Origin of the sequence: Streptomyces cavernae (assembly GCF_004023625.1) — a bacterium.
Lineage (GTDB): Bacteria > Actinomycetota > Actinomycetes > Streptomycetales > Streptomycetaceae > Streptomyces > Streptomyces cavernae.
In genome coordinates, this window is the sequence record NZ_RPDJ01000011.1 from 230,249 (window position 1) to 345,351 (window position 115,103).

At 70.2% G+C, this 115,103-nt stretch carries 113 protein-coding genes and 1 pseudogene (2 of these 114 running past the window's edge); 76 read left to right on the top strand and 38 right to left on the bottom strand.

All coding sequences use genetic code 11. The features are described from left to right. The 5 genes in view from EF387_RS22920 to EF387_RS22940 are tightly spaced (at most 25 nt apart) and all read right to left on the bottom strand, a layout consistent with a single transcriptional unit that may run on beyond the window. On the bottom strand, positions 1-226 hold the 5' end (the start) of the coding sequence (locus tag EF387_RS22920; RefSeq protein WP_128378465.1) for a 5-oxoprolinase subunit C family protein. The gene continues 644 nt to the left of window position 1, outside the view; the window shows 226 of its 870 coding nt (coding positions 1-226); the start codon lies at positions 224-226; its stop codon lies beyond the left edge, outside the window. A 25-nt stretch (positions 227-251) separates the two neighbouring features. Next, entirely contained in the window at positions 252-944 is a 693-nt protein-coding gene (locus tag EF387_RS22925) for a 5-oxoprolinase subunit B family protein (RefSeq protein ID WP_128378466.1), read from the bottom strand. Further along, on the bottom strand, positions 941-1,693 hold the full coding sequence (locus EF387_RS22930) for a LamB/YcsF family protein (RefSeq protein WP_128378467.1): 753 nt from the start codon (positions 1,691-1,693) through the stop codon (positions 941-943). Before EF387_RS22930 ends, EF387_RS22925 begins: the two co-directional genes overlap by 4 nt. 12 nt (positions 1,694-1,705) lie before the next feature. Next, entirely contained in the window at positions 1,706-2,590 is an 885-nt protein-coding gene (locus EF387_RS22935) for a putative hydro-lyase (RefSeq protein ID WP_128378589.1), read from the bottom strand. A gap of 5 nt (positions 2,591-2,595) precedes the next feature. Continuing rightward, the gene (locus tag EF387_RS22940; RefSeq protein WP_128378468.1) at positions 2,596-3,915 is read right to left on the bottom strand and encodes an MFS transporter; all 1,320 of its coding nucleotides are present in this window, start codon (positions 3,913-3,915) and stop codon (positions 2,596-2,598) included. A 331-nt stretch (positions 3,916-4,246) separates the two neighbouring features. Here EF387_RS22940 and EF387_RS22945 point away from each other — a divergent pair, with 331 nt between their 5' ends. From EF387_RS22945 to EF387_RS22960, 4 genes are all read left to right on the top strand, one after another. Beyond that, positions 4,247-4,939: a GntR family transcriptional regulator gene (locus EF387_RS22945; RefSeq protein WP_128378469.1), complete on the top strand. Its 693-nt coding sequence runs from the start codon at positions 4,247-4,249 to the stop codon at positions 4,937-4,939. A 228-nt stretch (positions 4,940-5,167) separates the two neighbouring features. After that, positions 5,168-6,694 carry a hypothetical protein gene (locus EF387_RS22950; RefSeq protein ID WP_128378470.1) on the top strand — a complete coding sequence of 509 codons (1,527 nt, stop codon included), beginning with the start codon at positions 5,168-5,170 and terminating at the stop codon, positions 6,692-6,694. A 96-nt stretch (positions 6,695-6,790) separates the two neighbouring features. Further along, positions 6,791-7,669 carry a hypothetical protein gene (locus EF387_RS22955; RefSeq protein ID WP_128378471.1) on the top strand — a complete coding sequence of 293 codons (879 nt, stop codon included), beginning with the start codon at positions 6,791-6,793 and terminating at the stop codon, positions 7,667-7,669. A gap of 40 nt (positions 7,670-7,709) precedes the next feature. Beyond that, entirely contained in the window at positions 7,710-12,452 is a 4,743-nt protein-coding gene (locus EF387_RS22960; RefSeq protein WP_128378472.1) for a hypothetical protein, read from the top strand. A 32-nt stretch (positions 12,453-12,484) separates the two neighbouring features. On the opposite strand, the gene EF387_RS22965 is transcribed toward EF387_RS22960, so the two are convergent. Beyond that, a complete protein-coding gene (locus EF387_RS22965) occupies positions 12,485-13,057 on the bottom strand; it encodes a hypothetical protein (RefSeq protein ID WP_128378590.1) in 573 nt (190 codons plus the stop codon). 429 nt (positions 13,058-13,486) lie between these two features. Between EF387_RS22965 and EF387_RS22970 the strand changes: the two genes are divergently transcribed. The 3 genes from EF387_RS22970 to EF387_RS22980 are packed head-to-tail and all read left to right on the top strand — an operon-like array spanning position 13,487 to position 17,223. Then, positions 13,487-16,384, top strand: a complete 2,898-nt coding sequence (locus EF387_RS22970) for a nitrate- and nitrite sensing domain-containing protein (RefSeq protein ID WP_128378473.1) — start codon at positions 13,487-13,489, stop codon at positions 16,382-16,384. Continuing rightward, positions 16,381-16,818, top strand: a complete 438-nt coding sequence (locus EF387_RS22975) for a roadblock/LC7 domain-containing protein (protein ID WP_128378474.1) — start codon at positions 16,381-16,383, stop codon at positions 16,816-16,818. The genes EF387_RS22970 and EF387_RS22975 overlap by 4 nt, the downstream gene beginning before the upstream one ends. Positions 16,819-16,827: 9 nt before the next feature. Further along, on the top strand, positions 16,828-17,223 hold the full coding sequence (locus tag EF387_RS22980) for a DUF742 domain-containing protein (protein WP_128378475.1): 396 nt from the start codon (positions 16,828-16,830) through the stop codon (positions 17,221-17,223). 150 nt (positions 17,224-17,373) lie between these two features. Here EF387_RS22980 and EF387_RS22985 read toward each other — a convergent pair whose 3' ends face one another. The 4 genes from EF387_RS22985 to EF387_RS23000 form a co-directional block, all read right to left on the bottom strand. Continuing rightward, on the bottom strand, positions 17,374-17,820 hold the full coding sequence (locus EF387_RS22985) for a thioesterase family protein (protein WP_338058121.1): 447 nt from the start codon (positions 17,818-17,820) through the stop codon (positions 17,374-17,376). Between the two features lie 56 nt (positions 17,821-17,876). Next, the gene (locus EF387_RS22990; RefSeq protein WP_128378477.1) at positions 17,877-18,851 is read right to left on the bottom strand and encodes a 3-hydroxyacyl-CoA dehydrogenase NAD-binding domain-containing protein; all 975 of its coding nucleotides are present in this window, start codon (positions 18,849-18,851) and stop codon (positions 17,877-17,879) included. A gap of 41 nt (positions 18,852-18,892) precedes the next feature. Then, positions 18,893-19,780 (bottom strand): beta-keto acid cleavage family enzyme, encoded by an 888-nt coding sequence (locus tag EF387_RS22995; protein ID WP_128378591.1) that lies wholly within the window; start codon positions 19,778-19,780, stop codon positions 18,893-18,895. 546 nt (positions 19,781-20,326) lie between these two features. Then, positions 20,327-21,262 (bottom strand): IclR family transcriptional regulator, encoded by a 936-nt coding sequence (locus tag EF387_RS23000; protein WP_238431639.1) that lies wholly within the window; start codon positions 21,260-21,262, stop codon positions 20,327-20,329. A gap of 247 nt (positions 21,263-21,509) precedes the next feature. Between EF387_RS23000 and EF387_RS23005 the strand changes: the two genes are divergently transcribed. The 10 genes from EF387_RS23005 (at position 21,510) to EF387_RS23050 (ending at position 36,250) form a co-directional block, all read left to right on the top strand. Continuing rightward, positions 21,510-23,054 (top strand): ABC transporter substrate-binding protein, encoded by a 1,545-nt coding sequence (locus EF387_RS23005; protein ID WP_128378478.1) that lies wholly within the window; start codon positions 21,510-21,512, stop codon positions 23,052-23,054. A 25-nt stretch (positions 23,055-23,079) separates the two neighbouring features. Continuing rightward, positions 23,080-24,066 (top strand): ABC transporter permease, encoded by a 987-nt coding sequence (locus tag EF387_RS23010; protein WP_128378479.1) that lies wholly within the window; start codon positions 23,080-23,082, stop codon positions 24,064-24,066. Next, positions 24,066-24,968, top strand: a complete 903-nt coding sequence (locus EF387_RS23015) for an ABC transporter permease (protein ID WP_128378480.1) — start codon at positions 24,066-24,068, stop codon at positions 24,966-24,968. Before EF387_RS23010 ends, EF387_RS23015 begins: the two co-directional genes overlap by 1 nt. Next, complete coding sequence (locus EF387_RS23020; protein WP_128378481.1) at positions 24,965-26,794, top strand: ABC transporter ATP-binding protein; 1,830 nt, start codon at positions 24,965-24,967, stop codon at positions 26,792-26,794. Before EF387_RS23015 ends, EF387_RS23020 begins: the two co-directional genes overlap by 4 nt. An 88-nt stretch (positions 26,795-26,882) precedes the next feature. Beyond that, positions 26,883-27,434: a thioesterase family protein gene (locus EF387_RS23025; RefSeq protein WP_128378482.1), complete on the top strand. Its 552-nt coding sequence runs from the start codon at positions 26,883-26,885 to the stop codon at positions 27,432-27,434. Between the two features lie 218 nt (positions 27,435-27,652). Then, positions 27,653-28,813 (top strand): acyl-CoA dehydrogenase family protein, encoded by a 1,161-nt coding sequence (locus EF387_RS23030; RefSeq protein ID WP_128378483.1) that lies wholly within the window; start codon positions 27,653-27,655, stop codon positions 28,811-28,813. Between the two features lie 12 nt (positions 28,814-28,825). After that, entirely contained in the window at positions 28,826-31,066 is a 2,241-nt protein-coding gene (locus EF387_RS23035; RefSeq protein WP_128378484.1) for an acetate--CoA ligase family protein, read from the top strand. After that, the gene (locus tag EF387_RS23040) at positions 31,063-31,875 is read left to right on the top strand and encodes an enoyl-CoA hydratase-related protein (RefSeq protein WP_128378485.1); all 813 of its coding nucleotides are present in this window, start codon (positions 31,063-31,065) and stop codon (positions 31,873-31,875) included. The genes EF387_RS23035 and EF387_RS23040 overlap by 4 nt, the downstream gene beginning before the upstream one ends. 105 nt (positions 31,876-31,980) lie before the next feature. Next, entirely contained in the window at positions 31,981-35,664 is a 3,684-nt protein-coding gene (locus EF387_RS23045) for a hydantoinase B/oxoprolinase family protein (RefSeq protein WP_128378486.1), read from the top strand. After that, entirely contained in the window at positions 35,645-36,250 is a 606-nt protein-coding gene (locus EF387_RS23050) for a GTP-binding protein (protein WP_128378487.1), read from the top strand. The genes EF387_RS23045 and EF387_RS23050 overlap by 20 nt, the downstream gene beginning before the upstream one ends. A 97-nt stretch (positions 36,251-36,347) precedes the next feature. On the opposite strand, the gene glpK is transcribed toward EF387_RS23050, so the two are convergent. The 4 genes from glpK to EF387_RS23070 form a co-directional block, all read right to left on the bottom strand. Next, complete coding sequence (glpK, locus tag EF387_RS23055) at positions 36,348-37,868, bottom strand: glycerol kinase GlpK (RefSeq protein WP_128378488.1); 1,521 nt, start codon at positions 37,866-37,868, stop codon at positions 36,348-36,350. Positions 37,869-37,901: 33 nt separating this feature from the next. Further along, on the bottom strand, positions 37,902-38,699 hold the full coding sequence (locus tag EF387_RS23060; RefSeq protein ID WP_128378489.1) for an MIP/aquaporin family protein: 798 nt from the start codon (positions 38,697-38,699) through the stop codon (positions 37,902-37,904). Positions 38,700-39,383: 684 nt separating this feature from the next. Beyond that, the gene (locus tag EF387_RS23065) at positions 39,384-40,574 is read right to left on the bottom strand and encodes a lipid-transfer protein (RefSeq protein WP_128378490.1); all 1,191 of its coding nucleotides are present in this window, start codon (positions 40,572-40,574) and stop codon (positions 39,384-39,386) included. Next, positions 40,571-40,996, bottom strand: a complete 426-nt coding sequence (locus EF387_RS23070) for a Zn-ribbon domain-containing OB-fold protein (protein WP_128378593.1) — start codon at positions 40,994-40,996, stop codon at positions 40,571-40,573. Before EF387_RS23070 ends, EF387_RS23065 begins: the two co-directional genes overlap by 4 nt. A gap of 237 nt (positions 40,997-41,233) precedes the next feature. Between EF387_RS23070 and EF387_RS23075 the strand changes: the two genes are divergently transcribed. Next, positions 41,234-41,770 carry an NUDIX domain-containing protein gene (locus EF387_RS23075; protein ID WP_128378491.1) on the top strand — a complete coding sequence of 179 codons (537 nt, stop codon included), beginning with the start codon at positions 41,234-41,236 and terminating at the stop codon, positions 41,768-41,770. 279 nt (positions 41,771-42,049) lie between these two features. Here the strand turns inward: EF387_RS23075 and EF387_RS23080 are convergent, their stop codons facing one another. Next, positions 42,050-44,410: a glycoside hydrolase family 31 protein gene (locus EF387_RS23080; protein ID WP_128378492.1), complete on the bottom strand. Its 2,361-nt coding sequence runs from the start codon at positions 44,408-44,410 to the stop codon at positions 42,050-42,052. Between the two features lie 231 nt (positions 44,411-44,641). Between EF387_RS23080 and EF387_RS23085 the strand changes: the two genes are divergently transcribed. From EF387_RS23085 to EF387_RS23095, 3 genes and pseudogenes are all read left to right on the top strand, one after another. Beyond that, the gene (locus EF387_RS23085; RefSeq protein ID WP_128378493.1) at positions 44,642-46,618 is read left to right on the top strand and encodes an acetoacetate--CoA ligase; all 1,977 of its coding nucleotides are present in this window, start codon (positions 44,642-44,644) and stop codon (positions 46,616-46,618) included. Positions 46,619-46,707: 89 nt separating this feature from the next. Further along, positions 46,708-47,538 (top strand): annotated as a pseudogene (locus EF387_RS23090) (hypothetical protein); the annotation flags it as partial. A gap of 1,495 nt (positions 47,539-49,033) precedes the next feature. Further along, a complete protein-coding gene (locus tag EF387_RS23095) occupies positions 49,034-49,342 on the top strand; it encodes a hypothetical protein (protein WP_128378494.1) in 309 nt (102 codons plus the stop codon). 240 nt (positions 49,343-49,582) lie between these two features. Here EF387_RS23095 and EF387_RS23100 read toward each other — a convergent pair whose 3' ends face one another. Beyond that, the gene (locus EF387_RS23100) at positions 49,583-50,536 is read right to left on the bottom strand and encodes a helix-turn-helix domain-containing protein (protein ID WP_155589780.1); all 954 of its coding nucleotides are present in this window, start codon (positions 50,534-50,536) and stop codon (positions 49,583-49,585) included. A 696-nt stretch (positions 50,537-51,232) separates the two neighbouring features. On the opposite strand from EF387_RS23100, the gene EF387_RS23105 reads away from it, so the two are divergent. From EF387_RS23105 to EF387_RS23175, 15 genes are all read left to right on the top strand, one after another. Then, complete coding sequence (locus EF387_RS23105; protein ID WP_128378496.1) at positions 51,233-51,844, top strand: hypothetical protein; 612 nt, start codon at positions 51,233-51,235, stop codon at positions 51,842-51,844. A gap of 36 nt (positions 51,845-51,880) precedes the next feature. Beyond that, on the top strand, positions 51,881-52,201 hold the full coding sequence (locus EF387_RS23110) for a hypothetical protein (protein ID WP_128378497.1): 321 nt from the start codon (positions 51,881-51,883) through the stop codon (positions 52,199-52,201). Between the two features lie 191 nt (positions 52,202-52,392). Beyond that, entirely contained in the window at positions 52,393-52,722 is a 330-nt protein-coding gene (locus tag EF387_RS23115; RefSeq protein ID WP_128378498.1) for a hypothetical protein, read from the top strand. Positions 52,723-52,874: 152 nt separating this feature from the next. After that, a complete protein-coding gene (locus EF387_RS23120) occupies positions 52,875-53,453 on the top strand; it encodes a hypothetical protein (RefSeq protein WP_128378499.1) in 579 nt (192 codons plus the stop codon). 68 nt (positions 53,454-53,521) lie between these two features. Then, on the top strand, positions 53,522-54,280 hold the full coding sequence (locus EF387_RS23125) for a hypothetical protein (protein ID WP_128378500.1): 759 nt from the start codon (positions 53,522-53,524) through the stop codon (positions 54,278-54,280). After that, entirely contained in the window at positions 54,277-54,798 is a 522-nt protein-coding gene (locus tag EF387_RS23130) for a RusA family crossover junction endodeoxyribonuclease (protein WP_128378501.1), read from the top strand. Before EF387_RS23125 ends, EF387_RS23130 begins: the two co-directional genes overlap by 4 nt. Then, positions 54,798-56,516 (top strand): DNA cytosine methyltransferase, encoded by a 1,719-nt coding sequence (locus EF387_RS23135; RefSeq protein ID WP_128378502.1) that lies wholly within the window; start codon positions 54,798-54,800, stop codon positions 56,514-56,516. Before EF387_RS23130 ends, EF387_RS23135 begins: the two co-directional genes overlap by 1 nt. Positions 56,517-56,608: 92 nt before the next feature. After that, complete coding sequence (locus EF387_RS23140; RefSeq protein ID WP_128378503.1) at positions 56,609-57,148, top strand: single-stranded DNA-binding protein; 540 nt, start codon at positions 56,609-56,611, stop codon at positions 57,146-57,148. Between the two features lie 139 nt (positions 57,149-57,287). Further along, entirely contained in the window at positions 57,288-58,001 is a 714-nt protein-coding gene (locus EF387_RS23145) for a hypothetical protein (RefSeq protein ID WP_128378504.1), read from the top strand. A 71-nt stretch (positions 58,002-58,072) separates the two neighbouring features. Then, positions 58,073-58,507, top strand: a complete 435-nt coding sequence (locus tag EF387_RS23150; protein ID WP_128378505.1) for a hypothetical protein — start codon at positions 58,073-58,075, stop codon at positions 58,505-58,507. A gap of 141 nt (positions 58,508-58,648) precedes the next feature. Further along, on the top strand, positions 58,649-58,918 hold the full coding sequence (locus tag EF387_RS23155; RefSeq protein WP_128378506.1) for a hypothetical protein: 270 nt from the start codon (positions 58,649-58,651) through the stop codon (positions 58,916-58,918). A 23-nt stretch (positions 58,919-58,941) separates the two neighbouring features. Then, entirely contained in the window at positions 58,942-59,577 is a 636-nt protein-coding gene (locus EF387_RS23160) for a hypothetical protein (protein WP_128378507.1), read from the top strand. Further along, positions 59,558-59,974: a hypothetical protein gene (locus tag EF387_RS47525; protein WP_202918348.1), complete on the top strand. Its 417-nt coding sequence runs from the start codon at positions 59,558-59,560 to the stop codon at positions 59,972-59,974. Before EF387_RS23160 ends, EF387_RS47525 begins: the two co-directional genes overlap by 20 nt. After that, on the top strand, positions 59,971-60,498 hold the full coding sequence (locus tag EF387_RS23170; RefSeq protein WP_128378508.1) for a hypothetical protein: 528 nt from the start codon (positions 59,971-59,973) through the stop codon (positions 60,496-60,498). The genes EF387_RS47525 and EF387_RS23170 overlap by 4 nt, the downstream gene beginning before the upstream one ends. 456 nt (positions 60,499-60,954) lie before the next feature. Then, positions 60,955-62,412: an ankyrin repeat domain-containing protein gene (locus EF387_RS23175; protein ID WP_128378509.1), complete on the top strand. Its 1,458-nt coding sequence runs from the start codon at positions 60,955-60,957 to the stop codon at positions 62,410-62,412. 205 nt (positions 62,413-62,617) lie between these two features. On the opposite strand, the gene EF387_RS23180 is transcribed toward EF387_RS23175, so the two are convergent. Further along, positions 62,618-63,196: a DUF6431 domain-containing protein gene (locus tag EF387_RS23180; protein ID WP_128378510.1), complete on the bottom strand. Its 579-nt coding sequence runs from the start codon at positions 63,194-63,196 to the stop codon at positions 62,618-62,620. Positions 63,197-63,540: 344 nt separating this feature from the next. Here EF387_RS23180 and EF387_RS48480 point away from each other — a divergent pair, with 344 nt between their 5' ends. The 6 genes from EF387_RS48480 (at position 63,541) to EF387_RS23205 (ending at position 66,175) form a co-directional block, all read left to right on the top strand. Further along, on the top strand, positions 63,541-64,008 hold the full coding sequence (locus EF387_RS48480) for a deazapurine DNA modification protein DpdA family protein (protein WP_238431640.1): 468 nt from the start codon (positions 63,541-63,543) through the stop codon (positions 64,006-64,008). Continuing rightward, positions 63,990-64,520: a deazapurine DNA modification protein DpdA family protein gene (locus EF387_RS48485; RefSeq protein ID WP_238431641.1), complete on the top strand. Its 531-nt coding sequence runs from the start codon at positions 63,990-63,992 to the stop codon at positions 64,518-64,520. Before EF387_RS48480 ends, EF387_RS48485 begins: the two co-directional genes overlap by 19 nt. A 21-nt stretch (positions 64,521-64,541) precedes the next feature. Beyond that, complete coding sequence (locus tag EF387_RS23190; protein WP_128378511.1) at positions 64,542-64,751, top strand: hypothetical protein; 210 nt, start codon at positions 64,542-64,544, stop codon at positions 64,749-64,751. Positions 64,752-64,855: 104 nt separating this feature from the next. Beyond that, on the top strand, positions 64,856-65,563 hold the full coding sequence (locus EF387_RS23195) for a hypothetical protein (RefSeq protein ID WP_128378512.1): 708 nt from the start codon (positions 64,856-64,858) through the stop codon (positions 65,561-65,563). Continuing rightward, a complete protein-coding gene (locus EF387_RS23200; RefSeq protein ID WP_128378513.1) occupies positions 65,560-65,775 on the top strand; it encodes a hypothetical protein in 216 nt (71 codons plus the stop codon). The genes EF387_RS23195 and EF387_RS23200 overlap by 4 nt, the downstream gene beginning before the upstream one ends. Before the next feature lie 13 nt (positions 65,776-65,788). Then, the gene (locus EF387_RS23205; protein ID WP_128378514.1) at positions 65,789-66,175 is read left to right on the top strand and encodes a hypothetical protein; all 387 of its coding nucleotides are present in this window, start codon (positions 65,789-65,791) and stop codon (positions 66,173-66,175) included. Positions 66,176-66,638: 463 nt separating this feature from the next. On the opposite strand, the gene EF387_RS23210 is transcribed toward EF387_RS23205, so the two are convergent. The 8 genes from EF387_RS23210 to EF387_RS23245 all read right to left on the bottom strand — a co-directional run bounded on the left by EF387_RS23210 (position 66,639) and on the right by EF387_RS23245 (position 69,729). After that, positions 66,639-66,830, bottom strand: coding sequence for a hypothetical protein (locus tag EF387_RS23210; protein ID WP_128378515.1), 192 nt, complete (start codon positions 66,828-66,830; stop codon positions 66,639-66,641). Positions 66,831-66,975: 145 nt separating this feature from the next. After that, the gene (locus tag EF387_RS23215) at positions 66,976-67,245 is read right to left on the bottom strand and encodes a hypothetical protein (protein ID WP_128378516.1); all 270 of its coding nucleotides are present in this window, start codon (positions 67,243-67,245) and stop codon (positions 66,976-66,978) included. A gap of 73 nt (positions 67,246-67,318) precedes the next feature. Continuing rightward, positions 67,319-67,588: a hypothetical protein gene (locus EF387_RS23220; RefSeq protein WP_128378517.1), complete on the bottom strand. Its 270-nt coding sequence runs from the start codon at positions 67,586-67,588 to the stop codon at positions 67,319-67,321. A gap of 147 nt (positions 67,589-67,735) precedes the next feature. Next, complete coding sequence (locus EF387_RS23225; protein WP_128378518.1) at positions 67,736-68,053, bottom strand: hypothetical protein; 318 nt, start codon at positions 68,051-68,053, stop codon at positions 67,736-67,738. A 63-nt stretch (positions 68,054-68,116) separates the two neighbouring features. Continuing rightward, complete coding sequence (locus tag EF387_RS23230; protein ID WP_128378519.1) at positions 68,117-68,464, bottom strand: hypothetical protein; 348 nt, start codon at positions 68,462-68,464, stop codon at positions 68,117-68,119. 78 nt (positions 68,465-68,542) lie between these two features. Continuing rightward, positions 68,543-68,839, bottom strand: a complete 297-nt coding sequence (locus EF387_RS23235; RefSeq protein ID WP_128378520.1) for a hypothetical protein — start codon at positions 68,837-68,839, stop codon at positions 68,543-68,545. Between the two features lie 104 nt (positions 68,840-68,943). Then, positions 68,944-69,234, bottom strand: a complete 291-nt coding sequence (locus EF387_RS23240) for a hypothetical protein (protein WP_128378521.1) — start codon at positions 69,232-69,234, stop codon at positions 68,944-68,946. A gap of 93 nt (positions 69,235-69,327) precedes the next feature. Continuing rightward, positions 69,328-69,729 carry a hypothetical protein gene (locus EF387_RS23245; RefSeq protein WP_128378522.1) on the bottom strand — a complete coding sequence of 134 codons (402 nt, stop codon included), beginning with the start codon at positions 69,727-69,729 and terminating at the stop codon, positions 69,328-69,330. 182 nt (positions 69,730-69,911) lie between these two features. Here EF387_RS23245 and EF387_RS23250 point away from each other — a divergent pair, with 182 nt between their 5' ends. The 19 genes from EF387_RS23250 (at position 69,912) to EF387_RS23340 (ending at position 82,335) form a co-directional block, all read left to right on the top strand. Further along, entirely contained in the window at positions 69,912-70,148 is a 237-nt protein-coding gene (locus EF387_RS23250) for a hypothetical protein (protein ID WP_128378523.1), read from the top strand. Between the two features lie 31 nt (positions 70,149-70,179). Further along, a complete protein-coding gene (locus EF387_RS23255; RefSeq protein WP_128378524.1) occupies positions 70,180-70,458 on the top strand; it encodes a hypothetical protein in 279 nt (92 codons plus the stop codon). A 613-nt stretch (positions 70,459-71,071) separates the two neighbouring features. Then, entirely contained in the window at positions 71,072-72,334 is a 1,263-nt protein-coding gene (locus tag EF387_RS23260; RefSeq protein WP_238431642.1) for a DUF3560 domain-containing protein, read from the top strand. 177 nt (positions 72,335-72,511) lie between these two features. Continuing rightward, positions 72,512-72,877: a hypothetical protein gene (locus EF387_RS23265; protein WP_128378525.1), complete on the top strand. Its 366-nt coding sequence runs from the start codon at positions 72,512-72,514 to the stop codon at positions 72,875-72,877. Positions 72,878-72,969: 92 nt separating this feature from the next. Next, complete coding sequence (locus EF387_RS23270) at positions 72,970-73,329, top strand: zinc finger domain-containing protein (protein ID WP_128378526.1); 360 nt, start codon at positions 72,970-72,972, stop codon at positions 73,327-73,329. Positions 73,330-73,491: 162 nt separating this feature from the next. After that, positions 73,492-73,692: a hypothetical protein gene (locus EF387_RS23275; RefSeq protein ID WP_128378527.1), complete on the top strand. Its 201-nt coding sequence runs from the start codon at positions 73,492-73,494 to the stop codon at positions 73,690-73,692. Between the two features lie 147 nt (positions 73,693-73,839). Next, complete coding sequence (locus EF387_RS23280) at positions 73,840-74,349, top strand: hypothetical protein (protein ID WP_128378528.1); 510 nt, start codon at positions 73,840-73,842, stop codon at positions 74,347-74,349. A 79-nt stretch (positions 74,350-74,428) separates the two neighbouring features. After that, positions 74,429-75,145 (top strand): hypothetical protein, encoded by a 717-nt coding sequence (locus tag EF387_RS23285; RefSeq protein WP_128378529.1) that lies wholly within the window; start codon positions 74,429-74,431, stop codon positions 75,143-75,145. A 128-nt stretch (positions 75,146-75,273) separates the two neighbouring features. Next, entirely contained in the window at positions 75,274-75,837 is a 564-nt protein-coding gene (locus tag EF387_RS23290; RefSeq protein WP_128378530.1) for a hypothetical protein, read from the top strand. Beyond that, positions 75,779-76,294: a hypothetical protein gene (locus EF387_RS23295; protein ID WP_128378531.1), complete on the top strand. Its 516-nt coding sequence runs from the start codon at positions 75,779-75,781 to the stop codon at positions 76,292-76,294. The genes EF387_RS23290 and EF387_RS23295 overlap by 59 nt, the downstream gene beginning before the upstream one ends. A gap of 17 nt (positions 76,295-76,311) precedes the next feature. Further along, positions 76,312-76,869, top strand: a complete 558-nt coding sequence (locus EF387_RS23300) for a hypothetical protein (protein WP_128378532.1) — start codon at positions 76,312-76,314, stop codon at positions 76,867-76,869. 176 nt (positions 76,870-77,045) lie between these two features. Next, the gene (locus EF387_RS23305; RefSeq protein ID WP_128378533.1) at positions 77,046-77,684 is read left to right on the top strand and encodes a hypothetical protein; all 639 of its coding nucleotides are present in this window, start codon (positions 77,046-77,048) and stop codon (positions 77,682-77,684) included. 124 nt (positions 77,685-77,808) lie between these two features. Next, positions 77,809-78,225: a hypothetical protein gene (locus EF387_RS23310; protein ID WP_238431643.1), complete on the top strand. Its 417-nt coding sequence runs from the start codon at positions 77,809-77,811 to the stop codon at positions 78,223-78,225. 83 nt (positions 78,226-78,308) lie between these two features. Next, entirely contained in the window at positions 78,309-79,007 is a 699-nt protein-coding gene (locus EF387_RS23315; protein WP_128378534.1) for a PP2C family protein-serine/threonine phosphatase, read from the top strand. A gap of 143 nt (positions 79,008-79,150) precedes the next feature. After that, the gene (locus EF387_RS23320) at positions 79,151-79,690 is read left to right on the top strand and encodes a hypothetical protein (protein WP_128378535.1); all 540 of its coding nucleotides are present in this window, start codon (positions 79,151-79,153) and stop codon (positions 79,688-79,690) included. Between the two features lie 79 nt (positions 79,691-79,769). Beyond that, positions 79,770-80,168 carry a hypothetical protein gene (locus EF387_RS23325; RefSeq protein WP_128378536.1) on the top strand — a complete coding sequence of 133 codons (399 nt, stop codon included), beginning with the start codon at positions 79,770-79,772 and terminating at the stop codon, positions 80,166-80,168. 179 nt (positions 80,169-80,347) lie between these two features. Continuing rightward, positions 80,348-81,094, top strand: a complete 747-nt coding sequence (locus EF387_RS23330; protein ID WP_128378537.1) for a hypothetical protein — start codon at positions 80,348-80,350, stop codon at positions 81,092-81,094. A 138-nt stretch (positions 81,095-81,232) separates the two neighbouring features. Continuing rightward, positions 81,233-81,955, top strand: a complete 723-nt coding sequence (locus EF387_RS47530; protein WP_202918349.1) for a DUF6409 family protein — start codon at positions 81,233-81,235, stop codon at positions 81,953-81,955. Positions 81,956-81,987: 32 nt separating this feature from the next. Beyond that, entirely contained in the window at positions 81,988-82,335 is a 348-nt protein-coding gene (locus EF387_RS23340; RefSeq protein ID WP_128378538.1) for a hypothetical protein, read from the top strand. 142 nt (positions 82,336-82,477) lie between these two features. On the opposite strand, the gene EF387_RS23345 is transcribed toward EF387_RS23340, so the two are convergent. The 10 genes from EF387_RS23345 to EF387_RS23390 form a co-directional block, all read right to left on the bottom strand. Further along, a complete protein-coding gene (locus EF387_RS23345) occupies positions 82,478-82,921 on the bottom strand; it encodes an NUDIX hydrolase (RefSeq protein WP_238431644.1) in 444 nt (147 codons plus the stop codon). Between the two features lie 55 nt (positions 82,922-82,976). Next, entirely contained in the window at positions 82,977-83,588 is a 612-nt protein-coding gene (locus EF387_RS23350) for an AAA family ATPase (RefSeq protein WP_128378539.1), read from the bottom strand. Beyond that, complete coding sequence (locus EF387_RS23355) at positions 83,510-84,370, bottom strand: hypothetical protein (RefSeq protein ID WP_128378540.1); 861 nt, start codon at positions 84,368-84,370, stop codon at positions 83,510-83,512. The genes EF387_RS23350 and EF387_RS23355 overlap by 79 nt, the downstream gene beginning before the upstream one ends. A gap of 57 nt (positions 84,371-84,427) precedes the next feature. After that, positions 84,428-85,216: a hypothetical protein gene (locus EF387_RS23360; protein WP_128378541.1), complete on the bottom strand. Its 789-nt coding sequence runs from the start codon at positions 85,214-85,216 to the stop codon at positions 84,428-84,430. A gap of 1 nt (position 85,217) precedes the next feature. Then, positions 85,218-86,195, bottom strand: a complete 978-nt coding sequence (locus EF387_RS23365) for a radical SAM protein (RefSeq protein ID WP_128378542.1) — start codon at positions 86,193-86,195, stop codon at positions 85,218-85,220. 152 nt (positions 86,196-86,347) lie between these two features. Beyond that, positions 86,348-86,956, bottom strand: a complete 609-nt coding sequence (locus tag EF387_RS23370; RefSeq protein ID WP_128378543.1) for a hypothetical protein — start codon at positions 86,954-86,956, stop codon at positions 86,348-86,350. After that, the gene (locus EF387_RS23375; RefSeq protein WP_128378544.1) at positions 86,953-87,438 is read right to left on the bottom strand and encodes a hypothetical protein; all 486 of its coding nucleotides are present in this window, start codon (positions 87,436-87,438) and stop codon (positions 86,953-86,955) included. Before EF387_RS23375 ends, EF387_RS23370 begins: the two co-directional genes overlap by 4 nt. A 138-nt stretch (positions 87,439-87,576) precedes the next feature. Next, entirely contained in the window at positions 87,577-88,038 is a 462-nt protein-coding gene (locus EF387_RS23380; protein WP_238431645.1) for a hypothetical protein, read from the bottom strand. 17 nt (positions 88,039-88,055) lie between these two features. Beyond that, a complete protein-coding gene (locus EF387_RS23385; protein ID WP_128378546.1) occupies positions 88,056-88,994 on the bottom strand; it encodes an ATP-binding protein in 939 nt (312 codons plus the stop codon). 113 nt (positions 88,995-89,107) lie between these two features. After that, positions 89,108-90,310, bottom strand: coding sequence for a helix-turn-helix domain-containing protein (locus EF387_RS23390; RefSeq protein ID WP_128378547.1), 1,203 nt, complete (start codon positions 90,308-90,310; stop codon positions 89,108-89,110). Positions 90,311-90,863: 553 nt separating this feature from the next. Between EF387_RS23390 and EF387_RS23395 the strand changes: the two genes are divergently transcribed. Next, entirely contained in the window at positions 90,864-91,706 is an 843-nt protein-coding gene (locus EF387_RS23395; protein ID WP_128378548.1) for a helix-turn-helix domain-containing protein, read from the top strand. A 360-nt stretch (positions 91,707-92,066) separates the two neighbouring features. Here the strand turns inward: EF387_RS23395 and EF387_RS23400 are convergent, their stop codons facing one another. After that, positions 92,067-94,934, bottom strand: a complete 2,868-nt coding sequence (locus EF387_RS23400; RefSeq protein ID WP_128378549.1) for a helix-turn-helix transcriptional regulator — start codon at positions 94,932-94,934, stop codon at positions 92,067-92,069. A 255-nt stretch (positions 94,935-95,189) separates the two neighbouring features. On the opposite strand from EF387_RS23400, the gene EF387_RS23405 reads away from it, so the two are divergent. Next, positions 95,190-98,081 (top strand): AAA family ATPase, encoded by a 2,892-nt coding sequence (locus EF387_RS23405; protein ID WP_128378550.1) that lies wholly within the window; start codon positions 95,190-95,192, stop codon positions 98,079-98,081. Between the two features lie 657 nt (positions 98,082-98,738). Further along, positions 98,739-101,654 carry an AfsR/SARP family transcriptional regulator gene (locus EF387_RS23410; protein ID WP_128378551.1) on the top strand — a complete coding sequence of 972 codons (2,916 nt, stop codon included), beginning with the start codon at positions 98,739-98,741 and terminating at the stop codon, positions 101,652-101,654. 151 nt (positions 101,655-101,805) lie between these two features. Here EF387_RS23410 and EF387_RS23415 read toward each other — a convergent pair whose 3' ends face one another. Both EF387_RS23415 and EF387_RS46750 read right to left on the bottom strand, forming a co-directional pair. Next, on the bottom strand, positions 101,806-103,071 hold the full coding sequence (locus EF387_RS23415) for a condensation domain-containing protein (RefSeq protein WP_128378552.1): 1,266 nt from the start codon (positions 103,069-103,071) through the stop codon (positions 101,806-101,808). A gap of 119 nt (positions 103,072-103,190) precedes the next feature. Then, on the bottom strand, positions 103,191-103,340 hold the full coding sequence (locus tag EF387_RS46750; protein ID WP_155589781.1) for a hypothetical protein: 150 nt from the start codon (positions 103,338-103,340) through the stop codon (positions 103,191-103,193). A gap of 241 nt (positions 103,341-103,581) precedes the next feature. Here EF387_RS46750 and EF387_RS23420 point away from each other — a divergent pair, with 241 nt between their 5' ends. From EF387_RS23420 to EF387_RS23475, 12 genes are all read left to right on the top strand, one after another. Beyond that, a complete protein-coding gene (locus EF387_RS23420) occupies positions 103,582-104,601 on the top strand; it encodes an ABC transporter ATP-binding protein (RefSeq protein WP_128378553.1) in 1,020 nt (339 codons plus the stop codon). 2 nt (positions 104,602-104,603) lie between these two features. Then, positions 104,604-105,371, top strand: a complete 768-nt coding sequence (locus EF387_RS23425; RefSeq protein ID WP_128378554.1) for an ABC transporter permease — start codon at positions 104,604-104,606, stop codon at positions 105,369-105,371. Next, a complete protein-coding gene (locus EF387_RS23430) occupies positions 105,368-106,156 on the top strand; it encodes an ABC transporter permease (protein ID WP_128378555.1) in 789 nt (262 codons plus the stop codon). The genes EF387_RS23425 and EF387_RS23430 overlap by 4 nt, the downstream gene beginning before the upstream one ends. Positions 106,157-106,191: 35 nt before the next feature. Next, a complete protein-coding gene (locus EF387_RS23435) occupies positions 106,192-106,635 on the top strand; it encodes a cobalamin B12-binding domain-containing protein (protein ID WP_128378597.1) in 444 nt (147 codons plus the stop codon). Continuing rightward, positions 106,632-107,939, top strand: a complete 1,308-nt coding sequence (locus EF387_RS23440; protein ID WP_128378556.1) for a methylaspartate mutase — start codon at positions 106,632-106,634, stop codon at positions 107,937-107,939. Before EF387_RS23435 ends, EF387_RS23440 begins: the two co-directional genes overlap by 4 nt. Positions 107,940-108,036: 97 nt before the next feature. Continuing rightward, positions 108,037-110,379 carry a lantibiotic dehydratase gene (locus EF387_RS23445; protein WP_128378557.1) on the top strand — a complete coding sequence of 781 codons (2,343 nt, stop codon included), beginning with the start codon at positions 108,037-108,039 and terminating at the stop codon, positions 110,377-110,379. Further along, on the top strand, positions 110,376-110,768 hold the full coding sequence (locus EF387_RS47125; protein WP_162467189.1) for a nuclear transport factor 2 family protein: 393 nt from the start codon (positions 110,376-110,378) through the stop codon (positions 110,766-110,768). Before EF387_RS23445 ends, EF387_RS47125 begins: the two co-directional genes overlap by 4 nt. Positions 110,769-110,772: 4 nt before the next feature. Next, on the top strand, positions 110,773-111,018 hold the full coding sequence (locus tag EF387_RS23455; protein WP_128378559.1) for an acyl carrier protein: 246 nt from the start codon (positions 110,773-110,775) through the stop codon (positions 111,016-111,018). An 8-nt stretch (positions 111,019-111,026) separates the two neighbouring features. Then, the gene (locus EF387_RS23460; RefSeq protein WP_155589782.1) at positions 111,027-112,496 is read left to right on the top strand and encodes an AMP-binding protein; all 1,470 of its coding nucleotides are present in this window, start codon (positions 111,027-111,029) and stop codon (positions 112,494-112,496) included. Continuing rightward, positions 112,493-113,746, top strand: a complete 1,254-nt coding sequence (locus EF387_RS23465) for an ATP-grasp domain-containing protein (RefSeq protein WP_128378561.1) — start codon at positions 112,493-112,495, stop codon at positions 113,744-113,746. Before EF387_RS23460 ends, EF387_RS23465 begins: the two co-directional genes overlap by 4 nt. Positions 113,747-113,947: 201 nt before the next feature. Beyond that, complete coding sequence (locus EF387_RS23470) at positions 113,948-114,961, top strand: S-adenosylmethionine:tRNA ribosyltransferase-isomerase (RefSeq protein ID WP_162467190.1); 1,014 nt, start codon at positions 113,948-113,950, stop codon at positions 114,959-114,961. A 96-nt stretch (positions 114,962-115,057) separates the two neighbouring features. Beyond that, on the top strand, positions 115,058-115,103 hold the 5' end (the start) of the coding sequence (locus tag EF387_RS23475) for an aldehyde dehydrogenase (RefSeq protein WP_128378563.1). Its footprint extends 1,430 nt past the window's final position; only the first 46 of its 1,476 coding nucleotides appear in the window; it begins with the start codon at positions 115,058-115,060; the stop codon falls past the right edge of the window.

Sequence of the window (115,103 nt, forward strand, 5' to 3'; positions counted from 1 at the left end):
CCGCCACCGTGACCTCCGAACGCGGCCGCAGGGCACAGCCGTTGAGCGTGGTCTCCAGGACGGCCGCGCCGGGTGGATTGCCGACGAGCCGGTTGACCAGGGCCGCCGCCGGCTGGTCGAGGGCTCCGGAGCGCGGCACGCCCAGGTGGGCATGGCCCGGCCGGCCGAGGTCCTGCACGGTGGTCAGCGCCCCGGCCCGCACGACGGCGAGGGCACGGTCGCTCATGCGCGCCCCAGCGGTACGAAGTCGGTCATGGGCGCTCCTGCGGTACGGACTCCTGCGGTAGGAACTCCTGCGGTACAGACTCCTGCGGTACGAACTCCTGCGGTACGAACTCCTGCGGTACGAAACGGACCCGCGCGCCCGGCGTGAGCAGCGCGGCCGGCACGCGCGCGTGGTCCCACAGCACGGAGTCCGTGGTGCCGATCAGCTGCCAGCCCCCGGGCGAGGACCGCGGATAGACGCCCGTGTACGGGCCCGCGAGCGCCACGGAGCCGGCCGGGACGGTGGTGCGCGGGGTGGCCCGGCGCGGGACGTCGTAGCGATCCGGCAGACCGGTGAGGTAACCGAAGCCGGGCGCGAACCCGCAGAACGCGACCCGGAAATCCGCGGCGGCGTGGATCCGCGGTACCTCCTCCACCGGCACGCCCCACAGCGCGGCGACGTCGGGGAGGTCGGGGCCGTCGTACCGTACGGGGATCTCGATCGCGTCCTCCGCGCGCGGGGGGACGGGCGGGATCTTCCACGTGACGAGCCGGTCCGCGAGTCCCGAGGGATCGCGCAGGCCGTCCAGGAGCACCGTGCGCGCCGCGGGCACGATCTCCCGCACGGTCAGCGTTCCGGCGGCCCTGCGGCGCAGCAACTCCGCGTGCAGGGCCTGCGCCGCCTCTCCTGAGGACACCTCGACGAGCAGTGCTTCGTCGCCGACGGGCAGGACCCTCACGCGAAGGCCTCCACAGCGACACCGGCGGACTCCAGCCGCGACCGCACCCGGCGGGCCAGGTCGACCGCGCCGGGTGTGTCACCGTGCAGGCACAGGGAGCGTGCCCGTACGGGGACGGTACGTCCGGAGTGCGCGGCGACGACGCCGTCGCGGGCGATGCCCACCGAGCGCTCCACCACCGTGTCGGGGTCGGTGACCACCGCACCGTCCTCGCCGCGCGGTACGAGCGTGCCCTCGTCGGTGTACGCGCGGTCCGCGAACGCCTCCGTGACGACCGGGAGCCCGGCCTTGCCGGCCACCTCGAGGAAGCACGATCCGGGCAGCCCGAGCACGGGCAGGGAGTCGTCGGCGAGGAGCACCCCGTCGACGACGGCCTCGGCCTGCCGCTCGTCGCGCACGACGCGGTTGTACAGCGCGCCGTGGGGCTTCACGTACGCCACGCGCGTGCCCGCCGCCCGCGCGAACACCTCCAGGGCGCCGATCTGGTAGGCGACCTCGGCGGCCAGCTCCTCGGGCGGCACGTCCATCGCGCGCCGCCCGAAGCCCGCCAGGTCGCGGTAGGAGACCTGGGCGCCGATCCGTACGCCGCGCTCGGCCGCCAGCTCGCACACCCGCCGCATGGTGGATGCGTCCCCGGCGTGGAAACCGCAGGCCACGTTGGCGCTGGTGACGACCGAGAGCAGCTGTTCGTCGTCCGTCAGCCGCCAGCGGCCGAAGCCCTCGCCGAGATCGGCGTTCAGATCGATCATGGTCCCTCCTGGTCAGGCCGCGACGATGGGGATGCGGTACTGCTCGTCGCGGGCGTCGGTGATGAACATCTGGCCCGGCGCGTGGGTGATGGCGAACGGCGGACGGGACTCCATCACCGCCGCCTGCGGGGTCACCCCGCAGGCCCAGAACACCGGGATGTCGTCCCGGTCCGGTGCCACCGGGTCGCCGAAGTCGGGCCGGCCCAGGTCGCCGATGCCGAGGATCGACGGGTCGCCGCAGTGTACGGGGCTGCCGTGCACCGCCGGGAGCAGACTGCTCTGGTGGATGGCCGCCGCCACGTGCTGCGGCGGGACCGGCCGCATGGATACCACCATCGGGCCTTGCAGCCGCCCCGCGGGGCGGCACTGCCGGGCGGTGACGTACATGGGGACGTTGCGGCCCTGCTCGATGTGGCGCAGTGGTACGCCCGCCTCGGTCAGCGCCCACTCGAAGGTGAAGCTGCAGCCGATCAGGAACGACACCAGGTCCTCGCGCCAGACGTCCAGCACGTCCGTGGGCTCTGCCACCAGCTCGCCGTGCTCCCATACCCGGTAGCGCGGCAGATCCGTACGCAGGTCCGCTCCCTCGGCGAGCGGAGTGGTCCAGGAGCCCGCGTCGGTGACGTCCAGGACCGGGCAGGGCTTGGGGTTGCGCTGGCAGAACAGCAGCATGTCGTACGCCCAGTCGGCGGGCACCGAGATCAGGTTGGCCTGGGTGTGCCCCGCGGCCACTCCGGCGGTGGCTCCCGCCAGACCCGAACGGAAGCGCTGCCGGGCCTCCTTGGGGCTCCACGCGCGCGCGTGCCCGTTGTCGAGCCGGGCCAGGGCGCGGTCCTCGGTGGCGAGGGCCTCGGGACGGTCCGGGGCGGCGAGCTTCGGCGGGCGCTTCTGCGCGATCCGGTTCACACGAGCTCCTTTCCGCGGGTTTCGGGCAGTCCGAACAGTGCCAGTGCCGCCAGGCCGTAGCCGATCGCGCCGAAGACCAGCGCGCCGCCCACGCCCCAACTGTCGGCGAGGAAACCGACGGTGGTCGGGAAGGCCGCGCCCACCGCACGGCCGGTGTTGTACGTGAACCCCTGGCCGGTGCCGCGCACCGCCGTCGGGTACAGCTCGCTGAGGAACGAGCCGAAGCCGCTGAAGATGGCCGACATACAGAAACCGAGCGGGAAACCGAGCACCAGGAGAAGGGTGTTGGCGCCGCTCGGGATGTTCGCGTAGGCCAGGATGCAGATCGCCGAGAGGACCGCGAAGAGCCAGATGTTGCGCCTGCGGCCCAGTTTGTCGGTGAGGTAGCCGCCGGTGAGGTAGCCGGCGAAGGCGCCGGAGATCAGGAAGGTCAGATAGCCGCCGGTACCGACGACCGACAGACCGCGCTCCGTCTTCAGATAGGTGGGCACCCAGGTGGCCAGGGTGTAGTAGCCGCCCTGGACGCCGGTGGAGAGCAGGACCGCGAAGACCGTGGTGCGCAACAGCCCGGGCGACGCGGCCGTGCCGGGCCTGAAGATCGTGGAGAACGAGCCCTTCTCGGCGCTCGCCTCGCGCTTGGCCGCGGCCTCCGGGGCGTCCTGGACACTGCGCCGTACCCAGACCACCAGCAGCGCGGGCAGTGCGCCGGTCCAGAACATCACGCGCCAGGCGGTGTCGTCGTCCACGAACGAGAAGACCAGGGTGTAGACGATCGCGGCCAGTCCCCAGCCGACGGCCCAGGAACTCTGGATCGCGCCGAGCGTGCGGCCGCGGTTCTTGGCGCTCGCGTACTCGGCCACCAAGATCGCGCCGACCGCCCACTCACCGCCGAAACCGAGGCCCTGAAGGGCGCGGAAGACCAGCAGCGTCTCGTAGTTGGGCGCGAAGCCGCAGGCCACCGTGAAGACCGCGTACGTGATGACGGTGATCAGCAGGGCCTTGACCCTGCCTATCCGATCGGCGAGTACGCCCGCCGCTGCGCCGCCGATCGCGGAGACCACCAGGGTGACCGTGGTGAACAGGCCGGTCTGGCCGCTGCTCAGGCCGAAGTAGGCGGAGAGCGCCACCATGCTCAGCGGCAGCGTGAAGTAGTCGTACGAGTCCAGCGCATAGCCGCCGAACGCGCCGGCGAACGCGCGCCGGCCCCGCGGCCCGAGGGCGCGCAGCCAGCCGAACGCGCCGTCGTCGGCGGTGGGTTCACCTGCGCCGTGCTGTGTTCCGGTCGCCAGGGTCCGGGGCGGTGGGGTCGTGCTCATGGGCACCTCACTGATGAGTTGGAGGGTGCTGGGGAGTGAGCCGTGCGGGAACGGGGAGCCGTGCGGGAGTTGTGGGGAGAGCTGTGCGGGGACTTGCAGGTGGAGCAGTGCGGGAAGTTGCGGGGAGAGCTGTGCGGGGAGCCGTGCCAGGAGCCTGCGGAAGGCCGTATCGGGAGCTGTGCGGAGAGTCGTGCAGGGGTCGGGCACCAGGGAACCGCGCGGGGACGGGGAGCTGACGGGGCGAGCCGCGTTTCGTCACCGTAGAGGATTGTTCAACGATCCCTCAATACCCATGTTGTTTCGTTCTTGTGTCTGGGGTTGAATTCCGGGCATGGGAGAGCTGACGGGATTGGCCGACGACCGCGCCCTGCTGGGGCGCACCAGTACCGCCGAACGGGTGTCGGACATCCTCCGGAGCCGGATCGCCGACGGGTACTTCCCGCCGGGGCAGCGGCTGTCGGAGGACAGCATCGGCGGGGCGCTCGGTGTGTCCCGCAACACACTGCGCGAGGCGTTCCGGCTGCTCACCCACGAACGGCTCCTCGTGCACGAGCTCAACCGCGGGGTCTTCGTACGGGTGCTGACCGTCCAGGACGTCGAGGACATCTACCGCACCCGCCGGGTGGTGGAGTGCGCGGTCGTACGGGGGCTCGGGGAGCCGCCGTTCGCGGTGGAGGCCGTGGCGGCGGCGGTCGAGAGCGGGTTGCGCGCGGCGCGTGAGGGTGAGTGGAAGCAGGTGTCCACGGCCAACATCCACTTCCACCGCGCGCTGGTGGCGCTCGCCGGGAGCGCCCGGATCGACGAGCTGATGCGCAGCGTCTTCGCCGAACTCCGCCTGGCGTTCCACGTGGTGGCCGACCCACGCCTTCTGCACGAGCCGTACCTGGCCCGTAACCGCGAGATCCTGGGCGCCCTCCAGGCGGGCGACCGGTCGGGGGCGGAACGGCTGTTGGCGGAGTACCTCGACGACTCGCTCAAGGGACTGGTCGAGGTGTACACGCGGCGAGTGGCTCAGCAGGCGTAGGGGTGCGGGCAGTAAGATCATCCGCTTCCCGTGTGGGCGGAACGGTAAGATCATCCGTTTTCCGTGTGGCCGGACCAGCCGACCCCGGTGCCGGCGGACCACAAGATCATCCGGCTTCCCGCCGGGTCGCGACCAGCCGCACGCAAAGCCGCGGACACAGACCACCCCCGCAGCCACTGACCTGCGTCGATTCCGTGGCTGTCAGACCGAGGACCTAGTCTGTGCACCGTGACTTCGCCTGTATCGACGGACAGCGTTCCGCCCCAGTTCGGCGCGGGGCCGCGCCCCGCTCCGGGGCCGGCCGCCGACGAAGGGCTGGCGCGGCGGCTGCGCGCGCTGGCGTGCACCGCGCCGCTGCACGACCTCGACACCCGCAAGGCCAACCTCGCGGGTGAGTACTCGGTGTACGGGATGGCGGAGGTCGCCCTCGCCGCGATCGACCTCGTCACCCTGAACATGGACTTCGACACGGGCGCCGACCACGACCAGATAGTGGCCCGGCTGATCCCCCGCATCGCCGCCCAGGCCCCGCAGCGGCCGGTCGCCGAGCACGAACGGGTGGCCCGCTGGGTGCTGGAGAACCTGATCAACGTCGGCAGCGTCGACCGGGGCTTCCGGGCCGTGTACGGCACCTTCGCGCCCGACGGCAGCTATGTGCGCCGCGACTACGACTTCAAGCTGATCGAGGAGGTCGCCGGTTACGGCGGCGGGGTCTACCTCCGCACGACGGACGAGGCCGTCAACGTCCTCGTCGGCGCCCTCGACACCGATGTCACCAGCGCGCAGATCGCGGCCGAGGTCAAGCTGGAGGTGCTGATCAGTCGCGGGCGGCTCGCCGACGCCCAACTGGCCGCGGAGCAGGCCCGTTACCGGACCGTGCAGTACTCGGAATCGCTGCGCAGGGCCCTCGACGCGACCCGGCGCAACGTGCGCGCGGTGGACTGGCTGAAGGCCGTGCCCGACATGATCGCCGAGGCCCTCGACCACGTCGCCGACCGCTACCGCCACGAGAACGCGATCCTCACCAACATCCGCAAGGCCCGCGACGAGTCCGAGGATCCCGAGCAGAAACGGCGCGCCGCCGAACTGGTCGACATCGTCAAGGACTGCATCCGCCGGCACACGCAGCTGCAGTCCCGGTTGCTGGAGGCCGGACCGCTGTTCCGCGCCGAGCAGGACCGGCAGGCGTTCGCCACCCCCATGACCACGTCCGGGATCGACCTCTACGGCCATCTCGTCGCGCCCGTGCTGCCGCTCCCGCTCGAACAGGCGCTGCGCGTGACGGACGCATTCTTCGCGCGCGGTACGGGACTGCGGACGCCCACGGCCGTCCGGGTCGGGGACCTCGTCGACCTGCTGCTGACTCCGCCCGTGGAGCGCGAGCACCTCGGGGCCGAGATGCCCGAACCCGACCTGATCGCCACTCCGGACGACAGCCGGTTCAGTGAGGAGCAGCTGGCCGCCGCCATGGAACTGCTCGACCTGCCCGCCGACGCACCCCGGCGGCTGTCCGGACTGCTCGCCGAGGCCCGCCGCCAGGACCCCGAACTGCCGTATCTGGTCGCCCTGCTGGCCGTTCACGCGGCGAGTCCGCCGGTCGGCACCGCCTACCGGCAGGGCGAGGAGAAGCTGCTGTTCGCGGTCGACGACGGGACGGAGCTGGACGACCCCGAGTTCGGCGGCGCGGACCTGATCGTGGGCACGGCCCTGCTGGATGCGGTGGGCATGGCCGCCGACCGGACGGAGGCGGCATGACGGTGACGGGCGTCGTCATGACGACGCGGCGCAGACGTACGGCGTCATGACCTCGCCGGACACCCAGGAGAACCACCTCAGCAAGGAGCCGCAACCGTGACCGAGCACGTCGAGTGGAGTGAGCCGGAGGCCGCCGTCGCACCGGCGAGCGGCGGTGTCACACCCGCCGACGCCGCCGACGCGGCGCGGCTCGTCGCCTTCGGGCTCCAGCCCAAGCTGGGCCCCTCCCGGGACCAGGAGTACGCCGAACTCCTGCGCCGCTACCGCGAGGACCCGCCCTTCGCACGGCTCGCCGACGCCGTCGCGACCGGGCTCGGGCTGATCGTGCTGGAGGTCTCCCCGCGCGCGGGCATGGCCGTGACAGCCGCCGAGGACTCCGTCTTCGCCGTACGGATGGGGGACTACGCGCGGCGGACCGCGGCGGACTCGGGGGACCGTTTCCTGCACGGCCTCGCCCACCTCGCCGTCGCCGCGCTGGCCTTCCCTCGCCCCGAGGACCTCGCCGACGACGGATACGTCGGACGCGTGACCGTCAACGGAGTCGACTCCTTCGTGCGGCAGGCCTGCCGCCGCATCGAGGAACGGGCCGAGGAACAGGGCGAGAACACCGACCCGGCGACGGACGCGCCCGGCCTGGAGGCGGCGTGGCGCATCTGGGCGCGACGCAGCGCGACCGGAGCCACCAAGGACGCGCGCCGGCTGGCCGGTTCGACGACCGGCATAGTCGCCAAGGCCGTCTCCTTCCTCACCGACTCCGGGTTCCTGCAGCGCACGGGCGACGACAACGGCGGGACCTACCGCACGACGGCCCGCTACCAACTCCAGGTCCGGGATATGGCGGGCAGCGCCGCCATGGCCGAACTCGTGGAGCTCGGGATAGTGCCCGTGACCGACGGCACGGCGACCCTGCTGCCCGCCGAGGACACCGACGACCTGGAGCTGGTGGCCGAGGCCGGGCTGCCGTTCCACTCCTGACCCTCCGAACCACCCTCACGACTGCGAGAGTTCCCCCGCCATGTACGAGCTGTCCCGGGTCCGCCTGTACTCCATCGGCCCGGCCGGTGCGCGCTACGCCGACACCGTGCTGGACCTGCGGGGTGTCGGCGAGCCCGTGCCCGATCCCGCGCCCACCCAGGCGGAGTTCTTCGAGGAGGAGCCCGTCGGGCCACCGCGCCGGCCCGCGCCCGCGGGCGTGCTCTTCCTGGAGAACGGCGGCGGCAAGTCGGTGCTGCTCAAGCTGATCTTCTCCGTGATGCTGCCGGGACACCGCAACACGCTCGGCGGAGCCAGCTCCGGCGTTCTGCGCAAGTTCCTGCTCGCCGACGACTGCGGGCACGTCGCCCTGGAGTGGCAGCACACACTGACCGGTGAGTGCGTGGTCGTCGGCAAGGTGAGCGAGTGGCGCGGGCGGCAGGTCTCCAACGACCCGCGGAAGTTCGCCGAGGCCTGGTACTCCTTCCGCCCCGGGCCCGGACTGAGCCTGGACAGCCTGCCCGTCGCCGAGTCCACGGCCGTCCGGCCGCCGGTCGAGGGAGCCTCCGGTGCCCGCGGACGGCGGCGCACGATGAAGGGGTTCCGCGACGCGCTGACCGAGGCGGGCAAAGCGTATCCGCATCTGGAGGTCCACTGGGAGGAGATCCACGACCGCTGGATCGAACACCTCACAGAGCTCGGTCTGGACCCGGAACTCTTCCGCTACCAGCGGGAGATGAACGCCGACGAGGGTGAGGCGGCCGGTCTCTTCGCGGTCAAGAAGGACTCCGACTTCACCGACCTGCTGCTGCGCGCGGTCACCGACACCCGGGACACCGACGGGCTCGCCGACCTGGTCAGCGGGTTCGGCAACAAGCTGGGACGACGGGCCGAACTGATCGCCGAGCGGGACTTCACGGCGGGCTCCGTGGATCTCCTCGGACGGATCGTCGACGCCGCCGAGGCACGTTCACGGGCGCGGGACATCCACGCGGGTGCCGAACGCCGCACCCGCACGCTGGCACGGCGGCTCTCGGCCCGGGCCGGGCAGGAGCGCGCCCGCGGCACCGACCTCGCCCAGCGCGTCACCGCCGCCGCGCACGCCGTCACACAGGCCGAGGCCGCCCGTGAGCGCAGCGCGCTGGTCGCGGCCGAACTCGCCTACCGGCACGCCTCGCTGGCGCTCGCCGGGGCCGAGAAGTCAGCAGCCGCGCAGAAACGCGAACTCGCCGACGCCCGAACCCTGCATTCCGCCTGGCAGGCCGCCGAGGCGGTGCTGCGGCACCGCGCCGCCGCCGACCGTTCCGCGCGTGTGGCCGCCGCCATCCGCGAGGCCGAGCGCGACGCGGCACCGGCGCTGGCCGCCCGGACCCGAGCCGCCGTGGACCTCGTCAGGGCCCTGCAGAGTGCCGCCGCGAGCGCCGAGGCCCTCGCCGACGAGGAGGAGGAGCGGTCCGCCGGGCTCCAGGAGGCCGGCGAGCGGGCGCACGCGGACTCGACGGCCGCCGCCACCCAGGCCCAGCGCGCCCGCAGTGAAGTCGGCCATCTGCGGCAGCGCCTGACGGAGGTGGAGCAGGAGACGGCCGAAGCGGTCCGCGCGGGCTGGCTCGACGACACGGCGCCGGACGCGGACCCGGCACGGGCCGCGCTCGCGGCCAGCGACGCGGAGAAGACCGCGGTCGCGGCGTGGGACGCGGCCCGCGAGGCCTCCCACCGGGCCTCCGAGCACGCCCGGGAGGCGGCGTCCACCGAGTCCCGCGCCGAACTGACGGCAGCCCGCGCCGCGGACGCGGCGGACGCGGCGGAGCGCGCGTACGAGGCCGAGCGCCGGACCGCCGAGGCGCTCGCGGCGGAGGAACGGCTCGCGGAGCTGCTGGGCCTGCCCGGCGCCTCCGGCCCCGGGCGGACAAGGGTGCCGCAGCCGCGCAAGGCCCCCGCCGACGGCGGCACGGAAGCCGACGACCCCTGGTCCGACGGCCGGAGTCCGCTCACCGCCGAGGAACTGGACGCCGCCGCCGACGACCTCCGGGAACTCCTCGACGACTCGGTGGCCGCCGCCGAGCGGCAGCTGTTCGAACTGCGGACCGCCGCCGCCGACGACGCCCGGATCCTCGGGGCGCTCGGCGACGGCGGGCTGCTGCCCCCCGGGCCCGACGTCCTGGCCACCGTCGAGTACCTCGGCGAGCACGGCATCCCCGCGCTGCCCGGGTGGCGCTATCTCGCGCAGGCCGTCGACCCGACGGACCACGCGCGCGTGCTGGCCGCCCGCCCCGAGCTGGTCGACGGTGTGATCATCACCGACCCGGACACCCACGCACGGGCCCGCGAGGCACTCACCGAGGCCGCGCTGCTGCCCCGGTCGGCCGTCGCCGTCGGAACCGCCGCCGCGCTGCTCGCGCCGACCCCGCCGCCCGGCGCGGACGACGGCCGCGCAGATGTGTTCCTCGTGCCACCGAACCCGGCCATGCACGACGAGCACGCCGCCGACGAGGAACGGCAGGCGCTGCGCGCCCGGGCCACGGAGCGCGACGAGGAGATCCGCCGACTCGCCGCCCGGCTCGGCAAGGACCGCGAGCTGGCGGCACGTCTGGCGTCCTGGCGCACCGGCTGCCCGGCCGGCCGCCTCACCGAACTCGGCGAGTCGGCCCGCACGGCGCGGGCGTTCGCCGAGGAGTCCGAGGCCGAGCTGGCCGAGGCCCGCACCGTACGGACCGAGGCCGACGAGGCCGCTGCGGAGGCCACCCACGTACGCGAGGAGCGGCAGGAGGCGGCGCAGCGGGCGAGGCGCGCCGCCGACGCGCTCGCCGGACTCGCCTTCCGGCTGCGGGAACGCGCGGGCTGGCAGGTCAAGCTGCGGGAACTCGCCGACGAGGCCACCGAGGCCGAGGTCCGCGCCCAGGCCTGTCTGGAGCGGGCGCGTGCCGCGGACGAGGACCGGCGCGCGGCCCAGCGCGCGGCGGACGACGCGCGCCGTACGGCCCGTGCGCTGCGCGCCGAGCGTGCGGAGATCGCCGGCGCCCCGGACGACGTACCGGACGAGGACACGGACGAGGAGACGACCGGGGGCACACACCCGGGCCCGGCCGACGGCACGCAGGGCACGGACGCCAGGCCCCCCAAGCGCCGAACGCAGAGCGCCAAGCCCTCGCTCCCCGCCCTCCGCGAGGCCTACCGCGCCGCCTCCCAGGTCTACGAGAAGGTCGGCGTCGGCGCCGATCTGCGCGCCGAGCAGGCCCGCGCCGAGAGCGACGAGAGCGCCGCCCTCGCCGAACTGGACCGGCTCAGCAACAAGGTGCGCACCCGGGCCGCGCAGCTGCTTCAGTCCCCGGACGGCTCCGACGGGCCCTCCCGGCAGGCCGCGGCGGCCCGTGCCGAAGAGCTCGTCCAACTGCTGGAGACCCGGGCCTCCACCGCCAGCGAGCAGCTCGGCCGGCTACGCGGCGAGGCCGAGCGGCACGCCCCTGAGGACGGTGAGGCGCACACCGCACTGCCCGAGGAACTGATCCCCCGCGACGCCGAGCACGCACAGTCGCTGCTGCGCACCGCAGCCGGTGAACTCGCCGCCCACACCGAGGCGCTCCGCCAGGCCCGGGAGGCGCACGCCGAACTCCTCGCGGCACACCGCGCCGCCGAGGATGCGGTCGGCGGCTTCGACGAGACGGCCGCCCTGCTCAGGGATCTGCTGCGGGAACACATGGACGACGAGCAGGAGGAACCCGAGCCCTACCCCGGCTCCCTAGAGGAGGCACGGCACGCCGCCGCCGAGGCCCGACGGTCGCTGCGCGGCTGCGCCGGCGACCTGTCCGCCGCCGAGGCCGCCGTGCGCGAGGCGAGCGACATCCTCGTACGACACGCCAACTCCACGCGCTACGAGCAGGTCCGCACCCCGGCGCGGCAGCAGATCCGCGAGCTGCCTGCCTCCGCCCTGCCCGAGCACGCGCAGAAGTGGGCCGACGCCTTCGCGCCCCGACTGCGCGTGCTCACCGACGAGTTGGAGCAACTGGAACGCAACAGGGACTCGATCGTGGACCGGCTGAGGGGACTCGTCGAGTCGGCCCTCGCCACCCTGCGGTCCGCCCAACGGCTGTCCCGGCTGCCGGAAGGCCTGGGGGAGTGGTCCGGGCAGGAGTTCCTCAGGATCCGTTTCGAGGAGCCCGACCAGGCCACCCTCATCGAGCGGCTCGGCGAGGTCATCGACGACGCCACCCGCGCGGCTGTGAAGAAGAACTCCGACATGCGCCGGGACGGCATGTCGCTGCTCCTCAGAGGGGTCGGCGCGGCCCTGCAGCCCCGGGGCGTCGCCGTGGAGATCCTCAAGCCGGACGCGGTGCTGCGCGCCGAGCGCGTACCCGTCGGCCAGATGGGCGACGTGTTCTCCGGCGGTCAGCTGCTCACCGCGGCCATCGCCCTGTACTGCACGATGGCAGCCCTGCGTTCGAACGACCGGGGCCGTGACAAGCACCGCCACGCCGGCACCCTGTTCCTCGACAACCCCATCGGCCGCGCCAACGCGACCTACCTCCTGGAGCTCCAGCGGGCGGTCTCGGACGCGCTGGGCGTGCAACTGCTGTACACCACCGGCCTGTTCGACACCACGGCGCTCGCCGAGTTCCCCCTCGTCATCCGGCTCCGCAACGACGCGGACCTGCGGGCGGGACTGAAGTACATCAGCGTGGAGGAGCACCTCCGCCCGGGCCTGCCACGGCCCGCCCAGGAGGAGGAGGCCGTGCACAGCGAGATCACCGCGACACGGATGTTCAAACGGCCCGCGCCGGCCGGGGGATGAGCGACCGCGGCCCACCGCGGTCGCCCCCCGGTTCAGGGATGCGACAGCTGCCCCGCACGGCCGCGCCGGCGTATCCGCTCCCGGGCGCGTTCCGCCGCGCGCGCCTGGCGGCGGGCCACACGGCGCTCACGGCGCAGGGCGCGCGCGGTGCTGCTGGGCACCGACACCACGCCGTGGCGCTGGTACCACACCTGGCGTGTGACCCATACGTCCAGTGCGCCCCAGGTCGCCGCGATCGTGCTCGCCACGCTGCTCAGGACCATGGGGAAGGCCAGCCAGGAGCCCGCCAGGGTGCAGAAGAAGGCGATCATCGCCTGGAGCAGCGTGACCGCGATGATGAGCACCGCGCGCACCGATGCGGTGCGCACCGGATCGGGCATCCGGCGGCGCCGGGCGGGCTCCTCGATCCAGAGCTGCTTGGACAACTCGCCGCCCGCGTCCACCTGATGCGCGGATGGGCGACTCGCCGGGCCACCATCCGTCCCACGGCCACTGCCGGTCCCAGGGCGGCCGTCCGATGTCCTGGGAGCCTGTGGCGCCGCCACGGCCGCCACCACCTCCGCGGTTCCGCCCTCCGCCGACCCGCTCCGCTCCGCCGTGCCCATCACCGTCGTCACTCCCCACCGCCCGGCAGTTCTCTTCCGGTGGTCATCCGACCCCGGCTCCCCTGTGACTGCCCGGCTTGCTCCGTTTCACACCCGTTCGCGCCATGTGTCGCGTCCGGTCTCGTCCGGTCCGTTCCGCCCCGGCTCCCGAAGGTAATGACGAATCAAGTACCCCGAAGATTCCCAAGGAACGATAAATTTCAGCCAACAGGTCAGCCATGCCTGCCCTGTTCCAGCAGAATCCGGAAGCCGGAATCAGGGCGGCAATCTCCCCAGATGAGGGGACAACTCCGCATCTGTGGCTAGGGTTGGCGTTCGAACACACCCGGACGCGCCTTCGAGTAAACCTTGTCACGGTAGTAGGCTCACGCCGTTTGTTGACGCACATGTGTACCCCCGGGCCCGACGGGGGTCGAGCTGGGGGAGTCCATGCGCTTTCGCGGGAAGTCCATCCGCCGGAAGATCGTGGCGTTGCTTCTCGTACCGCTGCTGTCGCTGACCGCCATCTGGGGCTTCGCCGCGGTACTCGCGGGGCGTGAGGCCATGCAGTTCCTGGACGTGGCGGACGTGAGCGCACAGATCAAGGACCCCGTCGAGGACACGATCCACGTCATCCAGACGGAACGCCGACGCACCCTCGTCCAGCTCGCCGAGCCGGGCTCGTCCGAAGCCCGCAGCCAGCTTCAGCGCAGTCGCACCGCCACCGACGAGGTCGTGGCACGACTGCGCGAGAGCGCCTCCGACTCCGGTGTCCGGAACGCGATGGGCGGGGACGAGTCCGACCGTCTCACCGTGTTGCTGAACGAACTCGACGGCCTGGACGGTCTGCGCCGCAACGTGGAAGAGGGCGGAATCGGCCGGGTCCGGGCCCTCGAGCTCTACAACGCGCTCGTCGATCCCGCCTACGTCTTCCTCAGCAACCTCCACGGCCTGGACAACAACGTGGAGATGGACAAGCAGTCCCGGGCCGTCGTCCATGTCTCGCACGCCCGCGAACTGCTCTCCCGCGAGGACGCGCTGCTGGGCTCCGCGCTGATCGTCAAGCGGATCACCCGTGAGGAACTCCGCGAGATATCAGGCCTCGTGGCCCAGCGCACCCTCCTCTACGACGTCAACCTGCCGCTGTTGCCCGCCTCGGAACGGGAACGCTACGAGCGGTTCTGGAAGGACCCGAGCACGAAACCGCTGCGCGCGGCCGAGCAGTCCGTCGTCGACGGAGCCGCAGGAACCCCGCGCGGCGTCAGCGCGAACAGCTGGAACAGCGCCGCCGGTGAAACCATCGACGCGCTCGGCAAGCTCGACGACCAGGTCGGCGACCGCTTCCAGGAGCGGCTGCGCTCCGCGGGCGTCGTCGCCGTCGCCCGGGTCGCCGTGGGTGCCGTCCTCGGCCTCGCCGGTCTGGTGCTGTCGCTCTTCCTGTCCGTACGCATCGGCCGCACCCTCGTCCGTGACCTGCGCCGGCTCCGGCTGGAGGCCCATGAGGCGTCCGGTGTGCGACTGCCCAGTGTGATGCGCCGGCTGGCCGCCGGTGAGCAGGTCGACGTGGAGACCGAGGCCCCCCGACTCGAGTACGACAAGAACGAGATCGGCGAGGTCGGCCAGGCCCTCAACACCCTCCAGCGCGCCGCCGTCGAGGCCGCGGTCAAGCAGGCCGAACTGCGCAACGGTGTCTCGGAGGTCTTCGTCAACCTCGCCCGGCGCAGCCAGGTGCTGCTGCACAAGCAGCTCACGCTGCTCGACGCCATGGAGCGGCGCACCGAGGACACCGACGAACTCGCCGACCTCTTCCGCCTCGACCACCTCACCACCCGTATGCGGCGGCACGCGGAGGGCCTCGTCATCCTGTCCGGAGCGGCGCCCTCCCGGCAGTGGCGCAAGCCCGTCCAGCTCATGGACGTCGTACGGGCCTCCGTCGCCGAGGTCGAGGACTACGAGCGCATCGAGGTGCGCAGGCTGCCGCGCATCGCGGTCACCGGCCCCGCCGTCGCCGACCTCACCCACCTGGTGGCAGAACTCCTGGAGAACGCCACGGTGTTCTCGCCGCCACACACCGCGGTGCAGGTCCTCGGCGAGCGGGTCGCCAACGGCTTCACGCTGGAGATCCACGACCGCGGCCTCGGCATGGCCCCCGAGGCCCTGCTGGACGCCAACCTGAGGCTCGCCGAGACACCCGAATTCGAACTGTCGGACACCGACCGGCTCGGTCTCTTCGTGGTCAGCCGGCTCGCCCAGCGCCAGAACGTCCGCGTCTCCCTCCAGCAGTCCCCGTACGGCGGCACCACCGCGATCGTCTTCATCCCCGACGCGCTGCTCACCGACGACGTGCCGGACACCAACGGCAACGGGTTCCGCTTCGACCGGATGCGGCCCGGTGCCGACCCCGAGACCGACGCCCAGCGCGCCAGGGCGCTGTCGGACGGACCCATCGAGCTGCCGGGACTGCCCCCGTCGCTGCTGGACGGCCCGGTGGAACTGGAGGCGCCGGTCGGCCTGCTCGGTGAGTTCCCGGACGCGCTCGGGGACTCCGACAGCGAACGAGGCGGTCTCTTCCGCCGGCACCGCTCCATCGCCGAGGTCCCCGACGTTCCCCCGGTCCCCGTGGAACAGCACCAGCAGGCCCGGGACACCCGCGAGGGCGACGCGGCGGCCCGCCCCGGCGAGGCCGACCACCCCGGCACCCCGCTGCCCCGACGCGGGGCCCCCAAGCTGGTGAGTTCGCACGGACGTCCGGTCACCCGGACCAGGGCGTGGCACGAGGGCACGCACGACGAGCGCGCGGAGCCGGTCGCCGATGAGCGCCCGGAGCCGATCGCCGACGAGCGGCGGTCCACGGGCCCGGCCGCCGGGACCGACTCTCCCCGCGAGCTGCCGCGGCGCCGGCGCCAGCAGAGCGGGATCGCGGAGGCGGGGGCGACCGCGAAGTCGCCGTCGAGCGGTGCCGGAGCGGCATCCGATCCGTCCGGCGCCCGGCCCGGGCCGTCCGCACGCCGTGACGTGCCGGCGCGCGGCGGCGGCTCCGGAGGCGGAGGCGGGGCCGGCAGCCGGGGCCCGGCCGCGGACGGTCTCACTCCGGCCGCGCCCTTGCCCCGGCGGGTACGGCAGGCCAGCCTGGCGCCACAGTTGAAGGACGGCCCCGACCGGCGCGCCGAGCGCACGGCGGCCGGGCCCGAGGGCGGTCCCGACGTCGTCGAGCGCGACGCCGACGAGGTCCGCAACCGCATGGCCTCGTTGCAGCGCGGCTGGCAGCGTGGTCGGGAGGAGAACGCCGCGGGCGACGAGGCCCAGGGCGGCACAGCACACGGAACGACAGAGGGGGACGGTCGATGACCGCACCACAGACCGGCCACACCACCGCGAACGGGGGCTCGGGTGAGCTCAACTGGCTGCTGGACGACCTGGTCGTGCGGGTCGCCAGCATCCGCAAGGCAGTCGTGCTCTCCGGCGACGGGCTGCCCATCGGTGTCTCCCAGGATCTGACCCGCGAGGACAGCGAGCACCTGGCGGCCGTCGCCTCCGGGTTCCACAGCCTCGCCAAGGGCGTCGGCCGGCACTTCGAGGCGGGCAACGTCCGGCAGACCGTGGTGGAACTCGACGACGCGTTCCTCTTCGTCACGGCCGCGGGCGACGGCAGTTGCCTCGCGGTCCTCTCCGACGCCGACTCGGACGTCGGACAGGTCGCCTACGAGATGACACTCCTGGTCAAGCGGGTCGGTGTGCATTTGGGCGCGGCTCCACGCAACGATCTGCCCGCAGGCGGGTAGTGGAAGGGCATGAGCACTGACGGTCAGGAGACCTCCCGCTGGTTCGACGACGACGCCGGCCCGGTGGTCCGTCCGTACGCCATGACCCGCGGCCGGACCACCAGTCCTGGTCAGCACCGCCTCGACCTGATCGCGGTGGTCGTCGCCGAGGAACGCTCGGCCGACCCCGAGGCGGACCACACGCTGTCCCCGGAACACGTGGACATCGTCGGGCTCTGCCGTGACGCACCCCAGTCGGTCGCGGAACTGGCGGCCGAACTGGACCTGCCCGTGGGCGTGATCCGCGTCCTCGTCGGAGACCTGGTCGACGAGGAACTCGTCCACGTGTCGCGTCCGGTGCCGCCCGCGGAGCTGCCGGACGAAAGCATCCTCAGGGATGTGATCGACGGACTCCGGGCCCTGTGACCCACGGCCTCCGCGCGCTCCCGACGGGCGTGCGGAGGCCTCACGACCAGTGCCGTGCCGGGCGTCGCGAACGGGGCGAGCGTTGCCTGTTGGGGCAACAGTGCTGCGGCAGGCAACGTTTGCCCGAGGCGAGCGTTGCCTGTTGGGGCGCTAGACAGGGGCGATCGCCCGGCCCGCCCAGGGAGGGGCCTGCTCCACGAGCGCGGTCAGCGCGAAGCGCACTTCGTCCGGGAACGGTGCCGCGCGGCCCGCCTTCCGGTCCACGTGCAGTGCGAACAACTCGGTGGTCGCCACGGGTTCGGCGCCCGGTTCCGGATCGGCGCGGGGACCGCCGACCACATGCATCTCGTGCGCGAAGTGCGCCTTCTTGGTCGCGATCCCCAACACCCGGGTGTCCACGGCGAGTGACGCCCCCTCCGGCACGTCCCGGAGATAGCGGATGTGCGCTTCGACCGTGTAGAGCGAACAGCCGGTGCTCTCGCGGTACTCGGGACCCATTCCCGTACGGTCCATCAGCGCGTCGGTCGCGTGGCCGAAGACCAGGACGTAGTACGCCTCGCTCAGATGGCCGTTGTAGTCGATCCACTCGGGTCGCACGGTCGCGCGGAACAGCGGCAGGCGCGGCGGGGGCGGAGGTGGGGACGGCGAGAGGTTCACGCGCCACCCGCCCGGGGCAGCCGGCCGGTGGCGCGCAGCACGTCGATGACCCCCTGGTCGCGCTCGGCCACCAGGTCGGCGATGGAGCGGCCGTCCGCGGCCTCGGCGCAGCCGGCCACGACCGCGTCGTAGAGCGCCCGGTCCAGTTCGGGAGCCTCGAGCCGGGTCCACGGGGACTTCAGGGACGGGCCGAAGTGGTCGAGCATATGGGCCATTCCACCCTCGCCGCCGGCCAGCGCGAAGGTCAGCATCGGACCCATGATCGCCCAACGCAGTCCCGGCCCCTCGGTGATCGAGAGGTCGATCTCGCGGACGGTCGCCTCTCCGTTGGCGACCATGTGCAGGGCCTCCCGCCACAGGGCTTCCTGGAGCCGGTTGGCGATGAAGCCGGGCACCTCCCGGTCCATGGTGATCACGGACTTGCCCGCCACCTCGTAGAAGCGGGCGGCCCAGCGCACCGCCTCCGGGTCCGTCCGCCCGCCGCCGACGACCTCAACGAGCGGGATCAGGTACGGAGGATTGAACGGGTGCCCCACGACCAGCCGTCCGGGCGTGACGGCCTCGGTCTGCATATCGGTCATGGGATAGCCCGAGGTGGACGAGGCGACGACGACCCCGGCGGGCGTGGCCGCGTCCAGCTTCGCCAGCAGCTCGCGTTTGAGGTCCAGCTTCTCGGGCGCGCTCTCCTGCACGAACTGGGCTTCGGCGACCGCCTCTTCGAGCGTCGCGGTCACCGTGAGGCGGTCCGCGGAGGCGCCCGCGGCGAGGCCGAGGTGCTCCAGTGCCGGCCAGGCGGCGTCGACGAGCCGGCGCAGCCGTGCCTCGGCATCGGGCGCGGGGTCCCAGGCCGTCACGTCGTAGCCGCGGGCCAGGAAGTGGGCGACCCAGCCGCCGCCGATCACTCCCGCGCCCACGCAGGCGACACGGCGTACGTCCTCGGGGGCGGTCGTGGGGGTGGAAAGCTCTGTCATCCAGGGCTCCTTGAAGGCTTCGGGCCGGTGTGGTCAGCGGTTCAGCCGCGAGGCTTGAGGCCGAGCGCGAGACGGGCCTCGTCGGGGGTCGCGACCCGTGCGCCCAGCGCCTCGACGATGGTCACCGCACGCTCGACGAGCTGGGCGTTGGTCGCCTTGACGCCCTTTCCGAGGTACAGGTTGTCCTCCAGGCCGACGCGCACATGGCCGCCCAGCAGGATCGACTGCGCCACCCACGGCATCTGCATCCGGCCGAGCGCGAAACTGGCCCACTGGGCGCCGTCCGGCAGCATGTTGACCATCGACTGCAGGACACCGGGGTTCGCGGGGGCGCCCCACGGGATGCCCATGCAGAGCTGGAACACCGTCGGGTCGTCGAGCAGCCCCTCGGAGCGCAGCTGCTTGGCGAACCACAGGTGCCCGGTGTCGAAGATCTCCAGCTCGGGCCGCACACCGAGCTCCTGGATGCGCCTCGCTCCGGTGCGCAGCATGTCGGGCGTGGAGACGTAGAGGCTGGAGCCGTCGCCGAAGTTGAGGGAGCCGCAGTCCAGCGTGCAGATGTCGGGCAGCAGGTCCTCGACGTGGGGCAGGCGCTCCAGTCCGCCGACGAGGTCGGTGCCGGGAAGTTGCCTGAGCGGCTGCTCCGGGTCGATGACCAGGTCGCCGCCCATGCCCGCGGTGAGGTTGATGACGACGTCGGTGCCGGTCTCCTTGATGCGCTCGACGACCTCCCGGTACAGGCGCGGGTCACGTGAGGGCGCTCCCGTCTCCGGGTCCCGCACATGGATGTGCACGGCGGCGGCACCGGCCTCGGCGGCCTGCACCGCCGAGGTGGCGATCTGCTCGGGGGTGACGGGGACGTGGGGGCTCCTGCCCACGGTGTCACCGGCGCCGGTCAGAGCACAGGTGATGATGACGTCTTGGTTCATGGTCACGGGTTCCTCCCCGAGATGCTGTTCGCATTGTGGGCCATCATCGCGCAATACGAACATGCTCCGGTCGCACGTCTCCCGTCAAGGGGTCCATGCGGGGCTGCCCGGCGGGGGCCCGTGTCCACGCCGGGCGCGGTGCGGTGCAGTGCCGGGCTGGTCGGGGCGGGGTGTCCGTGCCGGGAGTGGGGCGGGCGTCCGTGTCTGTGGACCCGTGGGGCGGAGGCCCGTGTCTGGGGGTTATGGGGCTGGTCGGGCAGGTCCATGCCGGGCGCGTCACGGGTGGTCGGGCGGGGTCCACGCCGGGTGTGGTGTCGGGTGGTCGGGCCGGGCCCGCGCCGGGTACGGGGCGCGGCTGGTCGGGCCCGTGCCCGGTGTGGTGCGGGGCTGGTCTGCGGGGTCCGTCCCGGGTGTGCCGCCGGGGTGATCCCGCAGGTCGCCGTGGCGCCGACCCGGCTGCGTGGGCGGCCCGGCTGCCTGGCGGCCCGGCTGCCTGGCGGCCCGGGTGCCGGACGGGCACACCCGCGGGGCCGAGCGGCCCCGGTCTCACGCCGTCCGCGCCGCCCGCGCGATCTCCTCCGCCGCCGCCCGTGCCAGCGGACCCAGCGCCGTGAACCGGGACTCGGGCACCCGGTCCTGCGGCCCCCAGATGCTCACCACGGCGAACGGTCGCCCGCGGCTGCCGAGGACCGGGGCCGAGACCCCGTAGAGGTTCCGCTCCATCTCGCCGACGCAGACGCTGTAGCCGCGCTCCCGCGTCTTCGCCAGGTCCTCCCGCAACCGCGACCGGTCGGTGATCGTGGTGTCGGTGTACGCGGGCAGCGGCTCGGCCAGCAGGGACTCCGCCTCCTCCGCGGGCAACCAGGCAAGCAGTGCCTTGCCCGTCGAGGTGGCGTGCAGCGGCACCTGCCGGCCCAGCCACTTGGCGCTGAGCACGACCGGCGGGGTCACCTCGTCGATGTACGTCAGCCCCAGCTGCTGCACCACCGCCAGATTCGCCGTCTCGCCCGTCTGCTCGCTGACCCGGCGCAACGTGCCGTGCGCCCGGCGGATCAGTCCGTCGAAGCCGGCCGCCGACGCCATCCGGGCGACCGCGAAGCCGATCGTGTAGCGGTTGGTCACGGGGCTGCGCTCCACCAGCCCGTACTGCTCCAGCGTGGACAGCAGGCGCCAGGCCGTGGCGCGGTTGAGTCCGCACTGGGCCGCCAGGTTCGACGCGGTCTCGCCTTCCGGTGTGCTGTCCGCCGTCGCCTGCAACAGCGTGATCGCCCGCTCCAGCGACTGGACCTTGCCCGATGACCCGCCGCCCGGCTCCGGCGCGCGCGACGCGGCGTCACCGGCGACCTTGCCCACGCCACCAGAGCCGTTGTCCGCGCCACCGGCGATGTTGTACGCGTCACCGGCGCCGTTGTCCGCTCCACCGGCGCCGGTGACGCCATCGGTGCCGTCGCTGCCGGTGGAAGTGCGGGAGGGCTTCGACATGGACATCTTCCTGGGCTCCTGACCAATCGGGAGGACACGCGTGGGGTGGGGTCCCGGCGCCCACCGCCCGCCCGTGCTGGGCGTTCGGCGGCGCCGCGAACAGGATTCCACCCCTTGACCGACTTGAACGCTGTCCCTATCTTCTCAGCATCCGTGCGGCCATCGCGTCATATGAACAACTTCGCTTCTGAAGGCGAGGCCAGCCATGCCAGAAACCCACTCCCCTCCCCCCGCGACCCCCCACGCGATGAAGCGCAGGGATCTCCTTCGCGGAGGCGCCCTGCTCGCCGCCTCCGTTCCGGCCGCGGGCCTGCTGTCCGCGTGCTCACCGAACCGTGTCGCCCCGGCCGCCGGCCGACCAGTGCGCGGCGGGGTGCTCCGAGTCGGCGTCAGCGGCGGCAGCGCCAAGGACACCCTCGACCCGCACAACCCGCTCTCGTACCCCGACCAGGCACGCGTCGTGAACCTGTACGAACCGCTCTTCCACCACGATGCCGCCTACCGCCTGAAACCTTTCCTCGCCGAGTCACTGGAACCGTCCAAGGACGGCAGGACCTGGCTGCTCAGGCTCCGCGCCGGCGTCGAGTTCCACAACGGCAAGACCCTCGACGCCCGCGATGTCATCGCGACCCTGCGCCGCATTGTCGACCCCAAGGCCCCCACCGCCGGAGCCACCAGCCTCTCGGTCGTCGACGCGGGCCGCCTGCGCAGGGTGGACGCCACCACCGTCGAGATTCCGCTGAAACACCCGTACGCGCTGCTGAAGGACCTGCTGGCGCAGTACAGCCTCGGCATCGTCCCCGAGGACTTCGACCTGCGGAAACCCGTGGGCACCGGGCCCTTCGCGTACAAGTCCTTCGCCCCAGGGGACCGCTCCGCGTTCACCCGCTTCGACGGCTACTGGCGGCGGCCCGCCCACCTCGACGAACTGCACATCATCGACTTCCCCGACGACACCGCGAAGATCAACTCCCTGCTCAGCGCGCAGATCCACGCCATCGACAACCTCCCGCCCGCCTACATCGACATGATCGAGAAACAGGGTGGCCAGGTCCTGATCTCCGAGACCGGCTCCTGGAACCCGATCACCATGCGCGTCGACACCCCGCCCTTCAAGGACGTACGGGTCCGGCAGGCGTTCCGGTTGATCGTCGACCGGCCCCAGATGGTCAAGCAGGTCCTCGGCGGCCAGGGCCGCGTCGGCAACGACCTCTACGCCCCCTTCGACGTCGCCTACAACAGCGACCTGCCCCAACGCCACCAGGACCTCGGCCGGGCCAGGTCCCTGCTCAAGGCCGCCGGGCAGGAGAACCTCACCGTCGAACTCGTCACCTCCGGCGGCATCGGCTCCGGCGCCATCGAGGCCGCTCAGCTCTTCGCCCAGCAGGCCAAGGGCGCCGGGGTGAAGGTCAAGGTCCGCATCACCGACTCCGCCACCTTCTACGGCGACCGCTATCTGAGCTGGCCTTTCGCCCAGGACTACTGGTTCACCCGCAACTACCTGCCCCAGGTGGACGCCGGGTCCCTCAAGACCTCCCCGTACAACGAGACACATTGGAACGATGCGGAGTTCAACACCCTCATGGACCGGGCCCGCCGCGAATCCGACGCGAGCAAACGCAACGAACTCCTGAAAGCCGCACAGCGGACCGAGTACGACCGCGGCGGACACATCATCTGGGGGTTCAAGAACCAGGTCGACGCCTACGCCGCCAACGTCACCGGCTTCACCGCCAACCGCAACCTCCCGCTCTCGAACTACGAGTTCCGCAATGTCTCGGTCAGCGGCTGAGGCCGCGGCGGTACCCGCGACGATCATGTCCCGTCGTCGTGAGGCACGCCCCGCCGTACGCGCATGGACGCGCTGGCTGCTGCGCCGCATCGGCCTCGCCCTGATCACCCTCTGGCTGATCTCCCTCCTCGTCTTCGCCGCCACCCACTTCCTGGGCGACCCCGCCCGGGCCATCCTCGGCCGGTCCGCAACCCCGGAACGCCTCGCCGCCCTGCGCACCGAACTCGGCCTCGACCGGTCCGCCGTCCGCCAGTACGTGTCGTGGCTCGGCGGCGTCCTCACCGGCGACTTCGGTACCTCCCTGGCGACAAAGGGCCCGGTCTCCGCGCTGATCGGCGGGAAGATCGTCAACAGTACGGTCCTGGTCGCCGTCTCCGCCGTGATCATCGCCCCGGTCTCGGCGGTGATCGCCCTCGTCTCCGCCCGCCGCCGTGACAGCGCCACGGACAACGTCCTCCAGGTCGCCCTGCTCACCACGGCCGCGCTCCCGGAGTTCGTCATCGGCATCCTCCTGGTCACGCTCTTCTCCACCGTGGTGCTCACCTGGCTGCCCTCCGTGGCCGTCTCCTGGACCGGCAGCCCCTGGACCGACCCCGTCGTCATGATCCTGCCGGTCGCCACCCTCGCCCTGGCCGTCGTCCCGTACGTCGCCCGCATCCTCCGCGCGAGCCTCATCGAGGTACTGGAGAGCGATTACGTGGACATGGCGCGACTCAAGGGCGTACCCGAATGGTCGGCCGTCGCCCGGCACGCGCTCGGCAACGCCGTCGTCCCCGCCATCCAGGTGATGGCCCTCCAACTGGCCTGGCTCGCCGGGGGAGTCGTGGTCGTCGAGAGCCTCTTCCTCTACCCCGGCATCGGCACCGCTCTCGTCGACGCGGTGCGCAACCGGGACGTCCCGGTGATCCAGGCCTTGGCCCTGCTGATCGCCGCCGTCTACGTCGTGGTCAACCTGATCGCGGACGTCCTGACCATTCTGGTGACGCCCAAGCTCCGGACGGGGGTGCGGTGATGGCCGTCTTCGAGGTACCACGCAAGGCGACGGCCGGGATCGCGGCCGCGCCGGCCGCCCGGCGCCCCAGGCTGCGCGGCGCACTGGCCTCCGGCCGGACCTGGGTCGGCGGAGCGCTCACCACCCTCGTCACGGGTGTCGCCTTCCTCGGCCCGTTCCTCGCCCCGCACGGCGAGAACGACATCGTCGGCGCCCCGTACTCGGACTCCGCCCCCGCCACCCTCCTGGGCACCGACTACCTGGGCCAGGACGTCTGGAGCCGGCTCCTCGCGGGCGGCACCTGGGTCGTCGTCACCGCGGTCCTCGCCACCCTGCTCGGCATGGTCCTGGGCGTCGCGGCCGGTCTCGCCGCCGGATACGCCAGGGGCTGGGCCGACGAGGTCATCATGCGGGTCTGCGACGTCATCCTCGCCTTTCCGCAGATCGTGCTCGTGCTGGTGCTGCTGTCGGTGGCGGGCCCGGAACGCTGGCTGGTCGTGGTCGTCGTCGGCGTCTCCCACGCGCCGCGCGTCGCCCGCCTCACCCGCGGCATGACGACGGGACTCGCCACCCGCGAGTTCGTCCAGTCCGCCGAGACGCTCGGCGAGAGCCGCACCCGCATCCTGCTGCGTGAACTCCTCCCCAACATGTCCGCGCCCCTCCTCGCCGAACTCGGGCTGCGCCTGACGTACTCCGTCGGACTCGTGGCCTCCATCGGCTTCCTCGGCTTCGCCTCCGACCCCAGCGCCGCCGACTGGGGACTGATGATCAACGAGAACCGGCTGGCGCTCGCCGTACAGCCCTGGGCGATCCTCGCCCCCGTCCTCGCCATCGCGGTGCTCGCCCTGGGCACCAACCTCATCGCCGACGGGATCTCCCGGGCGGCCGCCGGAGCCGACCACACCGAGGGAGCGAGCTCATGAGCGTCACGAAGACCCCGCTCCCCGCCTGTTCGGTCACCGGACTGCGGGTCGTCCTCGGCCGCGGCGGACCCGACGTCGTCGACGACATCGCCTTCGACGTCGCCGAGGGCGAGATCCTCGCCCTGGTGGGCGAGTCCGGCAGCGGGAAGACCACCCTGGCCACCGCCCTGCTCGCGCACACCCGGCGCGGCGCCCGCATCGACGCCGGGACCGTCGTTCTCGACGGCCGCGACCTGCTCGCCGCAACCCCCGCTGAGGTCAGGAAGCGGCGCGGCTCCGAGGTCGCCTACGTACCCCAGGACCCCTCGGCGTCCCTGAACCCCGTGATGCGGATCGGCCGCCAGATCCGCGAGGTGCTCGACGTCCACCACGCCGGCACACCCGCCGAACGCACGGCCCGGGTCCGGCAGGTACTCGCCGAGGTCGCCCTGCCCGACGACGACGAGTTCCTGCGCCGCTACCCCCACCAGCTCTCCGGGGGCCAGCTGCAACGCGTCGCCCTCGCCATGGCGTTCACCCTCCGGCCGAGGGTGCTGGTCCTGGACGAGCCGACCACCGGACTCGACGTCACCACCCAGGCCCATGTCCTCGCCACCGTCCGCGACCTGTGCGCGCGGCACGCCGTGGCCGCCGTGTACGTCACCCACGACCTCGCGGTGGTCGCCGAGTTCGCCCACCGGGTCGCGGTGATGTACGCGGGCCGGATAGTCGAGACCGGCCCTCGCGAGCGGATCTTCCGGGCCCCGGCCCACCCCTACACCCGCGCCCTGCTCGCGGCGGTCCCCAGCGTCACCGAACCCCGTGTCCTCGAGGGCATCCCCGGCAGCGCCCCCTCGCCCGGCCGCCGTCCTTCCGGCTGCCGCTTCCACGACCGTTGCGCGTTCCGCGAACCGGAGTGCACGGACGCGGAGCCGGCGCTGGTCACGATCGACGACTCCGAGGTGCTGGCCCGCTGCCGCCGCGCCGGCCACGTCCGCGCCCAGCCCCTGGGCTTCACCGTGGCCTCCCCCGACGGTTCCGCCGGTTCCGCGCAGCGGCCCGAACCGGTGCTCCGCGTACGGGACCTCTCCGCCCGCTACGGCTCCCGGCCGATCCTGCACGGACTGGACCTGGAGGTCGGCCGCAACGAATGCGTGGCCGTCGTCGGGGAGTCCGGAAGCGGCAAGTCGACGCTGTCCCGGTGCATCGGCGGACTGCACGAGGAGTTCGACGGAACCATCACCTTCCGTGGGGAAACGCTGCCACCCGGAGCTCGACGGCGCAGCCGTGAGATGCGCAAGGCGGTCCAGTACGTCTTCCAGAACCCTTATCTCGCCCTGAACCCCCGGATGACGGTGGGGCAGATCATCCGCCGGCCGCTGGAACTGTTCGGCCTGGCGCGGGGCGCGGACGCCACCCGGCGCGTGCACGAACTGCTCGGCCAGGTGATGCTCCCGCCCGCCCTGCACGACCTGCGGCCGGAGCGGCTCTCGGGCGGCGAACGCCAGCGGGTCGCCATCGCCCGGGCCCTGGCCTGCGAGCCCGAACTGCTGATCTGCGACGAGGTGACGTCCGCGCTCGACGTCTCCGTGCAGGCGTCGATCGTGACGCTGTTGCAGGAACTGCGGGAGAGCCGCGGGCTGTCGATGCTGTTCGTCACCCACAATCTCGCGCTGGTGCGTTCGCTGGCGACCCGCGTCGCCGTGCTCTCGGACGGCCGGATCGTCGAGGAGGGGGAGACGGCGGAGGTCCTGGACCGGCCGGCGGCGGCCTACACGCGGCGGTTGCTGAAGGACACGCCGGGGCACGGCTCCGAGCTCCGCCACGGAGGGCACGAAAGCCGATGACCATCGTCCTCCCGTCCGCGGCCGGTCTCCTCCGGGAGCCTCGGCGCCACCGCCCGGTCCGACCGGCGAGCACCGAGGCGGTGCGGCCATGAGCCACGGCATCGTCACCCCTTACGAGGGCCGGGGTCACGGCGGCTGGGACCCCAAGGCCCCGATCCCGGCTCCGCTGGACCTGCACCGCACCACGGTCGCCCGGGCGTGGGTGGACTACAACGGTCACCTCAGCGAGTCCTGCTTCCTGCTGATCTTCGGCGACGGATCCGACGCCTTCTTCCGCTGGGTCGGCGTGGACGAGGCCTACCGTGCCGCGGGGCACTCCCTCTACACGGCCGAGACCCATCTGCGTCACCTCGGTGAGGCGAGCGAGGGGGACCCCTTGCGGCTCACGCTTCGGCTCCTCGACGCCGACGAGAAGCGACTGCACCTCTTCCACGCGATGTACCACGAGAACTCCGGGGCGCTGCTCGCCACGGCTGAGCAGATGCTCCTGCACGTCGACACGAAGGCCGGACGCGTGTCGCCCTTCCCACCGGAACTCGCCCGACGCCTGCGCTCCGTGAAGGCGGCCCACGCACAACTGCCGGTACCGGAGGCGGTGGGCCACGTCATGGGCATCCCACGCCGACAGCCCTCGTCCTAGGACGGTCCGGAGTTCGCCGCCTGCGACGCGGCGTTCGGCACGCACGCTCGCCGCACGGCGCCGCAGGACTGGTGTGTCCGCCCACAGGACCCGAGACGCCGCTCGCCGCTCGCACACACCGAACGCCGCTCGCCGCTCGCCGCTCGCACACACCGAACGCCGCGTCGCCGCGCTTCGCACGGACGACGGGAAACTCCGGACAGGCCCCAGGAGAACCCATGGACTTCGGACTCACCCCCGAACAGGACCTCGTCGTCGACACCGTCCGTGCCTTCGTCGAGAACGAACTCCACCCGTACGAGGACGAGGTCGAACGCCTCGACGACGTCCCCGCCGAACTGGCCGCCCAGATCCGTAAGAAGGCCATCGACGCCGGGCTGTACGCCGCCAACATGCCCGAAGAACTCGGCGGCGGTGGACTCGACCCGATCTCGCTCACCCTCGCCGAACGCGAACTCGGGCGCGCCTCCTACGCGTTGCAGATGCTGGTCGCCCGCCCCAGCAACATCCTCCAGGGCTGTGCCGGCGACCAGATCGAGACCTACCTCCTGCCCACGGTCCGCGGCGAACGCCACGACTGCCTCGCCATGACCGAACCCGGCGCCGGCTCGGACGTGCGGTCCATGCGCACCCACGCCCGGCGCTCGGGCGGTGACTGGGTGATCAACGGCACCAAGCACTTCATCAGCCACGCCGACACCGCCGACTTCGTCATCCTCTTCGCGGTCACCGGAACCGACGACGGCCCGCGCGGGCCGCGCAACCGCATCAGTGCCTTCCTCGTCGACAAGGGAACCCCCGGCCTCGACGTGCGCCGCGGCTCCGGCTGTGTCTCGCACCGCGGCTACCACCAGTGCGAACTCTCCTTCGCGGACTGCCGGATCCCGGCGGACCGGCTGCTCGGCGAGGAGGGCATGGGTTTCGAGCTGATGGGGGAGTGGCTGGGAGCCAGCCGGCTCACCGTCGCCGCCACCAGCGTCGGCCGCGGACGACGCGTCCTGGAATCCACCGTGCGCTGGGCAGCCGAACGCGAGCAGTTCGGCCGGCCGATCGGCCGGTTCCAGGGCACCGGGTTCAAACTCGCCGACATGGCCACCGACCTGGAGGCAGCCGAGCTGCTCACCCTGCTGGCGGCCTGGAAGCTGAGCCGCGGCAGGATGACCGATCAGGACGCCGCCATGGCCAAGCTGCACGCCTCAGAGGCCCTCGGCCGCATCACCGACCACGCCGTCCAGATCTGCGGCGGCATGGGCCTGATGCAGGAACTCTCCATCGAACGCCACTGGCGCGACGCCCGCGTGGAACGCATCTGGGACGGCACCAGTGAGATCCAACGCCACATCATCTCGCGGGCATTGCTGCGCCCGCACGGGGCCTGAGGAGTCCCGGCGATGACCTCGGTCACCCCAGGCACGGAGACCACCACTGCCGCCGCCTCTGCTGCTGTCACCGCCACTGCCGCCGTCGCCACTGCCGCCGCGGCTGCCGAGCGGGATGCCGGCCCCGCCGCCCGCTCCCGCAACCTCCGCCGCCTCCTCGCCCCCCGCCACATCGCCGTCTTCGGCGGCCGGCACGCCGCCGAAGTGGTGCGCCAGTGCCGGCGCATCGGCTTCGGCGGCGCGATCTGGCCCGTACACCCCACCCGCCGCACGATCGAGGGACTGCCCTGCTACCCCGACGCCGCCGCCCTGCCCGAGCCGCCCGACGCCGGCTTCGTCGCCGTACCGCGCGAGCCGACCGTCGACGTCGTCGCGGCCCTCGCCCACCGCGGCGCCGGCGGAGCGGTCTGCTACGCGTCCGGGTTCGCGGAGGCGGGCGGCCCCGGCGTCGCGCTCCAGCGGCAACTCGTCGCGGCGGCAGGGGAGATGGCGGTCATCGGCCCCAACTGTCACGGCATACTCAACTACCTGGACGGCGCCGCGCTCTGGCCGGACCGGCACGGCGGCGTCCGCACGGAACGCGGCCCCGCGATCATCACTCAGAGCGGCAACATCGGCCTCAACCTCACCATGCAACGTCGCTCGCTGCCGCTGTCGTACCTCATCACCGTGGGCAACGGCGCGGCTCTCGGGCTCCACGAGATCGTCGAGGGGCTGCTCGACGACCCACGGGTCAGCGCGATCGGACTGCACATCGAGGGCCTGGACGACGTCGCGGGCTTCTCCCGGGTCGCGCTGAAGGCCCTGCACCGGCGCGTTCCGCTGGTCGCGCTCAAGGCGGGCAGCTCGCCGCAGGGCGCCCGGGCCGCACTGAGCCACACCAGCTCGCTCACCGGTTCGGACGCGTTGTACGACGTACTCTTCCGGCGGCTGGGCGTGGCCAGGGTCCGGGACCTGCCGGGCCTGCTGGAGACGCTGAAGTTCCTGACCGTGCACGGCGCCCTGCCCGGCGCGAGAGTCGCGTCGATGAGCTGCTCCGGCGGCGAGGCGTCCCTGGTGGCGGATCTGGCGCAGCCGCGCGGACTGGTCCTGCCGGAGCTCCCGGACCACGTCGGCGCCCGGCTCCGCACCGTCCTGGGCGACCACGTCACCGTCGCCAACCCCCTCGACTACCACACCTACATCTGGGGCGACGGGCCCGCACTGACCGAGTGCTACGAGGCCGTACTGGGCGCCGAAGCGGACGCCCACCTACTGGTCCTCGACCTGCCGCGCACGGATTCCCCCGCGGACAACGACGACGGCACGGCATGGCGCGCGGCCGTGGAAGCGCTCGTGACTGCCCATCGCAGGGCGCCCGAACGCCGGGCGACATGCCTGGTCAGCTCGCTTCCCGAAGGTCTCCCGGAGGAGACGGGCGCACGGCTGCTGGCCGAGGGCATCGCCCCCATGCAGGGCCTCGGCGACTGCCTGGACGCCGTCGCGTCGGCCGCGGCCATCGGCGCCGCCCGGACCCGGGCCTCCGCCATGCGCCCGCTGACCGCCGTGCCACCGGCGAGTGCCGGCCGGACCCGCACCCTGGACGAGTGGCAGGGCAAACGTGCCCTCGCCGCCCGGGGGATCGCCGTCCCCGACGGAGCCCAGGCCCGCACCGCCGCCGAAGCGGTGGACCGCGCCCGTGAACTGGGCTTTCCCGTCGTCCTCAAAGCCGTCTCGACCACCCTCACCCACAAGACCGAGGCGGGAGCCGTACGCCTGAACCTCACGGACGCCGACCAGGTGCGCCACGCCGCCTCCGACATGCTTCTGCGCGGACTGCCGGAGCACTTCCTCGTCGAACGCATGGTGCGGGAACCCGTCGCGGAGCTGATCGTCGGAGTACACCGCGATCCCCAGTTCGGCCCGGCGCTGACCCTCGGCGCCGGAGGCATCCTGGTCGAACTGCTCCGCGACGCGTCGACCGTCCTCCTTCCGGCCTCCCGAGACGACATCCGCACCGCACTCGGCTCCCTGCGGATCCGGCCCCTCCTCGACGGCTTCCGCGGCCGGCCCCGAGGCGATGCCGAGGCGGTGATGGACGCGGTGGCCGCCATCGCGCAGTACGCCCATGACCACTCCGGCGACCTGCAGGAACTCGACGTCAACCCACTGCTCGTCCTCCCGGAGGGCTCCGGGGTCTGCGCCGCCGACGTACTGATCCGACTGTGCCGTCCGGCCGAGGAAGATCCGGCCGAGGAAGACCCAACCCCATGACTGACACCGCCCCCACCCCGCCCCCATCTCCCGCCGTCCACTGCACCACGGACGACGGCATCCTGGTCATCACCCTCGACCGGCCGAAGGCGAACGCCGTCGACGTCGCCACCAGCAGGGAGCTCTACGCGGCCTTCCACCGCCTGCACAGCGACCCGCAGCTGCGGGTCGGCATCATCACGGGCGCCGGCGAACGGTTCTTCTGCGCCGGGTGGGACCTGAAGGCCGCCGTGAACGGCGAGGCCGTCGACGCCGACCACGGCCCCGGCGGTTTCGCCGGACTGACCGAGTTCTTCGCCCTGGACAAGCCCGTCATCGCCGCCGTCAACGGTCTCGCGCTGGGCGGCGGTTTCGAGCTCGCCCTGGCCGCCGACCTGATCGTGGCCGCCGACCACGCCGAGTTCGCCCTCACCGAGGCGACGCTCGGTCTGGTCCCCGACTCCGGTGGCGCACTGCGGCTGCCCCGGCTCCTGCCCCGGGCGATCGCCACCGAACTGCTGCTCACCGGCCGCCGGCTGACCGCCCCCGAAGCCGCCCGCTGGGGACTGCTCAACCAGGTCGTCCCCGGCGAACGGCTCCGCACGACCGCACACGCCCTGGCCCGGCGGATCTGCCGGAGTGCGCCCCTCGCCGTGGCCGCCGTCAAGGAGATCGCCCGCGCCACCGAGGGGCAGAGCGTCGAGGACGCCTTCACCACCCTCCGCGGTCCCGGTCTGCCCCGCTACCGGGCCGTCCTCGACTCCGCGGACGCCCTGGAAGGCCCGCGCGCGTTCGCCGAGAAGCGCCGCCCGGTCTGGACGGGGCACTGAGCCGACCCTCCCGATATGATCTGACCGATCGTCGACCACCGATCTGCGGATGGTCACCATCACCGCAGACAGGGTCCTCAAAGGAGCGCGATCGGGGAGACGGACGTGACCACGGGCTGGCAGTTCTGGGTCGACCGCGGCGGCACTTTCACCGATGTCGTCGCGCGGCTCCCGGACGGCCGGATACTCACCCGCAAACTCCTCTCCGACAACCCGGCCCTCTCCCACTCCCGGCTCCGCCCGAACGGGGGGAGCCCCATCGCCGACGCCGCCGTCGAGGCCATCCGCGAACTCCTCGCCGAGGCGGGCGATCCGGTACCGGGCTCCGGCACACCCCTCCCGGTCGACTCCGTCCGCATGGGCACCACCGTCGCCACCAACGCCCTTCTCGAACGCAAGGGCGAACGCACCCTCCTCGTCATCACCCGGGGCTTCCGGGACGCCCTGCGCATCGCCTACCAGAACCGCCCGCACATCTTCGCCCGCCGCATCGACCTGCCCGAGCTGCTGTACGAACGGGTGGTGGAGGTCGACGAACGGATCGCCGCCGACGGCACCGTCCTCACCGCCCCCGACCTCGACGCCCTCGCCGGGCCCCTGCGCGAGGCCCACGACGCGGGGATCCGGGCGGTCGCCGTGGTCTGTATGCACAGCCACCTCCACCCCGCCCACGAGCGTGCCGTCGGCGAGCTCGCCGAACGCATCGGCTTCCCGCAGATCTCGCTCTCGAGCGAGGTCAGCCCCCTGATGAAGCTCGTCCCGCGCGGGGACACAGCCGTCGTCGACGCCTACCTCTCGCCCGTACTGCGCCGCTACATCCGGCACGTCGGGGACGCCCTGACGGGTGTCCGGCTGATGTTCATGCAGTCCAACGGTGGCCTGGCCGAAGCCGGGCAGTTCCGCGGCAAGGACGCCATCCTCTCCGGGCCCGCCGGCGGCATCGTCGGAATGGCCCGCATGTCCCAGCTCGCCGGCTTCGACCGCGTCATCGGCTTCGACATGGGCGGCACCTCCACCGACGTCTCGCACTTCGCGGGCGAGTACGAACGCGTCTTCACCACGCAGATCGCCGGAGTCCGGCTGCGCGCGCCCATGCTCGACATCCACACCGTGGCCGCCGGTGGCGGCTCGGTCCTGCACTTCGACGGCTCCCGCTACCGCGTAGGGCCGGACTCGGCGGGCGCGGACCCGGGGCCCGCCTGCTACCGGCGTGGCGGCCCGCTCACCGTCACCGACGCCAACGTCATGCTCGGGCGGATCCAACCCGCCCACTTCCCCCGCGTGTTCGGCCCCGACGGCGACCAGCACCTCGACGACACCCTGGTCCGCGACCGCTTCACCGCCCTCGCCCACGAGATCCGCGAGCAGACCGGCGACGACCGCACCCCCGAGCAGGTCGCCGAGGGCTACCTCCAGATCGCGGTCGCCAACATCGCGGGGGCCGTCAAGCGGATCTCGGTACAGAAGGGCCACGACATCACCCGCTACGCGCTCACCACTTTCGGCGGCGCGGGCGGCCAGCACGCGTGCATGGTCGCCGACTCGCTCGGCATCCGCACCGTCCTCGTGCCCCCCATGGCCGGTGTGCTGTCCGCCCTCGGCATCGGACTCGCCGACACCACCGCCATGCGCGAACAGTCCGTCGAGGCCCCACTGGAACCCGCCTCGATGCCCGCCGTCCGCAGGACCGCCGACGACCTCGAGGGCGCCGCCCGCGCCGAACTCCGCGCCGAGGACGTGCCCGAGGACCGCATCCGTGTCGTGCGCCGCGCCCAACTGCGCTACGACGGCACCGACACCGCCCTCACCGTGGAACTCGCTGAGCCCGACGCCATGCTCCGCGCCTTCGAAGACCGCCACCGCGCCACCTACTCCTTCACCCTCGACCGTCCGGTCGTCGTCGAAGCCCTCTCCGTGGAAGCCACCGGTCTCACCGAACCCCCCGATCTCTCCGCCCTCGCCCCACCCGCCTCAGCCCCCGCCGCCCCGGAGACCGTCCGCCTGCACACCGGCGGCTCCCGCCGCGACGTACCCCTCTTCCGCCGCGAGCTGCTGCCGCCCGGCGAGACCGTCACCGGACCCGCGATCATCACCGAGGCGAGCGCCACCACCGTCGTCGACGAGGGCTGGCGCGCCGCGATGAGCGACGACGGGCATCTGGTCATGGAACGTGTGGCGGTTACGGAGAGTTCCGAACTCGACACGGAAGCGGATCCCGTTCTCCTCGAGGTCTTCAACAACCTGTTCATGTCGATCGCCGAACAGATGGGCGCCCGGCTGGAGTCCACCGCCCAGTCCGTCAACATCAAGGAACGGCTGGACTTCTCCTGCGCCCTCTTCGACCCCGACGGAAACCTGGTCGCCAACGCCCCGCACATCCCCGTGCACCTGGGCTCCATGGGCACCAGCGTCAAGGAGGTCATCCGCCGCCGCGGCACCGGCATGCGCAGGGGAGACACCTACGCGGTCAACGACCCCTACCACGGCGGCACTCACCTCCCCGACGTCACCGTGATCACCCCGGTGTTCGACACGGAGGGTGAGCGGGTCCTGTTCTACGTCGCCTCCCGCGGCCACCACGCGGAGATCGGCGGCATCGCCCCCGGATCCATGCCCGCGGACAGCCGCACCATCGACGAGGAGGGCGTCCTCTTCGACAACTGGCTGCTCGCCGAGAACGGCCGCTTCCGCGAGGAGGAGACACTCCGGCAGCTCACCGGGGCGCCCCACCCCTCTCGCAACCCGAAGACCAACCTGGCCGACCTGCGCGCCCAGATCGCCGCCAACCAGAAGGGTGCCGACGAAGTCGCCCGGATGATCGAGAACTTCGGCCTCGACGTCGTCCAGGCGTACATGAAGCATGTGCAGGACAACGCGGAGGAAGCGGTCCGCCGCGTCATCGACGCCCTGGACGACGGCGAGTACGCCTACGAGACCGACTCGGGCGCCGTCATCCGCGTCCGGGTGCGCGTGGACCGCGAGAACCGCTCCGCCACGGTCGACTTCACCGGGACGTCCGCGCAGCTCGACACCAACTTCAACGCCCCCCTCTCCGTCGTCAACGCGGCCGTCCTGTACGTCTTCCGCACCCTCGTCGCCGACGACATCCCGCTCAACGACGGCTGTCTGCGCCCGCTGAAGATCGTCGTCCCGCCCGGCTCGATGCTCGCCCCCGAGCCACCGGCCGCCGTCGTCGCCGGAAACGTGGAGACCTCACAGGCCATCACGGGTGCCCTGTACGCGGCGCTGGGCGTGCAGGCCGAGGGCTCCGGAACCATGAACAACGTCACCTTCGGCAACGAACACCACCAGTACTACGAGACCGTCGCCTCCGGTTCCGGAGCGGGCGACGGCTTCCCCGGCGCACCCGTCGTCCAGACCCACATGACCAACTCCCGGCTCACCGACCCCGAGGTGCTGGAGTGGCGACTGCCCGTCCGGCTCGAGGAGTTCGCCGTGCGCCGGGGCAGCGGCGGTGCGGGACAATGGCCCGGCGGGGACGGCGCGGTGCGCCGCATCCGGTTCCGTGAACCCATGACGGTCTCCACCCTCTCCCAGCACCGCCGGGTCCCGCCCTACGGTATGGCGGGGGGAGCCCCCGGAGCACTCGGTGCCAACCGCGTGGAACGCGCGGACGGCACGGTCACCCGGCTCGGCGGCAGTGATTCGGCCGACGTCGGCCCAGGCGACGTACTCGTCGTCGAAACCCCCGGCGGTGGCGGGTACGGCCCGTCACCGCGCACCACCACGGAAGCAGGAGAACAGATCGATGATCTTCGGGCGTTCTGATCGTGGCAAGGCTCCCCTCGAGCCCGTCACGCTGAAGATCCTCGTGGCCGGCGGTTTCGGCGTGGGCAAGACGACCCTCGTCGGCGCGGTCAGCGAGATCAAGCCGCTGCGCACCGAGGAACTGCTCACCGAGGCGGGCCGCCCGGTCGACGACATCAGCGGGGTGGAGGGCAAGCACACCACCACCGTTGCCATGGACTTCGGGCGCATCACGCTCCGCGAGGACCTGGTGCTGTACCTCTTCGGGACGCCCGGACAGGACCGCTTCTGGTTCCTGTGGGACGAGCTGGCCACCGGCGCCCTCGGTGCCGTCGTACTCGCCGACACCCGCCGCCTGGAGGACTGCTTCGCCGCGGTCGACTACTTCGAGCGGCGTTCCATACCCTTCATCGTGGGCGTCAACTGCTTCGACGGGGCCGCCCGTTACCCCGCCGAGGACGTCCGTCAGGCCCTCGACCTCGATCCCGGAGTCCCCGTCGTGCTCTGCGACGCACGGAAGAAGGAGTCCGCGAAGGAGGTCCTGATCCGCGTCGTCGAGCACGCCATGGCGTACGCGACGGACCGGCGCGCGACCGTCGGTACCTGAGCACCGGCCGGCCCGTACCCCCGCCGACCGGGGTACGGGCCGTGGTCGGTGCTCCTCAGTCGTCGTCCGTGGTCGGTGCTCCTCACTCGTCCGGTCGTCAGTGTTCGTGGTCCTCGACCCAGCCGAAGCTCTTCTCCACCGCCTTGTGCCAGTTGCGGTACTCCCGGTCGCGCATGGCGGGTTCCATCTGCGGAGTCCAGGTGACGTCCTCCTGCCAGTGCGACTTCAGCTCGTCGAGGTCGTTCCACACTCCGGTGGCGAGCCCGGCCGCGTACGCGGCGCCCAGGGATGTGGTCTCGGAGACCTTCGGCCGGGTCACCGGAACGTCGAGCACATCCGCCTGGTGCTGCATCAGCAGGTTGTTCTTGACCATGCCACCGTCGACCTTGAGGCTCGTGATGTGCACGCCGGAGTCCTGGTACATGGCGTCGACGACCTCACGGGTCTGCCAGCTCGTCGCCTCCAGCACAGCGCGCGCGAGATGCGCCTTGGTGACGTAGCGGGTGAGCCCGGTGATGACTCCGCGGGCGTCGGAGCGCCAGTACGGTGCGAACAGGCCCGAGAATGCCGGCACGATGTAGGCGCCGCCGTTGTCCTCGACGCTCGCCGCCAGCGGTTCGATCTCCTCGGCGGTACGGATGATGCCGAGCTGGTCACGGAACCACTGCACCAGGGCGCCCGTGATGGCGATCGCGCCCTCCAGGCAGTACACCGCCGCCTCTTCGCCGATCTTGTAGCCCATGGTGGTGAGCAGTCCGCTCTTCGACGGCACGGGCCGGTTGCCGGTGTTGAGCAGCAGGAAGCTGCCGGTTCCGTAGGTGTTCTTCGCCGTGCCGACGTCGTAGCAGGCCTGGCCGAACACCGCGGCCTGCTGGTCGCCCAGCGCCGAGGCGACGGGGACGCCCGCGAGCTGGCCCACGGCGGTCCCGTACACCTCCGAGGACGACTTGATCTCGGGGAGGATCGCTTCCGGGACGTTCATCGCGGACGCGATCGACGAGTCCCACTGCAGTGTCTCGAGGTTCATCAGCATGGTCCGGCCGGCGTTGGTGACGTCGGTGACGTGGCGCCCGCCGTCCGGGCCGCCGGTCAGGTTCCAGATGAGCCAGGAGTCGATCGTCCCGAAGGCGAGCTCGCCGCGCTCGGCCCGCTCCCGCAGCCCCGGCACGTTGTCGAGCAGCCAGGCCGCCTTCGGACCGGAGAAGTAGCTGGCCAGCGGCAGTCCGGTCTGTTCGCGGAAGCGGTCCTGGCCGTCGGTGCCACCCAGCTCGTTACAGAGTGCGGCGGTACGGGTGTCCTGCCAGACGATCGCGTTGTGCACCGGCTTGCCGGTGGCGCGGTCCCACAGGACCGTCGTCTCGCGCTGGTTGGTGATGCCCAGCGCGCTGAGCTGGTCGGCGCGCAGTCCGGCCTTGGCGAGGGCGCCGGCCACCACCGCCTGTACCTTCGACCAGATCTCGGTGGCGTCATGCTCCACCCAGCCCGGCTTGGGGAAGATCTGACGGTGCTCGCGCTGGTCGACGGCGACGATGGCGCCGTCCTGGTTGAAGATCATGCAGCGGCTGGAGGTCGTGCCCTGGTCGATTGCGGCGACGTACTTCTGGGTGGTGTCCGTCATGGCTACCCCTTGGTCGCTGGGTCGGTCGCTGGGTCAGAAGGCTGCGGTGTAGAGGAGACCCCCGAGGATTCCGCCGACCGCCGGCCCCACCACCGGGATCCAGGCGTACCCCCAGTCGGAGGTGCCCTTGTTCGGGATCGGCAGGAACTGGTGCACGATGCGCGGACCGAGGTCACGTGCCGGGTTGATCGCGTATCCGGTGGGGCCACCCAGGGAGAGGCCGATGCCGACGACCAGGAATGCGACCAGGAGGATCGCGATGCCGGAGCCGTAGATGCCGTCGGGCTGGCCCACAATCTGCCCGATGCCGATGCCCTCGACGTGCCTGTCGCTGCCGACCAGGGCCAGGAGCGGCAGCACCAGGGCGACGGTGGCGATGATCTCGGTCATCAGGTTGGCGACCGGGTTCCGGATCTCCGGGATGGTCGAGAAGATGCCGAGCGTCGGCACCGGTTCCTCCGCCGTGCCCTCCGTGGTCCCGCCCTTGCGGACGTTGGCCTGGAACTGGGCGAAGTAGACGAGGTACGCGAGGACGGCGCCGAGCATCGCCCCGACCATCTGTCCCAGCAGGTAGACCCAGACCTTGTCCCATACCTCCGTGTCGATCGCGAGCCCGAGGGTGACCGCCGGGTTGATGTGGCCGCCCGACAGCGGGGCGGCGGTGTACGCGCCGGCCAGGACGCCGAAACCCCAGCCGAACGCGATGACTATCCAGCCCGAGGCCCGGGCCTTCGAGAATCTGAGGGTGACCGCGGCGCAGACACCGGCGCCGAACAGGATCAGTATGGCGGTCCCTATGACCTCACCGAAGAAGATGTCTCCGTTGCTCATGGCGGCTCTCCTAGGCCCTCGCCCGGGACCTCTGCCCTGGTCGTCCGTGCCGTGCAGGTGTGCCGGTCACTTCGGCCCCGAGGCGGGACGGCCCGCGCCCCGCCCGACCTGGGTGACGAGCGTGCCGTTGCAGCCGAATCGCCCGTGGGGGACGGCCCTGAGAGCTGGCGGGGCCCGGAGTGGCGCAAGCCCGAGTGCGCCTTTGAGTGCGGCGATGCCGACTGACACCCGGAAGTGTTCACCGGCACTGAGGGGTCGTCAAGGTCGTGGACGGAAACGGTTGGAATGCGCGAAGGGGACATGACGGACTGCGGTGAACCGCGCTCGGCTGAGTGACGGATCACCACGAACCCGTACGACGGTTTACATATCGCATTTTACGTCGCCGAGGTGTACACCGCCTCCGGAGACGGGACCCTTCCCGGGCGCACACTCATGGGTGATGGCAGAGCGTCCCGTCGCGGAGTACTGCGCGCACGGAGGTGATCGGGCCGATCACGGTGCGTGTGCTTGCAGCCGCAGCCGCAGCCGCAGCCGCAGCCGCAGTCGCAGCGGCAGTTGGTCCACAGCTGGTAGTGCCACCGCCAGTCATCCGCAGGCGCGCCGCAGGAGCTTTGCGCAGCCCGCGCGGCTGCGTCGCGGCCCGCCTGGAGCGAACGCCGGCGCCCGTCACCGTACGACGCGTCACCGTACGGCGATCACTGACGATCCGTGCCCGAACAGCCCCTGGTTCGCGGTGATCCCCACCCGGGCGCCCGGCACCTGCCGCTCACCGGCCTGCCCCCGCAGCTGCCACGTCAGCTCGCACACCTGGGCGATCGCCTGGGCCGGTACCGCCTCCCCGAAGGAGGCCAGCCCGCCGCTGGTGTTCACGGGTATCCGCCCGCCGGGCCCCGTCGCGCCCTCCCGCAGCAGCTTCGCCGCCTCGCCCTCCCCGCACAGTCCCAGGTCCTCGTACCACTGCAGTTCCAGCGCGGTGGAGAGGTCGTACACCTCGGCCAGGGAGAGGTCCTCGGGCCCGATGCCCGCCTCCTCGTACGCGGCCAGGGCGACCGAGGCGCGGAAGGTGTGGGCCGGGGGCTCAACGGACACCGCGGAGTCCGTCGCGATGTCCGGGAGATCCAGCACGGTGCTGGGGTAGCGGGGGGTCACGGTGGACACCGCCCGGATCCGTACGGGGTCCGCGGCGCCGTGCCGCCGCGCGAAGTCCATGCTGGACAGCACCAGCGCCGCCCCGCCGTCCGAGGTCGCGCAGATGTCCAGCAGTCGCAGTGGATCGGCGACCACCGCGGACTCCGCCACCTCCTCGGCGGTCACCCGCTTGCGGTAGCGGGCGTTCGGATTCAGCGCGCCCAGGGCGGCGTTCTTCACCTTGACCTGGGCGAAGTCCTCGAGTGTGTCTCCGTGGACCGCCATCCGGCGACGCGCGTACAGCCCGAAGTAGGCCGGGTTCGTCGCCCCGAGGACGCGGAAACGCAGCCAGTCCGGATCGTCGGGGCGCTCCCCGTCCGCCGGGCGGAAGAACCCCTTGGGCGCCGAGTCGGCACCCACCACCAGGACCACGTCGGCCAGCCCCGCGAGGATCTGCGCACGCGCCGTACCGATCGCCTGTGCCCCGGACGCGCAGGCCGCGTAGACGCTGGCTACCCGTGCACCCTGCCAGCCGAGGGCCCGGGCGAACGTCGCCCCGGCCACATACCCGGGGTATCCGCCGCGCACGGTGTCCGCCCCGACGACCGAGCCGACATCGCGCCACCCGATTCCGGCATCGGCCAGCGCCGCCCGCGCGGCCGCGACCCCGTACTCGACGAAGCCGCGCCCCCACTTGCCCCAGGGGTGCATGCCGGCACCGAGCACCGCCACCTCGCCCGTCATGCCGTCACCCCCGTCGGCCGCCAGTGCCACGTCGTCCAGGTCGCCTTCGCGTCCTCGTTGAGCACCCCCGGGACGGCCTCGACCTCCATGCCCACGGCCAGATCGTCCACCGTGACCCCGGGCACACCCTGTCCGAGCACCACGATCCGCTCCGCCGCGAGCTCCACGGCGATCAACGTGTACGGCTGCCACTCGACGTCCGGATCCGAGGCGTACGGCGCCGGTGGCCGGTATCGATTGTCCGTGTACGACCAGATCCGCCCGCGCCGGGACAACGGCACCTCCTTCAACGCGCCCCCGTCGCACCCCGGGTTGCGGCAGAAGGTGTCCTCTCTGGGGAAGAACACCGACGTGCACGCCGCGCAGCGCGTGCCGAGCAGCCGGAAATCGTCTCCTTCGCCCGCGAACCAGCCGGTCACCACCGGTGTGCGTGTGTGCGACAAGATCCCTCCACGGGCACTGGATCTGACGGAACGTCAGAAGTGTGCCACGGGCTCCGCGAAATCGGCAGTGCCCACCGAGAACCGCGCACGGCTCTGCGGCGTCGGAGTATCGAGAGGGGCGGCCGGGGCCCACGGGGGTGGTTCCGGCCGCCCCTCCTCGTGCGCGGTCCGACCACCCTGAAGACGTCCGTTCGATGATCGGATACAGTCCGCGGCGTGTCCGACTCTCAAGCCCGCCCCGTCGACCCGGTACCCGGCTCGCACTGCTCGAGCTGCGGGGCGCCCTACGGGGAAGACGTCTCCGGCTGGCCCCGTACCTGTGCCGCCTGCGGCACGGTGGCCTACCGCAACCCGCTCCCCGTCGCGGTCGCCCTGCAGCCCGTGTACGACACCCGGGGCACCGCCCTCGTCGTCATCACCAGAACCATCCCTCCCGGGCGCGGCAGCGCCGCCCTGCCCGGCGGCTACGTCGACCACCGGGAGGACTGGCGCCACGCCGTCGTCCGCGAGCTCCGGGAGGAGACCGGCATCGAGGCCGCGGCCCGCGACGTGCGGCTGGCCGACGCGATGAGCTCCCCTGACGGCCATCTGCTCCTGTTCGGGCTCCTCCCGGAGCGCCCGGCCGCCGAACTGCCGCCCTCGACGGCCACCGACGAGACCGACGGATGGCACCTGCTGCGCAGGCCGGCCGAACTCGCCTTCCCCCTGCACACCCTCGCCGTGCGCGCATGGTTCGAGGGACGGTACGTCTGACGCGGCACGAACCAGTGACCCGGGTGGCGGGGCCGGCCCAGGGCCCTTCCTGAGGAATCCGCAAGGCTTCAGCTGTGCCTAGTGCCTGACCGGAAAGGTTCACCGGCTCGCGACGCCCGGCACGGCTCCCCCCACGCTCGGCTTCGCTCGCGCGGGAGGGGCCACCACCGCCGCGTTGTCGCATCACCCGAGTACATCCAGTACGCGGGCGATGCTCCGCCTTGCGATGCACCGCACCGGACGCCGCGAGCTATCCGGCAAACCTTTCCGGCCACAGCACTAGCCGAGCCCCCGCACCCGCACCGGATACGACGGCGCCACCGCGCCGCCCTCCGCCTCCCGCTCGACGATCACCTGTCGGCCCTCCCAGCGGGACACATACCGTTCGACCTCCGGCTCGTCCCACCCGTCGCCCTTGTCCGGCATCAGGAGCCCACCCCCGGAACGCCCCCGACGGGGCGCCCACGCCTCCAGCTCCAGCCCGTCGTCCGCACCCCGCACCGGCAGCACCGCACCCGCGCGCGCGAGTACCGGGATCCGGGACAACGGGGCATCGACGAGCACCTGCCCGGGACCGTCGTACACCTGCTCCGTCACGGTGTCGTACCAGCGCCCGCGCGGCAGCTGCACCGCACGCCGGTCCGCGCCCGGACCCAGCACGGGGGCCACCAGCAGGGCATCACCCAGCAGGAAGGCGTCCTCGCAGTCCCGCAGCGCACGGTCCTCGGGAGCCCCCCACCACACCGGTCGCACATAGGGCGCTCCCGTCCGCCGGGCCAGATGCGCCAGCGTCATGAAGTACGGCAGCAACCGCCGGCGTTCGACGAGCGCCACGCGCGCGTGCCCGAGAACCTCGTCCCCGAACTCCCAGGGCTCCCGCCGCCCAGCGCGCAGCGCAGCATGGGTGCGGAACAGCGGCAGATACGCGGCCAGCTGCAACCAGCGCAGATACAGCTCCGGAGACGGACTCCCGTCGAAACCGCCCACATCGGGGCCCGAGTACGGGACCCCGCACAGCCCGAGACCCAGCACCAGGGACAGCGACGCCCGCAGCCCCGGCCAGCCCGTCGCCACATCCCCGGACCAGGTCCCTCCGTAGCGCTGCATCCCGGCCCACCCGGAACGCGAGAACAGAAACGGCCTCTCCTGGGGGACCAGCCTCCGCAGCCCCTCGTACCCCGCCCGCGCCATGCACAGCCCGTACACGTTGTGGGCCTCACGGTGGTCACCGCCCCGCCCCTCCAGGTCGTGCCGGGCCGAACGCGGCAGCGTGGACTCCCCGAAGGCCGTGAACGACACCGGTTCGTTCATGTCGTGCCAGAAACCCGCGAACCCCTGCGCGAGCCGTTCCGCGTACAGCCCACCCCACCACGCACGCACGCGCGCGTGCGTGAAGTCCGGATAGACCGACTCACCGGCCCACACGACACCCCGGGCGAGCCGCCCGGACGCCTCCCGAACGAACGCGTTCTCGGCCCTCCCGCCGTCGAACACGGCATTGCCGCGCTCCGCCTTCACCGCCGGATCGACGATCGAGACCAGACGGATCCCCTCCCGCCGCAAGTCCTCGGCCAGCGTCGGCAGTTTCGGGAAGCGCTCCTTGTCGACCGTGAACACCTGGTGCGCCTCGTAGTGGTCGATGTCCAGGTGGACCGCGTCCAGCGGCAGGCCGCGGACCCGGTAGCCGTCGACGATCCGCCGCACCTCCTGCTCGTCACCGAAGCCCCACCGCGCGTGGTGGTGGCCCAGCGCCCAGGCCGGCGGCAGCGCCGGCGCACCCGTCAGCGAGGCCCAGGTGTGCAGCACGCGCGCGGGCGGGCCCGCCATCAGCCAGCAGCGCAACGGACCGCCGTCCGCCCGGACTTCGCTCGTCCCCGGCCGGTCGTGCCCCGAACCGGCCCCCTCCTCGCCCTCCCGCAGCACCAGGGTGCCGTCCCAGGTGGTGTCGTAGAACGCCAGATGCGTCGCCGCGTCCGCCACCACCACCTGCACCGGCATGGTGATGTACAACGGATCGTCACCAGGCGCGAACGCCCGCCCGGGATCGGTGTTCCACAGCCGGTACGTCCCGTCCCGCAACCGCGGCCCCGACGCCCGACCGCCCAGACCGAAGAACCGCGCGTCCGCGGCCACCTCGGCGCGCTGCATCCAGCGCGCCGCGCCCCCACCGACCGGCTCCCACCACCGCGGCGGCAGCTCACGCCGCAGCGTCACACCCCCCGGAGTGCTCACCTCGACCGCGCCGTGCCGCGAGACGGCCACCGTGACCCGCTCCGCCACCACACGCCAGCCGCCGTCCGTGTCCGGCTCGAGCACGGCCCGCGGATCCGGCTCCGGACACCCGCCCGCCAGCGCGTACGACGGCTCCGCAGTGGCCCCGTCCCAGCCCCAGAAGACGGCACCGTTGACCGCGACCATGACGCGCAGTTCCGAACGGGCGAACCGCACGACACCGCCGCCCGGCCCCGGCTCCACGCCCCGCACCGCGCCGGGCACCCGGGCCCGCTCGGCTCCGCGCGCGGGAAGTCCGGCGGCGTCGGCGCGCCTTCTGCGCCAGGCGGCCCGCACCCGCATCAGCCCCTGCGCCGCCCCCGCCGAGCCGACCACCTTCACCGAACGCACCAGGTCACGACCGTCCATGCTGCTCACCCTGCCACCGCCCGCCCCGAAAGGGTGAGCCGTTCAACTGCCGTTCACCCATTGCAGGGCCAGATCTTCATGACGTGGACGCACAGAGCGAGATCCACCACGACTGGCGTGGCTCTGGTGCCGAAGTCGATCACATGGCATCGTCCGTGTCAGCCGCGTGACGCGCACACCCAGCACATGCGCGCACCACGCACACGACGCGTACAGTCCGGGAGCCGCACCATGACCGCAGCTAACCCCTCACCGCTCTGGCAGCCCGACCCAGAACGCATTGCCCGGGCACGCATCACCGCTTTCCAGGCCTGGGCCGCAGAACACCACGGAGCCCCGGCCGACGGCGGCTACCCGGCCCTCCACGCCTGGTCCGTGGCCGAACCGGACACGTTCTGGAAAGCCGTCACCGAATGGTTCGACGTTCGATTCGCGACGCCCTACGCGCGCGTAATCGGCGACCGCTCCATGCCGGGCGCCGAGTGGTTCCCCGGAGCCACTCTCAACTACGCCGAGCACGCCCTGCGCGCCACCGCGACGCGCGCGGACGAACCGGCCCTGCTGTACGTCGACGAAACCCACCAGCCACGCCCCGTCAGCTGGACCGAACTCAACCGCCAGGTAGGCTCCCTCGCCGCCGAACTGCGCGCCCTCGGCGTACGTCCCGGAGACCGCGTCAGCGGCTACCTCCCCAACATCCCCCAAGCCGTCGTCGCGCTCCTCGCCACCGCCGCAGTGGGCGGCGTCTGGACGTCCTGCGCCCCCGACTTCGGCGCCCGCAGCGTCCTCGACCGCTTCCAACAGGTCGAGCCCGTCGTCCTGTTCACCGTCGACGGCTACCGCTACGGCGGCAAGGAGCACGACCGCCGCGACACCGTCTCCGAACTCCGCCGCGAACTGCCCACCCTGCGCGCCGTCGTACACATCCCGCTGCTCGGCACCGAAGCCCCCGACGGCGCCCTGGAATGGTCCGCGCTGACCTCCGCCGACGTGGCACCCGTCTTCGAACAGGTCCCGTTCGACCACCCCCTGTGGGTGCTCTACTCCTCCGGCACGACCGGCCTGCCCAAGGCCATCGTCCAGTCCCAGGGCGGCATCCTCGTCGAACACCTCAAGCAACTCGGCCTGCACTGCGACCTAGGCCCCGAGGACCGCTTCTTCTGGTACACCTCCACCGGCTGGATGATGTGGAACTTCCTCGTCTCCGGCCTGCTCACCGGCACCACGATCGTCCTCTACGACGGCAGCCCCGGATACCCCGAGACCGGAGCCCAGTGGCGCGTCGCCGAACGCACCGGAGCCACCCTCTTCGGCACCTCCGCCGCCTACGTCATGGCCTGCCGCAAGGCCGGCATCCACCCCGCCCGCGACCACGACCTCTCCCGCGTCCAGTGCGTCGGCACCACCGGCTCCCCCCTCCCGCCCGACGGCTTCCGCTGGCTGCACGACGAGTTCGCGGAAGCCGGGGCGGACCTTTGGATCGCCTCCGTCAGCGGCGGCACCGACGTCTGCTCCTGCTTCGCCGGAGCCGTCCCCACGCTCCCGGTGCACATCGGCGAACTCCAGGCACCCGGCCTCGGCACCGACCTGCAGTCCTGGGACCCCAGCGGCAAACCCCTCATCGACGAGGTCGGCGAACTCGTCGTCACCAACCCCATGCCGTCCATGCCCATCCGCTTCTGGAACGACCCGGACGGCAGTCGCTACCACGACAGCTACTTCGACACCTACCCCGGAGTCTGGCGCCACGGCGACTGGATCACCGTCACCTCCCGCGGCTCCGTCGTCATCCACGGACGCTCCGACTCCACCCTCAACCGCCAGGGCGTCCGCATGGGTTCGGCCGACATCTACGAAGCCGTCGAGCGCCTCCCCGAGATCCGCGAGTCCCTCGTCATCGGCATCGAACAACCCGACGGCGGCTACTGGATGCCCCTGTTCGTCCACCTCGCCCCCGGCGCCACACTGGACGACACCCTCCTCCAGCGCATCAAGACGACCATTCGAGAGCAACTCTCACCCCGCCACGTACCCGACGAGGTCATCGAGGTACCCGGAGTCCCGCACACCCTCACCGGCAAACGCATCGAGGTACCCGTCAAACGCCTCCTGCAGGGCACCCCCCTGGCCAAGGCCGTCAACCCCGGCTCGGTGGACGACCTGGACCTCCTGCGCTTCTACGAGGACCTGGCCCGCAAACGCGCCTGACCAGCCCCGACGCCCTGATCCCGGGGCGTTGTCAGTAGCGCCGGTTACTGTCTGTGAACAGTGATCGACCGCACGCACAGGGGGACCCCATGGCGAACACCACGCAGTACTCCACGCGCCGCGACCTGCGCCGCGAGATCGCGGGCACCATCGGCCTGCTCACCGACGAGCAGGACTTCACCGCGATGCGGCGCTACCGCACCTTCACCTTCGACGACCACGAGTCCTACCTACGGCAGGTGGAAGCCGTGCTCCGGATCCGCGCGTCCGAAGGCGGCCACACCACCGTGACCCTCTTCGACCCCGAGGAATACGCCGAGTTCTGCGACGAGACCGGCCTGGAACCCGACACTCCGGCCAGCCGCACCCGCTACACGGCCGAACTCGCCACCACCGGCCCCGTCCTTCCCTACGAGGGACAGACCATCGACGAACTGGTCCCCGACCTCATCGACGAGGCCGTACGCCAGGCCACCTGGCACTACGCGAGCACCGTCCTGACCGGCCTCGGCCCCTGCGCGACCTGCGGAGAGGACATCGGCCGCGCCGCCTTCGCCCGCGCCGCGGACCTGCTCCTGCGGATCCTCGACACCGCCGACCCGGGCGAGCACCACCTGGTGTGCAGCGCCTCGGCGGCACCCGAGACCCTCGTGGCCGTCCTGCAGGCCGACGACGACGTCCACGGCGAGACCCGGCTCGACGAGACGGAAGCCCTGGAGTTCACGACCGTCCTCGCCTTCGGCATCGCCACCCAAAGCGCGGGAGGCCTGGTGATGCGCACCAGTTCCCCCGGTACGACCGACCGCGTCTACGGCTGGCGGCTGCGCGGAGAGGGACTCCGCCCCCTGACCGCGGCCGAGGTGTTCGACGCCTACTGCACCGACATCGAATCGGGGGACATCGTCGCGCCTTGCCGTGGACGGCTCACGGCGGAGGCTCCAGGCGTTACGACGCAGGTCAGGAGATCATCGCCCAGGTTCGAGCTATCCCCTCTGCCGATCGACGCAGTCCATCTGCCCGTGTATTGCCCACGCTTACGCCGCGGGGTGAAGTCCCGTGCGCCGATGAACTCCGGCTGGTGTACCGGCGCCACGAGGCTAGACGGCCGTATTGTGCACGTTGTTGAACACGATCCTCTTTCCTGTCGAAAGGGGATTAGCCGCTGACCAGGCGGCCTCGGCCTTCAATCTTGTTACCCAACTGCTGGTTGCAGGTAATCCGTATGTCCGTGTGCTGCCGGCGCTCACGCCTGGACTGTCTCGCGTGTCCTGCTGTCCCGCACGGCCAGGCCGTACGCTGCGGTGCGCCTCCGTCACCCATGCGCCCGTGACTACCTACCGCCCTGTCCGTTGGCTGAAACATTGGAGGGGGCGGGACAGCCGGGACAGTCGCCTTAACCGCCCGTCATGGTCGTTCCTGCAGGTCAACGCGCCGCCAGGACAGCAGGACAGGGGAGACACCCCCCATGTTTCAGCGCTTTTTGCGAGATGAGCCATCGCTGTCGGTGTCAACCTGACACCGACAGCGCCGTAGAGATTCAGCTAACTTCAGGCTTCGCCTGGGGCCTGTCGTCGGGATGGCCTCGATGGCTCACTCGCCCTCTTGAACTCGCGGTGGCCGGACCCGGCCAAGCTCTCACCCATCCCCGGCGAGGCCGGTTCATCCCGGGCCGCCCCCTGACCGGAGGAGGGGACCGCACAGATGTGCGGCAACTCGTCCGTACGCCACGTAAAGCAGGCACCGATCCCATCGACCGTATTCATCGAGTTACCTTGACGGGTTGTCGTATCAGGAGACCGTGATGCCGGACGTCTACGGTGTTGACCGAGCGGCGTGGCCGCGGCAACGCCCGCCGCCGCGTCACTACGACACACAGGAGGAGCTGTAGTGGCGTGACCAGCGCCGTCGCCCCTTTCGCCGCGTAGCCGGCCCGCCGCTGTGTACACCGGGGTCCTGCGCTACGTCAGCTGACCCCCGAGCGGGAGATCTGCGTCCGCTACTGCGCGTGCTCGACGAAGACGGCAACGATGTCGGAGGCTCCACCGAGTCGGTACTAGCCGTGTACGTCAAAGGAGGAGTCAGACTGCGGCGTTCTACGCTTGTATCCCATAGAGTGCAGAGCTGTACGGCCCGCACCAACGCCGAGCGGGGAGTACCGTTTTGCCGGAACCTGCGTCTACAATCAACTGGGTACCAGGGTTGCGCTTCGGAGGCATAGGTCAGTGCGGAGGCGGTGTCTTCCCGCAATCATTGATGCTGCGGACCATGCAGCATCTACCTCGATTGATGTGCGCCCGAGAAGCGGAGATCACCCCCATGCCCGCTAGCGAGGTCGACCCCTCAGCGCAGTCTCCGGGATCAGGACCTTCAGACGGACGTGTCGCTCCCGTGGTGGTCCTCAATAGTCGGCGGCGTATGCTGCCGCCGCGCCCCGACACCACCGGAGATTCGCAGGCCGCGGAGTTCTGGAAGTCCGTGTTCGCCGAGTACGGTTTGAGCCTCGACGACTCTGCCCCCATCGAGGACGTGCTGAAGATCGTGGCGCAGCGGATGGAGGCCATGGTGACCGGTCTGTTGTACCTGCGGGAAGGCGGCGGGCCGCGAGGCCTGGCCCCGGACCCTGAGGCCGGTATCGACTACACAGGGGCTACTGAAGTGGTCGGGCTGCTGCGCGAGATGAAAGCCGCCCCAGCGGTTGCACGGGGTATGACCGGCAGCCGGTAGCCATCGTGCCCGCTGGTGCGGGGGCGGCTGGAGTGGTCAGCCACGCTCACCTTCCCGAGCCCGCGGTGGCGGCTGGCCTCCGTTAGGGCCGCTGCCACTGAGCCTGGAATGATTCCGCAGCCCCTCGCAGCGGTCAGTCGTCGGCTACCGCGCAGCAGGGGTTCGGTCTGGGTCAGCGGTGCTTTGCGGCGGGCATAAGGGCCTTCCTGGTGGCGTTACTACCCTCCATGGGTGGAAGGCCTAGCCGTCTCTCCGTTCTGGAGCTGTTGCCCACCAGTGGGCAAGTTGGGCGTTGGTGTTGAAGTCGCGCTCCTGCCGCAGCGTGGAGAGATGACCGTTGATTACCCGGTCGCTGACTCCCAGGCGTGTGGCGATCTGCTTCTGAGTCCAGCCGTTGCTCAGCAGGTCGAGGATGGTTCGGAGCGTCTTGTCGATGCGAGACGTGCTCTTCGGTCGCGCCGATTCCGACCAGTCGTCCGCCCGTGCCCACATCTGGTCAAACAGCTCAGCGAGGAAGGCTGCTACGGCCGCATCGGTGATATGCCAGGCTGAAAGCGGCGGTGCGTCGGCCAGGGAAAAGTCACCGATGTAGGCCTCGCGGCGGTCGATGACGATGAACCGGTGGAAGGGCTCAGTGAGCGTGCGCACGTGCGCGCCTTCAGCGCGCATCGTCTCGACGCGCTGGCGGGTGGCTGGGTTGGTGCGTTCGTTGTTGCTGTAGAGGGTTCGCCAGGTGACGTCGCGGCGCAGGGCCGCCATGTCGCGGCCGTGGGATCGCTGGAGCGAGTCAGCGGTGCGTCTGCCTGGTTGTGCCGCGTAGATCTCCGCCTTTGCCGTGTCCATCGACTCGGCGATGCGCGCGTTGACGAGCTTGGGCTCGAGGAACTCGCTTCCCCTGTTCCGCCGCCTGCCGTCCTGAAAGAGAAGGCCGAGCTCTGGGAACGCCTGTGTGAGCGCCAGAGCTTGGTCGATCTGATCGCGTACAGCGGCGAGGACCCGCTGCTCAGCTAGCGCCGGATTCGTCGGGGCGTACGAGCCGTGAATGGGCTCGAAGAATGCCAGCCCGACGTCCAGAAGCTCCTGGAGGCCAGGTTCGCCGTCCTCCGGAGTCAGCCCCTGGGCCATGCGCTCGTACAACCCGCGCGCCTCGTCGGACAGTTTGCGAAACCGACCCGGCAGTTCGTTTTTGAACACTTTTGCGCCTTCGTGTTTCCGAAGTTCGTACATCCGTAGACGTGCTTGGCTTGATCTTGCTTCCGGTGAACAGCCAGCGTATGCAGCAGCGGAACGCGCCGTCCATGAGTGAGCACGCATATCCGGGCAGGTAGGTTCCCTTTTGTCAAAGAAACTTACTCGCCGGTTTAGTTCGGCTTTTGTTGGATTGGCGGTCCGCGAAACGGTCCCTGCCTGTGGCGGGGCCAGGCGATGGATCATCAGCCAACGCAGGGAGCAAAACACGATGATCAAGACCAAGCTGTTCCGCGTCCTTGGAGCTGTCGCCCTCGGAGGGGCGCTCCTTGTCCTCGGCTCCACGGCCGCCACCCAGCCCGCAGACTCGTGGTGGGGAGCTGTGGCAGCCACGGACGCAAGGAGCCAGGACATCCTGCCCGCGGCGGACGCTGATTCGACTCCGCTCACTCCTGCAGACACTACCTGGGGGTAACCGCATAGCTGCTGAGGACGCCGGGGGGTGTCCGTGTCGCTGCGGAAAGTGGTATGCCGGCGGCTCGCCTTGGTGGCGTTGGGTCTGCCAGACCCATTCATGACCAAGATCGGCGACCGGAAGACCGTCCCGCGTTCCTGCCGAGCATGTCCGCCCTCCAGAGTCCGCTTGCGGGCTCTGGAGGGACGCCAGGATCGCTGACATCGTTTCATCTGGGGGGATAAGTCATGCATGACGCATCGGGCCAGAAGGCCGATGCTCCACCGCACGGACGCGACATCGCCTACCGAGCAGCCGCGGACCGCTACTGGGTGGCCTCCGGTTCGACCTCACCCGACCTGGGGACCTTGGCCCACCGGCGTGCCACCCGCACCAGCGCCGGTCAGCCCCTGAACCTCACCGTCTATGACCTGGCGCTCGATCACGACGCCTCGCTGGAAGACTTCGCCCGCGCGCACGGCCGACCGGAGGACATCCCCGCCGGCCGCACCGCCCTGGCCGCCTACGCGGCTGCCATCGCTGTCCGCCACCCCGAGACCGCGGCGGAGTATGAGACTCGGCAGCTCGCCTCCTCTCTCCAGGTCGCCCTCACCCTTGGCGACAGCGATGACGCCCTCGGGCGCATCTCCTGCCCGAAGTGTCTGTGCTGGAGCCTGGTGCCCAGCCGCGGCAAGGGCCGTTGGCGAGCCGAATGCTGCAACCTGCGGTGCGCCCACGACCCCGACCCCGTGCACGACCAGGGGGACACTGAGCCGCCCGCCGCCGGCCGGCCGCGACGATGGACGCTCGAGCGGATCGCCGCCCATCACCTCGCCGACCGCTACCCCAGGACCGCCTGACCCGCCACCGCAAGCCCTGGAGAAGGCGCCACTCCCATGCTGGCCTCCAACGACAAGCCCCCGGCAACCCCCAGCCGCCCGACCGACGGCCCGTGCTGCCCCACTCGCGCTTTCATCTCGTCCATACCGAACGACCTGACGACCTGGGCGAAGGCCGCCGCAGCCACTCAGCGCACTCCGTACCCCATGAGCGAGCGGGACCTGGCGCGCAAGGCCCGGGACTCCGGCCTTGCCACGTACCGCCGTCCCGGCGTACGCGCTGAACTGGTCTCGCTCACGGCCGTCCTGGAGTTCCACCGCGACATCCACCGGGGCTGGCACCCCGAGATCCCGCCGCCACGCAAGAGAAGAAGCTGACCGCTCCGCACGTACGTCAAGCCCCGGCCGTATCCCCCTCAACGGCCGGGGCTTCTTGGTGCCCGGATCCGCTCACCCTTTTTAATTGCGGCCGCATTGAAAACTGGTAAGCTTTACTCCGCCGACAAGGAGCCTGACCTGGGAAGACGCACGTCTCCCAGGTCAGGCGTACCAACCCAAGTGGAGCGTCAATGTCCATCACGCACAAAGCGTCCCCCACCTCACGTACCCGCCATAGCGTCGCCCTCGTCGAACTGACCCCCTCTCAGCGCGCCCTCGCCAAGCGGGCCCTCGTCCACCTCGGACTCACTGACGGACTCATCGAGCCCGAGCCCACAGAAACCGACGCGGCCACCCGCGCACTCATCACCTGGGCGACCGCCGCAGCCCTCGGCATCACAGTCAGCCCCGGCCACGAACTCGCCCAGTGCTACGACTGCCGCGACATCCTCGACGGCGCGCACGTCACCGAGACCAACGGCCGCCTGCACTGCGCCCACTGCCGCCCGCACGACGACTAGCCATCCCCGGACCCCCCGGACTCCCGGCTCCCCCTGGCCGGTCGAGTCCGGGGCCCCAGGCCGGGCGGGGCCCGGTCGAGCACACCCCCCAACTGTGCTCCCGCCCGCCCGGCCACCTCCACCAGCACCAGCCAGCGAGGAGTACCTCCGTCATGCCCGAAACCCGGCCGCCTCTGAACCGGCGCCGCGCCCGCCTCCTGCGCCTCCTGTGGGACCAGTGGGACCGCAACCGCGAAGCCCACCGCCCCAGCAGCACCGTCACCACCAGCAGCGTGTGGACCGCCTGGTACCGCACTCCCGAAGGCGACGGACCGAGCCGCGCCGTCGCCCGAAAGGACCTGGCCCACCTCGCCAGCGCGGGCCACCTGGTCGCGTGCCGCAGCGACGACGGCCACCGCTACTACCGCCTCAACACCGAGACGGTAGACCGCGCCGGCCTCTGGCTCATTGTCCTGCCCACCAACCACCCCGCATTCGTCCCGCTCGACCGGGCCGCCGCCCGCCAGGAAAGCGCCGTCGCCGAGCGGCTGATGCGCACGGCCTTCCAGCGGGCCTTCAACACCGCAGCCGGCGGCTACCCGCTGCCCGCCCTCGACGCGCACGCCGAACGCCTCCACAACGCCGCCCGAGCCGGGGCCGACCGGATCGAGGCCCAGGGCTTCGACCTCGGCGTGACCGCCGCCCGGATCGCCCTCGCCCACCGCAACACCGAGCACGCCGCCACGGCGTGACTCTCCCGCAGCGCCGGGCCGCCACCTCGACCGCGGCGGCCCGGCCCCAACCGAAGGACCCCAGCAACATGACCACCACCCCGGACAACGGCACCAGACCGCTCAACGCCAACCAGCGCGCAGAGCTTGCAGCCCTCCTCGGCGACGTCGAGCCCGTCCCCGACTCGCTCGTCATGACTCTCGGCGCGCTGATCCGCGACCGCCGCGAGAACGACCACCCGCAGTGGGAAGACCTGTCCCGCCACAACCTCGCGGGCTACATGGGCGACCGCATGGCCCCTGTCCTACGCCGCCTCCTGGACCGCGAAGCCGAGAACGAGCGGCTGCGCGCCAACAAGCCTGCCGCCGAGGACGCCACCGGAGACCTGACCCCGCTCACCGTGCACTGGGACCGGCTCGTCACGCACCCCAGCGGGGAGGACACGGACACGATCGTCTGCTGCCTCACCGACACCGGCCAGCCCGTCGCGCTCTTCCTCGACGACGAACACCGCGAAGCCCTCGGCCTCCTTCTCGTTGAGCCTGACCCGGACAACGAGCAGCCCGCCACCTTCTTCCAGCGCGACCGCGTCTACACCAACGGCACAGGCTTCACCGCGCCCGAGGTAACGACCTACTTCCGAGTCGAGCACGTCACCCGCCACCCCGACCGGGGCCACCTGCGCGCCATCGGATGGGCCCGTACCGGTGAGCCCGGCGCCGGGTGGCACGGCGACTTCCGCGACGAGGACGAGTTCACCGACTGGACCGACGTCACGGACGCGTTCCTGGCCGCCGAAGCGCAGCGCGACCGCACGGCGACCGAGCCCGGCCGGGAGGATTCGTGACCGCCCCGGCCCCCTTACCTGCCTACGAGTGGGACGCGGTCCCGGCCGTCAACGTCGTCGTCCACGGCCGACCCGCCCCCAAGGGCAGCAAGGACCCCGTCGGCTTCCGGCGCGGCAAGAACGGCCGTCTGGTCACCGTCATGGCGGAGTCCTCCCCATACCTCGACGCATGGATGGACGCGGTGACGCTCATCGTCCGCCAGGCCCTCGCCCGCGGCCGCGCCCGCAAGGCCCTCGGCCCCGTGTACGCGCACGTCGTGTTCACCATGCCCAAGCCGAAGACCGCGCCGAAGCGGAAACGCACCTACCCGGCCGTGTACCCCGACGTCGACAAGCTCGCGCGGTCCACGTTCGACGCGATCACCAAGGCCACGGCGTGGGAGGACGACAGCCGGGTGATCGAGGCCCACCACGTCAAGACGTACCCCGGCGAGCACCCCGACGCCCTCGACAAACCCGGCGCCCTCATACGCCTCTACACCCTCGCCCAGCCCGTCCCGGAGAGGAACACCGCCTGATGGGCCGCCCGTCCAAGACGCGGCCACGCACCGCTACGCATCGGCCAGCCACCAGACGGCGCCGGTTCCGCCACGACGACTACGTCGCGTGCGACCTGTTCTCCGGCTTCGGTGGCCTCACCGGCGGCATCGAGGACGCCGGGTTCACCACGATCATGGCCGCGAATCACAACCCGTACAAAGTCCAGGTCCACGAGACGAACTACTCGCACGCCGAGCACTGGATCGCCAACCTGGTCGACCCCGAGGCAGCCGACTACCACTCCGTCCGAGACCTCCCCTCGGCCGACCTTCTGGCCGCGGGCGTGAGCTGCGTCAACCACAGCCAGGCGAACACGCTCCGGGCATACGAGCAGGGCGTGGGCCTGTTCGAGCTGGACGACCCCGACTACGAGGCGCGGGTGACGCGGTCCGAGCGGGACCGGGCCACCGCGAACTGTGTCCTCCACTACGCCGCCCAGCATCACCCCCGGCTCATTCTTGTCGAGTGCACCACCGAACTCAGCTCGTGGGGGCCGGCGGTTCCCGGGCGCAAGAAGGTCGGCGACGGGAGCACATACCGGTGGTGGCTCGCCGAGTTCGACAAGCTCGGCTACCGGCACAAGGTGCTGTACCTGAACTCGCAGTTCTTCGGCGTGCCGCAGTCACGGAACCGGGGCTACTGGATCTTCTGGGACAAGTCCCTGCCCGAGCCCGACCTGGAGCACCGGCCGGTGTCGCGATGCCACGGCTGCGACAAGGACGTGGAAGCGGTGTGGACGTGGCGCACAGGGATCCCGCTGTCCGGGTCGGTGAGCTACGGCAAGCAGTACGACTACCGGTGCCCCCACTGCCGCCGCGAAGTGGTCCCCCCGATGGCACCGTCGCTCACCGCGCTCGACCTCACCGACCTCGGGGTCCGCATTGGCGACAAGCCGATCAAGACATTCAAGGACGGCTTCGTGGGGCCGCTCGCGCGATCGTCGATGGAGCGTGCGGAGAGGTGCCGCCAAAGGTTCGCCGACTTCCCCCCAGTGCTCATGCCAGCGAAGGGCGTGCACGGTTGGGAGCGGCTTCCGTTGCAGCCGATAGCGACGCAGACCAGCCAGCAGGAGACAGCGGTCTTGTCGACGGGCCCGGTCGTCGAGCCGCTGTGGCATCAGCCCGCAGGCCAGACCATGGCGCCGACCGCGCTCGCGGTCGTCAACTATCAGGGCGCACCGCGCAGTGTGCGCGAGCCGCTGCCCACCCAGGTCGGATCGGAGACCCTCGCGGTGGTGTCCTCCGGTGTCATCCCGTACCGGAAGAACACAGTGCCCACGGTGCACGGCCAGCCGATGCCGACGTTCACCTCGGAGCAGATCCCAGGGCTGCTGACGGCCGCCGGTTGGTACAAGCAGAACGGCTCCACCGGATCCGAAACCGCGCCTCACCCGCTCACCGACCCGCTCGGCACCCTCACCGCCCGCGACACGACCGCGCTGCTCATGGCCCAGTGGCAGTCCACGCTCGCCGACCTGCCGCTCGAAGACTGCTTCTACCGGATGATGAAGCCGCCCGAGATCGGCCGCGGTTGCGGCTTCGACGTCGACTTCAACGACTACCGCGGCAGCTTCAAGGTCTGGGGCCCCGCCAGCGCCCAGGTCGATGGCTTCGGGAATGCCGTATCGCCGCAGGTCGGCGCCTGGATCGGGTCCCGGCTGCGCGCCATCCTCCACGGCCCGAGCGCCGCCATCTGACCACACGCCCGCGCTCCGGTCGACACATCTCGACCCCAAGCCCACCGAAGACACCCACCAGGCCAGACGGCCGAGACAGGAAAGGCAGCCTGATGGCAGGCGAGACCGTAATCACCGTCGTCGGCAACCTCGTTGACGACCCCGAACTCCGCTTCACCCCCTCCGGGCTGGCCGTCGCGAAGTTCCGTGTCGCGTCCACCCCTCGCACCTTTGACCGGGACACCCAGGAGTGGAAGGACGGCGAGAGCCTGTTCCTCACCTGCTCGGTGTGGCGGCAGGTTGCCGAGAACGTCGCGGAGTCCCTCCAGCACGGCATGCGCGTGGTCGTGCAGGGACGGCTCAAGCAACGCTCGTACGAAGACCGTGAGGGCGTGAAGCGGACCGTGTACGAGCTGGACGTGGACGAGGTCGGGGCGAGCCTGCGCAATGCGTCCGCGAAGGTCACGAAGAACGCCAAGGGCGGCCAGGGCGGCGGCCAAGGTAGGGGTCAGGGCGGCTGGAACGGCCAGCAGCAGGCCCGCTCCGGCCCCCCGGCCGATGACCCGTGGGCGGCGAACCAGGACGCCGGCCAGAACACCGCCGCGTGGTCGTGGGGCTCGCAGGGTGACGCCTCCGACGAGCCTCCCTTCTAGGTAGGAATGCCAACGGCCCGGCCCTCGGGGGGACTTCCCCGGGGGCCGGGTCGTTCTCGTCTCCACCATTTTCATTGCGCGCGCATTGAAAAATGGTTAGGGTGGCCCTGCCACACCCCCCTGAACAGGGAGAACACACTTGAACGGCAAACTCGACACCTCCGGCCTTGTCCCGGCCTGGCTCAACAAGCCGGAAGCGAAGCCGAGCACGAAGCCGGAGCCCAAGACGGAAAGCTCCAGCGCCACCGAGCCCCAGAACGCCGGGGCCGAAGTCGACCACCACGACGCGGACTTCGAGCCCCCCGCTCCCGTCCTCCCGGACTGGTTGGTCAAGGCCGAGGCCGAACGCCAGCAGCAGGAGGACGAACTCCTGGCGCGCAACGTCCTCAAGGCCCGCAAGGACGCCCACCGGGTCAACACCCGGCTCCGAGAACTCGGCATCAACCCCATCTCGGCGGCGAGCGAACGCTCCGGAATCTTCTTCCCGGCCAAGCTCACCGAGGCGGCCTACGAGGCCTACGCCGTCCACGCCACGTGGGACGAGCAGGCCGAGATGGTGCGCCTCCTCGTCGAAGACTGGGAGAGCCCCCAGCACGGCTTCACCGGCAAGCTGCCCTCCCGTCTGCTGCACCGCACGGCCGACGTGGCGTACGCCCGCCACGAGGGCCCCACCGGGCACTCGTCTCGCCGCCCCTCGGCCGCCACGGTGCGCGCAAAGACGCGGGCCGTGGCGATCCGCGGCCTCAACCCCGAGCCGGGCAGCAACACCTCCCACGACACGAACGCGGTCGTGGCCGCCCTCGGCTCCCTCACCGCGGCCGTCCTCTACACCGCCTACAACGACCAGCCCTGACACCCCTGCCGGGGTCCCGGCCCGCTCGACCTGGCCGGGGCCCCGCCCCACCTCCAGAAGGGAGGACCTCCGTGACTGACACCACCGCATCCGCGGCCGCCCAGCTTATCCGGGAGGCCGCCAAGACCCGGCGCGGCATGCACGGCAAGCACGCCGCCGAACTCCTCGACCAGCACGGCCACAGCGAAGAAGCCGAGGTGATCCGCCGCGCCGTAGTCGAACGGAGCGGCCACCTCTCCGCAAAGCAGGCCGCCGACCTCCTCGACGGCGACAACACCCCCAAGCCCGCCAAGGTCCGGCACACCTTCCGCGCAACCGCCCGGCACGCCGACGGCACGGACTGCACCCACAAGATCAGCCCTCGCGGCAAGGCCGTCGAACCCGGCTGCACCGGCCGCCACGACTACCGCGCCTCCTGCACCTGCGGCACATGGCAGGACACCGGCCCCACGAGAGCAGCCCTTGAGTTCTCCCACACCTCCCACCGCAGCACCCGCGAAGCCTGACCCATCCCCTTCGGGGGTCCGGCCCGCTCGACCCGCGGCCGGCCCCCCGTTTGGCGCCGACGACAGCACGGCGCCACCTGACCCCTTCCCGCACGCTCAGGGGCGGCCCCACCGCCCCTGAGCCCGGTCCCCGGAGCAGCCGTGAGCGCCGACGAAATGACCCCGTACGAGCGGCTGATGGCCGAAGCCCTTCCGACCGGCAAGTTCGGCGGCGACCGCCCGGCCCCTGCCGAGTGGACCCCGATCCAGCAGGCCCAGCACGTTGCCGACCTCCTTGCCGAACTCGACCGCTTCGAGTGGCAAGACGAGTACGCCGAAGCCAAACGCGAACGCGACCGCGAACGCTACGCGCTCCGCCGCGCGCACCTCCACATCGTCCCTACCGAGCCGGTCGACGAAACGGCCGCCTGACCGCATCGGGAGCAATCCCCACCATGGACAACACCGAACGCCGAGCACTGACCATGAGCGCTATCTCGCTCGTCCTCTCCGGCGACGTCGACCAGGCCGCTGTAACCCTCGACCGCATCATCGCCACCAGCTGCCCGGCGCAGATGTACACCGTGTGCTGCGCGTTCGCCACAGTCGGAGCGCACGCCCTGCGCACGAAGTTCGCCGACCGCGGCCCGAACAACTTCCTGTACATCAAGCCGCCCGGCCCCGGCACCGCCGACAGCCCGGCTCGCATGTTCGCCCGCCGCTTCATCACCACCTTCGCCAATCGCGACCACGCCATGACCAAAGCCCTGTTCGCGGTCGCCCACGAGGCGCCGGGAGACCAGTTCCAAAGGTCCGTGGCCGCACTCCTCAACGAGGCCGCCCACATGCACATGGACGTCTGCGAAGACCACCACAAAGCCGTCATGGGCCTGCCCGAGCCGCAGCCCGGCCCCGGCTGGCCCGCCCGCGCCTGGACAACTCCCAGCCCGATCAACGACTCCCGCGTCCACGACCAGCGCGCCATCGCCTCCGGCAAACGCCGCTCCCGCCCGCATACCTACCGGGCGGCCCAGGCCGCCACCAGCCCCCGCAGAGAGGACCCCTCGCCTCATGACCAGCCCGACCAGTGACGAGACCCCCGAGACCCGCCTGGCGATGATCGACGGGCGGGACGCGCTCGCCTTCGTCATCATCCGCCCCAGCTCCACCAACCCCGACACCGTCACCGTCGAAGCGAGCTCCCGCGGCATGCCCAAGGCCGCCGCCGCGTACGCCCTCCGCAACGTCGCCGCCCGATTCGACGCCGAGGCGATAGCCGAAGGAGACGAGCCGATCCCGTACCCGAACGCCACCGAGCCGCCGTCCGCCGCCACAGCGACAGCATCCGAAGCGTCAGCCGACCCCGCTCGAGGCGTCCGTTCCACCGGTGTGCCGCGCCCCCGAGGCCTCGACGCCCTGCTCAACCACGTGGCCGCCCACCTCCCCGACAACGAGGAGCCGCACGCGCAGGAGGCGAACCAGCCGTGACCGCGCCCAGAACGGCACGCCAGGCGCACTACCGCAGCGCCGACTGGATCACCATCCACCCCGTGGGCACGTGTGACTGCCGCCGCTGCCGTCCCCGCAGCAGCCCCGGCAGCCGGGCCGCAACCTCTCCCCAGCCCACGCTCGCGCCGGAGACCGCGCCCGGCCAGGCGCCGATCGAACTGCCCACCGAACCGCGCCAGATCCGCATCCACTCGCCGGGCATGCGCCCCTTCGACTGCACGCTCCACCCCGACGGGACGCTCACGGCCGTCATGCACGGCAAGCCGTACCGGAACCTGTGCACCTTCGCCGACATGCTCGAAAGGAACTGGGCGAACTCCCACATCGACTGGAACCCCGAGCCGCTGCCGGACGAGGAGCCCGAGCACGCCCCGCCGGTGTTGCCCGGCGCTGAAAATGCCGACGAAGCAGGCGTTCACGGTGCCGATGAAGATTCCGGCGAATCGGGCGGGATCGTCGGCGAGGTGTCGCTTTCATCGGCACGGTGTCGGGGTGCCGGGTAAGAACCGTGTCACCGGCCGCAGACGAGCGGTCAGGGCTTCGTGGCCGTGCTCTTCTTGGGCTGGTGGGGCACGGTCTGGTCTTGTCGAGGTGCCGGTGCAACGTGGAGCGGGGCACACCGAACATGTCGGCGATCTGCTGGACGGGGTGGCCCACCGGAGCACTTCTGGATCTCGTCGGAGAGGTCGTTGTCATCACCGATAACAGGCCTGTGACTTGCGGTGATGCGCGAAGTGGCGCAGCTGTCACCTCCGCCCACGCACGGCTGGCCTCGTCATGCGAGACGTCGGACCGGCCGAGGATTCGGCGCCTGGCGGCGTATGCTGACCGGTGCGCGCTCAGGGCGCGACCGGTCCGCGGAAAGGGCGAAGCCCACCTGATGCTCGTAGCTCTGCGCAGCCATCCTCTTTTCCGGCCTGATCAAGCGGACACCAGGCAGATACGGAAGGGAGGCCCTCGTGCCCGTTCACCGACTGCCCGACCAGCCCAGCCTGGAGCGTCTGCGCAAGCAGGCCAAGGTTCTGCTGCACCATGTGCGGGCGGGGATGCCGAACGCGCTCGCGCTGGTCACGGAATTCCATCCGCAGCCGCCCACAGCGCTGAAGCTGTCCGACGCGCAGCTGGTCACCGCGCGCATGTACGGCTTCGCCAGCTGGCCCCGGCTGAAGCAGTACGTCGACATCGTGGAGCGCTTCTCCCGCTCGCCTCACCAAGTCCCGCCCGGTGAAGACCTTTCCCGGGAGTTCCTGCGGCTCGCCTGCCTCACCTACGGCGACGACTATCCGGGCCGCACCGGCGAGGCCGACCAGTTGCTGGCGCGCCATCCCGAGGTGGCCACCGCCGACGTGTTCACGATGGCGGCCACCGGCTCGGCCGAGCCGCTGGCCGCGGCGCTGGCGGCCGGCCCCGGCCTCGCCCGGTCCCAGGGCGGGCCCTTCGGCTGGGAGCCGCTGCTCTATCTGACCTACGCGCGCCTGGCGGCCCCTGGTGACAGCGTGGCGTCCGCCCGGCTGCTGCTGCGCCACGGCGCCGATCCGAACGCCGGCTTTCTGTGGGACGGGATCCCCTCGCCGTTCACCGCGCTCACCGGTGCGTTCGGGGGCGGCGAAGGCCACCAGCCGCGTCACCCCCGGGGCATGGAGCTGGCCCGACTGCTGCTCGGGGCCGGCGCCGATCCCAACGACGGCCAGACCCTGTACAACCTGGGCCTCGGCGGCGCGTTCGCCGACGACGAGGCCGGCACCGCCCACCTCGAACTGCTGCTGGAGTACGGCCTGGGACAGGGCGACGGCGGGCCCTGGCGGACCCGGCTGGGCCCGGCCCTGCAGTCCCCGCGCCGGCTGCTGCGCGAAGAGCTGGCCACCGCCGCTCTGCGCGGCGGCCCGCGCCGTGCCCGGCTGCTCCTGGCACACGGCGCCGAGCCGGACGAGTGTGGCGAGCATCCGGTCTACGGCGGCCGCACCCCGTACGAGCTGGCGCTGCTGCACGGGCACACCGAGGTCGCCGAGATCCTTGCCGCGGCAGGCGCGACGGCAACTCTGGACGGGATGGACGCGTTCGCCGCGGCCTGCATGAGCGCCGATCACGAGGCGGTGGCCGCCTTGGGCCCCGAGGCCCTCGCACGGGCGTTGGCCGGACACCCCGAGCTGATCAACCGTGCGGCCGAGCACCGCAACCCCGCGGCGGTCCGGTTGCTCGCCGGGCTCGGTTTCGACGTCAACCACCGCGGCCGGGCCACCCCACTGCACGAGGCGGCCTGGAACGACGATGTGGAGACGGCCCGTGTGCTGATCGAACTCGGCGCCGACCTCACGATCGAGGACACCGAACATCACGCCACGCCACTCGGCTGGGCCGAGTACGGCGGCAAGCGCCAGGTGGAGTCGTATCTCAGACCGCTGACTCCTCGGACCTGACACACGATCCCGTACCCCCTGCCCCTTCACCCGAATGGAGTACACGGCAGCCGGAGGACCGCCGTTTGCGGCTGGTGACACGGTTCTTGCCGGCACTCCGTGTCGCACCGATGCGTAGGACGGCTCCCGATGCGGCGGCGGTGCTCTGTCCGGCCGCGCCAGCGTCGGTGTGCGGGCAGGCGGCAGCCAGGAACGGCACCGGCGGTCAGCCGGTCGGGGAGGGCGCGAGCAGGCGGCCACGGGTCAGCAGCGCGATCCGCGGCCAGATCTCGCGCGGCCCGTGGCCGAAGCGACGGCGAGCGGCCACGGCAGCGGCCACCAGCGCCTCGATGGCGTGCGCGAGCGGGTCCCCGCGGTCCGCGGTGGGCAGCGCGTCGGGATCGAGGACGACGACGGCCTGGACGCCGATCCACCGCAGCTCCTCGGCGGTGCGTCGGGCCCGGCGCAGCCAGCCGCGCACGGTGCCCTCCGGGGCGCCGAGTTCGGCGGCGATCTGCCGGTGTCCATGCCCGCGAGCCGCGCCGGCCAGGGCCTGGCCCAGGAAGGCCACTGTGTACGCGCGTCGGGGCAGCAGGCCGGCGTCCAGCACCACGTGCGTGCGTCGGCAGGCGGTGCACCGGGCCCGGTCCGGCCGCGCCGTGACCAGCCCGCCACCGAGGTCGCGGACGGTCCGGGGCCGGGCCCGGCCCCACGGCTTGAGCGCGGCACCGCAGTCCGGGCAGCGCAGTATCCGGCGGGCCAGCGCCCGGCGGGCCGCCACCGCGTCCGCAACCTCGATCATCATTCATCCCGTCAGGCTCCGGCCACGCGGCCGAGCAAGGAAAGGGGCAGGTCGTGTTGCACCCTGGCCCTCAACACCTGCGGGGCGCAAGAGCACCAAGCCGCCCCAGGGCCACCGGCACCGCGCCGACGAGCTGCCCCGGTTCTCCCCAACTACACCACTGGCTCCCGGCTCACGGCCTTCTTCATCGGCAAGGTGCCGCCGCCTACGAACCGATCAGGGCACCGGACCCGTCGGCACACTCAACGCCCGATCTGCGCCCGCGATATCGGCATATTGAGTGCCGCCCAACACCCGCCGGCCGCGGCCGCAGAGCAGACAGACCTGTTCACACCCGGGAGCGACCGGTGACCACCCAGCTCCTCACACCCACCGACACGTACGCGGAGACGTGCACCTGCGGCCCCTGGAACCGCTACGCCTGCGGCCACTGCTACCACGACCAGTGTCTCGACTGCGGCTGGTGCACCATGGGCGACTGCCTGTGCCGCTGCGAGCACGGTCTCGGCTTCGCCCCGTCCGACAGCCCCGAGAACGGGCCGCAGTTCTGGCTCGGTGGACACCACGCCCGCTGGCTGTCCACCTGGAACGTGCCGATGTGCGTCTCGCGGAACACCCTCGCCAACGTCCGCACTCTGCCGCGGGCCGCCGAGATCTGGATGTGCGACTCCGCCGCCTTCTCCGAGATCGACGAACACGGCGAATGGACGTTCACCCCCTACCAGTGGGTGCGCGAGCTGCGCCGCTACCGCGACGAGATCGGCCGCCTCGCCTGGGCCGGACCGCAGGACTGGAGATGTGCGAGCCCGACATGATCGCCAAAACCGGCCTGACCGTCGCGAAGCACATCGACCTGACCGTCGGCAACTTCATCGACCTCATGTCGATCGACGACCAACTGCCGATCTACCCCAGCGTCCAGGGATGGACGGTCGCCGACTACGAACACTGCGTCGACCTGTACGAACGGCGCGGCGTCGACCTGACCGCGTACCCGTGGGTCGGTGTCGGCTCCATCTGCCGCCGCAAGACCATCCGCGAGCCCTTCGCGATTCTGTCGACACTCGCCGCGATGGGGCTGCGCCTACACGGCTACGGCCTCAAGGGCGACGCGCTCGCCGCTTGCGCCGAGTGGCTCGCCTCCGCCGACTCCATGGCCTGGTCCGCCGACGCCCGCTGGGCCGCCTTGAGGACCGGCCCGCTGCCCGAGTGCGTCGGCACGCACAAGGCCTGCTCGAACTGCATCCGCTGGGCAATGCGCTGGCGCGAGAAGACTCTCGCCGCGCTGCGCGCCCCCCGCCAGATGAGCCTCACCCTCGCCACCTGACCACCCGACAGGAGACTCCTCATGCCGTACGTCGTCCCTGCCCTCACCCGCGCCGAAGTCGACACCGTCAGCCGCACCAACCCGAAACCCGACGACTGCGAGCAGTGCCGCCCCGGCTTCCCCGTCCCGCACTGGCCCAGCCCCGTTGCCTGCCGCTCCACCTTCCACCGCGACGACAACGGAATCGAACGCCTGTCCGGTATCCACTGCACCTGCGACTACTGCTTCTGACCCCAACCCCCGTCCCTTCCCCGGCCCCCGCACCGCGCGGGGGCCGTTCCCTTTTCCCCCTGCCACACAATCCGGCCGGCCGTCGGCCGATTGGAGGTTTCGCCATGCCTGAACTCGTCCGCTGGGCGATCCCCGCCATCCTGCTGTCCTCCGTACTCGGCGCGCTCGTCGCCGTGCTGTGGGAACGCTGGCACCCCACCTCGTACCCGTACACCCCCGAGCACCGGGCCAACCTCAGAGCGTCCCGCACCCGCTACTGGCGCGAGGAACTCGCCGAATGGCGCCGCGTCGCCGCCGAGCGGAAAGCGGAGGTAGCTCGGGCCGCCGCCCTCGACGCCGCCGCCATCGAAGCGACCGCGCGATACGAACAAACCCTCCCGCACACCATGCACGAGACGGCCAGGCAACCCCCGCACCGAACCAGCGTCACCCCGAACCCGCCCAGCCCGTACGCCGACGCAGACCACCGCTACCGCCACCTGTTTCCCGTCCTGTGGCCCGAACTCCTCGGCGACCCCGAAGCCGGCCTACTCCTCACCGGCTGCGGGCGGCTCGCCGTCGTCCCCGACGAACCGCTCGACGACGTACGTAACCACGACCTGCTCCCTGACGGACTGTGCCCGATCTGCGTGGCCGTCATGAACGGCAGCGCACCGCCGCTCTACCCCATCGGCGCGTGCCGCCAGTGCGAAGCCCGTACAGCACACAACGGGCTGTGCGCCGAGTGCCGCATCGAGCAACACGAGGCCTGGCAGGCGGCCCGCGGACAGGCCACGGACACCGCGACCGCCATCGACGGGACGGCCACATGAGCGAGCAGGCCGAACTGTTCCCCATCCCGCCTACCGGCTCCAACACCCCAGCCCGGCCGCTCACTTCAGGCGGCCGGGCGGTTCGCGTCAAACGGGCCTGCAACGGCTGCGGCCACACCATCGGCGACGCCACCGACGCCGAGATCGAAGCCTGTATCGCTGGCACGCCGCTGCCCGACAACCGCGACCAGTGCCCCCACTGCGCCAGCTAGCAGAAAGACCCCCGTGCCCGCCCGACGAGCCCGCCCCACCGACACCAGCCCAACCACCCCAGTCCTCAGCAGCGTTGAGCTCGCCGTCCTCGAAGGCCGGGTCAACGGCCTCACCTACATGGCACTCGCCGCCCGCCTGAACTACGCCTACAGCAGCACCAAAGACGTCGGCGAACGCGTCCTGCGCAAACTCAATCCCGCGACATGGCCCACGCCGTCTACCTCGCCTGCCACGCCGGCCTCCTCGACGGCCGCCGCCAGCGCCACGGCGACCACGCAGGCTTCGCCGCCCACGTACGCCGCGGCGAAGACCCCTGGGACTGCCCGGCATGCGCCGCAGGAGAACGCGCCTACCGGCAAGCACAGAAGGCCACAGCGCGTAACCAAACCCCACCCGTGAAACGGACAACTTAGACACCTTCACGGGCTGGGCGCTCACACACCGTCCCATCAGCCAGCGGAGGACCACGTGACCCGTAACCCCCCGCCCGACCTCACCCCCCGCCCATGAACCCCGGAGTCATCGGTGCCGCCGCCGCCCTCATCGCCCTCATCTCTCTCTGGGCCGCGATCCACCTCAGCCTCCGCGAACGACCCAATCCCGGACGACGCCGCGCACGCCCCTCACGCGGCCGCCACCGCCGCCCTCGACTCCTCACCCAACGCCGCACCCGCCGCTCCTGAACAGCCCACCAGGACCCAGGTCATGACGGTCGGGGCGCCACCAGTAGGTCATGGTGGTTCGCGTGCGGGAGCTGTCCTGCGGGCGTGCGACGTCCCCAGTCGGGTCGAGCGGCCGGGGGCGTCGCGGCGCAGCAGAAAGCCCGGCGTCCCTCGTGGGGAGCCGGGCCGCCGGTTCGCTGTCAGGAGGCTGTCTGCTCGCGCTGTGCCCGCCGTGCTGCGCGCTCTGCGTTCACGCGCTCCTGGCGCTGCGCCCAGGTCTCCGGCGCGGCCTCTATCTTCCGGCCGATCTTCGCGCGCTGCGCCGAGCGCACGGTTGCCGAGGTGACCCGCTGCTGCTGGTTCGCGGTGTCGGAGGTGAGGGGGTTCAGCATGTCGGGCTCCTCGTGTCGGTGGGGCCGGTGTGTCCGTGCCCCGTTCACAAGACTTATAGTACTGGAGTCCCGACGTGAAAACAAGTCCTGTCAGGAACACGCTGCGCCCCGGCCTGGTCGAGTGGCCGGGGCGGGCGGTGGCGGGTCAGGACTTGCGGCGGTTGATGGCGGAGAGGGTGACGCCGTGGGCGGCGAGCGCGCGGCAGATGTTGCCCCGGACCCAGCCGCCCCAGCCGTCGGACTTGTACTCGGCCATGAACCGCTTGTGCAGCGGATGCTGGCGGTTGGGGGAGAAGGTCGCGGCCAGCTCGTAGGCCAGGGTCACGGTGTCCCGCGGGCCGTCGAACAGCTCTCGAGAAGCCTCGTCGTCCTCGCGGTCCCAGTAGCTGTGTAGGAGCGGGGTGTTGTCCGCCATCGGGTCTTCCTTGGTTGGTTTGGAGTTCGGGGACGCGTGCCCGGCCGAGCCGAGCGGCCGGGCGCAGTGGAGGTCAGTAGCCGAGGGCGTCCGCTGCGGCGTCCATAAGGTCGAGCGTCGTCCGTAGGGGGGCCGTGATGTCCAGGGGCTCGGTGCTGCCGCTGGCGGACCGGCCGGCGATCCGGGCCGTGGGCAGCTCGCCGCTGGTGGACGGCGAGATCACGACCGTCCAGGTGTAGGAGCGGTAGTCAACCTCGGCGGTCAGTTCGACGCCAGTGCGCGTCCAGTTGCCCAGGCCGGCGACGGCGGAGAAGACGAGCTCGGGGGCGATGGTGGCGTTCATGGTGGTCCTCCTCGGATCGTGGGGGCCGGTCTTCCGTGCCCGTTCGACAAGACCTATAGTACACCCGTCCCGACGTGAAAATAAGTGGAGGGGAAAGCAAACGCCCCGGCCAAGTCGAGTAGCCGGGGCGCAGCCTCAGGAGGGAGGTCAGTCGGTGGCGTCCAGCGCCGCCACAGCGGCCACCAGAGCCTTGCGGCCAGCCTCGTTCACCGTGAAGGCCAGGCCGTCACCGGCCACGACCAGGCCGCGCTTGGCCAGGGCCGCGCGGGTCCGTCCGTCGGTCGTCTCGCCGAGCTCCAGGGCGGCAGCCATGGCCGGGCTGACGATCCGCTCGGCCGGGTCCTTGGCGTTCGTCCGCTTCTTGTAGATCTCCAGGCGGCGCGCCCACTCAGCCTTCGCGGCCTCGCGGATCGTCTCGGCGTCGTCCGCGAGCTGGAGAGTACACCCGTCCCGACGTGAAAGCAAGTGGAGACATGAAACAAACCGCGCCCCCAGCCAGGTCGAACAGCTGGGGGCGCGGAGCCGGGGTCAATCGGTGGAGCCCACCCCGGGGCAGCGATTCAGGTCGTCGCTCTGATAGGTGCCCATCGCGTGGGCCGGGTGGGGCCAGAGCGCGCCGCACTTCCCGTACGCCTCGCGGTCCAGGAACGGCCCGTCGCCCCAGCAGTAGCGGGAACGGCCGTATCGGGTCCAGTGATGGCCGGGGTGGTCCCACTGTCCGCAGTGGGACCTCGGGGTCCGCTCGTCGCGGACGTCGTCCACCAGGTCGCGCGCCGCGGCGAGTGCGGCAGCGAAGGCGTCCAGCTTCTCAGGGCTTATGGCGGCGACCGCCTCACGGCTGAGGTAGTCGAAGTCGGTCGTGGAGGGCTTCTCCATAGGTTCTCCCGTCGGGGCTCGTAGCGGGCTGCGCCCCGGCCAGGTCGAGTAGCCGGAGCGCAGCGATGGTGTGCGAGGTCAGTCCGCGAACGTGACTTCGGGCCAGTAGACGGTGATGCCGTCGCGGCCCGCCGTGTCGGTCCTGACGTGCTCGGCGAGGTCGAGGACCTGGTCGTCACGGCCCCCTTGGGCGAACTGGAGGGCCAGCGCGGTGACGAAGGTCGCGAACTTGCCGGACGGGATGTCGACAGCCGCGCAGGCGGAGCCGTACATGCCGCGGCCGGAGTAGGCGTACCGGAGGCTGTAGTCCTCCTCGTCGATGCCGGCCGCATCCAGAGCGGTGGTGACGTCCTGACGGTCGAGAGTGATGATCACGCGGTGGTCCTTTCGGGTTGGGTGGGGCCGGTTGTTCCGGCCCCGCTGCAAGACCTATAGTACTTCCGTCCCGACTCATTTACAAGTCGGGACGATAGCAAAATTCACGTCCGTGCGCGCCCGCACGTGTGGATCTTGCCGTCGCTGTCGATCGCTGCTGCCGTCATGTAGACCTCGCGCAGATTCGGATACGCGCCGGCGTTCGCCTTCACGCATTCCTGCTTCACGATCGCCTCCGCGCTCTTGCGCATGTCCGCCTCCGTCACGTAAGCAACGTCACGCGTGGAGTTGTCGTGAAAACCCAGGTAAATGACGTATCCAACCGGTTCGCTCCAGTTGGCCCCCTTGTGCTCGCATGCCTGCTCGCACGCCTGCGGAATCTCGACAACGCTCACGATTGCCTCCCTTCGTCGGCCGCCCCGTGCGGCCGAACAACACCTGCAATACATCCGCCCCGACCTAGATGCAAGTCGGGACGAGTGAACAAATTAGGAGGTGCGGTGCCAATTGCGGTACACCCAGTGGATCACCGCGTACGTCGCCTTTACCTCGCCCCGCTGGATCCGCGCGAGTGCCTCGTCCCGCATCTTGCGGGCCTGCGCGTACGACTGCGCGCCCCCCACGTACGCGATGTCCGTGAAGCGCACGCCGGCGTCCGAGAGGTGGCTGTAGGCCACCACGTAGCCGATGACGTCGTGCAGGCCGTGCTGGCAGTGCGCGCAGTACTCGCTCGGGCGTAGCGGCGGGATCTCGTACGACCGGACGCTGCCGGGCGCGGACCCGGGGGCGGTGTCCTCGGGCCGGGTCATCGCCCAGTTCGCGCGGAAGGTGACCGACGCGGAGTCGGGCTGGTCCGCGCCCAGGTTGATCATGTCCGGCTGCTCGTTCATGTGCCGTCCCTCCCGGGGTGATCGCGGGCCGGTCGTTCCGGTCCGCCTGCAATTACCAACAGTACACATGTCCCGACGTGAAATCAAGAGGGATTAGACTTGTATTCACGTCGGGACACCTGTACGTTCGGATCATCGAGCCGGCCCCACCGGCCCCAACGACTGACAGTGGAGGCGCCGCGGTGGATCGCATCGAGAAGTTCGACGAGCTGGACGAGGGCACCGTCGAGTACCGAATGGTCGAACACCTGCGCAAGATCATGCAGGAGCTCGGCAGTGAGCCGTCCGACCGCGAGTACCACGAGATCCAGGAGCTGTGGGAGCAGGACTTCATCCGGCTCGACCAGAACGGCCACCCCCACCTGACCGACAAGGCGGTGATGGCCCAAGAGGTCATGCAGGCCATCGCCGGCCTCTGACAACAGACCCCACCAGCGAAAGGACCACCGCGTGACGCTCGGACTCTCCCGCAAACACCTCACCGAAGCGTGCGAGCGGGCCGACATCTGGGGCTACCAGCTCCTCGACGCCCACCCCGGCCGCGAAGGCGCAGGCCCCGGCCTGACCCTCCCAGCCGGTCGCCTTGACTCCTTCCTCGAGGCCCTGGTGCTGACCCTCATCGAGGGCGGCCACGGCGCCGACGCCGGCGAGGTCTCCCGCCGGGTCTGCGTCGAGCCCAAGCGGAGCGCCCTCGTGGCCTACTGGCCGGGCGCTGGCCTGGCCGACTGACCCGCCCACCCTGCCTCCGGCCACTCGACCTGGGCCGAGGCAGTGACCCAACTTGTTTTCACGCTTGGTCGCATGTATTATTTGTTCTGGCGGGGCACCCGGCCCCGCCAGAAGGGAGCCCCCTGACGGCCCTGCTCGACCACAACGGCGACCTCTGCACGCACCCCGAGGCCAAGCGCACGAACTGGGGCAACGGCAGCCACGGCTGTGGCGAGTGCGGCGCCACCCCGAACGAGCTGGAGTACCAGGACTGGAGCCGCGCCGCCCGCGCCGTCCAGGAGAGCGCGGCGCCTGAGACCCGCTGGAAGGCAGGCGACTACATCACCTGGCCCGGCACCGAGGACTGCTACCGCCTGACCTCCGTCGGCCGGTTCTCGATCAGCTACGAGGCCCGCGACGGCTACGTCGAGACCGTGTTCGACAACGTCGGCATGTCCCTCGCCGACGCGACCAAGGACTGGACCCCGGCCACGCCCGAACAGATCGCCCGCCACGAGCGCCTCTACCGGCCGGCCCCGCAGAACTGGAACTGACCCACCCCTCAACAACCCGTCCCTGCCACTCGACCTGGCCAGGGACGGGCCCCCGCCCACCTCCACGAAAGGCCACGCACGTGACCGACACCGACATGACCACCACTGCCGAAGGCCCCGAGTGCCGCCATCACGGCCCGATGGTGCTGCGCTTCGAGACTGACCTGCCCACCTCCCTGACCTGGTACTGCCCCAACGAGGTGTGCCACAACGAGGTGCTGCACCCCGAGAAGGACGCCCCGCGCAAGGGCGTCATCACGATCACCCACACCCGTGCCGACGGCACCCTGCTCGAAGGCTCCCGCAAGGGCGACGGCGTATGGGAGTTGGTGCGCCCGCACCGGTTCACCTGGGGCCGCTCCCTGCCCGGCGTTCTGTTCATCCGCCAGTCCCGCGACAAGCAGGCCGACCGCTGGAGCATCCGCCATGCGGCGGCGGCCCTGCGCAAGGAAGGGTGGACCGTCGAGATAGACATCGACGAGGACACCCGCCGCACGTTCGCTGAGGCCGAGCAGGAGCGCTACGACCGCGCCGCCGAGCGCGCCGACCGGTTCGACGACTACGCCAGCAACGCCGCGGCCCGCTCGAACGCTGCGTACGCCGGGGTCAAAGCCATCTCCGACGGCATCCCCATGGGCCAGCCGATCCTCGTGGGCCACCACAGCGAGCGCCGGGCCCGCCGGGACGTCGAGCGCATGGACGCTGGAATGCGCAGGAGCGTCGACGAGGGCAAGAAGGCCGAGCACTACGCCGGCCGCGCCCAGGCGGCCGAGCACTACGAGGCGTTCCGCAAGAACCCGCCCCGCACGCTGCGCCGCATCGCCAAGCTCGAGGCCGAACTGCGCGGCGTCGAGCGGTGGCTGGCGGGCAAGTCGAACGAGGGCTACACCCGCTCGCTCACCCCTGACACCGTGGCCGAGCTGAACCGCCGCAAGGCGGAGCTGACCGAGCAGATCGACCACTGGCGAGGGATCGTCGCCCAGGCCGAGGCGGACGGCTTCAAGGTGTGGTCCAGGGACGACTTCAAGAAGGGGGACTTCGTCTACTACCGGGGCACCTGGTATGAGGTGCTGCGGGTCAATCCGAAGTCCGTGACGATCCCTCACATCCACAACGGCGTTGGGCGGACCGTGGTGCGCAAGGGAGACGGCCACCTGGACTGGACGTGGAAGGCCCCGTACGACGAGGTCAGCGGCCGTAGGACAGCCGAGGAGCAGGCGGCCGCGGAAGCTCCCGCCGAGCCGATCGCCGAGGCCGCTGTGGATGCGGAGAAGCCCGCGGCGGAGCCGGCCTCCGAGGAGCCCGTGACGGGCGAAGACCGCTTCCTCCCTCTGGATCGCTGATCCGTTCCTGAGCTGCTGTGCCCCTGGCCGAGTCGAGCGGCCGGGGGCACAGCCGTGTCCGGGGGCGGCTGTGGCCCGACCAGCCCGAATGGGGCGACCGAACTTGCTTTCACGTTGGGACATATGTAATCTGTGTCTTGTCCACGGGGCACCGCCCCTAACAGGAAGGGAACCACCATGAGTCACGGCCGCAGCCTGGTCAACGTCCTCCAGCAGACCAACACCAAGACCGCCACGGTCAAGGTCGGCGACGGAGTGACGTTCCTCCGCTGGTCCGACCGCTCGCCCGGCACCGTCGCCGAAGTCCAGACCTTCAAATCCGGCCCGAAGGCGGGCACGCCGCGCCGGATCGGCGTCCGCGCCGACAACTACAAGATCGTCTCGGGCAGTCAGCAGGGCGGCTCCGCCCGCTACGAGATCACCCAGGACCCCGAGGCGCGCGTCTTCTGGTACCGGCTGACCAAGAAGGGCTGGAAGCGCGAAGGCGGCTCCACCTTCCTGCACGTAGGGACGCGGGAGGTCTGGTGCGACCCGACGTTCTGACCGGCGGCCGGCCGGGCCCTGGCGCTCGACCTGCCAGGGCCCGGCGCCCCGCCCGACCATCCGACACTCGACCTGCCCTGGAGGAGTCCCTCATGGCCGCCATCATCGCTGCCCTGCTGTTCTACTGCCCCACCTGCCAGAGCGAGCCGACCCAGCCGTGCTTCGAGTCGGGCAACCCGGTCCCCGTCCACCTGGAGCGCACCCGCAAGGCGGCCCGCGAAATTCGCGCCCGCCGCCAGGCCGGCGCCGACCTCTTCGCCCCCGAACCTGCCGCCGCACCGGAGCCCGAGCCCGAGTGCTGGGAGGACCGCTATAGCCCGAAGGAGCAGGAGGGGTGGGGCCGCCTGGAGATGGAGGCGGAGAACGCCTGGCTCCGGGCGGCGGAGACCAACGACCAATACGCCTGGGAGGAGGAGCAGGACCGCCTGCGGGCCGCCTTCTGGGGCTGCTGATCCCTGCAGGGCCTGGCACTCGACCTGCCGGGCACTGTTGCTCGGGTCGGGGGCGTCCACATCGCCCTCGATCGGGATTGATAGAACCACCCGACTTGTTTTCACGTTGGGTCTGGTGTACTCTAAGTCTTGTCAACGGGACACCAACCCAGGAGGACGACCGTGAGCATCCCCGTCGCGGGCACCGGCCGCAGCCGCTACCACAGCAAGAAGAACCGCGCGGGCAAGCCCAACGGAGTCATGAGCTCCAGCCGCCTCCTCCCGCACCGCTACGCGGACGAGGGCGACAAGGGGCCGCAGTTCCGCCGCACCATCCGCCGCCTGGAGAACATCCAGTGGCGCCGGGAGCGCGGCCTCATCTGATCCCCGGGGCCCGGCCGCTCGACCCTGCCGGGCCCCGGCTCGCGAGTCCCACCGGCTCGCCGCCTTCAAGCGCTGACGGGCCCTCACCCGCCGTCCCCGACCACTCGACCTGACCGGGGGCGGCACCCACCCGACAAGGAGAAGCCAATGACCATGATCGCCACCTCCGGCACCGGCCAGACCGAGGCCGACCGGCTGCGCGCCGAAGCCCGCCAGCACGACGCCGACGCCGCCGAGTCCTTCGACCGCTGCGACATCGACGGCTTCCTCTCTCAGTGGGCGTCCGGCCGGATGGCCGGACTGAAGCTCCTCGCCGCGGACATCGCTGAGGCGGGCGGCAAGTGGAACTTCCGGGGCCTGTTCGACCTGGACGGCAACCTCGTCCCCGCGGTCCGCGTCGAGGGCCGCTGGGGCTGGTCCTGGAAGCTCCTCGACGAGCACGGCCGCTGCGCCGGCTGGTTCAACGAGTCCAAGGCCAAGACCGAGGAACGGCGCGTCGCCGCCCACGCGAAGAAGGGCTACTACGTCGGCATCGTCCGCGTCCCCGCCAGGGCCGAACTGAAGGGCACCAGCTACTTCAACGTGATGGCCGTCGCGGTCCGCGAGGGCGACGGCTTCAGCCCGGATGCCGAGATCGTCGACAACGGCCAGGACTGACACACCTCTGAAGGCTGCGCCCGGCCACTCGACCGGGCCGGGCGCAGCCCCCACCACCTACCGAGCCCTGGAGGCCCGCATGTTCCACGAGATCGTGACCCACGCCGACGGCAGCACCGGCCATGGCACGGCCACTGAGGCATACGCCTTATCCCTGCTGCGCAAAGCGGTCCGCCGCGACTGCCGCATGGAGGCCACCCGCACGGGCGGGATCGTCATCACCCGCGACCTGTGGAGGGGCCGAGTGGTACCGGATCACCACATCGTGGCCCTGGAGCCCGCGAAGCCGGTCAACAGGCTCACCCCGGCTGTACGGCGTGACCTGGAGGCCGTTCTCGCTGCGCCCGACGCCTACGTGGTGAACCAGGCCGAACAGCCGTTTCGCGCCCGTGTGGGCCGCCTGTGGGCCAGGTTCGTGTCGCTGGCTCCGGGCACCGTGGCGCGGCTGGTTGAGGGCGGCCTGCTGGTCCTCGGCGAGCCCTACGCAGCGACGTCGAACGGCTTCCTGTCCGAGCAGCGCCGTCCCGTGAGGGTGTCGCTGGCGGCCCGACTAGCGATGGGTGCCCAGGCGCACCGGACACGGACGACGGAGCCAAACGGCTACGTGCACGCGGCGGACATCGGTCTGCCTCCGGGCTCGGGCCGGAACGTCGGTCAGAAGGTGCTGGTGTACGACGCGTCGAGCGCGGTCGGCTGCTCGTGCCGCTCCTGGTCGAAGATGGCCGAGCATCGGGACGTGGCCCGCCTGTACGTGCGGGAGCACCGGGAGCAGATGACCCGGGAGCTGGTGGTGTAGCTCGCGTGAGCCTCCGGGGCGGGTCGGCCCTATTGGGTATGCGACCCTACTTGTATTCACGCTGGGACACTTGTACTCTGTTTTTGCGGGGCCCGACCGGCGGTCCCTGGGACGAGTAGGAGGACTGCATGTCTGTGGAGAAGTGGGGCGACCTCGAAGCGGTGCAGCATGAAAACCGGATGATCAAGCACCTGCTGTCCGCCGAGGCAATCGGCAGCAGCGAGCGGGACTGGTTCCGGCTCGGGACAGCCTGGGAGAAGGACTTCGTCCGGATCGACAGTGACGGCCGCGCCCACCTCACGGAGAAGGGGCTGGCGAAACTTTCCGACGCCCTTTCGGGGGACAGCGGGGAACCTGCCGAGCTGACCCGGTATCGGGTCGTGGCGCAGCGGACCAACGACGCTCACCCCGGCGCCGCCTCCCTGACGCACTACACCTACGCGCGGTCGTGTGAGGAGGCCGTGGCGAAGGTGCGCCAGGCGCACGAGAAGCCGGGCGGCGTGTACGGAGACCAGGGCCTTATCGCGTCGTGGAGGTCAGCGTGGACGGCCTGTAGGCCCACATCCCCAGCCGTGCCCCGGCCACTCGACCGGGCCGGGGCACGGCCCCAACATCGAGAGGACGCGCACCACCATGGACTTCAAGGAGACGACCGTCACCGTCTTCGGAGTAACCCGCATCATCCGCACTGAGCGGACAGGCCGCGTTCGCACCATCCGACAGCTGGAGACCTCGCACACCAAGGCCGTGCGCGCCGCCCTCACCGAGCTGCACGAGGCAGGCAAGGCCGATGCGCTCGCGGCCGCCGAGAAGACGGCTCGGAAGGCCGAAGCCGCCGCCCGTAACCACGGCAGTGGCCCGCTCCTGATCAAAGCTCAGACGGCACGGCAGCGCGTGAAGGACATCCAGGCGCGGAAGTTCACCGCGCCCGCGTTCCCAGACCTCAAGGCCCGCGGCCGTCCCGAGCCTGTGAAGTTCGACCTGTCGCCCGACGCCCCGATCTTCGCGGACATCCACGAGTACTTCGATCCCGACGCCGAGCAGGCCGCCGAGGAGGCGTCTGCGGCCGCCGAGGAAGCCCCGTCGCCCATGAGCGCACGGGAGTTTCTCGACTGGCTGCTCTCCCCGTCCCCGTCCCTGCCGGATTGACCCTACGAAAGGACACCATGCCCACCTTCACCTTCCCCAGCGGCGCGACCGTCGACGTACCCGAAGGCCTGCCCCTGTGCGAACGGCCCGATGAGGTCACATACGACTGCGGCCGCTTCATCCCGGTCGGTCTCGCCCGGAGCGGCAAGCCCGTCTTCTCCGGTTTCTCCTGCGCCGCCTACTGCGCGCTCGGCAGCATCTACGACATGCGCCAGCAGGTCGAAGAGGACCGCAAGCGGGCCAGCGTGCTTCAGGTGCGCGGCCGGAAGTGGAGGGCCAGGAATCTGCTGCTCATCGCCGACGACCGCGCAGCACGGAGCAAGCGGATCATCGCCAGCCTCGTCGCCGACCCCGCGCCGTGCACCTGCGTCATCCCGCCCGTCAGGGCCGCGGACCTGGCCGCCGAACTCGGCATGTCGGCCGACGAGGTGCGCGCCCTGGTCCTGCGCACGGAAGGCCGTCCTTCCATGGACGAGAGCGTGACGTTCCGGCGCGCGGCCGACGGGGAGCTGGTACTCGCGCACCCGGAGGTCATCGCCCTGCGGATGCACTACACCCGCCAGCCTGCCAGCTGAACTGGCCCACACATAAGGCCGTCCGCCGCTTCTCGACCAAGCGGCGGACGACCTGAACCAAACGATAGCAACCCACCGCGGCGGTGCGGGGGTCCTTACCCGCTTTCTTTCCGGCCGTGCTCTGGCCCGCTCGCCCCGGCCAGGGCACGGCCCCTACCTGAAGGGAACCCTCACTCATGACTACCGAGCACGAGCCGGACATGGGCGCCCTCGCCCACGAGGTTGCTCGCCTCTTAGGCCCGGCCTGGGACGTGTGCCCGGACGCCGACTGGTCCCATGCCTGGGCACTGCATCACCAGGACGGTCGGCGGGTCCGCCTGTACGGGCCCGAGTACGGCAACCCTGGCCGGCTGCACGTGGAGGGACTGCTGCCGGACGCGCCCGAAGACGAACGGCCCGACACGATCGGCCTGGACCGTGGCCACATCTCCGTTTCGGCCACGTCCCCGGCCCGGCGCGTGGCCTCCGAGGTCACCCGGCGCGTGCTGCCCAAGCTGACCGAGGCGTGCGACGAATACGCGCGCCGCCTGGCCGAGCTGCGGAGGGCCGAGCAGTCCCGCGTAGCGGCGGCCCGCAGCCTGGGGGCGGTACCGGGCCTGTCGAAGCCGGTACGGAACTACCACGACCGGAGGGTGACGGCGTATCACCTGGCCTGGGACGGGCCGAAGAGCGGGGAATCGTCGTACCTGGTGCCGTCCGCGCGGGTGGACGTGGACGCCGACAAGAAGACCACTGAGGCGTACGCGCGTATGGAGCTGCGTGGGCTGTCGCCCGAGCAGGCCGAACGCGTGCTGCGTGCCCTCGTCGAGAGCTGACCTTGGCTCAATGTCCCGACTTGTTTTTGCGTCGGGACATCTGTAAGGGTTTGCTGTTGTCGGGCCGGTCCGGCCCGACAAGAGGCTGCGGGGAGCAGCCCAAGTCACCGAAGGAGTAACAGACATGGACAACACCTCCGAAACGCCCCGCGACTGGGGGGTCATCGCCGTCACGACCACCGTCCTTGGCACGGCTGACCGACAGGTGGCTGAGGAGATGGCCGCCGATGTGGAGAACCTCACCGTCATCAGCCGTGTGCCCGGGGGTCAGTGGCAGCCGGTCTCCAGCGCCGACGGGCCGACCCGGTGCGTCTTCCTTGTCGAGGCCGAGATGCAGGTCGGGACCCTCACCGACTACTCGAAGCACTGGGAAGCGGCGCACTACAGCGGCGGTCACGTCTCGCCGTACGTCTGCACCTGGGGAGGCGCCGCGTTCACCGTCGGTGTCGAGCACCTGGGCACGAGCGAGGACTCGTGGATGCGGTACCGGCTCAGCGTCGGTGACGACACCGTGTTCGTGACCCTCGACGGTCGCGCCTGATCCTCGCTGCGCCCCGGCCCCTCGACCTGGCCGGGGCGCTCTGCCTTCCCCGCCATCCACCTGCAATCCCCGTTCGGAGAAGCATGCCTACTCACGCCACTGCCCAGCTCATCGGCGGCCGTTCGTACCAGTGCGACGCCACCGCCACCTACACGATAGGCAAGACCCGCGCCTACGTCCTGCTCGACGGCATGGGCGACGAGCAGGAGGTGGGCGACTGGACCCGCTCCATCGCTCGCCCCCTCGCTCACGCGGCCGCGCGCCGCGCCGACGCCGAGGTCGGCTTGCGCGTCTTCCACGCCCAAGTCGCCGAGGAGCGGGCCGCGCGCGGCTTGTACTCGCCGGGCGAGCCGTGCGCGGTCGCGGTCGTCGCGGTCGTCGTCCCCGGAGAGCTGGTGCAGGTCGCTTGGTGTGGAGACGCCCGCGCCTACGTGCTGCACCAGGGTGGGCGGTTGGAGCGGCTGACGAGCGACCACAACGACCGGCAGCGGCTGCTCGACATGGGGATGGCCCCCGGCCCGGGCGCGCGGCATGTGGTGCGTTCGTTCCTGGGCTACTCCGGCGAACTGCCGCAGATCGGGGCGGCGATTGGTCCGGATTCGGGGCGGCTGCTGCTGGCTTCTGACGGCGCGTACGAGCCGCTGGAGGGCTCCTGCCGGGATCTGTCCGCCTATCTCACAGGCGGCGTGCATGAGGCCGCGCGCAGCTTCGTGGAGGCCGCCATCGACCACGGGTCCATCCGACCGGACAACGCCACCGTGCTGGTGGCCGACTTTGGCTGACCCGTCCCGGCTGTGCGCCGGCTGCTCGAAGCGGCCGGAGCACAGCTCTGCTTAGTTGACCAGACTTGTTTTCACGTTGGGGCATATGTAATCTACGTGTTGAGGGGCCGGACCGCCCGGCCCAACATCCAGAGGAGGTCACTATGTTCGAAGCCAACTGGTACGCGTGGTTACACCAGACGGCCGAGACCATGCCCGCCGAGCTCGCCATTGACGGCCGCGAGCGGCCCGTCACTCGCTATGCCGTGCTCCGCGTGCTCCGCAACGAACTCCGCCCGATGCTCACCTACGGTCCCACCTACCAGCCGACCGTGGCCGACCGCGCCCTGCGCGCACTCGCCCTCTTCCATCGCGGGAAGGGCAAGCAGGCTGTGGACGCGCTGGACCAGGCCTGCGAGGCCGCTGCCGACGTTCGCGCAGCCGACGCCTACGACCCGGCCGAAAGGTACGTGACCGCCTCCTCTTGGGCCGTCTCGCAAACAGTCGGCAGCGGTATCAACGGCGCGGTCCTTAACGTGCACGACCTGGACCACGAGGCCCCGAATGCCAGGGGCGGCCTCGGGGTCGTCGTCTGGCATCCGGTCCATGACGGCCGGGAGTTCACCAGCTCCCACGAGGCCCGCGCCTACGCCCTGCGGATGGGGCTGCTCCGGCGCTTCGCCCCGCGCTTCCAGCTCGTCTGACCGTCCCTCTCGCCGCGTCCCGGTAACTCGACCTTGCCGGGGCGCGGTTCCCGCCCATCCGGAAAGGAACCGCCGCCTTATGAACCAAGCTCCCGCCACCCCCACGGTCGCCATCGCCCGCGAGCTGCGCCGCCTCGGGCTGAAGCAAGGCCGCGGCAAGGACTTCACCGTCACCGGCTTCTATCGGCGAAGCGAGTGCATCCACACGTACGTCGTGACCTACGGCCGTCACGCCGAGCGCGTCATCGCCAAGCACGCCGACGACATCGAACGGCGCACATCCGAGGCCGGCTGGTCGTTCACCGTCTCGGTCCGCTACGCCCCGTCTGGCAACCCGATGAGGGACGTGCACAACGGCGTCGGCGAGCGGGTCCGCGAGACGCCGCCCGCCGTCCCGGCCGCGGCCGCCGAGGAGTTGTCGGCCGACGAGCCCGAGCCCGCTGTCGCGCCTGCCCATCATGTGCCGCTTCTCGGATGACCCGTTAGGAGGTCGAGCGGGCAGCCTGAGCTGCGGAAACCCCCGGCCGCCGTACCGGCCGGGGAAGCTCCTCGACCTATATTAATGTCCAGACTTGCTTTCACGTTGGGACACAGGCATACTTGGTCTTGCGAACGGGCACGGAAAGACCGGCCCCACTGACCGAAAGGACCACCGCAATGGCCACCAAGACCATCTACACGATCACCACCGCCGACGACACCAAGGTCGACGTCCGCAGCGAGGGCAAGGCGGCCGACAAGCTGGCCGACAAGCTCACCGCCGACACCGGCCTGGTCCACCGCGTCTACACCCCCACCGGCAAGCTCCGCTACGAGACCGAGGTCGTCGAGGCCGCCCCCGCCGACGACGTTCCCGCGGTCGACATCAACGAGGCCATCGAGGAGGTCCTCGCCGAGGACGAGGAGACCGAGACCGCTGAGGGGATCGACGAGGCTCCCGAGTCGGAGGCCGACGAGGTTGCCGAGGAGGACGTCACCGAGGCTGTCGAGGACGTCGAGGGCGTCGAAGAGGCTGCGGCCGAGGTCGCCGATGCCGCGGTCGAGCCGGCCGCTGGGGAGGGCGACGAGGAGGCCCCGGCCGCCAAGGGCTTCGTCTCCTACGCCACCCTGATGGACCTGCTGAAGAGCGACGATGAGACGGTCCGCAACGACGCGAAGGCCAAGTGGGACTTCCGTCTGGAGGTCTACAAGAAGCGCACGGTCGCGAAGGACCCGGCCGAGCGGATTGTCGGCCCGGCCATGGCCGCCGCCCTGGAGCTCGGCGAGACGACCGACGGACGGACCCGCGCTTCGCTGGCCAAGCGCGGCCTGATCGAGGTCGCCGAGGACAAGACCTTCACGGTCCTCCCTGCTGGCAAGGCAGCTCTCGCCGCCGCGATCGCGGCGGTCACCCCCGGCGCCTGACGCCCCGAAGCTGCGTCCCGGCCACTCGACTTGGCCGGGACGCAGCGCTTTTGCAAGACGTGATTTCACGTCGGGACCTATGCATAATGGTCTTGTGGACGGGCCGGAACCGCTGGCCCCACCAACCGGGAGGACGACATGACTGCCACCGCCACCACCTCTGAGACGCTGGCCCCCGGCACCGTTGTGCGCGCCCCCCGCTACCAGGAAGGCAAGTCCACGGGCATCCGCCGCGGCATTGTCCTGCGGACGTTCGCCGACAGCGGCGACCCCAAGTCGGGCTACCTCGTGTGGTTCTACACGCTCGGCGCCGCCCACCAGGACGGCCGCGGCGACAACTGCGCGGTCAGCCTGGCCTTCCCGCGCGAGATCACCCACCTCGGCACCGTCGAGGACATGTCCGAGCGGACGCTGCTCAAGCTCGGGCAGGGTCTGCGCGACTGGCCTGGAACGCGATCTACCGCGCGTACGTCAACAAGCGCCGACTCCGCCAGGCCTGACGCCTCCCAGCCGTGCCCCGGCACTCGACCTGCCGGGGCACGGCACCCCGACCCGAACCGCCCACTCGTCCTTGGTGAACCCATGGCCACAACCGCCACCACTGCCGACGACACCCGCGACTGGGGCATCATCGCCGTCACCTCCCAGCTCTTCCACTACGGCAGCCAGCAGGCAGCCGAGGAGTGGGCTGACGACCTCCTGCACCTCACGGTCGTCTCGCGGGTGCCCGACGGCGAATGGGAGCCGCTGCACAAGACCGACGTGCCGGTGGACCTCGATGCGCTGAGCGACAAGCAGTTGGCCGCGCTTCAGTTCGAGGCCGCGCGCATCCTCGCCCGGCGCCACGGCCGCGCACTGTGAACGCCTCCCGCCATCCCGACGAAAGGACACGCGTGTTCCCTGACCGCGACTCCTGGGCCTCCGCGGCTGAGCACTACATCCGTACCCTGCGCTCCCCGTCCGAGCGGGTCTCCCGCCAGCCGACCGAGTGGCAGTCTACCGAGGAGACCGCGCGCCTGGCCGAACTCTCGCGCAAGATGACCGCCGCCCGTGACGCTGCCGCCGAGAAAGCTCTGCAGGCGGCCATAGAGCGGGAAGTCGCGCGCCGTAACAATAACGAGGGCTGGCACCAGGAACTGGCCCGCCGCGCCCGGGTGACAGCCGCGACGCAGATCACGACCGTCACCATCCATCAGGACGGTACCTCGACGCTGAGCGAGCCCCGGCCGTACTCGCTGTGAGTCCCTTCCGCGCTCCGGCTGGCCGTCGGCCGGAGCGCGGCACGTCTCCACCCCGCCCAATGCACGCAAGAGCGGGGTCTGGCGCACAATGCGCCAGGCCCCGCTTCGTGTTCTGGTGCGTTGTTCTGCTACACCCAGTGCCCTACACGGACCTCTCCCAGCCGTGCACGGAGAACGGCTCGCCTTTGAGGTAGTGGGCGATGCCCAGTGCGTTGTACGGGACGGTGTGGTCGGGGAGCTGGCCAATCGGGTGCCAGGAGAGGCCGGCGCACTTGTGCTCCTCCATGTTCCGCGGCTCGCCCTCCCAATGCCTGGCGACGAAGAACCAGCCGACTCGGGGCTGCCCCTCGGGGTTGCGGAAGTGCATGACGTGCACGACCCGCAGGGCCTCCCGCTCGACGACGATGCCGGTCTCCTCCCGCGCCTCCCGGATCACGGCGTCGAACACGTCCTCGTCCTCGTCGAGCTTGCCGGAGGGCAGATTCAGCTTGCCGTCGGCGTAGCCGGTGCCCCGCCGTTCGGCAAGGCATACGGTTCCGTCGCGCTCGAGGATGAGCATCACGTCGTTCACGGGCTGTTGGGGCACTGTGCTTCGTCCTTCGACCGGTGGGGCGCTTGCCGGTAGGGGACTGTAGCCGGGATCAGACCGCGATCAGCCCCATATCTCCAACGTGCGTCACGGTCCACTGGACACGCTCGGCGACCGTCAGGCCCGTGGGCATTTCGAGCAGCGGCACGCCCGTGGCCCGGCACGCTTCGTAGATGGCGGTGTCGGACTCGTCCTGGATCCCGAGGACTTTCTCCCGCATGCGGTCGCCGCCGGCTTTCTGGTCGTAGCGGTCCCGGCAGTACACGATCGCGTCGTAGGCGGTGGGCATCCAGGCCCGGCACATGGCTTCCGCCGCGGCGAGGACGGCGGCGGTGCCCGGCTCGTTCGGGTCGAGGACCACGCCCGCCAGGGCCAGGACGTTCGCGGGGGTCTTGTCGGTGACGAGGACCTGGTGGTGCCGGGCGGCGCGCAGGGGCACGGTGAAGTGCTGGGCGAACAGGTCCAGTTCAGCGACCAAGTCGAAGTTCCCTTCTCCATGAAGGACGATGTCCTCCATGAACGGGCTGGTCCGGGCGGGCTCGCCAGTGCAGGCGACGCCGATGCTGTGTTCGCGCAGGTGCGCGGTCAGCGCGTGGACGAACGTTGTTTTGCCCGCGGCCTGGGTGCCTTCGACGGCGATAACGCGGCACTCGCGAATGGGCACGGGTCCTCCAGGAGGTCGGTGAAGATGGGGTTTTCCAGCCAGGCCCAGGCGCCTTTCGCGGCCTCGGCGATGATTCGGTTGACGTTCAGGCCTTCGTCGGCCCATACGGCGAGTCCGGCCGTGCGGGCGGCGACGTAGGCGGTAGAGACGGAGTGGCGGAGGTTGAGGACGCTCACGCGCTCCCGGCCCTCCTTCTGGCCGTCCTCGACCCAGCGGCGGTGCCAGGCGGGCATGGACGCCTGGCGGAGCTCGGGCTGGGTGACGTCGAGGCCCAGCTCGGTGCACACGTCGACCAGGCGGCGCGAGGTCCCGGTGAGGAGATGGCCGGCGTCATACCGGGTGTCGACGTAGTGGCTCTCGTCCGGGTTGGCGCCGCGGCGGTCTTTCCACTGCGCGCGGGCCTCCTGCAGGGCGGAGGCCGCGTCCGTGGGGGCGTTGGCCTCCAGGACCGACAGGTCGGCGCAGAACTGGTGCCCGGTGATGATCGTGGACGTCTCCGCGGCCGCGGCGACGGTCGCCGCGGCGTGCCGGATGAGTTCGTCCATCTCGCCGGGCTCCTCGACGTACACGCTGGTCCACTCGAACGGCACGCCCACCAGGTCCGGCGTGCTGCTGGCGGGCAGGTCGAGCCACGTGACGCTGTAGCAGAAGGGGCGTTGACCGTTCTTGATCCGGTAGTTCTTCGTCCACTCGACGTCGATGGACGCGATGCGTACCGTCCCCGAGCGCCGCGGCGGCGGCTGCAGGGAGCGGGCGCGGGGCAAGCTGCTTTTGATGATCATGGGTGTTCCTGCCGTAGAGCGGGGCCGTACGCCCGGTGCGCACGGCCCCGCCGGACGCTACTCGCTGCGTGCTGACGCCACGCCGCCCAGGAAGGAAGGCGCCGCCTCCCACGCGGCCTCTGATAGGGCGTCGAAGATGCTCAGCGGCTCCTCCCAGTGCAGCCGGCCAGTGTGCTTGCCCCCCAGCAGCGCCGTGGCGAGAGCTGAGGACAGGACGCTGACGGCCAGAGCGTCCGGTGAGAAGGCCGCAGTCCGCTCCTCCATGAGGGCATCGCACGCCTCCTGCCCGCTGACGTGCTGCTGTTGGCCGGCGAAGGATTTGAGCGGCTCCAGGCCGTGCGCGGTGGCGGTGTCGCTGATTAGCCCAGCCGGGCCGAGGTCGTGGCTGGTGTCCACGCAATGGGCGGTGCCCCGTTCTCGGGTCGCGCGGTCCTTCCAGGCGCCGGCGATGGCGGTCACGCCCGGTCGGCGCGGCTCGCCTTCGGTGCGGGGGAGCTGCTGGAGGACGTGCAGATCGTCGGCGCCGTTGTGCCACACGATGATTTGCGACTTTCGACGGGCCTGGACGAGCACGGTGTCCAGCTGCCTGACGATCGCCGCAGTCTCACCCATGGCGTCCGGGAGGAGGACCCGGTAGCCGAAGTGCATGAGCGGGGCGGAGATGGGCAGTGACTGGGTGCGGTGGATCTTCATCAGCACCACGCCGACGCCCATGAGCATCGGCTCGTCACCGGCCTCTCCCCAGAGCAGAGAGACGCTGGTCAGCCACGTGGCCGGCTTCTGCACGGGCGCGGTGACCGAGCCGAAGGGGGTCTCCGGCCATCCCAGGTTGGTCCGCTCCAGCACGTCACACCCCCTGGGTGACAGCGTGGATCGAGCGGCCGACGTACTTGGAGATGTGGTTCCTCTTGAAGCGGTACCGCTTCCAGATGTCGGTGATGGGCTCCTTGAGGACGTTGCCCAGGTTCTCCCACAAGTCCGGCGCGTCGTAGACCGGCCATGCCCGTGCAACGCCGTTCGGCTCCACGACGATCATGTGCCCTTCGTTCTCCGGAGTCCACGCTGTCAGCCGAAGTGCCGGGGACCACTGCATCTCGGCGCGCTGCTCCTTCAGCCGCGCGAACGTGGTCTCGGCCTCGTCGGTGGTGATGAACTCGTGGTCGGCGAGGCTCAGGGCGTTGCCCTTGCGCAGGGGCAGGATCAACTTCACCTTCGTGGCGTCTAAGACGTCGGCGATCTGCACGGTGAAGGGCAGGACTGAAAGGGTGGAGCGGTACACCACGGCCGACAGAGCGAGGGGAATGCCCTGTTCCTGAAGGATCCGGACGCCGGCCATCGTCTTGTCGTAGTCGCCGCGGACGCGTTTGAAGGCGGCGCGGGGCCCCTCGAACCCGACGTTGGCGTAGGCGATCTTCCCCGCGATGTTCCGCGCGTGGTCCAGGGCGTGCGTGGCGTTCGTGGGCACGGCGACGATGTGGTGCCCGTGGAAGATGTCGACGACCTCGCTGAAGTCCTTCCGCATCAGCGGCTCGCCGCCGGACAGGAAAACCCGGCTGACCCCCTGCAGGTTCTGCCGCATGGTGTCGAGCTGGTCGAGGCTGGGGTCCGGCATCTGCAGAGTCTCGGAGCAGAACGAGCAGTCGAAGTCGCAGCGCTTGGTGACCTGCACGATCACGGACAGCGGCGCGGTGAGCGTGTTCGCGATGTCGTCGATGGTGACGTCCGACGGGGCGTCGAAGTGCTGTCCGTTGAACGCGTACCCGACACCCCCGCTGAGGTCCCTGTGCGTCTGCTGGGGAACGGTGGGTATCCCGAGGTTGGTCATGGTTCCTCCATGGTTGGTTGGGTTGAGCGGGGTTGCCCGGCGCGGGGCGGGACCTGGTCGTGGGGGAGCACGAGTCGGGTGTTCGTCCCGCGCCGGGGGTCTTGCCCTGTCCGATGGCCCAGGTCGTATGGCACCGGGCCACCGGACAGGAGTCAGCCGATAGCCGCCGCGAAGGCGACCACGGTGGTGCGGCGCAGTTCGCGCACGGCCTGGCGGGCGACGACGAACGCAAGGTCGGCGGAGCCGAAGAGGACCAGGGCGTCGGGATCCTGCGGCCCCTGCTCGCCGGGGCGGGGGTAGAGCGTTCCGCGTACACCGATCGGCTCGGCCTCCCGCACGCGGAGCTTCACGTGCCCCTCGCGCAGCCGTGGGCACAGGCGCGGCGCCGTCTTCGCGCAGGCCTCGCACATGGGCGGTATCGCGGAGCGCACGCCCTCCCAGCGCGCGTCCACGCTGTCGTCGAGGAGGGGGAGGACCCACAGCATGCCGCGTTCGTCGCGGGCGCCCGGCTTCTTGCAGCACGCGCAGAGCAGGTTCTCCATGGCGGTCCGTTGTCGCTCGGGGTGGAGCTCGGCCGCGTACTCAGGTCGGCCTGTGGCCGTGCCGCCGCACAGGGCCCACAGCACGCCGTCCACGTCGCGCGCGAGGGCGTCCTGCGCGGGATCGGCGTATGCGACGCCGGACGCGGTGACCGTGACGGGCGGGGGCGAGGTGCTTTCCCCCGTCCACGGCGTCACGTACGGCACGGTCAGTCTCGTCACGGTGTTCCCCCGTAGGTCGGCTGCAGGAAGGCGATGAAGGCGTAGTGGCAGTGCAGCCAGTGCAGGTATGCCTCGTACGCCTCGTCAGTGCAGGGCATGGCGGTCCTGTCGATCGCGAGGACGCCGTCAACGAAGCCGGATCCGGCGAGACGGCACGCGAGGTGAAACTGAGGTTGAGCAGAGAGCGGGCCGCCCGTGGGTTCGTCGGTGAAGCGCTCCCGGTGCACGACCCATCCCCGGTAGCGGGCGTGCACGCCCAGGAGGGCGTGCGTGGCGTCGACGTCGACTCCGTGACTGGCGAGAACATACGTGGACACCTTGATGGGACGGCCGGGTTTGATGGCGGCGAGGGCGTCCTCAAAAACGCTCCGGCGTAAGGCGTCCAGCCTGCTGTCGATGGTCGGACGGAACCGGGGCTCCGTCGGCCTCCACCACAGGCGCGGCTCGTCGAGCTCGTCAACCGGGACGGGCTGGAGCCTCATGACGCCCTCCTGAACAGCTTCGTCATGGGTGCTCGCTTCGAGTTGAGGGCCTGCGGCCGGGGAGGATCCGGCCCCTGCCGCAGGGGCTTGGCAGTGCTCGTGGACGTCCGGGGGGCCAGCGCCGGCGAGCACGGAGTCTCAGGTGGTGATGCCGAGCTGCACCGCGAGCGCGGCGTGCGGTGTTGGCTCGGGCCGGAACTGCGCCAGGGCTTCGCGGAGCGGCCCCGTCGGGACGAGCCGGTCGCTTGCCGAGGGGCGGACCCAGAAGGGGCCGGGCGGGACTCTCCGGTTCAGGGACGGCAGGATCATCGTGTGAGGAGCGCCGAGGCACACGGCGTGAGTGTGCGGCTCCCACTGGTCGGAGGGCCCTGGCGGGACCAGCCAGTAAAACCACCCGTGCTCGGGGTTCTCGATCACCGGGCCGCAACCGCCCTGGATCTCGTCCATCCGGGCGACGGCGGCTCGTGCCTGCATGCTGGAGCTGGTGATGACGACGTCGAAGAGGTTGCCCCCGAGGCGTACGCGGGTGTCGCGGCGGGCCTCGACTGCCATGAGGGTGCGGATCACCTCGGCGAGGTCGGCCATATCGGCGGCTGGCACGGTCGCGGCCGGGGCGGTCACAGGTCCACCGGGCCGGGTCGCAGGGTGGCGCGGACGGTCTTGCCGTCGAAGTCGGAGTTCACGGACCAGGTGATGTCCACGCCCTGGCGGGCGATCGCCCAGAGGCCGCGTCCCAGTTCACCGGCGATGGCCTCGTCAAAGTCGGGGAACGTGGGGTTGGGGTCTGTGACGTCGATGAGCAGCTCGTTGGCCTGAGTGATGCTGAGGCGGGCGCCGAAGCGTTGCCCCTCCTTCTCGGGCGTGAGGGCGTGCTGCACGGCGTTGTTGATGAGGACGTGCAGGACGTCAACCGCGAGGTGCTGGTTGCCGGGCCATCTCAGCATGGTGAGCCGGGTTCGGCCTTGGACGCGGGCTAACCCCGTGGCGCTGGGATCGGCGGGGAGGTCTAAGGGGATCTCGCGCACGACCGGCGCGGTCGCCGCGGCGGGTTCCATGTCGGAGGGTCCTTCGGTCAGGGGGAGGGTGAACCAGGTTGTTGTTCCGTCGTCGCTCACGCCCCAGGCATCGGCCAGGGATTCGACAAGGAGTAGCCCGCGGCCGCTCTCGTCGTCGGGTCCAGCGCAGCGAGGTTCGGGGCGGAGGGGGGAGCCGTCGTTCACGTCGATCTTGAGGTGGTCGCCCTGGAGGGAGAAGCGGACGCCGATGTCGGGACCGGTGCCGTAGTGAAGGGCGTTGGTGGCCAGTTCGGAGAGAAGCAGTTCCGCGGTCTCGACCAGGTCGGGGCGGCCCCAGTGGGTGAGGCTGGCGCGGAGGATGCGGCGCAGTCGCTGCGGCCAGGCGGCGTCTGCTTCGGAGAGGCCGCCGCTATCCGGGTCGAGACGCCGTTCGATGCAAATCTTGCGGGCGGTCTCGGTGCCTCGTAAGCATCTCGGTTCATTGGCGGTGCCCAGGGCGCGGCGACGGGTGCGCTCCTGGTCCGCGAGGTGGGTCGTCATGGTCGGCTCCATGTCGAAATGGCCAGTGACGACATGGTGGGCCCACAACTAGGCCCCAACTATCATGAGTTGATGATAGTTGGGGCCAAAGCCTGACTGGGTGTGACGGGTCGTCAGGCGACCTGCCCAGTCCCTGTGCTCAGCCAGGATCCGTACGACAGGAAGCTTTCGGGCAGGCGGCGGTGGGCCGCCTCCAAGCCGGCGTACGTCTCCCGCACCATCGGGTGGTACTTGGCTTGCTGCGGGGCCGCCTTGCGGGCCTTGAGGAGGCTCTGGAAGGAACCTTCCAGGTCGTTGGTCCACATCTGCGCGCGGGCGACCTCGGCGTGGTGGTGGCTCGTCCGCGACTTCGGCCAGTTCTGTGGGATGGCGAGGCCGTTCGTGGCCTCGACTGCCTCGCCGTACTGGTCGAGTTCGGCGAGGACAGAGACTCGGTGCACCTGGACGTTGGTCGGGCCAAAGGTGAGGTAATGCACCTTGACCGCTTCGCCGGTCGCTCCGGCGATCCGCTTCGCCTCTTCGAGGTGGGACAGGGCGTTGTCCTCGTCGTGAGCTCGGCCGGCCATCACGGCGCCGCCGAGGTGGAGCTGTCCGGTGACGACCTCGCGTTCGCGGGTTTCGTCTGCCTGCTGGAGTGTGGACAGTCCCTTGGCGACGAGTCGCTGTCCGATCTCGAACTTGCCCTCGCGTAGGTAGCTGAGGGCGCGGAGGTACTGGTACATGCCTCCGAGGACGGCATCGGAACCTCGTTGTGCGGCCCAGTTCATGCGGGCGAGCGAGAGCTGGGCAAGGTCCGAAAATCCGAGCTTGGCGGCGACGTCGTAGGCCGTGCGGTAGAACGACGCGACGGTCAGCCATCCTTCCGTGCTGTTCAACGAGTGGGCCGCCGTGGTGCCCTCCTCGATCAGCCCGGCAACGTTGCTGGCGGCCTTCTTGATTTCGCCCGCGCGGACGGCCACCAAGAGGGCCTCGGCGTCTTCGTTGAGTTCCTCAAGTCGCCGCGGCTGGATGTCGGGGTCGGGTCCCAGGTCGTAGACGTCCAGGGCCTCCCTGATGGGCCTGATCAAGATGTCGAGTTCGTCGGCCCTCAGCTCGTCGGCGTAGGGCTGGCCCACCACTGTGGCGACCTCAATCCGCAGGCCGCGCGCGAAAGCTGCGATGACGTGCGGGGTGGCAGGGATGACACCCTGCTCTGTCTTCGTGTACGTGCTGTACGGGATCCCGGCCAGTTCCGAGGCCGCTTTTTGAGTGAGGTGGCGTTCACGGCGCAGCCGCGCCATGCGCACGCCGATGTGGTCTTCGGGCAGAGCGTGCATACTGGCTCCTGTTCTGCTTCGACACCAGAACGGTACCCCGCGATCGGCTTCGCGGGGGACGGACGGACCCCGCTCCCACGGAGCGGGGTCTTTCGTTGATGGCCCGTCAAGCCGCCTCGCAGCTTGCCGGGTTGCGTATGGGGATACGGGTGAGCGGGTCGTTCCTCTCGGCTTGCGCGGGACGCACGTACACGGTGCGGGGAACGCGGGAGCCCGGCTGCCAAGCCCCCTGAAGGGGTGCGCCCGCGCTTCGTGGCTGGCTTCGTCCAGGTCTTCCTCGAGGCGGGCATGCCCACCTTGAGGAAGTGCTGGAAGTCGGGACCAGCCGTGATGCCCGCAAGCGCAGGCAGGTAGAGCCGGGTGGCGAGCGGGTGCGGAGGTCGCACACCTGCTCGGGCTGGGTCGTCTGTTCGCTTTTCCGGTGGCGGATGTGGCGGGGTCCATCGTGTACGGGGGTGCTGCTGGTCGGCTACTCTCGTCGGTCTGGCCGCACCTTCATGGATTCGCGTAGTCCCGATTGACATGCACGCCGGGTGGGTTGTAATGTGTGGACATGGAGCCCCCGAAGCTGCCCGAAATCTTTGCCGACTACTTCGACCCCCTTACCGCGCTCGACCCCAACCTGGACGAGGTGGACCAGCTCGTCGACCGAACCAAGCGCCTCACTCGCGCCCTCGACGCCTGGCCCCACCTACAGAAGTCCATGGGTGCCCTGCGCGCTCTCGACGTGCTCGCGCTCCGCGACGCAGGCAGAACAGTGGACGACCTGATCCACGACCTCGGCGTCACCCGAGGCCGCGTCTACAGCCTGATCAAGACGGCCCGAGAAGACCCCGCCATCGAGGAGAAAGCGGTCCTACCCGCCCCGTTCGACACGCTCCTCACGCCACTCCTGGAAGGCGCCGGCACGCTGGAGCGGGCCCAGCGACTTCAGTACCTGCTCTCCCAGGGCGCGCTGAACGACGGCAGCCGGCACCTGGCATGGGTTCGCTCGAACGACGTGCTCGCGCTGCATCGCGGCCACGGCATCAAGTACGAGCGCATCGGCCCGATGATCGGCCTGACGAGCGACCGTGCCGCACACATCGCCGACATGGCTAAAGGAACCTACAAGAGCAAGCTGCCCGCCGGGCGGCGCCCCGTCGACCCGAACGCGCCCAAGCGGAACAAGCCCGGCGAGTCCGCGAAGGCTGTCGAGGATGTCATGCGCGCCCTCGAAGCCCCCTTCTCTATGGCCGAAATTACTGAGGCGTCCGGATTCAAGCCCGGCCAAGTGCAGCGCGTCCTTAAGACGCTCAAGGCTCAAGGGTTGGTGCGGGATGCCGGTCCCCGCCCGAAGGGAGTCGGCGGCCGGAACGTCGCCACGTTTGAGTTCGTCGGTCAGGAAAACCCGTGAAGGCGGTACGGCCAGGCTTGTTTTAACGTTGGGTCATATGTGTTCTTGGTCTCGTGACGGGCTGGAACCCCCGGCTCACTGACCGACAGGACTTGGCGGTGGCGACCCCCGCCGCCTGTGCGACCTGTTCGGCCTGTCCGTCGGCGCGGCGCTGCGTTACACCTCCACCGTCGATCAAGACGGCTTGGTTGAGTACAACCTCCGAAACGCCTGCGCACCTCCCACACGTACCGGCGGCACCGGCTGACGCCGTCGGTTCGGGATTCGGCTTCGGGGCACGTAAACCGGCGGTACGGCGGACTGCTTTCTGAACAGAGTCAGTGGGGGCCTGCTCGGGAGCATGGGGTGGTGTCCGCCGGGTCAGTGGTCGTCCGCGCTGTGGGGGCTGGGAGGATCGCAGACGGTGCCGGAGGTGGTGAGGCTTCCGTTGAGCCAGGCGGCGGTGAGTTCCCTCCGGGAGCGGGAGCCTGTGCGCTGGAACAGTCGTGTCAGGCGCTGTTCCACCGTTTTGGGGCTGCAGGCGAGTTCTGCGGCGATCTGCCGGTTGCTCGCACCGTCAGTGACCATGCGCACCAGTGCGATGTCGGGTTCGGTCAGCTTGTGGTGGCCTTGGCGGAGTCTCGGTACGGGGATGTTGCGCTGTTGTGCGGCACGGGTGACTGCGGTGCGGAAGGGGCGTCCCAGACCCAGGGTGTGGGCGTTGTGTACGGCCTCGGTCAGCCAGCGCCGGGGGTCGTCGGCGATGCGTGTCAGGCACAGGCAGCAGATGACGCTCAGGTGTACGTCGCCTCGGAGCTTGATCAACCGGTGGGCGGTCAGTGCACTGTCCGCGTCGTGGTGCGCGATGCCGCGTGCGAGGAGGAGGGCCTCGTGGGTCATGGGGGTGGCTGCCTCCTCGTGCAGGGTTTCCACTTCCTCCAGGGCCTGTTGGACCGTGTGCGGCTGATCCGAGTCGGCGGCAAGCGACAGGATGCGCAGCAGCAGCCGCTCGACACCGGCGAGCTGGCCGCTCTTTCGTGCCTGCCGAGCGTCGTGCCAGGCTTCCTCCAGCGCCTCCTCTCGTCGGCCCGACCAGTACCGGACCGCCAGCCGCGCCCGGGCGGCTAAGGGATGAGTGAGGGTGTCGGGGACCAGGTCGAGCCACGTTGTGGCGCGTGCGACGTCCCCGCGCGTGCAGTGGATCTCCGCGGCCAGCGCCCGTGGCAGGTGCGGGGTGCCCGCCGCCGCGTGGGTGCGGCTGCGCACCTCGATGCGGCGGGCGGCCGCCAGAGCGGCGTCCCAATCCCCTGACAGGTAGTCGCGCACCATGCCCCGGTACTGGACGGCGATGCCCTCGGGTGCCGCGACATACCGGTCGCCGAGGACTGCTGCGAGAGCGCCGGCCAGGTCTGCGTATGCGGCGGCGCTGCGCAGCTGGTCCAGGGTGTGGTCGTCGATGGCGTCGGGGGGCATGTGCTGCCGCGCGCGGCTCAGTTCGGTGTGGCTGCCGACCGCGGCGGTCATCAGGTGGAGTTCGGTGGGCTTGGGCAGCGGCATGCGGCGGTGTCCGGGACCGGAGGTGTCCAGGATGTGGCGGGAGGCCTCTGTCGGCCGAGCTGTCAGCGGGCCGATGCTGTAGAGGCCGCCCAGTGCCGCAAGCCCGGCCGCGGCGGGAAACCGGTCAGCGACCTTGCCGAAGCGAGGGTGGATGCTATCGGCGCAAGGGGCTCGGTGTTCGTGAAGGGCTGCCCACACCCATGCGGCGGCAATGCTCGACAGGCAGGCCGGTTTCTCGACGCCCTCGGTGTGTTCGGTATGCGGTGGGTCCAGGAGGGCGAGCAGCGGCTTACCGAGCGCCAGGAGCCCTTCGTGGTCGCCGTGCCGCAGGCTCAGGCTGCTCGCCTCGTGGAGCACACCACGGGTGCGCGGGTCCTGTGGTGTGAGCCGGTGAAGCGCGGCCGCGTAAGCGCGGGCCGATCGGGGCCAGTTGGTCCCGGCCTCCTGGCGGGCTGCGGCCAGCAGCAGCGGCACGGCGAGGGCATCGTCTAGGAGCGGGCCGGAGGCTGCGACGCGATCGGCCAGCCTCGGGTAGCCGCGGCCGGTGGCTTCGGCACCGAGCTCGTCAGCCAACCGCTTGATGTACCGGGCGGAGTTGCCCTGCACGTCGCGCTGGATGGGCAGGGTCCGTAAGGCCGCGGCGAGCGCCGGGACGGCGAATGACAGGCGGCCCTGCGGGTCCACGGTCAGGATCCCGTCCTTGATCAGGCGGTCCAGTGCGTGCTCAAGGGACCGGGCGCCAGCCGATGGCGTCATCGTGAACGCGTCGTCGATGTGCACTTCAGCGTGGTCCAGTACATGGGCGGTGACGATCGCCGCCTTGATGGTCTTGGAGTCCGCGGGCGTGTCGGGCCAGCCGAAGCGGAGCAGCTCGGCCGTCCCGGTGGCCAAGCGCAGCCGTTTTTCCGGAAGCGCGAGGCATGAGCGGCCGTCGAGTTCCAGCAGGTCCTGCTCGTCCAGCGCGTCGAGCACCGACAGCACGGCGCGGGGGTTGCCCGCCAGTGTGCCCAGCGCCCGCGACACAGCATCCGGCAGCGCGGGTTCGGCCGGACGGCCGAACCGCCGTGTGATGTGGATGTTGACGAGCGTGGCGACGTCGGCAGGCTGCAGTGGGGGCAGTTCGAGCACCTGGTCGGCTGCGGCCGTAAGGCGGGCGCGGACGGGTTCCGCCGCGGGCCTCGGCCGGCCGGCCATCACCACGGGTATGCCTCGCGGGCGGAAGACCCGCAGCAGCAGCGCCAAAGCGTTGGCGCTGTGCTGCGGCATCCGCTCGACGCTGTCGACTACCAGCGCGAACGGGGTCTGGCGGGATGCCTCCGTCAGTGCCTCGGAGAAGGCGGACAGCGCGCTCGCCCCGCCCTCCCGCGCGGCGGTGCGCAACTGTGCTCGGCGGAGTGCGGTGAGAGGTGGCAGGCAGCCGTAGGGGTCCTCGACGGTCAGGCCGCAGCCTGCGTCGAGGACGGTCGCGTCGGCCGTGTCCTCGGCGTCTTCGTCTTCCCAGCCGAGCCGCACCACTGCGGCGCCGGCCTGGGCTGCCGCACGCTGCGCCTGCTCCAGTACCGCGGTCTTGCCCATCCCCGCCTCTGCGGTGACCAGCAGGGCACGGGCCGCTTCACCGGTGGCGCGCAGGGCCTCCACTACGTCGCGGACCGCGCCGTCTCTGCCGATGACCGCTCCACGCTGTTGCCGCACGGTGCCGCTCCGCTCGTTCTCCTCAACCCTGAGGAGAGATGGCTCCTGGCCACTTTCCGTTCCTTCCACCCGGCCGGAAATGAACGGCACTTCTGGCGCCGGAAGTTGGCGCGCCCAGGCCCTGGCGGCTCACGGCGTGGCGACGACGCTCATAATGTCCGCACACCGACGAAAGGCCGGGTGCGGGCACACAGCCGGAGGTGGCCGCGTTCACTGTCCGCCCGGGCATATCTCTGAACAAGGAAGTACCGCACAGTGGCTGCATGGTCGGACACCAACGAACTGATCGGCTGGGGTACGCCCGCGGGCCTGGACCGCACCGGTGACAGTCTGCTCGGCCGCGAGCGCGAGTTGGAGCAGAGCCACGACTTCCTGAGCGACCCTGACGGTCCCCGCCTGGTGCTCGTGCGGGGCGAACACGGCGTGGGCCGCAGTGCGTTCCTGAAGGCGGTCGGTGAGCGGCTGCGTGCGCAAGGGACTGCCGTGCTGGCGGTGGACTGTGCGCCGGGCGACGGTGAGCACCCGCTGCTGCTGGCGTTACGGCTGGTCATGGCGCTGGAGGCGCACCGGTTGGCCGCGGAGCGGAGGCTGCCTGCCGGACAACCGGTCGCGCGGGCGCTGTCCGCCGTCGACCGGCGCGACCGGCGGGCGATGGACACGCTGCTCCGCGCCGCTCTTGCCCAGTCCGGGCCCGTGGCCGTGCTGGTCGACGATGCCCAACATGCCGATCCCGAATCCGTGGCCGTGCTCCTCGGGATCGATTTCCGGCGGCTCGTGCCCGAAGTCCGGCTGGTGGTGTCGGCGGCGCGGCACGTCGAGCGGAGCGCGGGCGGAGTGGGCGGGGCCGTGGAACAGATGGCAGACGTCGCGGGCGTCCGCATGGTGGTGCTGCCCCGCCTGGGACCGGAAGACGTGACCGCGCTGGTGGCGCGGTGGTTGCGGGCGGTGCCCGACGCCGAACTGGCCCGGCGGGCACACGAGCTCACCCGCGGGGTCCCGGGGGCGGTCGACGCCCTGCTCACCGGCTGGACACGGCGGGGCGAGATCCGGGTCGCCGACGGCCACGCCTTCATCGTGGCGAGGGCGCCGGTTCCGGTGATGCCGGACGGCGACCGGTTCGTCACGGCACTGGACGCGCTGGGCGAGCCGTGTCGCGCGGTGGCCGCGGCGCTGAGCATCCTGTGGCCGCTCGGCCGGCCGGCCCTTCAGCTGATCGCGGTGTGGACAGGGATGTCCGCCGATGCTGTCGACGCCGGTGTCCGCGGCCTGGTCGAGGCGGGGGTCGTCGACGAACTGCCCGGCCCGGACGGCACCACGCCACGGGGCTGGACGTTCCGCCTTCCCCTGATGGCACACACCGTCCGGGAACGGCTGAGGCCGATGGAACGCAGCCGGCTGTCCGCCATCGCGGTCGAGGTGCTCTGGGCGGACGCGGACGCGGCGCGCGCCGGGCAGGCGATACGCCGGGCAGCCGCCTTGCTCGACGAGGCGGAAACGCAGATCTACTTGGCGGACCGGATCGCGGACGCGGGCATCCTGGTCGACCGTGAACGCGCGGTGGCCGAGTTGACGGCCACCGCCGAACAGGTGGTCCCCGACACCGAGGGGCGGGGGATGCTCCGGTGGTTCCGGGCCGCCGCCCACCTGATCGAGCAGCCCGCGGCCCGCGGTCTGGCCCTGCAACGCTACGTCAGGGCCGCCTACACGGCGGGCGACCACCAGACCGGGCGGACCATCGCGGAAACGATGCTGCGCAACCCGGGAGAAGCACTGACCGAACTGGCACTGCAGGAGGCGGCCTGCCTTTTCGTGGCGGAGACGGCCAAGGCGATGGACTGGCCGAAGCTGTCCCGGCTGGCGACGGCACGCTGGTGGGACGAACTGCCGATACCCGCCCTGGCCAGGGTGTGCGGCCAGGCCCTGGCCCTGGTCCAGCTGGCGAGGTGGCAGGAGGCACGGGAGCTGCTCTCACGGACGGAACCGGTATGGAACACCAGCCCACCTGCCCGTGCGAAGCCCAGAATCTTCAGCGCAGCGGCGGAACTGGCGCTGGGCCGGCCGGAGCCCTTCCGACACGAACTGGCCATGCGGGAGGCGCCGGAGCTGCCCCCCGAGGAGGTGTACTCGAATGCCGTGGCCCTGTTCGACGAACTGGCCCACGGCTGGGACCTGGCCGCGGCGGAAACCCTGCTGGAGACCTGCGGGCTGACCGTGGAGGTACTGCCCCCGCTCAGCCGGTTCCTCTGGCACCACCTCACCGGCCGGTGGGACCAGGCCCTGGAGTCGGCCCGTCCGCTGCTGGCAAACAACGAGATCCAGGCTCCTACGGCGGACAGTTTTCCGCTCCCCGCGCCGACCGCGGCCATCCTCCTCGCCCGGGGCCGTACCACCAGTGCCCTGCGCGTGCTGGAAAGCGTACGGAATCCACAGGAGGCTCCGCCGGCGTACTCCATAAACGCCGCCGAAGCAGAGGTGCTCAGAACCCTCGGCGACCTGGACGGGGCTGAGAAGACTCTGCGCCGCGGGCTGGACACGGCACAGACGCACGCCCACGTCTACGGCACGGAAGCGCTGTGGGCCCTGCTCGCCGAGGTGACGGCCGAAGCGGGACGCACAGCCGAGGCGTTGACCTGCCTGGAACGCCTGGAGCGGATCGCCGCCCGGATGGGCAGCGGACGGGCACGGCTCAGGTATCTCCTGACCTCGGCCCGGGTCCTGCGCCAGGACGCCCCCGACACCGCCTGCGGACACCTGTGCGAGGCGGTGGAACTGGCCCGCTCCCGCGGCCTGCCGTTCGAGACGGCGACCACCCTGGTGGCGGCCGCCACCGCGGGTGCGGTCCCGGCCGCGCTGCTGCACGAGGCGTATGAACTGTTCGGCCTGACCGGCGCCGCCTTGTGGCGCTTCCACACGAGGACCGCGCTGCGCGAGGCCGGACTGACCGTCCCCGGCCGCAGAGAGGCCACCGCCGAGAACGACCACCTGCTTGCCACGCTGATCGCCGAACAGCTCACCAACCGTCAAATCGCCACCGTCCTACACACCAAAGAAGACGCAGTGGCCAACCGCCTGTCCCGGCTGTTCGCCCGCACCGGAAAACGCTCCCGCACCGAACTCGCCGCCTCGGTACTCACCGGCACCCTCTGACACAGCAAGGCCCTGCGCTGCCGGGCTTGTACCGGTCGCACGGTCGCTGCCGCCATTCCGGGTCCCGACCGGCAGTGAACATCCGGTTCGCGACAGGTTTCCCTGTACTTAGCCGCTGAACGGCCCAGGCCGCTGAAACGGCTGCTCACGCCTGGCACGATCGTGACCCGTGGCACCCGTGAGACACGGAGTACGGCACCGCGCAGCCGTCAGTCGCCGTTGCCCACCATGTGGGTCGCGCAGCTGGACCACGCTGTTTCCTGATTCGAGGCGGACGAATTATCGGTAGGCGTTTGCCGGTATCAATGCGCCTCGAATCCGGTTGAATCCGCACTGGACGCGATCCGGTCCGGAGGCGGGGCAAACGCGAGCTGATGTAGACACCACGCACTCGAAAGACGAGAAACCCGTGAACCATGAGCATTCCAGCAGCGTGGCGGTCACCACGGGTGCCAGTGCCAGCCGCGGGGCCTCGATCACGCACCGCCCGCCTACCGCCAGATACTGATGATCTCCGCGACTAGTTATGCAACCTTTCATGTCAGGCACGCATCTCTGACCGCGGCGGCACTTATGAGGGTCAACGGTTGCGGGTTCCGCCAAATTGTTCAAAGCCGGGCCGCATGGCCTGGCCGGTACCACACAGACAGGTCGTGCATGGCAGACTCGGCAGGCTACGGCGACAGCAGCGTAGCGGCGGCTCCTTTCCGGGTGCTCGGGCCGCTTGAGGTGAGCGGCGAGCTGTGGGCCGTGTACGTGGCACCAGGGCGGCAAGAGATCGTCCTCGGGGCACTGGTGCTCGAACTGAACCGGGTGGTGGAGACGAACTATCTGGTGGATGTGATCTGGCCTCATGATCCGCCGAAGACCGCACGAACCCAGGTGCAGATCTGCGTGTCCCGGCTCCGTAAGGCGCTGTCGGACGGGGGAGTCGATGCCACCATCGAGACCCGCGCCCACGGGTACATCCTGAGGGCGCCGGAGGACGCAAGCGACCTCGGCAACTTCCGTCGCTTGGTGATCAAGGCACAGGACCTGGCCCGTGCCGGTCTGAAGGCGCCTGCGGTGGAAACGCTCCGCTCGGCGATAAACCTATGGCGGGGACGGTGCCTAGCCGGTGTGCCCAGTGAAGTCCTGGCCGGCACGGCAGCCAAGTTAGACGAGATCCGCCTGGAAGCAGTGGAAACCTGTATGCGGCTGGAGCTGGAGCTGGGTCGCCACGAGCATCTGGTGGGCGAGCTTCACCAGCTTGTCGCTAGTCATCCGCTGCGTGAGCGGCTGCGGGGGCATCTCATGATGGCGTTGTATCGCTCGGGTCGGCAAGCGGAGGCCCTGGACGCATACCACCAGGGCCGCGAATTGCTCACCGAGGAACTGGGCCTGGACCCGAGCAGGGAGTTGCGCGACCTGGCGCAAGCGATCCTGACCGAGGACCCCGTCCTGGTACTAGCCGAATCGGCCGAACCGCCTTCTGCCTTGACGACGCATCCTTCTCAGGCGGTGCAAGACTCTGGTGCGGATCCCGGCCCGGTCGTCACGCCCCGGCAACTGCCCGCCGATATCGGCGATTTCGTAGCCGACGACACGATCGTTTCGGCGGTCTGCGATGCCGTCACTCGAGGGCAGAAAAGGGGACTGCTAAGCGTGGTTTTGGTGCTTGGCAGGCCTGGTGTCGGCAAGAGCACGCTGGCCACGCACGTGGCGCACCGACTGGCCGATGAGTACTTCCCGGACGGACAGCTCTACTGTGAACTTAGAGGGCCGGGTGGACAACCGGTGGATCCGGTTCAGGCGTTGGGGCGGTTCCTCCGTGCTCTGGGCATACCGGGCGAGTCCATACCCGATTCGCTTGACGAGCGTGCGGAGATGTACCGCAGTCTTCTGGCCGATCGCCGGCTCCTGGTGCTGCTGGATGATGCGGTGAGTGAGTCGCAGGTGATGCCGCTGCTGCCCGGGACCGGCAGCAGCGGCGTGCTGGTCACCAGCCGGGGTCAGCTCGCGGCTTTGCCGGGGACACGCCGGTTCGACGTGGAGCCGCTGGTCCCGGAGCAGGCAATGCGGCTCCTTGGGCGGATCATCGGGGAGCATCGTGTGGAAGGGGAAGCGGAGGCGGCGCGGGTCCTCATACGATTGGTGGGCGGGCTGCCGCTCGCGCTGCGTATTATCGGCGCGCGCCTGGCTGCGCGCCCGCACTGGTCACTCACCTCCATGTGGCATCGCCTTGAGGACGAGCAACGCCGATTGGACGAGCTGGCATATGGCGAGCTGTCAATCCGGGCAAGTCTTTCGCTCAGCTACGACGGCCTGGCGGCGGCCGACCGTCGCCTCTTGTCCCTGCTCAGCCTGGCCGAGGGGAGGGTGATTCCGAGCTGGCTGGGTGCCGCCCTCCTCGACGACCGCACGCCGTACCCCGCTGACCTGCTGGAACCGCTCATCGACATGCGGCTGCTCGATATCACCGCCATGGACCAGGGCGGGGAGTTCCGGTGCGGACTGTCGCGCATCGTACGGTCCTTCGCGCACGAACGACTGACCGCGGAGATTCCCGAAGCGGAACGCGCCGGAGCGGTGCGGCGTATGGTGGGCGGCTGGATGGCGCTCGCGGAGCGGGCGCACAAGGAGATCTACGGCGGTGCGTACACGATCGTGTCGGGCCGGGCCGAACGATGGCATCCGCCGGAGGACTACGTCCGGCGGTCCCTCCGCGACCCGCTTGAGTGGCTGGATGGTGAGCAGAGCAGTCTGGTGAACGCGGTTGAGCTGGCGGCCCGGTCCGGGCTGGACGAGGTGTGTTGGGAGCTGGCCACCACTCTGGTGACGCTGTTCGAGGCCCGTGGCTATCCCGACCTCTGGGAGCGCACGCACCGGGTAGCGCTGACCGCGGTACAGGAGGCGGGCAACGAACGTGGCCAGGCGGCGGTTCTCGGCTCGCTGGGTACTTTGTACCTGCAACGGGGCGAGCACGAGGCAGGAAGCCCTTACCTGAGCGCCGCCTTGGAGATTTTCGAGCGTGCCGGGGAGGCAGGCGGTCAGGCGCTGTGCCTGCGTGACCTGGCGCGCATCAAGCGACACCGCGGTGATGACGATCAGGCACTGGTCCTCTACGAGAACGCTGAGCGCAACTTCGTGCGGGCGGAGGACGTCATCGGCCGGGCGCACGTGCTCGGCGAGATGGCACACATCACGATGCGGCGAGCAGACTTCACGCGAACCCGTTCCTATCTCGACGAGGCCCTCGGGATCTGCCGGTCAGTCGGCTTCGAACGGGGCCAAGCCCTCGCGCTACGGCGGCTGGGCCAGATGCTGATGTACCAGCAGCAGTACGAGGCTGCGGAACGGACCCTGCTTGAGGTCCTCGCCATGGTCAGGGCGAGCGGCGACCTGGTCGGCGAGGGGTATGTGCTGCACGATCTCGGCAGGGTCAATGTCCATCTGCGCCGAGTGGAACAGGCCGTCCAGAACTACTCGCAATCAGCCACGGTTCGGGAGCGGATCCGTGACCACAACGGGGCCACCGCTGTACGGGCAGACATGATTGCCGTCATTGGCAAGCCGATGACGGCAATCGGCTGACACCAGCAGGCAAATGCCAGTCCGTCACGCCCTCGGCGTGTTGTCGAGGGCGTGATGCTGGCGAGGGTCACGGCGACCGGGCTTCGCCGAGGCCCAAGGTTAAAGACCGGCAAGGCGTGGTTTTCCGTCCGGAAAGCGCTTTGGCACGCTCTTAGTGGAGCGCTTGAACCCGGTCGGTGAAGGAATTTTTCACGCGCTGCAGGAGGTCACGGACGCTCTCGACCTCCATGTCCGATGGATCGAAAGCCATCCGGAACATGAAACCGCCCGAGGCAAGCGGAAAGATCTCGAACGAAAGGTACTCGACGATCCGGTCGCTCCGCTGGTCGGCAACATCGTGCTCGCTGATGCCCTCTACTGGCGCGGGCATGAAATTCACAATAAGCTCACGTCGGCAGGCGGCCCATCCACGCATTGCCCCATCCGATACATCGGCAACCTCCCAAAGATAATCCCAAGGAGTGTGTTGGTATGGGAGAACCTGTTGCCAGGCAGCGCTTGCCACCGATACGGCGGAGTCGAAATTGCCGAGATCTGGATGGCGAAGTCGGATCGGCATCGAACTGTTTAGACATCCGAACGTCTCTGCAGATCGGGCCGTACGCCCGCTGGTGACGGCTTGGAGTGTTATTTCATCAGCGCCCGAACTCTGCGCTGCTGTCGCTGCCACCGCTCCCAGGACCAAGATGAACGGCGTCGCCCGGTTCTTATGGCACGCCGCACGAAGAGCGGCGGACGACACCGGGACGTGGCCACTGAGGCAAATCGATCCGCTCCCCTGGCCAGGCTCGGCATCGGCGATTCCGGGCAGTGGAGTCGCGTGGGTCGGGAATGTGCCGCCCAGATGCGACAGCCAGAACCTGCGGGCGTCCGTATCGGCGGTGGGATCGAACTCTCTGCGCTGCTCGGCTACCCAGGCGTGGTACTGGCCTGCACCCTTCCCGGGTGCGCCCTCCGCACCGGTACACAGCTCCCGACGCAGCAGAGCCGCACTGCCCATGTCGGCAATCAGGTGGTCGAAGACGGCGATTGCCGTACGTACCGGCCGTCCATCCACCGTCTGATGCCGAACGACGGTGAGGTTCCACAGCGGACTCTTGCCACGCTCAAGACGGATGTGCTTCTGCTCAGATATGAACGTGCGTATCTCCTGCGCCTCGGAACACTGTTCGTGCCGCAACGGAGGATCGACGCTGCTTGCGTAGGTAATCCCTCCTGCGTCGGCATCGACGGCCCGCAGGTTGGGTTCCCGGTCGACCATCCGAATGAGCCGTCGACCGAGTTCGTCATCCGTGACCGTATCGGGTATGGCGAAAGTGGTGACGAAGGCCTCACCCTGGCCGTTTTGAGCCTCCCGCGCGAGAGCCCTTTCCTGCTGCCAGGAAAGTGGGCCCTTTATCACAGTCGAGGAATGCATCGGTCTCCATGCTTAAAGAAAGGGACTTGAGTCTTCAGCATGCTCACGGCGGCGGGTGACGCGCTGGATGCCCAGCACCAGGCCGTGCGTTGCTTGCGGAAACGCTCCTGAGTAGTTCGTCACGTCCATGGCGTGTTGCCATCGGGCGTACCGCCGGCGAGCGTCACGGCGGCCAGGCCCTGCTCCATGCCGTGCTGAACTCCTGCGACGACGCCCAGGACCAGCCCGACGACAGCCGCCGCGGCAACCAACAACTTCTTGACGGCCATTTCGGTACCCCTTCGATGTGGCGGTTCGTCTCGCAACCCGTTCCGCAATCCGTCCGGCGTTGCTGCGACCAGCATGGGCCAGGTGCCCATCGCGGCCACATGCCCTCGCTATCACGGCCCTATCCCGGTCCTGTCGGCGGCCGTGGATGTGCTGGGATGCCGGGCCGATAGGGCGACACCGGAGATTGAGTCCTGCCGACCTCGGCGCCCCTTCGGGGGACGGCCCTCAAGGAGTAATCCGATGACCGTAGTGACCCGGGACGCGGTGACGCTCGCCCCGTTCGGCGTCCCGGAACCCGAACTGCAGTACAGCGCGGGGACCCCCGCGATAGCAGCGGTGGACCTTGTCAGGGAGTACCCACGGAAGAGGAAGGACCCTGTGCGTGCGCTCCAGGGCCTCTCCCTGACCGTGGCCCAGGGAGAGGTGCACGGCCTCCTCGGCCCGAACGGGGCAGGCAAGACCACCTTGGTCAAGATTCTGAGCACCATTCTCCTGCCGACCTCCGGTCAGGCCACCGTCTGTGGCCATGACGTCGTACGCCACGGCCGTGATGTACGAGAGCTGATCGGTGTCGTGATGGGCGGCGACCGCGGGTTGTACACCCGGTTGACCGGCCGCCAGAACCTGGAGTTCTGGGGGGCTCTGCAGAAGGTCCCCCGCAAGGTGCTGCGGTCGCGCACCGAGCACTTGCTCGAACGGCTCGGCCTGGCGGCAAAGGCGGACGCGCGGGTCGAGACGTACTCGCGCGGCATGAAGCAGCGGCTACACCTGGCACGAGGGCTGATAGGGGACGCCCGGGTGCTGTTCCTGGACGAGCCGACCATGGGAATGGACCCGGTCGCCGCCCGCGAATTCCGCAAGCTCATAGGCGAGTTGCGCGACGAGCAGCGCACGATCCTGTTGGCGACCCACGACATGACCGAAGCTGAAAGCCTCTGCGACCGGGTGAGTTTCGTACGGGACGGCACAGTCGTCGCCACCCGCTCGCCACATGCGGTGGCGGGATTGGTATCGGCCGTACAGGGTCTCGAACTGGACAGCGCGGATGCCGCCCTCGCTGCCACCCTGGCCGAGGTCCCCGGCGTCACCTCCGTCACCACCGACGGCGCGACCACCCGGATCCTCGTCCGCTCCCAGGACGACTTCCCGCGCCTGCTGCACCTCTTGGCGGACCACGGCGTCACGTCGCTGCGCACACTGAGGCCTTCCCTCGAGGACGTCTACGTGCGGCTCATCGGCGACCGAGGACTGGAGGTCTGACCATGGGCACCGTCCGCGCCGGGTTTGTTCTCCAAATGCGTTTCTACCGCCGCTATCCCGACCTGCTCGTCCCGCTGCTCACCGCACCGCTCTACGGCGGAATCTTCGCAATGATCATGAGGTACAACGGGCGGACCGATCTGGTCGGTGCCGTGTCACTCACCCCCTTCTACATGTCCTTGTGGTGGTTCGCTCTGTTCAGCGGCGGATGGATTATCCAGACGGACCGCTGGGAGGGCACCCTTGAATACCTTGTGTCCGCGCCGGCCGACTTCGCGGCGGTGGTCTTCGGCCGGGTCGGCGCAACCATGCTGTCCGGGGTCGCGGCGTTCGCGGAGACCTGGTTGTTCGCCCGTTACGTGCTGCGTGGCGACGTCGCGGTACGCCACTGGGGCGTCTTCGCCGGCTCCTTCGCGCTCACCCTGTTCGCGATGGCAGCGACCGCGCTGCTGATGGCTGCCACCTTTGTACTGGCCCGCAACGCCGTTACCTTCTCGAACTCGGCCAGCTTCCCGTTCTACGTGCTCAGCGGGATCCTGGTGCCCATCGCGCTGCTGCCCGGCTGGCTTCAGCCGCTGTCCGAGGCCGTCTTCCTGTCCTGGTCCGCCGACCTGCTGCGGGCCAGCATCGCCACCGGCCCGGTTCCCCACCCGGTACGAGGCATGGTCATGATCGCGCTGCTCGGGACGTGCGCGTTGGCCGCCGGATACACCGTCCTGCGGCGCATCCTCGGACAGGTGCGCCGCACCGGAGAGCTGGGGCTGCGATGAACCTGCTGCTCATCATCCGCCGTGCCTTCTGGCTCGGCGCCCGAGACTACACGGCGATCTTCACGTGGAAGACCTGGCTGACCAACTGGTTCGTCCGGGTGGTCGCCCAGGTCAGCTTCTTCGCCCTGATCGGACGCATGCTCGGCGATCCCGGCCAGACACAGTTCCTGCTCGTCGGCAACGCGGTGTTGCTGGCCGCGATGGTGGGGATGTACGCCGTCAACATGGTGAGCTGGGAGCGCAACGCCGGCACCCTGCCGCTGCTGGCCGCCGGCCCCACCCATCCAGCGGTGGTACTCACCGCCCGCGGCTCCTACCTGATCCTTGACGGCACCCTGTCGGCCTCCGGCGCTCTGCTGGTGACTGCCCACCTGTTCGGCATGCCGCTGCCCTGGCCGCGAGCCGCAATTGTGATCGCCCTGATCGCCGTGGTCGCCGCCTCCGCGTACTGCTTCGGCATCCTTGCCGGCAGCCTGCTCCTGGGCTTCCGCTCGATCCAGACGATCGTCACCAATGTCGGCCTGGTCACTTTGATGACCTTGTGCGGGGTGAACGTCCCGCTGGACTTCTACCCGGAACCGATGCGCTGGGTGGCATCCGTGCTCCCGTTGACCAACGGGCTGGTGGCGGTCCGTCTCGCCGTGACCGGCCAGTGGCAGGCCGCCCTGTTCCCGGCGGCGTGGGAAGCGCTGGTCGGTATCGGGTGGCTGACTCTCTGTCTGCTCATGGTCACCGCACTCGTCCGGCGCGGCCGCCGGCACGGAACCCTTGACTACGCGTCGTGACCGGCAACGCCCATCTCATTCGTACGGAGTGCACGATGCCCCGGACAATCTCCCCTACCGCCGTCGTGAGTACGGTGTCCTCCGACGCGCACACCTGGAACCTGATCTTCCTCGAGCTGCTGCTCACCGAGACCGGTTACCGCGTCCACAACGTCGGCGCATGTGTTCCCGACGAGTTACTGATCGAGACCTGCCGCACGCGGAACCCGCATCTGCTGGTGCTCAGCTCCGTCAACGGACACGGCGCGATCGACGCGGAGCGCTTGATCAAACGTCTGCGCACCGTGCCGGAACTGGCCGCGCTGCCGACCGCTGTCGGCGGCAAGCTGGGCACCGACGGCGAGAGCGGCCTGTCCACGCGCCGGAGGCGGCTGACCCGCGCGGGTTTCACCGCGGTGTTCGAGGGCGCAGCAGCAGTCGCACGCTTCCAGACCTTCGCGCGCGGCGTGCGTGACTCCGTGCAGGGAAGCCAGCCATGACAACCGCCACCCAGCAGGACTTCGGAGGCGTCGTCCGCAGAGCGCGGGCCCGCGGTGAGATCGTGGTGCAGCCCCGGATGGGGTTCAGCGACCCGGCTCTGATGCGCTCAGGACTGGCAGCCGTGGCCGCATTGAAGGCGGCGACCGCCGGGACGATCACTGTCGACAGCTACACCCGGCTGGGGGACTACGCCGCCCTGCGTTCGGCCCTCGACGCCGGGGAGAACCTCAACGGCTATCCCCTCGTCACCGCTGGGGAGCAGACCACCAGGAAGATCACTCAGGGACTCGCCGACGACGGCTTCCAGATCCAGGTGCGCCACGGCAGCCCAGCGCCGCTCGACATCGTCCGCGCGATGACGGACGCCGGCCTCTGCGCGACCGAAGGCGGCCCGCTGTCGTACTGCCTGCCCTACAGCAGACTCCCCGCGGCCGAGTCCGTGGAGAACTGGCGCAGGACATGCGAACTGCTCGCGGCCCTGCACGGCCCGGACACAGTGCCACACCTGGAGACCTTCGGCGGCTGCCTCATGGGCCAGTTGTGCCCGCCGGAACTCCTCATCGCCGTCAGCATCCTGGAAGGAATCTTCTTCCGGCAACACGGCCTGCGCAGCGTCTCCCTGAGCTACACCCAGCAGACCCACCACGCACAGGACCGCGAGGCGCTCACGGCACTGCGGACACTGGCCGGCGAATACCTCGCCGACATCGACTGGCACATCGTGCTCTACACGTACATGGGAGTGTTCCCCGCCACCGCCGACGGCGCACGGCGGCTCAGGAGACAGGCCGCCCGGCTGGCCGTCGAAGGGCACGCCGACCGGTTGATCGTCAAAACCGGGGCCGAGGCGCACCGCATTCCGACAGTGGCCGAGAACACCACGGCATTACTTGACGCCGCAGACGATCTCACAGCGGCAGCGGGCAACCCCCTACCCGGAAACGACGACGGTATTCACACAGTCCTGCACGATGCACGGACCTTGATCGAGGCAACGCTCGAACTGTCCCGGGACGTTGGCGCCGCCCTGACCGGCGCACTGCGCCGCGGCTACCTCGACGTGCCGTTCTGCCTGCACCCCGACAACCCCGGCCGGGCCGTCTCACGCATCGACCGGACCGGACGGCTGACCTGGCTCTCGGTCGGGGCCATGCCGCTGCGCCCCGGTCCTGGACCGGCCGCACTGACCTCCACCGAACTGCTGGCCGACCTCGCCCACGTCGCCAACCACTTCGACGGACTTGAACCCCGCTCCCCACTGCCGCACCAGCCGCACCTCGACAGCGGAAGGAACTCTCAATGACCGCCGGCACCTTGACCCACAGGCCCTGCGCCCTCGCTGCAGACCGCGCACCCCACCACCTTGCCGCCCAGTTGCCCGCCCCTGCGGGAGCCAGCCGATGATAGAGCCCCAGCAGGCCCGCATCGGCGAGAGCGAATGGGCCCTGTGGCCCACGGCCATGGTCCGTGGCGCGGGATTCCCCGCGTCGGCCGTCCAACGCCTCGCCGACGAACGGCTCGCAGCCCTCGCTGACGCGACAGACGAGGCCGGCTCCCAGGACGCCTTCCTGCGAGCGTGGAACGAAGCCGCTGAACGGACCAGCCACGAACTCGCCGAAGTGGCCAACTCCGAGCTCTTCCGGTTGGCAGTCGGCTGGCAGAACGCCCACTTCCTGCACACCGCAGTCGATCCGTTCCTGCGCCAGCGCGCCGAGAAACGCCCCGCCAACCACAAGCGCCGTGCACGGGAACGGGCCATTGCGACGTACTGGCAACGGTACTGCCTCAAGAACGAGTCCATCGGGTTCTTCGGGCCGACGGCCTGGGCCACGGTCGGCGACGACGACGAGGTCATGCGCGCCGATCCGGGCAACGACCTGGTCGCCGAGGCCACCGTCTACCTTGAGCGGTGGGCGGTCGACACACTCGCCCGCAGCGTGGCGGAGAAGCACGACCTGAGGCCCTGGCTGCGCCCACGGCGCAGCCCCATGGCATGCCTCGACGGCGACCGGATCAGCCTGCCCGACGGCAGCGGCGAACCGGTGGACGAGTGCTCCGCCAGGGTGCTGACCATGGCGGACGGCATGATGACCGCCCGACAGCTCGCCCAGCACCTGGTCGAGCGGGCCGAGCTTGCGGTAACCAACGAGACAGAGGCATTCGCCCTGTTCGAACGGCTCCGCCAAAAGCGCTTGCTGATCTGGCGGCTCGAACTCCCGACCTCCCTGACCGCCGAGGAGGACCTGCTCGCCCTGCTCAGCGGAATCGACGACGAAACTATTCGAGCCGAGACAGTCGGCCAGGTCACCGAGCTGATCGACGGCCGTCGGCGGCTGCAGGCCGTCTGGAACAAACCTGCCGAGCTGCGGCCCGAGTACGACCGGCTGGAACAGATCTTCCAGCAACTCACCGGAGCCCACGGCACCCGGCACGACGGCCAGGCATACGGCGGCCGAACGCTCGCCTACCTGGAGTGCCGCCGCGACCTCGTCATGCGACTGGGAGCCGGGTTCACCCACGCGATGCGCCCGATCACCGGCGTGCTGGACAGCATCCGCTGGCTGACATGGCGGATTCGCGAGCAACTCGAACCGGATCTGCGTGCGGCCTACCAGTCGGCCCAGGAGCGCCACCACGGGGCCGACGCCGTCGACGCGGCCACGTTCTGGGTCGCTTGCCTGCCGCTGCTGGGCGGCCGCATGGACACCGTGGTCCGCGAAACTGTCGCCGAGTTCCACCGGCGCTGGAACACCGTCCTCAACCACGACCCTGCCGCGCCCCACGCCGCCTACACCGCCGCAGAGCTGGAACCGGCGCTCAAGGAACTGTTCGACGCCCCCCGACCCGGGTGGAGCCAGGCCCGACTGTCCTGTCCCGACGTGATGGTGGCCGCGGAAAGCGACGAGGACGTCCGCCAGGGACGATTCACCCTCGTACTCGGCGAGGTTCACGCCGCGATGAACTCTCTCGACTACATCTCCATAGCCGCCACCCACCCCACACCGGGCCTCCTGCACGCCGGCCTCGACGCCAGCTTCCCCGGGCCGAGGCTCATGCCGGTGCTGCCCACGGAGAGCCGTCCGCCCTTCACCGCGCGGTCCCACCCGGCCCTCTTCCGCCCCACCGACTGCCAATTCGCCGTCATGCCGCAAACACCACTCCCGCGAGCGGGCACCACGGTCCTGGCCGCCGACGCGGTCGTCCACGAACGCGACGGCCGGCTTGTCGTCTCCACACCGGGCAGCTCCACGGAATTCGACGCGATCGACCTGCTCGGTGAGGCACTGAAAGCCCTGATGCTGCGACACTTCAGTCTCTTCCCCATCGGGCACCACCGCCCTCGGATTCTGGTGGACGACGTCGTCCTCGCCCGCGAGGGCTGGCGCGTACCGGCGAGCGAACTGGACTTCGCCCGCATGCCGGAAGGGCCCCAACGGTTCGCCGCAGCCCGCCGCTGGGCTTCGCAACTCGGCTTGCCCCGCCACGTCTTCGTCAAGTCCCCCGTGGAGACCAAACCCTTCTACGTCGACTTCACCGCACCCGTCTTCATCGACCTCCTCGCCGCCTGCGCCCGCCGCACCGCCAAGGACGGCACGGCCGACGAGGCGGCCACGCTCACCTTCACCGAGATGGCCCCCGGCCCGAACCAGCTCTGGCTCACCGGCCCCGACGGACAGCGGTACACCTCCGAGCTCCGGTTCGCCGCCCACGACCTGCGCGTACCGACCGGAGGCGGACATTGAAACCGTCGACGGCGGCCCTGACCGCAGCCGGAGTCGACCACATCAAGCTCGCTTACCACTACGCAGATACCGGCGACATCGACGGATACGGCTCACTCCTCGACACCAACGTGGAGATCGACGCTCCGGGCTTCCTACGCGGCCGAGGCCGGACACAGGTACTGGATCGCGCCGCGCAACTGGCTCCGCGACAGAACCAGCATCACATCCACGACATCATCGCGGACCGGCACCGCGTCGCCGTAGTGGGCACCGCCTACACCCGGCACCCGGCCGCCGCCGTGGAATTCACCGATGTCTTCACCCTGTCCTCCGACGGGCTCATCCTGCGACAGCGTCGCTACCTGCCCGTCAACGACACCAGCACCAGCACTCATGGAGAGGAATAGGCCGATGAGCCACACGGTCCCCGACCTCAGCCAGGTCATCGAACTCGTCACGGAAATCGTCGGACACCAGCAAGTCACCGCAGACAGCAACTTCTTCGACGCAGGCGGCGACTCGCTGACAGCTGCTCATCTGTCGCTCCTGCTGGAAGAACGCTTCGGCCTAGGCGTGGATGTCTTCACCATCTACGCGTCCGAGGACCTGCGCGAAATCCACACGGCACTGCTCGCCCCCACGGGACACCCCGCGTGAGCACCGGAATGCTCACCACGAATCGCCCGGCAACGGACTCCGTCCTGATGAGCCGGGTACGCCAAGTCGCAGCCGAGCGCGGCGGAAACATCGCGATCGCCGGGCCGCGGGCCTCCCTCAGCTACCGCGACCTGATGGACAGGGCCGACGCCTGGACCGGGTTACTGCGCGGGTACGCGCCACCCCCTGGGGCCGTGGTGGCCCTGCGGGTGGCGGACCCCACTTTCCTCGCCTCCGCCTTCCTCGCCGTCCGTGCCGCCGGACTAGTGCCGATGCTGATCGACCCGCATTCCCCCGCAAGCCGCCGCACAGCGGTTCTGGCCGCAGCCCGTCCGGCCCTGTCGATGGACGTATGCGACACCCCCGAAATCGCCGAACAGGCGCCCAACCCGAAGCTGCTGCCTGCCGACGCGGGCTACCTGGGCTTCACCTCCGGAACCCAGGGCCCGCCCAAGGGCATCGTCGCCCAGGAACGCGGTGTACTGCACTTCGTCGACTGGGAAACCTCGGCTCTCTCTGTCCGCCCCGCCGACCGCATCGCGATGATCAGCCCGCCGACGTTCGAAGTCGTGTTCCGCGAACTGTTCGTCGGCCTCACCGCGGGCGCACAACTCATCGCCGCAGACGCCGTCACCCGCACCGACCAGCGTGCCGTCCTTCCCTGGCTGAAGGACCACGAAGTCACCGTCGTGCACGCCGTCCCCAGCCTGGCGGCACGCTGGACCGCAGCGGCTCCCCGTGCCCGCCCGGACCGACTTCGGTGGACCCTGTTCGCCGGCGAACCGCTGCACGCCTGCCACGTGGACGCCTGGCGCGGCGCGGCCCCGCACACCGAAGTCGGCAACCTCTACGGGCCGTCAGAGACGACACTGGCCAAATTCTTCTACCACGTGCCCCACGACCGCCGCCCCGGCCTGCAACCAGTCGGCAAACCCCTGCCCGGAGCGCACTTGCAGACCCTCGAACCCGCAGGCGGCGTCTTCCGCGTGGGCATCGAAACCCCCGACGGCTCCTTCGGCTACCTGGAGGGCACAGCGTCACCCGAAGACCACGCCGCTCTGACACGCACAGCGGGCACGACTGTCTTCCACAGCCAGGACCTCGGAACGCTGGACGACAACGGTCACCTGGTCATCAAGGGACGCCTCGACGCACGAGTCAAACGGCGCGGGGTGTTCGTCGACCTCGGCGCCATCGAGGAGGCAGCAAACCGGCTTCCCGGTGTCCAGCTGGCCGGCTGCGTGCAAACCGCTCCCGCCACGGGCGGCACCATCGTGCTGTGCGTCGAAGTCCGTCCGGAAGTTTCGGTGTCGGACGTTCGCAAGGCCTTGATGCGGGCGCTCGGACCGCAGTCGCCGGACCGGGTCGTCGCCCTCCCTCGGGTGCCGCTCTCCCCGAACGGCAAGATCGACCGGCGGGCGCTCCTCGCAGTCCTGGAGGCAGCGCCGCTGCCGACCCCGGGTGGGCCAGGCGCATGACGAAGCGCACGGTTGTCATCGTCGATCCGTACTCCTCCGGAGTCTCGTACGCGCCCGCCCTGCGCAGGGCGGGTTTCTCACCCGTCGCTGTCCGCTCCACCCCCTTCCCGGCCGAGCAGTTCACCTCCAGCTTCCGCCCGAATGACTTCGACAAGCACTGGGTGGAGAACACCGACCCGAACGTCCTCGTGCGGCAACTGGCTCCGCTGGGCGTCGCTGCCGTGGTCCCCGGCTCAGAGAGCGGAGTGCGGCTCGCCGACCAACTCGCCGCAGAACTCACACCGACGACTGCCCATCTCCCTTCACTCGCCCACTGCCGTCACCACAAGGGCCACATGATGGCCGCAGTCGCCGCCGTAGGCCTGCCAGTCACCCCCACCGTCTGCGTCCGCGAGCCGGACCAGGCGGCCGGATTCGTGCGGCGCGATGACATCGCCGGACATGACCTGGTGATCAAACCAGCGACCAGTGTCTCCAGTGATGGTGTGACGCTGGCTCCCGGCGGTCGGGGCTGGCGGTCCGCTGTCCAGGCACTGCTCGGCAGGACCAACGCCACCGGCGTACTCAACGAGGAGGTCGTCCTCCAACGGCGCCTGATCGGCCCCGAGTACGTCGTGAACACCTTCACCGCCGAGGGTCGGCACTTCGTAACCGACGTGTGCCGCTACACCAAAGTGACCAACGGTGACAGCTTCGCGGTCTACCAGGACGTGGACTTCCTGGCGATGGACGCCCCTCACGTCCCGGAGCTGATCGCCTACGTGCAACAGGCCCTGGACGCCCTCGGGTTCAGGTTCGGACCGGCACACACCGAGGTGATACTCACGCCGGAAGGCCCCCGGCTCGTCGAGGTCAACTCACGCATCGCCGGCAGCGGGATGGCCGCCGCCGCCGAACTGGCAACCGGCAACAGCGCAGTCCGGTTGCTCGTGCGGCACCTGCAGGGAGAACGTGACCATCCCGATGGATTCACCCTGCGCCGCGCAGTGAAGGTGGCCATGTTCCTTGCCAGGGAAAGCGGCATTGTCACCAACGCCGAAGCCTTCGAGCAGATCCAGACCCTCCCAACCTGCCGCGGTCTGAACCACAACGTCCGCAACGGCACCCGTGTCCAGGCGACCTCCGACCTGTTGTCGTCCCTACGCCTCGGCTGGGCGCTGCTGGCCCATCAGGACCCGGCCCACGTGGATCGCGACTACACCCGCTTACGAACCTATGCGGCCGGCCTGCGCATTCTCCCCACGGAGTGACCGAGAAGGATCCCCCACCCGAAAACCGAAAGGCGAAATCTCATGACCAACTTGGCAGTGCCGCCCGTCCGAAAGCGGCCCCTCACACCCACCCGGGCCGGATTCACGAGCCAATCGGCAAGCCCATCCCGACCACTTGCGAATGATGCTTGCCGTCCGGCCACCCAGGAGGGCTCGTCCTCGGCGGCGACGGCAGGAACGATGAAGCCCGACGAGCTGGACTTTCCGATGCCGCCGGAAATCGATTGCGGTGGACCGGCATACGAAGAGAATTTCGGCGTCCCCCGCATGGCTACGTTCGAGAAGGCCAGCGGAGAGGTCCGGCTCGGCCATGTGGACGATCTCCTCAAGCACCTTGATCCAGGCGACCTCGTGGTCCTTAACAACAGTCGGGTCGCCCGCACGGGCTTTCACGGGACTATTCGGTCGGCGGAGGCCGTCATCGAGTTGCGTGGATTCATCGACGGCTGCGACTGGGCGGCCACCGTGGACTCCCGGGTCACCGTGGAGCCGGGCGACCGCATCGCAGCGGATGCGGTCGATTTCGAGATCGTCCGAGCGGCTCCGGGCGGCACCGGTCCGCTCTGGATCATTCGGTTCCTGTGCGAGGAGTCGTTGATGGACGCGTTCCTGGAAGCCGGGCACACCAACGGCGACACCAGGACGGAGCAGGGGCAGGCCGCATCCCGCCTGAGGTCGGTCGCGCTCCCCACCGCAAGTTCCATCCTCTCCCGCGCGCTCCTCGACGAACTCGGCAAGCACGGCATCCGCACCGCCGAAGTAACTCTGCACGCGGGTCTTCCCTCGTTCGAAAAGAACATCATCGACGAGGAGCGGATCGACCTGCACCGCGTCCCCGGAGAGCGTTACTCCATATCGGCCGAGGCCGCCGAAAAGATCAATGGCGCGCTGGCCTCCGGCAGGCGCATCGTCGCGGTGGGGACGACGGTGCTCCGGGCCGTCGAGTCAGCAGCCCTGAGCGGACTGCCGCTGACCGCGCGTAGCGAGTGGACCGAACTCGCGATCTATCCGGGTTTCACTTTCCGGGTGTGCAACGGCTTGATGACCGGCTTCCACCCGTCAAGGTCGTCGCACCTCGCCCTCTCGGCGGCTTTCACAGGACGGGATCTGCTGTTCCGGGGATATGACGAAGCAGTCCGAAGCGGATATCGGTTCTCACCCGGCCACGAGATCACCTTGACGCTCGAGAACTAGGTCGACCGCGGCTCACAGGAAACCAGAAAACCTGACGGACCGCAGCCAGGCCACTCTTCACCCGACCACTGACGGCGAAGGCCGGAAAGGTTGACAATGGACCGCAACGAGACTATCGACGCGCACTCGGATTGGATCGCCC

Coding starts and splice junctions, on each gene's coding strand:
- EF387_RS22930 (WP_128378467.1), bottom strand. CDS start 1,693: ATGATCGATCTGAACGCCGATCTCGGCGAGGGCTTCGGCCGCTGGCGG.
- EF387_RS22940 (WP_128378468.1), bottom strand. CDS start 3,915: ATGAGCACGACCCCACCGCCCCGGACCCTGGCGACCGGAACACAGCAC.
- EF387_RS22945 (WP_128378469.1), top strand. CDS start 4,247: ATGGGAGAGCTGACGGGATTGGCCGACGACCGCGCCCTGCTGGGGCGC.
- EF387_RS22960 (WP_128378472.1), top strand. CDS start 7,710: ATGTACGAGCTGTCCCGGGTCCGCCTGTACTCCATCGGCCCGGCCGGT.
- EF387_RS22965 (WP_128378590.1), bottom strand. CDS start 13,057: ATGGGCACGGCGGAGCGGAGCGGGTCGGCGGAGGGCGGAACCGCGGAG.
- EF387_RS22970 (WP_128378473.1), top strand. CDS start 13,487: ATGCGCTTTCGCGGGAAGTCCATCCGCCGGAAGATCGTGGCGTTGCTT.
- EF387_RS22975 (WP_128378474.1), top strand. CDS start 16,381: ATGACCGCACCACAGACCGGCCACACCACCGCGAACGGGGGCTCGGGT.
- EF387_RS22980 (WP_128378475.1), top strand. CDS start 16,828: ATGAGCACTGACGGTCAGGAGACCTCCCGCTGGTTCGACGACGACGCC.
- EF387_RS22990 (WP_128378477.1), bottom strand. CDS start 18,851: ATGACAGAGCTTTCCACCCCCACGACCGCCCCCGAGGACGTACGCCGT.
- EF387_RS22995 (WP_128378591.1), bottom strand. CDS start 19,780: ATGAACCAAGACGTCATCATCACCTGTGCTCTGACCGGCGCCGGTGAC.
- EF387_RS23000 (WP_238431639.1), bottom strand. CDS start 21,262: ATGTCGAAGCCCTCCCGCACTTCCACCGGCAGCGACGGCACCGATGGC.
- EF387_RS23005 (WP_128378478.1), top strand. CDS start 21,510: ATGAAGCGCAGGGATCTCCTTCGCGGAGGCGCCCTGCTCGCCGCCTCC.
- EF387_RS23010 (WP_128378479.1), top strand. CDS start 23,080: ATGTCCCGTCGTCGTGAGGCACGCCCCGCCGTACGCGCATGGACGCGC.
- EF387_RS23015 (WP_128378480.1), top strand. CDS start 24,066: ATGGCCGTCTTCGAGGTACCACGCAAGGCGACGGCCGGGATCGCGGCC.
- EF387_RS23020 (WP_128378481.1), top strand. CDS start 24,965: ATGAGCGTCACGAAGACCCCGCTCCCCGCCTGTTCGGTCACCGGACTG.
- EF387_RS23025 (WP_128378482.1), top strand. CDS start 26,883: ATGAGCCACGGCATCGTCACCCCTTACGAGGGCCGGGGTCACGGCGGC.
- EF387_RS23030 (WP_128378483.1), top strand. CDS start 27,653: ATGGACTTCGGACTCACCCCCGAACAGGACCTCGTCGTCGACACCGTC.
- EF387_RS23035 (WP_128378484.1), top strand. CDS start 28,826: ATGACCTCGGTCACCCCAGGCACGGAGACCACCACTGCCGCCGCCTCT.
- EF387_RS23040 (WP_128378485.1), top strand. CDS start 31,063: ATGACTGACACCGCCCCCACCCCGCCCCCATCTCCCGCCGTCCACTGC.
- EF387_RS23050 (WP_128378487.1), top strand. CDS start 35,645: ATGATCTTCGGGCGTTCTGATCGTGGCAAGGCTCCCCTCGAGCCCGTC.
- glpK (WP_128378488.1), bottom strand. CDS start 37,868: ATGACGGACACCACCCAGAAGTACGTCGCCGCAATCGACCAGGGCACG.
- EF387_RS23060 (WP_128378489.1), bottom strand. CDS start 38,699: ATGAGCAACGGAGACATCTTCTTCGGTGAGGTCATAGGGACCGCCATA.
- EF387_RS23065 (WP_128378490.1), bottom strand. CDS start 40,574: ATGACGGGCGAGGTGGCGGTGCTCGGTGCCGGCATGCACCCCTGGGGC.
- EF387_RS23080 (WP_128378492.1), bottom strand. CDS start 44,410: ATGGACGGTCGTGACCTGGTGCGTTCGGTGAAGGTGGTCGGCTCGGCG.
- EF387_RS23085 (WP_128378493.1), top strand. CDS start 44,642: ATGACCGCAGCTAACCCCTCACCGCTCTGGCAGCCCGACCCAGAACGC.
- EF387_RS23095 (WP_128378494.1), top strand. CDS start 49,034: ATGCTGCCGCCGCGCCCCGACACCACCGGAGATTCGCAGGCCGCGGAG.
- EF387_RS23105 (WP_128378496.1), top strand. CDS start 51,233: ATGCATGACGCATCGGGCCAGAAGGCCGATGCTCCACCGCACGGACGC.
- EF387_RS23110 (WP_128378497.1), top strand. CDS start 51,881: ATGCTGGCCTCCAACGACAAGCCCCCGGCAACCCCCAGCCGCCCGACC.
- EF387_RS23115 (WP_128378498.1), top strand. CDS start 52,393: ATGTCCATCACGCACAAAGCGTCCCCCACCTCACGTACCCGCCATAGC.
- EF387_RS23120 (WP_128378499.1), top strand. CDS start 52,875: ATGCCCGAAACCCGGCCGCCTCTGAACCGGCGCCGCGCCCGCCTCCTG.
- EF387_RS23125 (WP_128378500.1), top strand. CDS start 53,522: ATGACCACCACCCCGGACAACGGCACCAGACCGCTCAACGCCAACCAG.
- EF387_RS23135 (WP_128378502.1), top strand. CDS start 54,798: ATGGGCCGCCCGTCCAAGACGCGGCCACGCACCGCTACGCATCGGCCA.
- EF387_RS23140 (WP_128378503.1), top strand. CDS start 56,609: ATGGCAGGCGAGACCGTAATCACCGTCGTCGGCAACCTCGTTGACGAC.
- EF387_RS23160 (WP_128378507.1), top strand. CDS start 58,942: ATGGACAACACCGAACGCCGAGCACTGACCATGAGCGCTATCTCGCTC.
- EF387_RS47525 (WP_202918348.1), top strand. CDS start 59,558: ATGACCAGCCCGACCAGTGACGAGACCCCCGAGACCCGCCTGGCGATG.
- EF387_RS23180 (WP_128378510.1), bottom strand. CDS start 63,196: ATGATGATCGAGGTTGCGGACGCGGTGGCGGCCCGCCGGGCGCTGGCC.
- EF387_RS48485 (WP_238431641.1), top strand. CDS start 63,990: ATGTGCGAGCCCGACATGATCGCCAAAACCGGCCTGACCGTCGCGAAG.
- EF387_RS23190 (WP_128378511.1), top strand. CDS start 64,542: ATGCCGTACGTCGTCCCTGCCCTCACCCGCGCCGAAGTCGACACCGTC.
- EF387_RS23195 (WP_128378512.1), top strand. CDS start 64,856: ATGCCTGAACTCGTCCGCTGGGCGATCCCCGCCATCCTGCTGTCCTCC.
- EF387_RS23200 (WP_128378513.1), top strand. CDS start 65,560: ATGAGCGAGCAGGCCGAACTGTTCCCCATCCCGCCTACCGGCTCCAAC.
- EF387_RS23210 (WP_128378515.1), bottom strand. CDS start 66,830: ATGCTGAACCCCCTCACCTCCGACACCGCGAACCAGCAGCAGCGGGTC.
- EF387_RS23215 (WP_128378516.1), bottom strand. CDS start 67,245: ATGGCGGACAACACCCCGCTCCTACACAGCTACTGGGACCGCGAGGAC.
- EF387_RS23220 (WP_128378517.1), bottom strand. CDS start 67,588: ATGAACGCCACCATCGCCCCCGAGCTCGTCTTCTCCGCCGTCGCCGGC.
- EF387_RS23230 (WP_128378519.1), bottom strand. CDS start 68,464: ATGGAGAAGCCCTCCACGACCGACTTCGACTACCTCAGCCGTGAGGCG.
- EF387_RS23245 (WP_128378522.1), bottom strand. CDS start 69,729: ATGAACGAGCAGCCGGACATGATCAACCTGGGCGCGGACCAGCCCGAC.
- EF387_RS23265 (WP_128378525.1), top strand. CDS start 72,512: ATGAGTCACGGCCGCAGCCTGGTCAACGTCCTCCAGCAGACCAACACC.
- EF387_RS23270 (WP_128378526.1), top strand. CDS start 72,970: ATGGCCGCCATCATCGCTGCCCTGCTGTTCTACTGCCCCACCTGCCAG.
- EF387_RS23280 (WP_128378528.1), top strand. CDS start 73,840: ATGACCATGATCGCCACCTCCGGCACCGGCCAGACCGAGGCCGACCGG.
- EF387_RS23285 (WP_128378529.1), top strand. CDS start 74,429: ATGTTCCACGAGATCGTGACCCACGCCGACGGCAGCACCGGCCATGGC.
- EF387_RS23290 (WP_128378530.1), top strand. CDS start 75,274: ATGTCTGTGGAGAAGTGGGGCGACCTCGAAGCGGTGCAGCATGAAAAC.
- EF387_RS23295 (WP_128378531.1), top strand. CDS start 75,779: ATGGACTTCAAGGAGACGACCGTCACCGTCTTCGGAGTAACCCGCATC.
- EF387_RS23300 (WP_128378532.1), top strand. CDS start 76,312: ATGCCCACCTTCACCTTCCCCAGCGGCGCGACCGTCGACGTACCCGAA.
- EF387_RS23305 (WP_128378533.1), top strand. CDS start 77,046: ATGACTACCGAGCACGAGCCGGACATGGGCGCCCTCGCCCACGAGGTT.
- EF387_RS23310 (WP_238431643.1), top strand. CDS start 77,809: ATGGACAACACCTCCGAAACGCCCCGCGACTGGGGGGTCATCGCCGTC.
- EF387_RS23315 (WP_128378534.1), top strand. CDS start 78,309: ATGCCTACTCACGCCACTGCCCAGCTCATCGGCGGCCGTTCGTACCAG.
- EF387_RS23320 (WP_128378535.1), top strand. CDS start 79,151: ATGTTCGAAGCCAACTGGTACGCGTGGTTACACCAGACGGCCGAGACC.
- EF387_RS23325 (WP_128378536.1), top strand. CDS start 79,770: ATGAACCAAGCTCCCGCCACCCCCACGGTCGCCATCGCCCGCGAGCTG.
- EF387_RS23330 (WP_128378537.1), top strand. CDS start 80,348: ATGGCCACCAAGACCATCTACACGATCACCACCGCCGACGACACCAAG.
- EF387_RS47530 (WP_202918349.1), top strand. CDS start 81,233: ATGACTGCCACCGCCACCACCTCTGAGACGCTGGCCCCCGGCACCGTT.
- EF387_RS23355 (WP_128378540.1), bottom strand. CDS start 84,370: ATGATCATCAAAAGCAGCTTGCCCCGCGCCCGCTCCCTGCAGCCGCCG.
- EF387_RS23365 (WP_128378542.1), bottom strand. CDS start 86,195: ATGACCAACCTCGGGATACCCACCGTTCCCCAGCAGACGCACAGGGAC.
- EF387_RS23375 (WP_128378544.1), bottom strand. CDS start 87,438: ATGAGGCTCCAGCCCGTCCCGGTTGACGAGCTCGACGAGCCGCGCCTG.
- EF387_RS23385 (WP_128378546.1), bottom strand. CDS start 88,994: ATGACGACCCACCTCGCGGACCAGGAGCGCACCCGTCGCCGCGCCCTG.
- EF387_RS23390 (WP_128378547.1), bottom strand. CDS start 90,310: ATGCACGCTCTGCCCGAAGACCACATCGGCGTGCGCATGGCGCGGCTG.
- EF387_RS23395 (WP_128378548.1), top strand. CDS start 90,864: ATGGAGCCCCCGAAGCTGCCCGAAATCTTTGCCGACTACTTCGACCCC.
- EF387_RS23410 (WP_128378551.1), top strand. CDS start 98,739: ATGGCAGACTCGGCAGGCTACGGCGACAGCAGCGTAGCGGCGGCTCCT.
- EF387_RS23415 (WP_128378552.1), bottom strand. CDS start 103,071: ATGCATTCCTCGACTGTGATAAAGGGCCCACTTTCCTGGCAGCAGGAA.
- EF387_RS46750 (WP_155589781.1), bottom strand. CDS start 103,340: ATGGCCGTCAAGAAGTTGTTGGTTGCCGCGGCGGCTGTCGTCGGGCTG.
- EF387_RS23420 (WP_128378553.1), top strand. CDS start 103,582: ATGACCGTAGTGACCCGGGACGCGGTGACGCTCGCCCCGTTCGGCGTC.
- EF387_RS23425 (WP_128378554.1), top strand. CDS start 104,604: ATGGGCACCGTCCGCGCCGGGTTTGTTCTCCAAATGCGTTTCTACCGC.
- EF387_RS23430 (WP_128378555.1), top strand. CDS start 105,368: ATGAACCTGCTGCTCATCATCCGCCGTGCCTTCTGGCTCGGCGCCCGA.
- EF387_RS23435 (WP_128378597.1), top strand. CDS start 106,192: ATGCCCCGGACAATCTCCCCTACCGCCGTCGTGAGTACGGTGTCCTCC.
- EF387_RS23440 (WP_128378556.1), top strand. CDS start 106,632: ATGACAACCGCCACCCAGCAGGACTTCGGAGGCGTCGTCCGCAGAGCG.
- EF387_RS23445 (WP_128378557.1), top strand. CDS start 108,037: ATGATAGAGCCCCAGCAGGCCCGCATCGGCGAGAGCGAATGGGCCCTG.
- EF387_RS23455 (WP_128378559.1), top strand. CDS start 110,773: ATGAGCCACACGGTCCCCGACCTCAGCCAGGTCATCGAACTCGTCACG.
- EF387_RS23460 (WP_155589782.1), top strand. CDS start 111,027: ATGCTCACCACGAATCGCCCGGCAACGGACTCCGTCCTGATGAGCCGG.
- EF387_RS23465 (WP_128378561.1), top strand. CDS start 112,493: ATGACGAAGCGCACGGTTGTCATCGTCGATCCGTACTCCTCCGGAGTC.
- EF387_RS23470 (WP_162467190.1), top strand. CDS start 113,948: ATGAAGCCCGACGAGCTGGACTTTCCGATGCCGCCGGAAATCGATTGC.